The 113,298-nt window shown below is 54.1% G+C and carries 109 protein-coding genes, 8 tRNA genes and 5 pseudogenes (1 of these 122 cut by a window edge); 50 read left to right on the top strand and 72 right to left on the bottom strand.

Annotated features, from left to right (window positions below; genetic code table 11):
* Positions 1-286, top strand: the final stretch of a protein-coding gene (ushA, locus tag LC417_RS06000; RefSeq protein WP_307380726.1) for a bifunctional UDP-sugar hydrolase/5'-nucleotidase UshA. The gene continues 1,481 nt to the left of window position 1, outside the view; 286 of the gene's 1,767 nt are visible here — the last part of the coding sequence; its start codon lies off the left edge, out of view; its stop codon occupies positions 284-286.
* 34 nt (positions 287-320) lie between these two features.
* Here the strand turns inward: ushA and LC417_RS06005 are convergent, their stop codons facing one another.
* Positions 321-752, bottom strand: a complete 432-nt coding sequence (locus LC417_RS06005; protein WP_010671229.1) for a multidrug/biocide efflux PACE transporter — start codon at positions 750-752, stop codon at positions 321-323.
* 89 nt (positions 753-841) lie between these two features.
* Between LC417_RS06005 and LC417_RS06010 the strand changes: the two genes are divergently transcribed.
* Positions 842-1,711 carry a LysR family transcriptional regulator gene (locus LC417_RS06010; protein ID WP_010671230.1) on the top strand — a complete coding sequence of 290 codons (870 nt, stop codon included), beginning with the start codon at positions 842-844 and terminating at the stop codon, positions 1,709-1,711.
* On the opposite strand, the gene ybaK is transcribed toward LC417_RS06010, so the two are convergent.
* The 3 genes from ybaK to copA all read right to left on the bottom strand — a co-directional run bounded on the left by ybaK (position 1,708) and on the right by copA (position 5,750).
* Positions 1,708-2,187 carry a Cys-tRNA(Pro)/Cys-tRNA(Cys) deacylase YbaK gene (gene ybaK / locus LC417_RS06015; protein WP_022626098.1) on the bottom strand — a complete coding sequence of 160 codons (480 nt, stop codon included), beginning with the start codon at positions 2,185-2,187 and terminating at the stop codon, positions 1,708-1,710. The two genes, LC417_RS06010 and ybaK, sit on opposite strands and share 4 nt — an antisense overlap.
* A gap of 174 nt (positions 2,188-2,361) precedes the next feature.
* Entirely contained in the window at positions 2,362-3,165 is an 804-nt protein-coding gene (locus tag LC417_RS06020) for a TraB/GumN family protein (RefSeq protein ID WP_223565607.1), read from the bottom strand.
* A 71-nt stretch (positions 3,166-3,236) separates the two neighbouring features.
* Positions 3,237-5,750 (bottom strand): copper-exporting P-type ATPase CopA, encoded by a 2,514-nt coding sequence (gene copA, locus LC417_RS06025; protein ID WP_187501266.1) that lies wholly within the window; start codon positions 5,748-5,750, stop codon positions 3,237-3,239.
* A 97-nt stretch (positions 5,751-5,847) separates the two neighbouring features.
* Between copA and cueR the strand changes: the two genes are divergently transcribed.
* Positions 5,848-6,252, top strand: a complete 405-nt coding sequence (gene cueR, locus LC417_RS06030; protein WP_010259067.1) for a Cu(I)-responsive transcriptional regulator — start codon at positions 5,848-5,850, stop codon at positions 6,250-6,252.
* Here cueR and LC417_RS06035 read toward each other — a convergent pair.
* From LC417_RS06035 to tesA, 5 genes are all read right to left on the bottom strand, one after another.
* Complete coding sequence (locus LC417_RS06035) at positions 6,240-6,686, bottom strand: NfeD family protein (RefSeq protein WP_010671234.1); 447 nt, start codon at positions 6,684-6,686, stop codon at positions 6,240-6,242. The two genes, cueR and LC417_RS06035, sit on opposite strands and share 13 nt — an antisense overlap.
* Positions 6,686-7,600 carry an SPFH domain-containing protein gene (locus tag LC417_RS06040; RefSeq protein ID WP_010259065.1) on the bottom strand — a complete coding sequence of 305 codons (915 nt, stop codon included), beginning with the start codon at positions 7,598-7,600 and terminating at the stop codon, positions 6,686-6,688. The genes LC417_RS06035 and LC417_RS06040 overlap by 1 nt, the downstream gene beginning before the upstream one ends.
* Before the next feature lie 58 nt (positions 7,601-7,658).
* Positions 7,659-8,516 (bottom strand): co-chaperone YbbN, encoded by an 858-nt coding sequence (locus LC417_RS06045; RefSeq protein ID WP_022626096.1) that lies wholly within the window; start codon positions 8,514-8,516, stop codon positions 7,659-7,661.
* A 79-nt stretch (positions 8,517-8,595) separates the two neighbouring features.
* The gene (locus tag LC417_RS06050; protein ID WP_192072489.1) at positions 8,596-9,369 is read right to left on the bottom strand and encodes an SDR family oxidoreductase; all 774 of its coding nucleotides are present in this window, start codon (positions 9,367-9,369) and stop codon (positions 8,596-8,598) included.
* Between the two features lie 30 nt (positions 9,370-9,399).
* The gene (gene tesA / locus LC417_RS06055) at positions 9,400-10,026 is read right to left on the bottom strand and encodes a multifunctional acyl-CoA thioesterase I/protease I/lysophospholipase L1 (RefSeq protein ID WP_010671236.1); all 627 of its coding nucleotides are present in this window, start codon (positions 10,024-10,026) and stop codon (positions 9,400-9,402) included.
* On the opposite strand from tesA, the gene ybbA reads away from it, so the two are divergent.
* Positions 9,994-10,680 carry a putative ABC transporter ATP-binding protein YbbA gene (gene ybbA, locus LC417_RS06060; protein WP_010259059.1) on the top strand — a complete coding sequence of 229 codons (687 nt, stop codon included), beginning with the start codon at positions 9,994-9,996 and terminating at the stop codon, positions 10,678-10,680. The two genes, tesA and ybbA, sit on opposite strands and share 33 nt — an antisense overlap.
* Positions 10,677-13,094: a putative ABC transporter permease subunit YbbP gene (gene ybbP / locus LC417_RS06065; protein WP_167429853.1), complete on the top strand. Its 2,418-nt coding sequence runs from the start codon at positions 10,677-10,679 to the stop codon at positions 13,092-13,094. Before ybbA ends, ybbP begins: the two co-directional genes overlap by 4 nt.
* Positions 13,095-13,362: 268 nt before the next feature.
* Here the strand turns inward: ybbP and purK are convergent, their stop codons facing one another.
* The 4 genes from purK to ppiB all read right to left on the bottom strand — a co-directional run bounded on the left by purK (position 13,363) and on the right by ppiB (position 16,272).
* Positions 13,363-14,427, bottom strand: a complete 1,065-nt coding sequence (gene purK, locus LC417_RS06070) for a 5-(carboxyamino)imidazole ribonucleotide synthase (protein ID WP_223565608.1) — start codon at positions 14,425-14,427, stop codon at positions 13,363-13,365.
* Positions 14,424-14,930, bottom strand: a complete 507-nt coding sequence (gene purE, locus LC417_RS06075; RefSeq protein WP_010259054.1) for a 5-(carboxyamino)imidazole ribonucleotide mutase — start codon at positions 14,928-14,930, stop codon at positions 14,424-14,426. Before purE ends, purK begins: the two co-directional genes overlap by 4 nt.
* Before the next feature lie 131 nt (positions 14,931-15,061).
* Positions 15,062-15,778, bottom strand: coding sequence for a UDP-2,3-diacylglucosamine diphosphatase (gene lpxH, locus LC417_RS06080; protein WP_033766656.1), 717 nt, complete (start codon positions 15,776-15,778; stop codon positions 15,062-15,064).
* Positions 15,778-16,272 (bottom strand): peptidylprolyl isomerase B, encoded by a 495-nt coding sequence (ppiB, locus tag LC417_RS06085; protein WP_010259052.1) that lies wholly within the window; start codon positions 16,270-16,272, stop codon positions 15,778-15,780. The genes lpxH and ppiB overlap by 1 nt, the downstream gene beginning before the upstream one ends.
* A gap of 212 nt (positions 16,273-16,484) precedes the next feature.
* Here ppiB and cysS point away from each other — a divergent pair, with 212 nt between their 5' ends.
* Together cysS and LC417_RS06095 are read left to right on the top strand one after the other, a co-directional pair.
* A complete protein-coding gene (cysS, locus tag LC417_RS06090) occupies positions 16,485-17,870 on the top strand; it encodes a cysteine--tRNA ligase (RefSeq protein WP_010259051.1) in 1,386 nt (461 codons plus the stop codon).
* A 33-nt stretch (positions 17,871-17,903) separates the two neighbouring features.
* Positions 17,904-19,010, top strand: a complete 1,107-nt coding sequence (locus tag LC417_RS06095) for an AAA family ATPase (RefSeq protein ID WP_223565609.1) — start codon at positions 17,904-17,906, stop codon at positions 19,008-19,010.
* A 27-nt stretch (positions 19,011-19,037) separates the two neighbouring features.
* Here LC417_RS06095 and ybcJ read toward each other — a convergent pair whose 3' ends face one another.
* Together ybcJ and folD are read right to left on the bottom strand one after the other, a co-directional pair.
* The gene (gene ybcJ, locus LC417_RS06100) at positions 19,038-19,250 is read right to left on the bottom strand and encodes a ribosome-associated protein YbcJ (RefSeq protein WP_003849455.1); all 213 of its coding nucleotides are present in this window, start codon (positions 19,248-19,250) and stop codon (positions 19,038-19,040) included.
* Positions 19,251-20,117, bottom strand: coding sequence for a bifunctional methylenetetrahydrofolate dehydrogenase/methenyltetrahydrofolate cyclohydrolase FolD (folD, locus tag LC417_RS06105; RefSeq protein ID WP_010671240.1), 867 nt, complete (start codon positions 20,115-20,117; stop codon positions 19,251-19,253).
* 173 nt (positions 20,118-20,290) lie between these two features.
* Between folD and LC417_RS06110 the strand changes: the two genes are divergently transcribed.
* The 5 genes from LC417_RS06110 to LC417_RS06130 all read left to right on the top strand — a co-directional run bounded on the left by LC417_RS06110 (position 20,291) and on the right by LC417_RS06130 (position 27,668).
* Positions 20,291-20,794, top strand: coding sequence for a DUF1198 family protein (locus tag LC417_RS06110; protein WP_052272115.1), 504 nt, complete (start codon positions 20,291-20,293; stop codon positions 20,792-20,794).
* Positions 20,795-20,888: 94 nt separating this feature from the next.
* A tRNA-Arg gene (locus LC417_RS06115) sits at positions 20,889-20,965 on the top strand.
* Between the two features lie 165 nt (positions 20,966-21,130).
* Positions 21,131-22,312, top strand: a complete 1,182-nt coding sequence (locus tag LC417_RS06120; protein ID WP_223565610.1) for a tyrosine-type recombinase/integrase — start codon at positions 21,131-21,133, stop codon at positions 22,310-22,312.
* Between the two features lie 19 nt (positions 22,313-22,331).
* Positions 22,332-22,571, top strand: coding sequence for a DUF2442 domain-containing protein (locus tag LC417_RS06125; protein ID WP_223565611.1), 240 nt, complete (start codon positions 22,332-22,334; stop codon positions 22,569-22,571).
* A 159-nt stretch (positions 22,572-22,730) separates the two neighbouring features.
* On the top strand, positions 22,731-27,668 hold the full coding sequence (locus LC417_RS06130) for a type ISP restriction/modification enzyme (protein WP_223565612.1): 4,938 nt from the start codon (positions 22,731-22,733) through the stop codon (positions 27,666-27,668).
* A 256-nt stretch (positions 27,669-27,924) separates the two neighbouring features.
* Here LC417_RS06130 and LC417_RS06135 read toward each other — a convergent pair whose 3' ends face one another.
* Positions 27,925-29,022, bottom strand: coding sequence for a helicase RepA family protein (locus LC417_RS06135; protein WP_223565729.1), 1,098 nt, complete (start codon positions 29,020-29,022; stop codon positions 27,925-27,927).
* A 54-nt stretch (positions 29,023-29,076) separates the two neighbouring features.
* Positions 29,077-29,448, bottom strand: a pseudogene (locus LC417_RS06140) (toprim domain-containing protein); the annotation flags it as partial.
* Positions 29,449-29,532: 84 nt separating this feature from the next.
* On the opposite strand from LC417_RS06140, the gene LC417_RS06145 reads away from it, so the two are divergent.
* Positions 29,533-30,680 (top strand): IS3 family transposase gene (locus tag LC417_RS06145; protein ID WP_223565613.1). Its coding sequence is split into 2 segments (ribosomal slippage): positions 29,533-29,770 and positions 29,770-30,680, totalling 1,149 coding nucleotides; the frame shifts between segments, so codons are not numbered across the junction.
* Positions 30,681-31,287: 607 nt separating this feature from the next.
* Positions 31,288-31,440: pseudogene (locus LC417_RS06150) on the top strand (Arm DNA-binding domain-containing protein); the annotation flags it as partial.
* 11 nt (positions 31,441-31,451) lie between these two features.
* On the opposite strand, the pseudogene LC417_RS06155 reads toward LC417_RS06150, so the two are convergent.
* Positions 31,452-31,650, bottom strand: a pseudogene (locus tag LC417_RS06155) (hypothetical protein); the annotation flags it as partial.
* 110 nt (positions 31,651-31,760) lie between these two features.
* Between LC417_RS06155 and LC417_RS06160 the strand changes: the two are divergent.
* Positions 31,761-31,901 carry a hypothetical protein gene (locus LC417_RS06160; RefSeq protein ID WP_223565614.1) on the top strand — a complete coding sequence of 47 codons (141 nt, stop codon included), beginning with the start codon at positions 31,761-31,763 and terminating at the stop codon, positions 31,899-31,901.
* Between the two features lie 335 nt (positions 31,902-32,236).
* Here the strand turns inward: LC417_RS06160 and LC417_RS06165 are convergent, their stop codons facing one another.
* The 5 genes and pseudogenes from LC417_RS06165 to LC417_RS06180 all read right to left on the bottom strand — a co-directional run bounded on the left by LC417_RS06165 (position 32,237) and on the right by LC417_RS06180 (position 34,372).
* The gene (locus tag LC417_RS06165; RefSeq protein WP_045140695.1) at positions 32,237-32,683 is read right to left on the bottom strand and encodes a DUF943 family protein; all 447 of its coding nucleotides are present in this window, start codon (positions 32,681-32,683) and stop codon (positions 32,237-32,239) included.
* Positions 32,676-33,479: a DUF3289 family protein gene (locus LC417_RS06170; protein WP_223565615.1), complete on the bottom strand. Its 804-nt coding sequence runs from the start codon at positions 33,477-33,479 to the stop codon at positions 32,676-32,678. The genes LC417_RS06165 and LC417_RS06170 overlap by 8 nt, the downstream gene beginning before the upstream one ends.
* Before the next feature lie 199 nt (positions 33,480-33,678).
* Positions 33,679-33,828: pseudogene (locus LC417_RS22585) on the bottom strand (LexA family protein); the annotation flags it as partial.
* Complete coding sequence (locus LC417_RS06175) at positions 33,803-34,015, bottom strand: hypothetical protein (RefSeq protein ID WP_064689934.1); 213 nt, start codon at positions 34,013-34,015, stop codon at positions 33,803-33,805. The gene LC417_RS06175 and the pseudogene LC417_RS22585, both read right to left, overlap by 26 nt.
* 129 nt (positions 34,016-34,144) lie before the next feature.
* Positions 34,145-34,372, bottom strand: coding sequence for a DUF333 domain-containing protein (locus tag LC417_RS06180; protein WP_089414547.1), 228 nt, complete (start codon positions 34,370-34,372; stop codon positions 34,145-34,147).
* A 498-nt stretch (positions 34,373-34,870) separates the two neighbouring features.
* Between LC417_RS06180 and LC417_RS06185 the strand changes: the two genes are divergently transcribed.
* Positions 34,871-35,194, top strand: a complete 324-nt coding sequence (locus LC417_RS06185) for a hypothetical protein (RefSeq protein WP_124889764.1) — start codon at positions 34,871-34,873, stop codon at positions 35,192-35,194.
* Between the two features lie 317 nt (positions 35,195-35,511).
* On the opposite strand, the gene LC417_RS06190 is transcribed toward LC417_RS06185, so the two are convergent.
* Together LC417_RS06190 and LC417_RS06195 are read right to left on the bottom strand one after the other, a co-directional pair.
* Positions 35,512-35,838: a SymE family type I addiction module toxin gene (locus tag LC417_RS06190; protein ID WP_223565616.1), complete on the bottom strand. Its 327-nt coding sequence runs from the start codon at positions 35,836-35,838 to the stop codon at positions 35,512-35,514.
* Positions 35,839-36,140: 302 nt separating this feature from the next.
* Positions 36,141-37,040, bottom strand: a complete 900-nt coding sequence (locus LC417_RS06195) for a LysR family transcriptional regulator (protein WP_010671249.1) — start codon at positions 37,038-37,040, stop codon at positions 36,141-36,143.
* Between the two features lie 141 nt (positions 37,041-37,181).
* On the opposite strand from LC417_RS06195, the gene LC417_RS06200 reads away from it, so the two are divergent.
* The 4 genes from LC417_RS06200 (at position 37,182) to LC417_RS06215 (ending at position 39,913) form a co-directional block, all read left to right on the top strand.
* Positions 37,182-37,505, top strand: a complete 324-nt coding sequence (locus LC417_RS06200; RefSeq protein WP_179257105.1) for a superoxide dismutase — start codon at positions 37,182-37,184, stop codon at positions 37,503-37,505.
* Between the two features lie 212 nt (positions 37,506-37,717).
* A complete protein-coding gene (locus LC417_RS06205) occupies positions 37,718-38,281 on the top strand; it encodes an NAD(P)H-dependent oxidoreductase (RefSeq protein ID WP_033766663.1) in 564 nt (187 codons plus the stop codon).
* Positions 38,282-38,361: 80 nt separating this feature from the next.
* Positions 38,362-39,084: a putative quinol monooxygenase gene (locus LC417_RS06210; protein ID WP_122889116.1), complete on the top strand. Its 723-nt coding sequence runs from the start codon at positions 38,362-38,364 to the stop codon at positions 39,082-39,084.
* A 25-nt stretch (positions 39,085-39,109) separates the two neighbouring features.
* Positions 39,110-39,913 (top strand): carboxymuconolactone decarboxylase family protein, encoded by an 804-nt coding sequence (locus LC417_RS06215; protein ID WP_122889115.1) that lies wholly within the window; start codon positions 39,110-39,112, stop codon positions 39,911-39,913.
* A gap of 346 nt (positions 39,914-40,259) precedes the next feature.
* Here the strand turns inward: LC417_RS06215 and LC417_RS06220 are convergent, their stop codons facing one another.
* Entirely contained in the window at positions 40,260-40,496 is a 237-nt protein-coding gene (locus tag LC417_RS06220; protein WP_223565617.1) for a DUF2171 domain-containing protein, read from the bottom strand.
* Positions 40,497-40,851: 355 nt separating this feature from the next.
* Between LC417_RS06220 and LC417_RS06225 the strand changes: the two genes are divergently transcribed.
* From LC417_RS06225 to LC417_RS06250, 6 genes are all read left to right on the top strand, one after another.
* Entirely contained in the window at positions 40,852-41,448 is a 597-nt protein-coding gene (locus LC417_RS06225; protein WP_022626070.1) for a DUF1349 domain-containing protein, read from the top strand.
* Positions 41,449-41,552: 104 nt separating this feature from the next.
* Positions 41,553-42,572: a DUF481 domain-containing protein gene (locus LC417_RS06230; protein ID WP_163799274.1), complete on the top strand. Its 1,020-nt coding sequence runs from the start codon at positions 41,553-41,555 to the stop codon at positions 42,570-42,572.
* Positions 42,573-42,675: 103 nt separating this feature from the next.
* Positions 42,676-43,641: a magnesium and cobalt transport protein CorA gene (locus LC417_RS06235; RefSeq protein WP_010259025.1), complete on the top strand. Its 966-nt coding sequence runs from the start codon at positions 42,676-42,678 to the stop codon at positions 43,639-43,641.
* Between the two features lie 131 nt (positions 43,642-43,772).
* Entirely contained in the window at positions 43,773-44,282 is a 510-nt protein-coding gene (locus LC417_RS06240) for a hypothetical protein (RefSeq protein WP_223565618.1), read from the top strand.
* Positions 44,283-44,294: 12 nt separating this feature from the next.
* Positions 44,295-44,750 carry a DUF421 domain-containing protein gene (locus LC417_RS06245; RefSeq protein WP_010671255.1) on the top strand — a complete coding sequence of 152 codons (456 nt, stop codon included), beginning with the start codon at positions 44,295-44,297 and terminating at the stop codon, positions 44,748-44,750.
* A 255-nt stretch (positions 44,751-45,005) separates the two neighbouring features.
* On the top strand, positions 45,006-45,239 hold the full coding sequence (locus tag LC417_RS06250) for a hypothetical protein (protein WP_010259022.1): 234 nt from the start codon (positions 45,006-45,008) through the stop codon (positions 45,237-45,239).
* A 37-nt stretch (positions 45,240-45,276) separates the two neighbouring features.
* Here the strand turns inward: LC417_RS06250 and LC417_RS06255 are convergent, their stop codons facing one another.
* Positions 45,277-46,173 (bottom strand): lipid kinase, encoded by an 897-nt coding sequence (locus LC417_RS06255; protein ID WP_223565619.1) that lies wholly within the window; start codon positions 46,171-46,173, stop codon positions 45,277-45,279.
* Between the two features lie 171 nt (positions 46,174-46,344).
* Here LC417_RS06255 and LC417_RS06260 point away from each other — a divergent pair, with 171 nt between their 5' ends.
* The 3 genes from LC417_RS06260 (at position 46,345) to LC417_RS06270 (ending at position 47,511) form a co-directional block, all read left to right on the top strand.
* On the top strand, positions 46,345-46,617 hold the full coding sequence (locus LC417_RS06260; protein ID WP_010259018.1) for a cupin domain-containing protein: 273 nt from the start codon (positions 46,345-46,347) through the stop codon (positions 46,615-46,617).
* A gap of 12 nt (positions 46,618-46,629) precedes the next feature.
* The gene (locus LC417_RS06265; protein WP_060679626.1) at positions 46,630-47,055 is read left to right on the top strand and encodes a DUF4186 domain-containing protein; all 426 of its coding nucleotides are present in this window, start codon (positions 46,630-46,632) and stop codon (positions 47,053-47,055) included.
* 138 nt (positions 47,056-47,193) lie between these two features.
* Positions 47,194-47,511 (top strand): hypothetical protein, encoded by a 318-nt coding sequence (locus LC417_RS06270; protein ID WP_010259015.1) that lies wholly within the window; start codon positions 47,194-47,196, stop codon positions 47,509-47,511.
* 344 nt (positions 47,512-47,855) lie between these two features.
* On the opposite strand, the gene LC417_RS06275 is transcribed toward LC417_RS06270, so the two are convergent.
* Positions 47,856-49,079, bottom strand: coding sequence for an AI-2E family transporter (locus tag LC417_RS06275; protein WP_010671259.1), 1,224 nt, complete (start codon positions 49,077-49,079; stop codon positions 47,856-47,858).
* 351 nt (positions 49,080-49,430) lie between these two features.
* Here LC417_RS06275 and LC417_RS06280 point away from each other — a divergent pair, with 351 nt between their 5' ends.
* Positions 49,431-49,760 (top strand): hypothetical protein, encoded by a 330-nt coding sequence (locus LC417_RS06280; protein WP_045140688.1) that lies wholly within the window; start codon positions 49,431-49,433, stop codon positions 49,758-49,760.
* 13 nt (positions 49,761-49,773) lie between these two features.
* On the opposite strand, the gene LC417_RS06285 is transcribed toward LC417_RS06280, so the two are convergent.
* Positions 49,774-53,535: an NAD(P)-binding protein gene (locus LC417_RS06285; protein ID WP_223565620.1), complete on the bottom strand. Its 3,762-nt coding sequence runs from the start codon at positions 53,533-53,535 to the stop codon at positions 49,774-49,776.
* 600 nt (positions 53,536-54,135) lie between these two features.
* Here LC417_RS06285 and LC417_RS06290 point away from each other — a divergent pair.
* Entirely contained in the window at positions 54,136-54,828 is a 693-nt protein-coding gene (locus LC417_RS06290) for a DUF421 domain-containing protein (protein ID WP_010259010.1), read from the top strand.
* Here LC417_RS06290 and LC417_RS06295 read toward each other — a convergent pair.
* Positions 54,825-55,577 carry a GNAT family N-acetyltransferase gene (locus tag LC417_RS06295; RefSeq protein ID WP_033771108.1) on the bottom strand — a complete coding sequence of 251 codons (753 nt, stop codon included), beginning with the start codon at positions 55,575-55,577 and terminating at the stop codon, positions 54,825-54,827. The genes LC417_RS06290 and LC417_RS06295 overlap by 4 nt on opposite strands.
* Positions 55,578-55,765: 188 nt before the next feature.
* Between LC417_RS06295 and LC417_RS06300 the strand changes: the two genes are divergently transcribed.
* Positions 55,766-55,972 (top strand): hypothetical protein, encoded by a 207-nt coding sequence (locus LC417_RS06300; RefSeq protein ID WP_010259007.1) that lies wholly within the window; start codon positions 55,766-55,768, stop codon positions 55,970-55,972.
* Between the two features lie 65 nt (positions 55,973-56,037).
* Here LC417_RS06300 and LC417_RS06305 read toward each other — a convergent pair whose 3' ends face one another.
* Together LC417_RS06305 and LC417_RS06310 are read right to left on the bottom strand one after the other, a co-directional pair.
* Positions 56,038-57,231 carry a zinc-dependent alcohol dehydrogenase gene (locus tag LC417_RS06305; RefSeq protein ID WP_010259005.1) on the bottom strand — a complete coding sequence of 398 codons (1,194 nt, stop codon included), beginning with the start codon at positions 57,229-57,231 and terminating at the stop codon, positions 56,038-56,040.
* A 150-nt stretch (positions 57,232-57,381) separates the two neighbouring features.
* Positions 57,382-57,972, bottom strand: a complete 591-nt coding sequence (locus LC417_RS06310; protein WP_223565621.1) for a hypothetical protein — start codon at positions 57,970-57,972, stop codon at positions 57,382-57,384.
* Positions 57,973-58,336: 364 nt separating this feature from the next.
* On the opposite strand from LC417_RS06310, the gene LC417_RS06315 reads away from it, so the two are divergent.
* The 4 genes and pseudogenes from LC417_RS06315 (at position 58,337) to LC417_RS06330 (ending at position 62,643) form a co-directional block, all read left to right on the top strand.
* Positions 58,337-59,623: an HAAAP family serine/threonine permease gene (locus LC417_RS06315; RefSeq protein ID WP_010671264.1), complete on the top strand. Its 1,287-nt coding sequence runs from the start codon at positions 58,337-58,339 to the stop codon at positions 59,621-59,623.
* A gap of 240 nt (positions 59,624-59,863) precedes the next feature.
* A complete protein-coding gene (locus LC417_RS06320; RefSeq protein ID WP_223565622.1) occupies positions 59,864-60,961 on the top strand; it encodes an ABC transporter substrate-binding protein in 1,098 nt (365 codons plus the stop codon).
* A gap of 278 nt (positions 60,962-61,239) precedes the next feature.
* Positions 61,240-61,704 (top strand): RcnB family protein, encoded by a 465-nt coding sequence (locus LC417_RS06325; RefSeq protein WP_033756867.1) that lies wholly within the window; start codon positions 61,240-61,242, stop codon positions 61,702-61,704.
* Positions 61,705-61,806: 102 nt separating this feature from the next.
* A pseudogene (locus tag LC417_RS06330) lies at positions 61,807-62,643 on the top strand (Cof-type HAD-IIB family hydrolase).
* A gap of 165 nt (positions 62,644-62,808) precedes the next feature.
* On the opposite strand, the gene LC417_RS06335 reads toward LC417_RS06330, so the two are convergent.
* Entirely contained in the window at positions 62,809-63,957 is a 1,149-nt protein-coding gene (locus tag LC417_RS06335) for an iron-containing alcohol dehydrogenase (RefSeq protein ID WP_223565623.1), read from the bottom strand.
* Positions 63,958-64,248: 291 nt separating this feature from the next.
* Between LC417_RS06335 and gntT the strand changes: the two genes are divergently transcribed.
* Entirely contained in the window at positions 64,249-65,565 is a 1,317-nt protein-coding gene (gntT, locus tag LC417_RS06340) for a gluconate transporter (RefSeq protein ID WP_010258995.1), read from the top strand.
* 190 nt (positions 65,566-65,755) lie between these two features.
* Here the strand turns inward: gntT and LC417_RS06345 are convergent, their stop codons facing one another.
* Positions 65,756-66,001, bottom strand: a complete 246-nt coding sequence (locus LC417_RS06345; protein WP_010258994.1) for a hypothetical protein — start codon at positions 65,999-66,001, stop codon at positions 65,756-65,758.
* A 1,297-nt stretch (positions 66,002-67,298) separates the two neighbouring features.
* Here LC417_RS06345 and cspE point away from each other — a divergent pair.
* Together cspE and LC417_RS06355 are read left to right on the top strand one after the other, a co-directional pair.
* On the top strand, positions 67,299-67,508 hold the full coding sequence (cspE, locus tag LC417_RS06350; protein ID WP_006118399.1) for a transcription antiterminator/RNA stability regulator CspE: 210 nt from the start codon (positions 67,299-67,301) through the stop codon (positions 67,506-67,508).
* A 226-nt stretch (positions 67,509-67,734) separates the two neighbouring features.
* Complete coding sequence (locus tag LC417_RS06355) at positions 67,735-68,166, top strand: GNAT family N-acetyltransferase (RefSeq protein WP_010258992.1); 432 nt, start codon at positions 67,735-67,737, stop codon at positions 68,164-68,166.
* On the opposite strand, the gene LC417_RS06360 is transcribed toward LC417_RS06355, so the two are convergent.
* Positions 68,144-69,499, bottom strand: a complete 1,356-nt coding sequence (locus tag LC417_RS06360) for a PLP-dependent aminotransferase family protein (RefSeq protein WP_223565624.1) — start codon at positions 69,497-69,499, stop codon at positions 68,144-68,146. The two genes, LC417_RS06355 and LC417_RS06360, sit on opposite strands and share 23 nt — an antisense overlap.
* Before the next feature lie 120 nt (positions 69,500-69,619).
* Between LC417_RS06360 and LC417_RS06365 the strand changes: the two genes are divergently transcribed.
* The 6 genes from LC417_RS06365 to tatE all read left to right on the top strand — a co-directional run bounded on the left by LC417_RS06365 (position 69,620) and on the right by tatE (position 74,290).
* Positions 69,620-70,588 carry an ABC transporter substrate-binding protein gene (locus LC417_RS06365; RefSeq protein ID WP_223565625.1) on the top strand — a complete coding sequence of 323 codons (969 nt, stop codon included), beginning with the start codon at positions 69,620-69,622 and terminating at the stop codon, positions 70,586-70,588.
* Positions 70,588-71,376, top strand: coding sequence for a deaminated glutathione amidase (locus tag LC417_RS06370; protein WP_223565730.1), 789 nt, complete (start codon positions 70,588-70,590; stop codon positions 71,374-71,376). Before LC417_RS06365 ends, LC417_RS06370 begins: the two co-directional genes overlap by 1 nt.
* A gap of 22 nt (positions 71,377-71,398) precedes the next feature.
* The gene (locus tag LC417_RS06375) at positions 71,399-72,286 is read left to right on the top strand and encodes an ABC transporter substrate-binding protein (RefSeq protein ID WP_061704241.1); all 888 of its coding nucleotides are present in this window, start codon (positions 71,399-71,401) and stop codon (positions 72,284-72,286) included.
* Positions 72,283-73,227, top strand: a complete 945-nt coding sequence (locus LC417_RS06380; protein ID WP_187507852.1) for an amino acid ABC transporter permease — start codon at positions 72,283-72,285, stop codon at positions 73,225-73,227. Before LC417_RS06375 ends, LC417_RS06380 begins: the two co-directional genes overlap by 4 nt.
* On the top strand, positions 73,224-73,994 hold the full coding sequence (locus LC417_RS06385) for an amino acid ABC transporter ATP-binding protein (protein WP_010258981.1): 771 nt from the start codon (positions 73,224-73,226) through the stop codon (positions 73,992-73,994). Before LC417_RS06380 ends, LC417_RS06385 begins: the two co-directional genes overlap by 4 nt.
* Before the next feature lie 92 nt (positions 73,995-74,086).
* On the top strand, positions 74,087-74,290 hold the full coding sequence (gene tatE, locus LC417_RS06390) for a twin-arginine translocase subunit TatE (RefSeq protein ID WP_010671272.1): 204 nt from the start codon (positions 74,087-74,089) through the stop codon (positions 74,288-74,290).
* A 112-nt stretch (positions 74,291-74,402) separates the two neighbouring features.
* Here tatE and lipA read toward each other — a convergent pair whose 3' ends face one another.
* The 13 genes from lipA to leuS form a co-directional block, all read right to left on the bottom strand.
* Positions 74,403-75,368 carry a lipoyl synthase gene (lipA, locus tag LC417_RS06395; protein ID WP_010258979.1) on the bottom strand — a complete coding sequence of 322 codons (966 nt, stop codon included), beginning with the start codon at positions 75,366-75,368 and terminating at the stop codon, positions 74,403-74,405.
* A 169-nt stretch (positions 75,369-75,537) separates the two neighbouring features.
* On the bottom strand, positions 75,538-76,197 hold the full coding sequence (lipB, locus tag LC417_RS06400) for a lipoyl(octanoyl) transferase LipB (protein ID WP_223565626.1): 660 nt from the start codon (positions 76,195-76,197) through the stop codon (positions 75,538-75,540).
* Positions 76,198-76,277: 80 nt separating this feature from the next.
* A complete protein-coding gene (gene ybeD, locus LC417_RS06405; protein WP_003854030.1) occupies positions 76,278-76,541 on the bottom strand; it encodes a DUF493 family protein YbeD in 264 nt (87 codons plus the stop codon).
* A gap of 100 nt (positions 76,542-76,641) precedes the next feature.
* Positions 76,642-77,853 (bottom strand): D-alanyl-D-alanine carboxypeptidase DacA, encoded by a 1,212-nt coding sequence (gene dacA / locus LC417_RS06410; RefSeq protein WP_010258977.1) that lies wholly within the window; start codon positions 77,851-77,853, stop codon positions 76,642-76,644.
* A gap of 131 nt (positions 77,854-77,984) precedes the next feature.
* The gene (rlpA, locus tag LC417_RS06415) at positions 77,985-79,082 is read right to left on the bottom strand and encodes an endolytic peptidoglycan transglycosylase RlpA (protein ID WP_033756879.1); all 1,098 of its coding nucleotides are present in this window, start codon (positions 79,080-79,082) and stop codon (positions 77,985-77,987) included.
* A gap of 10 nt (positions 79,083-79,092) precedes the next feature.
* A complete protein-coding gene (gene mrdB, locus LC417_RS06420) occupies positions 79,093-80,205 on the bottom strand; it encodes a peptidoglycan glycosyltransferase MrdB (RefSeq protein WP_010258973.1) in 1,113 nt (370 codons plus the stop codon).
* Between the two features lie 8 nt (positions 80,206-80,213).
* Entirely contained in the window at positions 80,214-82,118 is a 1,905-nt protein-coding gene (gene mrdA, locus LC417_RS06425; RefSeq protein WP_223565627.1) for a peptidoglycan DD-transpeptidase MrdA, read from the bottom strand.
* A 34-nt stretch (positions 82,119-82,152) separates the two neighbouring features.
* Complete coding sequence (gene rlmH, locus LC417_RS06430; RefSeq protein WP_010258969.1) at positions 82,153-82,623, bottom strand: 23S rRNA (pseudouridine(1915)-N(3))-methyltransferase RlmH; 471 nt, start codon at positions 82,621-82,623, stop codon at positions 82,153-82,155.
* Positions 82,624-82,626: 3 nt separating this feature from the next.
* On the bottom strand, positions 82,627-82,944 hold the full coding sequence (rsfS, locus tag LC417_RS06435; RefSeq protein WP_010258968.1) for a ribosome silencing factor: 318 nt from the start codon (positions 82,942-82,944) through the stop codon (positions 82,627-82,629).
* Between the two features lie 92 nt (positions 82,945-83,036).
* A complete protein-coding gene (nadD, locus tag LC417_RS06440) occupies positions 83,037-83,681 on the bottom strand; it encodes a nicotinate-nucleotide adenylyltransferase (protein WP_122889105.1) in 645 nt (214 codons plus the stop codon).
* Positions 83,674-84,705, bottom strand: coding sequence for a DNA polymerase III subunit delta (gene holA / locus LC417_RS06445; RefSeq protein ID WP_033779587.1), 1,032 nt, complete (start codon positions 84,703-84,705; stop codon positions 83,674-83,676). Before holA ends, nadD begins: the two co-directional genes overlap by 8 nt.
* Positions 84,702-85,301, bottom strand: a complete 600-nt coding sequence (gene lptE / locus LC417_RS06450) for an LPS assembly lipoprotein LptE (RefSeq protein ID WP_010258965.1) — start codon at positions 85,299-85,301, stop codon at positions 84,702-84,704. Before lptE ends, holA begins: the two co-directional genes overlap by 4 nt.
* Before the next feature lie 14 nt (positions 85,302-85,315).
* The gene (leuS, locus tag LC417_RS06455; protein WP_223565628.1) at positions 85,316-87,898 is read right to left on the bottom strand and encodes a leucine--tRNA ligase; all 2,583 of its coding nucleotides are present in this window, start codon (positions 87,896-87,898) and stop codon (positions 85,316-85,318) included.
* Positions 87,899-88,120: 222 nt separating this feature from the next.
* Here leuS and LC417_RS06460 point away from each other — a divergent pair, with 222 nt between their 5' ends.
* Complete coding sequence (locus LC417_RS06460; RefSeq protein WP_010258963.1) at positions 88,121-88,603, top strand: zinc ribbon-containing protein; 483 nt, start codon at positions 88,121-88,123, stop codon at positions 88,601-88,603.
* Positions 88,604-88,661: 58 nt separating this feature from the next.
* Here LC417_RS06460 and LC417_RS06465 read toward each other — a convergent pair whose 3' ends face one another.
* The 9 genes from LC417_RS06465 to miaB all read right to left on the bottom strand — a co-directional run bounded on the left by LC417_RS06465 (position 88,662) and on the right by miaB (position 98,080).
* Complete coding sequence (locus tag LC417_RS06465; RefSeq protein ID WP_010258962.1) at positions 88,662-89,387, bottom strand: amino acid ABC transporter ATP-binding protein; 726 nt, start codon at positions 89,385-89,387, stop codon at positions 88,662-88,664.
* The gene (gene gltK / locus LC417_RS06470; protein WP_010258961.1) at positions 89,388-90,065 is read right to left on the bottom strand and encodes a glutamate/aspartate ABC transporter permease GltK; all 678 of its coding nucleotides are present in this window, start codon (positions 90,063-90,065) and stop codon (positions 89,388-89,390) included.
* Entirely contained in the window at positions 90,065-90,805 is a 741-nt protein-coding gene (locus LC417_RS06475; protein ID WP_010258960.1) for an amino acid ABC transporter permease, read from the bottom strand. The genes gltK and LC417_RS06475 overlap by 1 nt, the downstream gene beginning before the upstream one ends.
* Before the next feature lie 280 nt (positions 90,806-91,085).
* Entirely contained in the window at positions 91,086-91,982 is an 897-nt protein-coding gene (locus tag LC417_RS06480) for an amino acid ABC transporter substrate-binding protein (protein WP_010258958.1), read from the bottom strand.
* Between the two features lie 440 nt (positions 91,983-92,422).
* Positions 92,423-93,946 carry an apolipoprotein N-acyltransferase gene (gene lnt, locus LC417_RS06485; protein WP_010258955.1) on the bottom strand — a complete coding sequence of 508 codons (1,524 nt, stop codon included), beginning with the start codon at positions 93,944-93,946 and terminating at the stop codon, positions 92,423-92,425.
* Positions 93,947-93,950: 4 nt separating this feature from the next.
* Entirely contained in the window at positions 93,951-94,832 is an 882-nt protein-coding gene (gene corC, locus LC417_RS06490; RefSeq protein WP_008925004.1) for a CNNM family magnesium/cobalt transport protein CorC, read from the bottom strand.
* Between the two features lie 82 nt (positions 94,833-94,914).
* Positions 94,915-95,388 carry an rRNA maturation RNase YbeY gene (gene ybeY, locus LC417_RS06495; protein WP_022626053.1) on the bottom strand — a complete coding sequence of 158 codons (474 nt, stop codon included), beginning with the start codon at positions 95,386-95,388 and terminating at the stop codon, positions 94,915-94,917.
* Positions 95,385-96,446 (bottom strand): PhoH family protein, encoded by a 1,062-nt coding sequence (locus LC417_RS06500; protein WP_010258952.1) that lies wholly within the window; start codon positions 96,444-96,446, stop codon positions 95,385-95,387. The genes ybeY and LC417_RS06500 overlap by 4 nt, the downstream gene beginning before the upstream one ends.
* Positions 96,447-96,655: 209 nt before the next feature.
* Positions 96,656-98,080: a tRNA (N6-isopentenyl adenosine(37)-C2)-methylthiotransferase MiaB gene (gene miaB / locus LC417_RS06505; RefSeq protein ID WP_010671281.1), complete on the bottom strand. Its 1,425-nt coding sequence runs from the start codon at positions 98,078-98,080 to the stop codon at positions 96,656-96,658.
* A 172-nt stretch (positions 98,081-98,252) separates the two neighbouring features.
* Here miaB and ubiF point away from each other — a divergent pair, with 172 nt between their 5' ends.
* Complete coding sequence (gene ubiF / locus LC417_RS06510; RefSeq protein ID WP_223565629.1) at positions 98,253-99,425, top strand: 3-demethoxyubiquinol 3-hydroxylase; 1,173 nt, start codon at positions 98,253-98,255, stop codon at positions 99,423-99,425.
* A 107-nt stretch (positions 99,426-99,532) separates the two neighbouring features.
* Here ubiF and LC417_RS06515 read toward each other — a convergent pair.
* The 12 genes from LC417_RS06515 to nagB all read right to left on the bottom strand — a co-directional run bounded on the left by LC417_RS06515 (position 99,533) and on the right by nagB (position 106,566).
* Positions 99,533-99,607 (bottom strand) — tRNA-Gln (locus LC417_RS06515).
* A gap of 30 nt (positions 99,608-99,637) precedes the next feature.
* Positions 99,638-99,712: transfer RNA gene (locus tag LC417_RS06520), tRNA-Gln, on the bottom strand.
* Positions 99,713-99,718: 6 nt separating this feature from the next.
* Positions 99,719-99,795, bottom strand: a tRNA-Met gene (locus LC417_RS06525).
* A 22-nt stretch (positions 99,796-99,817) separates the two neighbouring features.
* Positions 99,818-99,892: transfer RNA gene (locus LC417_RS06530), tRNA-Gln, on the bottom strand.
* 34 nt (positions 99,893-99,926) lie between these two features.
* Positions 99,927-100,001 (bottom strand) — tRNA-Gln (locus tag LC417_RS06535).
* A 22-nt stretch (positions 100,002-100,023) separates the two neighbouring features.
* Positions 100,024-100,108: transfer RNA gene (locus LC417_RS06540), tRNA-Leu, on the bottom strand.
* A 9-nt stretch (positions 100,109-100,117) separates the two neighbouring features.
* Positions 100,118-100,194, bottom strand: a tRNA-Met gene (locus LC417_RS06545).
* A 218-nt stretch (positions 100,195-100,412) separates the two neighbouring features.
* The gene (gene asnB / locus LC417_RS06550) at positions 100,413-102,080 is read right to left on the bottom strand and encodes an asparagine synthase B (RefSeq protein ID WP_010671283.1); all 1,668 of its coding nucleotides are present in this window, start codon (positions 102,078-102,080) and stop codon (positions 100,413-100,415) included.
* A 307-nt stretch (positions 102,081-102,387) separates the two neighbouring features.
* A complete protein-coding gene (locus LC417_RS06555) occupies positions 102,388-103,140 on the bottom strand; it encodes an HAD-IIA family hydrolase (RefSeq protein ID WP_010260664.1) in 753 nt (250 codons plus the stop codon).
* 186 nt (positions 103,141-103,326) lie between these two features.
* Positions 103,327-104,547, bottom strand: a complete 1,221-nt coding sequence (locus LC417_RS06560; protein ID WP_010260667.1) for an N-acetylglucosamine repressor — start codon at positions 104,545-104,547, stop codon at positions 103,327-103,329.
* Positions 104,548-104,554: 7 nt separating this feature from the next.
* On the bottom strand, positions 104,555-105,703 hold the full coding sequence (gene nagA, locus LC417_RS06565) for an N-acetylglucosamine-6-phosphate deacetylase (RefSeq protein ID WP_010671285.1): 1,149 nt from the start codon (positions 105,701-105,703) through the stop codon (positions 104,555-104,557).
* A 62-nt stretch (positions 105,704-105,765) separates the two neighbouring features.
* Positions 105,766-106,566, bottom strand: coding sequence for a glucosamine-6-phosphate deaminase (nagB, locus tag LC417_RS06570; RefSeq protein ID WP_223565630.1), 801 nt, complete (start codon positions 106,564-106,566; stop codon positions 105,766-105,768).
* A gap of 328 nt (positions 106,567-106,894) precedes the next feature.
* Between nagB and nagE the strand changes: the two genes are divergently transcribed.
* From nagE to LC417_RS06585, 3 genes are all read left to right on the top strand, one after another.
* The gene (gene nagE / locus LC417_RS06575) at positions 106,895-108,922 is read left to right on the top strand and encodes an N-acetylglucosamine-specific PTS transporter subunit IIBC (protein ID WP_033771135.1); all 2,028 of its coding nucleotides are present in this window, start codon (positions 106,895-106,897) and stop codon (positions 108,920-108,922) included.
* 152 nt (positions 108,923-109,074) lie between these two features.
* A complete protein-coding gene (glnS, locus tag LC417_RS06580; RefSeq protein WP_010671287.1) occupies positions 109,075-110,742 on the top strand; it encodes a glutamine--tRNA ligase in 1,668 nt (555 codons plus the stop codon).
* A gap of 235 nt (positions 110,743-110,977) precedes the next feature.
* A complete protein-coding gene (locus LC417_RS06585; RefSeq protein ID WP_010260686.1) occupies positions 110,978-111,373 on the top strand; it encodes a hypothetical protein in 396 nt (131 codons plus the stop codon).
* A 71-nt stretch (positions 111,374-111,444) separates the two neighbouring features.
* On the opposite strand, the gene fur is transcribed toward LC417_RS06585, so the two are convergent.
* The 3 genes from fur to ybfE form a co-directional block, all read right to left on the bottom strand.
* Positions 111,445-111,888 (bottom strand): ferric iron uptake transcriptional regulator, encoded by a 444-nt coding sequence (fur, locus tag LC417_RS06590; RefSeq protein ID WP_009091454.1) that lies wholly within the window; start codon positions 111,886-111,888, stop codon positions 111,445-111,447.
* A 348-nt stretch (positions 111,889-112,236) separates the two neighbouring features.
* The gene (gene fldA, locus LC417_RS06595; protein ID WP_010671288.1) at positions 112,237-112,767 is read right to left on the bottom strand and encodes a flavodoxin FldA; all 531 of its coding nucleotides are present in this window, start codon (positions 112,765-112,767) and stop codon (positions 112,237-112,239) included.
* A gap of 132 nt (positions 112,768-112,899) precedes the next feature.
* The gene (ybfE, locus tag LC417_RS06600; protein WP_010260688.1) at positions 112,900-113,175 is read right to left on the bottom strand and encodes a LexA regulated protein; all 276 of its coding nucleotides are present in this window, start codon (positions 113,173-113,175) and stop codon (positions 112,900-112,902) included.
* Positions 113,176-113,298: the final 123 nt, after the last annotated feature.

Here is a 113,298-nt window from a genome sequence, read left to right on the forward strand (position 1 = left end):
CAACAGCTTCAATGCGGCTGGCGGCGACGGTTATCCGCGTCTGGATAATCATGCGGGTTATCTCAACAGCGGGGCAGTCGATGCGCAGGTGTTGCGTGACTGGATCAAGACGCACTCGCCGGTCAAAGCCAGCGACTATCAGCCGAAAGGGCAGATTGTGCATCTGACCGATGAGCAGATCCGGGCGCGGGATGAAGCTGCGGAAAAAGCGCGGAAGCGTAACTATCCAAAAATGATCCTGGCGTGGATCTGGCCGTGGGGGAACGAAACAGCCGCCACGCATTGAACTGACCGGGAGGCGCTTGCGCCTCCCGTTTTTCTTACGCCCGGCAGGCGTGACGTCTGATCCAGCGCTCGCGCAGTTTGTCCCACACCCAGTTGTAGGCCATGGTGTAGGGCAGGAAGAAGAGGAAAAAGGCCACTTCGACCAGGAAAGCCTGACCCAGAGAGATATCCAGCATCCAGGCGGCAATGGGCAGACCAATCAGGATAAATCCACCTTCAAACCCCAGCGCATGTAATACACGCACGCCCGGGCCACGTTTCTGGCCTGGCGCATAGAGGCGATCAAATCCGCTGTTGTAAATCATGTTCCATAGCATCGCGACCGTAGAGAGCATAATCGCCAGCGATCCCATCTGAAACAGCGGTTTATTCATTGCCCATGCCGCCAGCGGCGAAACGGTGAGAATCGCCAGTGTTTCAAAGCAGACAGCATGAAGAATACGTTCTTTAAGTGAGCGGGTACGCATTGTGAGTTCTCCTTCAATAATGCGGCGCATTTTCACACGTCAGAATGCTAAGATAAAATGAACACCTATCGAAAAAAGCGATGGTTCAGATGCGTTACTCCCCGGAATCCCTTGAGGCTTTTATGCAGACTGTGGCGAGCGGTTCTTTCTCTGCCGCTGCGCGCGCGCTGGGTAAAAGTCAGTCCACCATCAGCGCGGCAGTAGCCAGTCTTGAAGACGATCTCGGCTTTGCGCTGTTTGAACGGGCAGGTCGTCAGCCGGTCCTCACCGAGCAGGGACGCCGCGTTATTCCTCAGGTTCAGCAGATCCTGGCAGCCAGCGAGCGGCTGGATGCGCTGGCGATACGGCTGTCGCAGGGCGTTGAACCCCGGCTCAGTTTTGCCATGTCAGACTTCTGGCAAACCGATCATCACGAGCATCTGCTCAGGCAATTTGATGCCCGTTATCCGGAGATTGAACTGGAGGTCATGATTGCCGAGGATGGTGATGTGCTGGATCTGCTGCAGGCCGGACGGGTACATCTGGGCGTGGTGCGGGCACAGCCCAATCTGCCGGTGGATATTGCCGTGGCGCGACTGCAGGTGGAAGCGCAGATGGCGGTCTTTTTACATCGCGATCATCCGCTGGCCCAGCTTAAGACCCTGAGCGAGAGCGAGCTGGAAGGGGTTCGTCACCTGCGATTAAATACCTGGGTTGAGGCATCTGAACCCGCGCCAATGGGGCGCATCTGGTCGGCACCGACCTATCTGTTACTGCTGGAGATGGCGGAGCAGGGATTTGGCTGGACGATTCTGCCGCGCTGGCTGGTGAAACAGTTTGGTCATGGCGTTCTGAAAGAGTTGTCGATGCCGGGCTGGCCGCAGCATATTGCCATTGAGGTGGTCTGGTCACGCCGTACGCCACCCGGTCCGGCGGGTCGCTGGATGATCGATCAGCTCTGCGCCCAGCCTCGGGTTTAGTCGTGGCGGGCGATATCCGCAAACGGAGCGTCCAGCAGTCGTGAAAGATCCTGGGGAGCCAGTTCGATATCCAGCCCACGCTTGCCGCCTGAGATAAACATGGCGTCAAACGCGCTGGCAGAGTGGTCAATCACCGTAGGCAGCCGTTTTTTCTGGCCCAGCGGACTGATGCCGCCCACCAGATAGCCAGTGACCCGCTGGGCCAGCTGTGGGTCGGCCATATCCGCTTTCTTCGCGCCCAGCGCTTTTGCCACTTTCTTCAGATCCAGTTGCGTCGATACCGGCGTAATCGCCACTGCCAGCTGTTTCGCCTCGCCATTCAGCGCCACCAGCAGCGTCTTATAGACCTGGCGCGCATCCAGATTGAGTTTACGTACCGCTTCGTCACCAAAATGGGTTTCGCTGCTGTCATGCTCATAGGGATGCAGGGTGAAGCTGACTTTTTGTTTTTCCAGCAATTTTACGGCGGGCGTCATACAGGTTCCTTACTAAGAATAATCTTATTACGCAGAATCGTGGAAAAAGGTGGCGAAACTTTGTTCTTTGAGTGAAAATTAGCCGCGCGCCAGCAATCTGATTGCTGAGCGATAACCAAAATCATAAACAAATTCCTCTTTGACGGGCCGATAATATTATCGGCTCTCTTTTTTTCAGGGCTTCTTCAGCATCTCAGACAGGTTATCTTCGCCGTAGAGATGCAGAGCACCGACCGCTACCACATAGTTTCCTGCTGATAATCCCTGAAGCCGGTCACACCACTGCGCATTTCGCTGACCGATCAACGTATCATTCAGCGCCTGGCTGAAGGTGGCGGGCAGGGTGATTTCCGGCTGGCGTGGCGGCGTATCGAGCCACCAGCTCACCATCATCTGCAGCAGGCGCGCATTGGTGTGCCAGTGCAGCAGCGTATCCTGCAACAACGCCATGCCGTCATCCGGCAGCGCAGTCAGCAGGGCGATCTGCGCCTCTGCGCCTTCCAGTTCAATCACCGGTTTGTTCAGACCTTTCGCGGCCTGCAACAGCTGATAATCGATGCCGTAGTCAGGTCGCAATCCCAGCCTTTGTGCCTGCTGCGCCTGTAACATCAGCGCCACCTGCCAGGCGGGCAGATTATCAAACAGGCTCAGATTGAGGCTCATCTCCTGACAGAGTGCGGTGAGCGTTTGCATCGCGTGACTATCCAGCCGGGTGGAAAGCGCAGGACGATCGCCGTGGTGATCAAAGGGTGAACCACCCTGCGTAATATCCGCTTCCACAATCAGTGCATCCGCCTGCTGCAACTGACGCAGCAGACGGGCGGGCAACGGCTGCATGTCGCGCGTTCCCATATGGATGCTGCCGACCAGATGCAGCTGACGATCGCCAAGCCGGACATCCATCGCAGGCCAGCGGTAACTGGCGGGAAAAAGTTGGCTGATAAAGCCGCGCAGTGAGCGCCAGATGTTGCCTGTCATTCCCGGTCCTTTGCGATTCAAAACCCCATGCTAGCGACTTCAGCGCGCGAAAAACAGCGCTGAAACGGCGATTACTCGCGCGGTGGCCGGTAACGCAGCAGGCGGTTAGCATTGCTGACCACGGTAATGGAGGAGAGCGCCATCGCTGCACCCGCCACAATCGGGCTGAGCAGGGTACCGGTCAGCGGATAGAGCACACCCGCTGCCACCGGAATGCCGATGCTGTTATAGATAAATGCCCCAAACAGATTCTGCCGGATATTGCGCAGCGTCGCGGAAGAGAGCGCTAACGCGTCCGCCACGCTGTTCAGGTCGGCACGCATCAACGTGATGCCCGCGGTTTCCACCGCCACATCGCTGCCGCCACCCATGGCAATGCCCACATCGGCCTGCGCCAGTGCGGGCGCGTCATTGATGCCATCGCCTACCATCGCGACGCGACGACCCTGCTGCTGTAAGTGTTCAATTGCAGCCGCTTTGCCTTCCGGCATCACGCCCGCAATCACTTCATCAATACCGACCTCGGCAGCAATGGCGCGCGCGGTATTTTCATGATCGCCGGTCAGCATAATCAGGCGATAACCCTGCTGATGCAGTCGCTTCAGGGCTGCGCTGCTTTCTGGCCGAAGCTGATCGCGCAGCGCGATAAGCCCGGTTAGCTGGCCCTGCTCAGCCAGTAACACCGGCGTTGCACCCTGTTGCGTCAGCCGCGCAATCTCTGCTTCCGCCGCCTGGTAATCGACGCCGTTATCCTGCATTAGCGCGGCATTACCCAGCAGCAGCGTTCTGCCATCCAGACTACCGCTGACCCCTTTGCCGCGTATTGTACGAAATTGCGCTAACAGAGGCGGCTGGGTCAGTTTCGCTTCGGCGACAATCGCTTTTGCCAGCGGATGGCCCGAGGCGAACTCCAGCGCAGCCGCGGTCGCTAACACTGATTCACGGGTGGCATCCCCCCAGACCTGCACGTCACTGACCTGCGGCCTGCCGGCAGTGAGTGTGCCGGTTTTATCAAACACCAGCGTGTCGATTTGGCTGGCGCGCTGCAAGGCATCGGCGTCGCGCACCAGCACCCCCAGCTCGGCGGCGCGGCCAACACCGGCAATAATCGACATCGGCGTCGCCAGGCCCAGCGCACAAGGACAGGCGATAATCAGCACGGTTGTCGCGATCACCAGCATGTAGGCAATTTGTGGCTGCGGTCCGAACAGATACCACACTGCGCCGCTGAGCAGTGCGATCAACACCACCACCGGGACAAAAACGGCGGAGATGCGATCCGCCAGACGGCCCACATCCGGTTTACTGCTCTGCGCCTGACGCACCAGCCGGATAATGCGCGACAGGGTGGTGTGATTACCCGTCGCCCGGGCGATAAATTCTACCGAGCCATCCTGCACCAGGGTGCCGGCAAAGATGGCTGCGCCCGGGGTCTTGCTTTGCGGCACCGCCTCACCGGTCAGCATCGCTTCATCAAACCAGGCTTCACCCGTGGCGATTTCGCCATCGACCGGCACCCGATCGCCGGTGACCAGGCGCAGCGTCATGCCGGGCTGCACATCGCTGACCGGAATCAGCCTGTCGCCCTGTTGATCAACCTGCCGCGCCTGGGCTGGCGTCAGATCCAGCAATCTTTCCAGCGCTTTAGAAGATCGCTGACGCGCCCGCTGTTCCAGGGCATGCCCCAGATTGATCAGGCCCAGGATCATGACGCTGGCTTCGAAATAGAGATGGCGCGCCTGTGGCGGGAAAAAGTCGGGCCACAGCACCACGCTAAAGGAGTAAATCCAGGCGGCGCCTGTGCCGAGTGCCACCAGCGTATCCATGGTGGCGCTGCCATTGCGTAAACTGCGCCAGGCACTGCGGTAAAAATGGCTGCCGGTGACGATCATGATCAGCAGAGTCACGATGCCCAGCGTCAGCCAGACGCCGTGGTTGTGGTCGGTGAGCATCATGTTGTCGCCCACCATGCCCCAGATCATCAGCGGCAGGCCAAACGCTAAGGCGACTGCAGCCTGCCAGCTGAAACGCCGCATCGCGCTGCGGGCGCTGAGCTGCTGCTTCTCCCGTCGCTCCTGCTCGTCATCCACTACCTGCGCGCCATAACCCGCGGCATCGACGGCCGCTACCAGCTGCTGCGGATCAGCGTCGCCCAGCACCAGCGCACTGCGTTCGCCGAGATTTACGCGCGCCTGGCTGACGCCTGCGACCTGCTGCAGTGCTTTTTCCACCCGGCTCACGCAGCTGGCGCAGGTCATGCCCTCAATCAGCAGCATATGGGTGGGGAGGGTTGTTCCTGCCGGACGGGAAGCAGTCTCCGTTGTCAGCGCCTCCGGCGGCGGCTCTGATGCTGTCAACGGTTCAGACTTTGGGGAAGCGTCCGCGGTTTTCAGCGTCGCGTGATAACCCGCCTGCTCCACGGTGGCGATCAGCGCGGCCGCATCTGCGTGACCGGAAACCTGCGCTTCCTGTTGGGTCACGTCGGCCTGGTCAACATCATCGCGTTGTTCCAGTGCCTCTTTGACACGTTTGACACAGTGGCCGCAGGACAAGCCGTCCAGTGCCAGAGAAATAGTGTGTGACATAATCAACTCCTTCTGTAATCCCATTTGACCGATTGGTCATTTTCGATTCATGCTTAAGCATAAACCTTCCATCAAGGGGAAGGTCAAGGGGACGAAAATGAACATCAGCGATGTGGCAAAAAAGACCGGACTGACCAGCAAGGCGATACGTTTTTACGAAGAGAAGGGGGTGGTGACGCCGCCGTTGCGCAGTGAAAATGGCTACCGCAGCTACAACGGACACCATCTTGAGGAGCTGAACCTGTTACGTCAGGCACGACAGGTTGGCTTCACGCTGGATGAGTGTCGTGAGCTGGTGGCGCTGTTTAACAATCCGTCGCGCCACAGTGCCGATGTAAAAGCCCGTACTCTGCAGAAAGCGGATGAAATTGCGGCGCATATTGAAGAGCTGCACGTCATGCGCGCTCGCCTGCTGGCGCTGGCAGAGGCCTGTCCCGGCGATGACGGCGCCGAATGTCCGATTATCAACAATCTGGCTGGATGCTGCGGTCAGCGTGGCTGAATACGCAGCGTAATCCCCTCAATGCCGGTTACGACCACTGCTGTGCCCGCAGGCAGATCCTGCTCCGCCTCGACCCGCCAGCTGCTATCCCCGATCCGCACATGGCCGGTGCGGTTATGCAGCGCGGTATCCAGCGTCAGCTGCAACCCGATCATCTGACTGCCGCGCTGGTTCAGGGCATTGGGTTTCTGACGCGCTTCACGGTGGCGCATCCAGCGATACCATAAAAAGACGCAGATCAGCGTCAGCACGGCAAACAGAGAGCCCTGCGCCGTCCAGCTTACCGGCACAAACCACTCAATGAGGCCGACGATGACCGCCGCCAGCCCGCTCCAGAGCAGGTAACCGCTGGTGCCCAGCATCTCAGCCGCCAGCAGTAACCCACCCAGCGTCAGCCAGAACCAGTGCGGATGCGCGATAATATCGACCAGCATCAGCGTTTCGACTCAGTGCGTGATTCCTTCAGCAGTTCACCGATGCCCGCAATCGAACCCAGCAGACTGCTCGCCTCCAGCGGCATCATCACCACTTTGCTGTTATTAGCTTCACCGATTTTTTGCAGCGCATCGGTATATTTCTGTGCCACAAAGTAGTTAATGGCCTGAATATCACCTGATGCGATCGCTTCCGAGACCATCTTAGTGGCGTTAGCTTCCGCTTCCGCCTGACGTTCGCGCGCTTCTGCCTGCAGGAACGCCGAGGTCCGTTCACCTTCTGCTTTGAGGATTTGCGACTGCTTATCCCCTTCAGCGCGCAGGATCGCCGCCTGTCGCACCCCTTCGGCTGTCAGAATATCGGCGCGTTTAGTTCGCTCCGCTTTCATCTGCGCATTCATCGCGCCAATCAGCTCCTGCGGCGGACGCACATCGCGGATCTCGATGCGGGTGATCTTGACGCCCCACGGATTGGTCGCTTCATCCACGATATGCAGCAGGCGGGTGTTGATGCTGTCGCGCTGTGACAGCATTTCGTCCAGCTCCATGCTGCCAAGCACGGTACGCATATTGGTCATGGTGAGGTTAAGAATCGCCTGCTCAAGATTGCTGACTTCATACGCGGCACGCGCGGGATCAACGACCTGAATAAAGCAGACCGCATCGATGGTGACGTTGGCATTGTCTTTAGAGATGATCTCCTGCGAGGGAATATCCAGTACCTGTTCCATCATGTTGATCTTACGACCGACACGATCCATGAACGGCACCACCAGGCTTAATCCTGGCTGCAGGGTGCGGGTATAACGGCCAAAGCGCTCAACCGTCCATTGAAAACCTTGTGGCACGATCTTGACGGTGGCCCAGACCGCCACCAGCGCCAGAATAATCAGGGCAGGAATTACAGTGATCATACAACCTCCGCGTTGTCAGATTAACGGGCCGAGTCGCTTCGGCCCGGGGTGCTGCCGCTTAGTAGAGCAGGGAATAGAGCTGACGACGATAACGCGCGGCAAGTGCATCGCCGGTACCCAGCGCCGCCAGAATCTCCTGCAGCATTTTACGCGCCTGGCCATCAGCGGCATTAAGATCGGATTTCAGGAAGCTGAACAGCAGTTCCAGTGCTTCTTCATTACGGCCCACCTGATGCAGCTGTAACGAGAGTTTAGCAGCCAGCCCGGCGTTAGTCGGGTCAGCCTCCAGCTGGGATTGCAGCTGCTGAATCTCCGGCGTATCCGCTGCCTGTTTCAGCAGATCGATCTGCGCCATCAGGCTCTGATAGCGGGTATCCTGATCCTGCAATGGCACCACTTTCAGCACCGCTTCCGCTTCATCGCTGCGGTTCAGGGTAATCAGTACGTCAGCCAGCAGGAAACCGATCTCGCTGGACTGATTGCTCAGCTGCCACGCATCTTTTAACAACGGCAGCGCCTCCAGCGGTTTACCTTCCTGCATCAGCGCCATCGCCTGCTGCGCTTTCAGCTCTTCTTCGCGCGGCAGGACTTTTTCCAGCAGGGCGCGGATCGCTTCTTCCGGCTGCGGTCCCTGGAAGCCATCAACCGGCTGACCATCCTGGAACAGATAGACGGTCGGGATTGAACGCAGACCAAACTGCGACGCCACCCTTTGCTCTTTGTCGCAATCCAGTTTTGCGAGAATAAACTGACCCGCGTACTCCTGCGCCAGGCGCTCCAGCACGGGCGTCAGCTCCTGACAGTGCTGGCTGCGCTCAGACCAGAAGTAGAACAGCACCGGCAGCTGCATCGACTGCTCAAGGGTCTGCTGCAGGTTAGATTCGTTGATGTCGATGATCGAAGCTTGTGGTGACATGGATAAGTCTCTTTGCAAAAAGTGTTCTAAGAATATGGGGCCAACTGGCCCGGCTTCAAGCGCTATTGCGCATGGCTGCTTAATGGCTGCGCAAAATGCGATCCAGCATCCAGCCGGGCAGTAACCGTTTCAGCAGGCTCATTATGTGTGCGACCAGTGTCACCGGATAGCGTAAACGCGGATGTTTACTCTCGAGTGCATGACGAAGTTTAGGCAGAATGGCTTCTGGTGGCAGAGTAAAACGTGCCGCGATGCCAGGGTTGCGCACCGGGTTATGCTGTTCGCCCTGCGTCACATTGTCGGTAAAACGGGTCTGAATCGGACCCGGTTCAATCAGGCTGACCCGGATGCCGCGGCTGCGCACTTCAAGCCGCAATGCATCGCTCCAGGCTTCCAGCGCAAATTTACTGGCGGCATAGGCACCCCGGCCTGGCGTGGAGATCAGCCCCAGCACCGAGCTGGTATTAATAATGCGGCCATCGCCGCTGGCCTGCAACGCCGGTAACAGACGCAGTGTCAGCTGATGAACGCCGAAAAAATTGCTGGAAAACTGCTGTTCCAGCTGCTGGCGGGAGAGGGTGTGCAGCGGGCCATAGAGTCCAAATCCGGCGTTGTTAAACAGCGCCGTCAGACGGTTATCGCAGAGCGCGAGCACAGTATCGGCGGCCCGATCCACACTTTGCGGATCGTCGAGATCCAGTTGTAGCCCGGTAAAGCCCAGTGTTTCCATGCGGGCGACATCCTCTGCTTTACGGCAGGCGGCGATCACCCGGTAGCCCCGCGCCAGTAAATCGTGAGCGGCAACCAGGCCAATACCGCTCGAACAACCTGTAATCAGAATGGTTTTTTGCATTTCTTTACCCTTTTTGCGCATCCCTGCGCGCTACGGCTGCTTAACTAAGGGGGCCAGGTCTTTTGCCATTAACTGGGCGATAAAAGGCTGGGCATCAGGATTAGGATGAATGCCATCCTGCTGCATCCACTCGGGTTTCAGATAAACCTGCTCCATGAAAAAGGGCACCAGAGGAATGTTATGCTGCTGCGCTAATCCGGGATAGATGCCGCTGAACGCTTCGGTGTAGCGGCGGCCATAGTTGGCAGGCAGACGAATCTGCATCAGCAGCGGCTTCGCATTGGCGGCTTTAACATCGTCGATAACTTTACTCAGATTCTGCGCGATAGCGTCGGGCGGGAAACCGCGCAAACCATCGTTACCGCCCAATTCGATTAACACCCATTGCGGCTGATGCTGTTTTAATAGTGCGGGCAGGCGCGCCAGCCCCTGTGCAGCCGTATCACCGCTGATACTGGCGTTGATCACTTTAGGTTTTTGCTGCCACTGCTTATCGAGCAGGCTGGGCCATGCCGCGGTGGCAGACATGCGATAGCCCGCACTCAGGCTGTCGCCCAGTACCATCAGCGTATCTGCAGCAGCAAGACGCGACACCAGCAGAAGAATCAATAACAGGAAGGGATAATGCCAGCGGAAAACATTGTTGAAGTTCATCATCTTACTAAGTCCGTCGGTCAGGGAGAGCATCAGTTAACCATCCTTACCGGAGTTGAGTTGGTTGTCAAACCAGCTGAGACCATTGCGCTGATTGGCGAATCCGGTTCCGGCAAGTCAACCCTGCTCGGAATTCTGGCCGGGCTGGACGATGGCAGCAGCGGCGAAGTCCATCTGCTGGGGCAGCCACTGCACCAGATGAACGAAGAGCAGCGTGCGGCCCTGCGTGCCCGGCAGGTCGGCTTTGTATTCCAGTCATTTATGCTGGTGCCAACCCTGAATGCCCAGGAGAACGTGCAGCTGCCTTCGCTGCTGCGCGGCGACAGCGACCGTCAGAGCCGTGAACAGGCGAGAGAGCTTCTGACGCTGCTCGGACTGGGTGAACGTCTGCATCATCTGCCCGCCCAGCTTTCAGGCGGCGAGCAGCAGCGCGTGGCGCTGGCCCGCGCCTTCAGTGGCCGTCCTGGTCTGCTGTTTGCCGATGAACCGACCGGCAATCTCGATCGTAAAACCGGTGACCGCATTGCCGATCTGCTGTTTTCCCTTAACCGCGACTTCGCCACCACGCTGATTCTGGTGACGCATGACGAGCAACTGGCGGCGCGCTGTGATCGTCGCCTGCGGCTGCGCGACGGTAAATTGTGGGAGGAGCAATGATCTGGCGCTGGTTCTGGCGCGAGTGGCGTTCGCCCTCGCTGCTGATTGTCTGGCTTGCGCTGACGCTGGCGGTGGCCTGCGTGCTGGCGCTGGGGTCGATCAGCGATCGCATGGAAAAAGGGCTGAATCAGCAGAGCCGTGATTTTATGGCCGGCGACCGTACGCTGCGCAGCAGTGATGCAGCGCCAGAAGCCTGGCTGGCAAAAGCGGCTGAAAGCGGTCTGACGGTGAGCCGTCAGCTGACCTTTATGACCATGACATTTGCCGATCAGTCCCCGCAGCTTGCCTCAGTAAAAGCGGTGGACGATCGCTACCCGATGTTTGGCACGCTGCAGACGCAGCCGCCAGGGCTGAGGCCGCAGGCGGGTACCGCGCTGGCGGCACCGCGCCTGATGGCGCTGCTGAACCTGAAAGTGGGCGACACGCTGGAAGTGGGTGACACCCAGCTGCGCATCAGCGGGGAGGTGATCCAGGAGCCGGATGGCGGCTTTAACCCGTTTGAGATGGCGCCGCGTCTGCTGATCAATCTGGCGGATGCCGCCAAAACCGGTGCGATTCAGCCAGGCAGCCGCATCACCTGGCGCTATAAGTTCTCCGGTAATCCCGATCAGCTGGCCAGCTATGACCGCTGGATTGAACCGCAGCTGAAGGCGGACCAGCGCTGGATCAGCGTGGAGAACTCGGAAGATGCATTAGGCCGTTCGATGCAGCGCGCGCAGCAGTTCCTGCTGCTCTCGGCCTTGCTGACGCTGATGCTGGCGATTGCGGCCGTGGCGGTTGCCATGAGCCACTATTGCCGCAGCCGCTACGATCTGGTGGCGGTGCTGAAAACCCTGGGTGCGACGCACGGCGCGTTGCAGCGGCTGATCATCGGTCAGTGGCTGGCGGTGCTGCTGCTGGCGGCGATTGCCGGTGGCCTGGTGGGTCAGGGCGTGGAAGCGATCCTTATGGCGATGCTGAAACCCGTGCTGCCTGCCAGCTTACCGGCGGCGAGCGTCTGGCCGTGGATCTGGGCGGTGGGATCGTTGTTTGTGATTTCGCTGCTGGTGGGTCTGCGTCCCTATCGTCTGCTGCTGGCGACGCAGCCGCTGCGGGTGTTGCGGCGCGATGCGGTGGCGAATCTCTGGCCGCTGAAGATCTATATTCCGGTGATGATTGCTGTTGTGGTGACGCTGTTAGCGCTGCTGGTTGGCGGCAGTAAAATGCTCTGGGCGCTGCTGGCGGGTGTGGTGGTGCTGGCCGGATTGCTGGCACTACTCGGCTGGGGAACCCTGCTGCTGCTGCGTCGGCTGGTAGTGCGCAATCTGGCGTTACGACTGGCGATCAACCGGCTGCTGCGCCAGCCCGGCATGACGCTGAGCCAGCTTGCGGCCTTTTCGCTGTCGTTCATGCTGCTGGCGCTGCTGCTGGTAATGCGTGGCGATCTGCTGGATCGCTGGCAGCAGCAGTTACCGGCGGATAGCCCGAACTTCTTCCTGCTGAATATGACGGCAGATCAGGTGCCGCAGGTGCGTGATTTCCTGCAGTCGCATCAGATCACGCCCGGGACCTTTTACCCGATTGCGCGGGTGCGGCTCAGTGAACTCAACGGCAAACCGGCCGATCCGAAGCTGGATAACGCCCTGAACCGTGAGCTCAACCTGACGGAACTGGCCGATCGCCCGGATCACAATCCGCTGGTGGCAGGCAACTGGCCACCTAAAGCGGGTGAAGTGTCGATGGAAGTGGAACTGGCGGATCGGCTGGGGCTGAAGCTCGGCGATACCCTGACGTTCGACGGCGATACGCAGACCTTCAGCGCGCGCATTACCAGTTTGCGTAAAGTGGACTGGGAAAGCCTGAAGCCGAACTTTTTCTTTATCTTCCCGCCGGGCGCGCTCGACAGCCAGCCGCAGACCTGGCTCACCAGCTTCCGCATGGAGGCGAATCCTGTTCTGCTGGCGCAGCTTAACCGTGCTTTTCCGGCGCTGAGTCTGCTTGATATCGGCAGCATAATGCGGCAGATCGGTCAGGTGCTGGCGCAGGTCAGCCAGGCGCTGGAGATCATGGTGGTGCTGGTGACTGCCTGCGGCGTGTTACTGCTGCTGGCGCAGATTCAGGTCGGTATGCGCCAGCGGCGTCAGGAGCTGGTGGTCTATCGCACGCTGGGTGCCGGTAAACGCCTGCTGCGCACGACGCTGTGGTGTGAGTTTGCCCTGCTCGGCGTGGTCTCCGGCGTGGCGGCGGCGATGGGGGCAGAAGCGGCGCTGTGGGGATTACAGACCAAGATTTTCGACTTCCCGTGGCAGCCTGACTGGACCCTGTGGCTGGCGCTGCCGTTGTGTGGCGCGCTGCTGTTATCGCTGTGCGGTGGCTGGCTGGGGATCCGATTACTCAAAGGGAAAGCGTTGTTCAGGAAGTTTGATGCGGCGTGAGTTAGCACCCGTAGCGCTCGACGGTAAGGTGCTGGCTCAGGGAGCATACGCCCTCCGCAAAAACGCCATCCATGGCAGGCTCAGCGCGGGCGATTACGCTGCTCATCCCTGAGGTGCGCCCGTAGCCGGGCCAACGCTTTGCGTTGTTCAAAAACGCTCCCGGCGTTTTTAGCCGGGCGGCGCGATGCTTTGCTCCAGGCGTATGCTCCCATCGCATTAAGCTTCTGAGCTGCCTGGTAAAGCCATTTCCAGACTCAGGTGCGGAGGATTACAGTTTTTCAAACGCCCAGGCGATGCCGCTGGCGTACGCTTCCGGTAGCTGCGGCACCAGCGCATTAAGGGCAGCCCTGAGCCGCTCTGTATCGCTGTCGGTCAGATTCAGATGGCCCACTTTACGACCCGGACGCACCTCTTTGTCATACCAGTGCAGATGCACCAGCGGTTGTTGCAGCCAGCTGAGATTCACGTCAGTGCCAATCAGATTGACCATCGCCGACGGCGCAAATACCACCGGCTGCGGCAATGCCAGGCCAAGAATGGCGCGCAGATGCAGCTCAAACTGGCTGATCGACGCACCGTTCTGCGTCCAGTGCCCGCTGTTATGGACGCGCGGCGCCAGCTCATTGATCAGCAATCCCTCTGGCGTAACGAAACACTCCATCGCCATTACGCCGACGTAGTTCAGTTCCTGCATGATCGCGCTCAGCATCGCTTCAGCCTGCTGCTGCTGTGCCTGATCCGCCTGCGGCAGCGCGACGCTGGTGCGCAGAATGCCATCCTGATGCAGGTTATGCGTCAGCGGATAGAACACCACCTGGCCATCGTGACCGCGCGCCCCCACCAGTGAGACTTCACCGGAAAAGTTGATGCCCTGCTCAACGATGCATTCGCCGTAGCACGCCTCCGGCAGGGTGTGAGTCTCATCGGCACGCAGACGCCACTGACCCCGGCCGTCGTAACCGCCGGTGCGGCTTTTCACAATCGCTAATTCGCCCAGCGAGTCGAACACCGCTGGCCATTCGCTTTTATCCGCCAGCAACTGCCACGGCGCGGTGGCCAGTCCCAGCTGATCCAGCAGCTGTTTCTGCGTCAGACGATCCGCCAGACGCGGAAAGATATCGCGGTTAACAAAGGCCGGATGGCTGGCCAGCTCACGCGTCAGCGCCGTCTCCGGCCAGCGTTCGATTTCGGCGGTGATCACGCTGTCGGCGATAGGGAGCACGGCAGGATCGGCATCCAGGCCCACCGGATACACCGCGATGCCCAGGGGTTCACCCGCCTGTCGCAGCATACGACCTAACTGGCCGTTGCCCAGTACGCAAACCGGCTTCATGCATCCACCCGCGGATCGGGATGGTTCAGCACCTCATCGGTCTGGCTCTGACGCCAGGTGGTCAGGCGTAACGCCAGCGCACTGTCATGCAGCGCCAGAATCTGCGCCGCCAGCAGCGCGGCATTGGCTGCGCCCGCCTTGCCAATCGCCAGCGTACCGACCGGAATACCGCGCGGCATCTGCACAATCGAATAGAGGCTATCGACGCCGCTCAGTGCTGCGCTCTGAACCGGCACACCCAGCACCGGCACCAGCGTTTTTGCCGCCAGCATACCCGGCAGATGTGCCGCGCCACCTGCGCCAGCAATAATCACCTGAAGACCCTTGTCGGCTGCCGTTTCGGCGAAGCTGAACAGTTTATCCGGGGTGCGGTGCGCAGAGACCACTTCAACATCAAAAGGGACGTCCAGGCTGGAGAGGATTTCAGCGGCGAACTGCATGGTGGCCCAGTCACTTCTGGAACCCATAACAATGGCGATGCGGGCCGGGGCGTTGGATGACATGGGGTCAACTCCTGTGAATGAACAAACAGACCTGGCCGGGCGGACAGGTTTTGAAGGGCACCGAGAATAGCATGAGAAGCACGCAAGGAAAACGGTTGCGTCGGGCTTAAGGTCGTGGATTTAACCGCAGATTAAAAGTCGAAATGGATAAGCTGAATGCCACTGGCGTCGAGCTGGATCATGGAACCCCGGCTGTGCCAGGCACCCAGCACTGCGCGTTGCGCCGTTTCACCCTGCAGGCTCAGCGTATGAATCGCCGGGCGATGAGTGTGACCGTGGATTAACAGCGGCACCTGCTGGCGCAGCATAGTGGCGACGACCGCTTCCTGATTCACATCCATGATGGTCTGGGATTTATGCTGGTTGGCCTGTTTACTGTCGGCGCGCATCCGGGCGGCAATACGTTTACGTATCCACAACGGCAACGCGAGAAACAGCCGCTGGATCCAGGGATTATGCACTTTGGCCCGAAAACGCAGGTAACCCGCATCGTCGGTACAGAGCGTATCGCCGTGCATGATCAGCAACCGATGGCCGTAGAGCGTCAGCACCTGCTCTTCCGGCAGCAGCGTCATGCCGCAGGCCTGCGCGAAGCGTCGGCCAATCAGGAAGTCGCGATTGCCATGGATAAAGTAAACCGGAACCGGCAGGGCGCGCAGGGCGCGGGCAACCTGCTGATGCAGCGGATTGGGATCGTCGTCGCCAATCCAGGCTTCAAACAGATCGCCGAGAATATAGAGCGCGTCGCAGTGGGGCGCTTCGCGCTGTAAAAAATGCAGAAAACCGGCGGTAATCGCCGGTTCTTCCTGACACAGATGGAGATCTGCGATAAACAGCGTGCGCGACATTACTCGCTGACGGTCACTTTCTGGATAACGACGTCGTCTTTTGGCACATCCTGGTGCATGCCGCTGCGGCCGGTAGAGACCGCTTTGATCTTCTCGACCACATCCATACCTTCAACCACTTCAGCGAATACGCAGTAGCCCCAGCCCTGAACGCTTTCGTCACGGAAGTTCAGGAAGTCGTTGTCAGCTACGTTGATGAAAAACTGTGCGGTCGCAGAGTGCGGCGCAGAGGTACGTGCCATTGCCAGCGTACCTTTGGTGTTTTTCAGGCCATTGCTGGCTTCGTTCTGAATTTCGGCTTTAGTTTCTTTCTGCTTCATGCCCGGCTCGAAGCCGCCGCCCTGAATCATAAAGCCGTTGATTACGCGGTGAAAAATGGTGTTGTCGTAAAAACCTTCACGGCAGTAATCCAGGAAGTTCTGTACGGTTGCCGGCGCTTTATCATCGAAAGTTTTGATTACGATATCGCCATGGTTCGTCTGGAAAGTTACCATTTTTGTCGTCCTGTAAAGGTTGTCATCAGTTGCTGAGGTCGCTCTGTCGATGGGCGTCCCCCTTTTTGTCGACCGTTCTTATATCATAATTTCCAATGACGCGTCAGCAGCGCGGCGCAGTTGGCTTGCTTTGCGTCGCGCGAGCGATAAAAATACGGCACAATGTCTGGATACTTAAAAGTGCCAACCACACGCGAAAACGGAACCGTTCAATGCTTAAGATTTATAACACCCTGAGTCGACAGAAAGAGGAATTCAAACCCATTCATGCCGGTAAAATCGGGATGTATGTTTGCGGCATCACGGTGTATGACCTCTGTCACATTGGTCATGGGCGGACGTTCGTGGCGTTTGACGTGGTGGCGCGCTACCTGCGTTACCTCGGTTATCAGCTTAATTATGTACGTAACATCACCGACATTGATGACAAAATCATCAGGCGCGCCAACGAAAACGGCGAGAGCATCGAAACCCTGACTAACCGCATGATTGGCGAGATGCACAACGACTTCGCCGCGCTGGGGATTCTGCCGCCCGATGAGGAGCCGCGCGCTACCCGTCACATCGCTGAGATTATCGAGCTGGTGGAAACACTGATCGCTCGCGGTCACGCTTATGTGGCGGACAATGGCGATGTGATGTTTGATGTCCTCAGCGACACCGATTACGGCGCACTGTCGCGTCAGGATCTGGAGCAGTTGCAGGCGGGCGCGCGTGTTGAAGTCGCCGACGTGAAGCGCAACCCGATGGACTTCGTGCTGTGGAAAATGTCCAAAGCGGATGAGCCAGCCTGGTCATCGCCGTGGGGCAACGGTCGTCCTGGCTGGCACATCGAGTGCTCGGCAATGAACTGCAAACAGCTGGGCACCCATTTCGATATCCACGGCGGCGGCTCCGATCTGATGTTCCCGCACCATGAAAACGAAATCGCTCAGTCGAGCTGCGCCCATGACGGTCCTTACGTCAACTACTGGATGCACTCCGGCATGGTGATGGTTGATCGCGAGAAGATGTCCAAATCGCTCGGTAACTTCTTCACCGTGCGTGACGTGCTGCAACATTATGATGCGGAGACGGTGCGTTACTTCCTGATGTCCGGTCACTATCGCAGCCAGCTTAACTACGGCGAAGATAACCTGAATCAGGCGCGTGCGGCGCTGGAGCGTCTCTATACGGCACTGCGTCACACCGACAGCAGCGTGCCTGCCCACGGCGGCGAAGCGTTTGAAGCGCGGTTCCGCAGCGCGATGGATGATGATTTCAACACCCCGGAAGCCTATTCGGTGCTGTTCGACATGGCGCGTGAAGTGAACCGCCTGAAAAGTGAAGATGGCGCTTCAGCGCACGGGCTGGCGTCGAAGCTGCGCGAGATGGCCAACGTGCTGGGCATTCTGCAGCAGGACCCTGAGCTGTTCCTGCAAAGCGGCGCGCAGGTCAATGACGAAGAGGTTGCCGAGATTGAGCACTGGGTGAAAGCCCGTGCCGATGCGCGTGCCGCCAAAGCCTGGGCGGAAGCGGACATCGCGCGCGACAAGCTTAACGCGCTGGGTGTCATCGTCGAGGATGGGCCGCAGGGCTCCAGCTGGCGTCGAAAATAAACCGGAGAGGGCGAGCAATCGCCCTTTTTTATTATGGCGATTGAACAGATTCAGATCCGCGGCTTCCGCTCGATACGTAACCTGACGCTGTCGCTGCAGCAGCTGAATGTGGTGAGCGGTCCCAACGGCTGCGGTAAATCTAACCTCTACAAAGCGGTGCGGCTGCTGCATGAGGCGGCCAGCGGTCGCCTTGCACTGGCGCTGGCTGAAGAAGGCGGCATTCAGAAAGCGATGTGGGCGGGCGGCTTACGCCGGGGCAATCGCCGACACGATCCAAAGCGGCTGGAGCTGGCCGTGGTGATGGATGACATGGATTACCAGCTGGAGATTGGCTTTCCCGAGCCGCTGGTGACCAGCCTGTTCAATCTCGATCCGCTGGTGAAGCAGGAGCGACTCTGGCTAAGCGGTCAGCAGCGCCGTCCTTCCGCCTGTATTATGCAGCGCGAAAATCAGACTGCCTTTCTGCACAACGTTGAGGGCGAGCGCGTCGCCTATCCGGCGGTGCTGCATCCCGAAGAGTCGCTGTTTGGTCAGCTTGGCGAACCGCATCGCTATCCGGAGCTTTCGCAGCTGCGCGAACGTCTGCAGCAGTGGCGCTTTTACCATGAGTTTGCGGTCTGGCCTGGCTCACCGATACGGGCACCGCAGATTGGCGTGCGTGCGCCGGTGCTGAGCCATGATGGCAGCAATCTGGCGGCGGCCTGGGCGACCATTGTTGAGCGCGGTCATTCCGAACTCTTGTCTGAGGTGATGGAACAGGCGTTTCCCGACAGCCAGTTTGATGTCGATGTGCAGAATGGCCGTTTCCAGATGCTGATGTCGCGCCAGGGCATTCTGCGTCCGCTGGAGAGCGCGGAGTTTTCTGATGGGACGCTGCGGTTTCTCTGTCTGGTTGTCGCACTGCTCAGCCCGCGTCCGCCCGCCTTTATGGCACTGAATGAGCCGGAAAACAGCCTGCATGAAGATCTGTTGCCTGCGCTGGCGCGCTTAATCGCCGAAGCCAGCGAGTTCAGTCAGCTCTGGATCACCAGCCATTCACCCCGGCTCGCGACGTTGATAGCGCAGCATACGGCGGTGAATCATATTGCACTGGAACAGCGGGAAGGGGAGACGTGCGTAAAGGGGGATGAGCGGGTGTAACAGCGTCCCCGCAGGGACGCCCGGAAATTACTCGACCACAGTAATGCGGAAACCCGCGAATTCCACGGTCTGTCCGGCTACGATTTTGCAGCGCTTGCGGGTTTCTACCGCACCGTTGACCTTCACTTCACCCTCGGCAATCACGACTTTCGCCTGTGCGCCGCTCTGAACCCAGCCTTCCAGTTTCAGCAGGTCACACAGATCGACGTGCGGGAATTTACCCAGTGAAAAACTTGTCATTTAAACCACCTCTTTATCATGAAACTCTTCGCACGCCTGCAGCGTGTTTTGAATCAGTGTTGCTACTGTCATTGGGCCCACACCGCCCGGCACCGGGGTAATGTAGGAGGCGCGCTCGGATGCACTGTCAAAATCAACATCGCCCACCACTTTGCCGCTCTCCAGCCGGTTAATGCCCACGTCGATGACGATGGCGCCCGGTTTGATCCAGTCACCCGGAATAAACCCTGGCTTACCCACTGCAACGACCAGCAGATCGGCATGCTCAACGTGATGGCGCAGATCTTTGGTAAAGCGATGAGTGACGGTCGTGGTGCAGCCCGCCAGCAGCAGTTCCATACTCATCGGACGACCAACAATGTTGGATGCGCCAACCACCACGGCATTCAGGCCGTAGGTGTCAATGTTGTAGCGCTCCAGCAGCGTCACGATACCGCGTGGCGTGCAGGGACGCAGGGTTGGCGCACGCTGACAGAGGCGACCGACGTTATAAGGGTGGAATCCATCGACATCTTTATCAGGCGTGATGCGCTCCAGCACTTTGACATTATCAATGCCGGCTGGCAGTGGCAGTTGCACCAGGATGCCATCGATTTCGTCGTCCTGATTGAGCGCATCAATCAGCTCCAGCAGCTCAGCTTCGCGGGTCGTGGCAGGCAGATCGTAAGAGCGGGAGTGGAAACCGACCTCTTCACAGGCACGGCGTTTGCTGGCCACGTAGATCTGTGATGCCGGGTTTTCACCCACCAGAACCACTGCCAGACCCGGCGCGCGTTTTCCGGCGGCCAGACGCTGCTTCACTTTTTCCGCAACCTCAACGCGCACCTGCTGCGCAATCGTTTTACCGTCAATAATTTTTGCTGCCATCAGAGAGGAAATCCACTGTGTTGTGTTGAATCGGGGAAGGGGGGTATTTTGTCAGAAGCGCGGCGCGCTGTCAGTTACAGTTTCAGCCGCGTATGTGCTTTCCGGCTTTTTCGTCGCGACGAGTGCCAGCCTGCATGCGTATGATATCTGCAGGACAATCCGGGGACGATGTAATGATTTGGATAATGCTTGCTACTCTGGCGGTGGTGTTTGTCGCTGGATTTCAGCTGCTCACCGCTGGCTCACGCCATGCCGCTCAGCGGCTCAGCAAACGGCTGCAGCTGCCACCGGTACAGGTGGAATCAATGATCTCTATGATGGGGAAAGAGGCGGCGAAAGAGTTTACCGACTATCTCAGCAAGGATAATGAAACGCACCTGCATAATGGCGCAGCGGTACTGCTGATCTGGCAGGTGTTCATTGTTGACGGCAGCGAGGAGAACAGCCAGCGATGGCATGCGATTCTTAGTCGTGCCGGTTTTCCACCGCTTATTAGCCGCCAGCAGCTGCTGCTCGCGCTGGGCTTTCTGCGCCAGCTGGAACCGGACATCCAGGCGCTGCATGCACTTCGTGAGCAATTCAATGCGCGTTTCACAACACAAGGGATTGAGCTGGAAGGAGAATTTACCGACAACAGTAAACTCGTGTCGCTCAGCGAATGGCGCAGGCGTCACTGACGCCAATTGGTCATTACCGCAGCACTTCGCTGCGGAGAAACGGCAAAAACGTTGACGTGCCCGCTTCCCGACGTATAATCCGTGCCATCTCCATGCGCCCTTAGCTCAGTTGGATAGAGCACCGGCCTTCTAAGCCGTAGGTCACAGGTTCGAATCCTGTAGGGCGTACCATCCCCTCTTCTCCTGTTGTCTCTTCAAGTCTACAAAAACCTCCCAATCCCTTGCCAATACTGGCAACTTCATCCAGCGTTGTATCTGTTTGTCTATTGAAAGCTACACTCGATTGGGGGCATCATAGGGGGCATTGTCCCGTTCAATAGATCACGATGCCCCCATATGAAGCTAAATGCCCGTCAAATCGACTCTGCTAAGCCGAAAGAGAAAGCCTATAAACTGGCTGATGGAGCTGGCTTGTATCTCGAAATTTTCCCCAGCGGCAGCAAAAGCTGGCGACTAAAGTACCGCTTCGCAGGGAAAGAAAAACGTGTGGTGTTCGGGCTTTATCCCACCATATCTCTTGCCGAGGCGAGGGGTAAGCGCGAAGAGGCCAAAAAGATACTGGCAGCGGGAGGAGATCCCGGACTTGCCAAACAAGAAGCCAAGCAAGCCAAAATGCTCGCCATCAACAACAGTTTTGAATCACTGGCGCAGGAGTGGCACGAACATAAACGACCCAACTGGTCCCAAGGCTATGCTGACGACATCCTTGAATATTTACGCAAAGATGTTTTCCCCGCGCTGGGCAAACGACCTATTGCAGAGATTAAAGTGGCTGAGATGCTAGCCGTGCTGCGTAAAATGGAACAGCGTGGCGTGCTGGACAAGCTAAAGAAAACGCGGCAGGCATGTCGGCAGATATTTACCTATGCCATCATCACCGGCAGGGCAGAGCATAATCCAGTAACCGATCTCGCGGGGGCATTGAAAGCGCCAAAGCAAAAACATTTCCCACATTTGCTAAGTCATGAAATCGGCAGTTTCATACGTGCGTTAAGTGGCTACAGCGGCAGCCGCATCACACACCACGCAACACACTTGCTTATGCTAACTGGTACTCGGACCATCGAATTACGTGCCGCTGAGTGGTGTGAGTTCGATTTAAAGAAAGGAACCTGGCAGGTTCCTGCTTCGCGTATGAAGATGCGGCGTCCGCACGTTGTCCCGCTATCAAGTCAGGCACTTTTACTGCTTGAAGAAATGCACCAGCTCAGCGGTAGGGGGAAATTTGTCTTCCCTGGGCGAAATCATGCTGGCAAGCCTATGAGTGAGGCGAGCATTAATCAGGTGATAAAACGTATTGGTTTCGACGGCAAAGCAACAGGGCATGGCTTCCGACACACAATGAGCACCATATTGCATGAGCAAGGCTACAACACAGCCTGGATTGAGACTCAACTGGCGCATGCGGATAAAAACACCATTCGCGGGACTTACAACCATGCTCAGTACCTCGATGGACGGCGTGAGATGCTCCAATGGTATGCCGACTATCTCGACAAGCTGCGTGACAATGCTTGATAGCAATGAGGAATTGAAGATGGCAGCACTTAAAGTAACTATCTACTTCTCAGAAGAATTTATGCATGTGCAGCTCGAGGGGAATGAGCAATTGGACATCCCACTGCAAAATTTCCCAAGATTGCTGCGCGCTACATCTGAGCAGCGGAATCAGTGGGAGCTGTCTGGATCGGGACCGGGGATTCATTGGGATAAACTGGATGAAGATATTTATTTGCCTGCGCTATATGCAGGATTTATTAAAGGCATAACTAACTAAACATTTGATGGTGCAAGAGACGATGATCTGACGTTCTTTGGGATGAAATATTGTGTGCCGATTGCATTTCCTCAGATGAAATAGTGTATGCAGAGATGGTATATTTTAGCAACAAAATCAGATAATTAAATAAGTGAATGATTCAAAAGGACATAAGTAATGAATGCGCTTTCTCAGCTGTTAACTAAAATTGAAAATGCGTCCCCCACCCAAAGGGATAAAGGAACCACTTTTGAAAATCTTTGTGTTCAATATTTCCTTAACGAGCCCAAGTACGCCGAACTATATACTTACGTGCTGAGCTATGCTTCATGGGTCGAGCAATATGGTAATTCAGTTGGAATTACGCATAAAAAAGATGCAGGCATCGATTTAGTTGCTGTCACAAAAACCGGCGAGTTTCATGCAGTTCAGTGTAAAAACTATAATCAAACAAAAATATCTAAAAAAGACATTGATAGTTTTCTCGCGGCATCTGACAAAACATATTTTACCCTTCGCTATATTGTGGCATCCACGGATAACTGGACAGAAGAAGCGAAGGATATGCTTAAGGATAAGGCTACCCCTGTAACGGCATTAAGTTTAACTGACCTTGAACAAAGTGCTCTAGACTGGTCTCAGTTTGACTTTGACTTAGCACACCGGCCTGCAATGAAGGCTAAGAAGCAGCTCCGTCCCCATCAAATGCCGGCGCTTAATGCAGTGAAAAATGGCTTAAGTACTGCAGATCGCGGAAAGCTCATAATGGCGTGTGGAACGGGAAAAACCTTTACCTCATTGCGAATTGCTGAAGCTGTTGCAGGACGCGGTAAAACCGTACTGTTTCTTGTTCCGAGTCTGGCATTATTGAGCCAGACGCTGGATGAATGGACTCAGGAGACACTCATAGATCTTCGCTGTTTTGCGGTCTGCTCTGACAATGATGTCGGCAAGAAAAACCATGATGACAATGTCGTCGTCGGGATCAGTGATCTGAAATACCCCGCCACCACAAATGCAAAAAGTCTGGTCAACGCTTTCTATCAACCCGAAATTTTCGGAAATGATAAACCGCCTCACATGAACGTGATTTTCTCAACCTATCATTCTGTTGATGTGATCCATCAGGCACAAGTGTTGGGCTTCCCTGCGTTTGATTTCATCATTTGTGATGAAGCTCACCGCACGACCGGTGCAACATTTGAAGGGGAGGAGGAATCTGCCTTTGTTCGTATTCACGACAATGACTTTATATCCGGTAAAAAACGGCTATATATGACTGCAACACCTCGTATTTACAGTGATGAAGCTGAAAATACTGAAGGTGTTTCCAATGTATATTCGATGAATAATGAAAAACTTTATGGCGAGGATTTGTATGTTATTACTTTCTCAAAAGCTGTTCAGTTAGGGATTCTGTGCGATTACAAAGTCATTGTGCTGGCCGTTGAGGAAAGCCATATTAGCCGCCGTATCCAGTCTCTATTGAGAGATGAAAACAATCAGCTCAAAGTGGACGATGCGGCAAAAATTGTTGGTTGCTGGAAAGCACTAGCGAAACAGGGATTAGCCGCTTCTGATGGTATCCATCCTGAAGCGATGAAGCGGGCTGTTGCTTTCTGTCAAGTGATTGAAAAGGACTTTCGTGGCAAAACGCATAAGGTCAGCTCAAAACTCATCACTGAAATGTTCGGGGCAGTAGTTGAAGCCTATCAAGCATCAGAGATTGAGCATCTTAAAGAAAACGCGCCTGAACAGGAGATTGACCCATCCTTAAGACTTCAGTGTCAAGTCAAGCATGTTGACGGCAGTATGAACGCCACTGAGAAAAAATCCAAGATTGAGTGGCTGAAAGCTGAAACGGATGACAATATTTGCCGAATATTATCTAACGTCCGGTGCTTATCTGAAGGCGTTGATGTGCCTTCGCTCGATGCTGTGTTGTTTTTAACCCCGAGGAGTTCTCAGGTGGACGTAGTCCAGTCGGTCGGGCGTGTTATGCGTCGCGCTGAAGGTAAAGAGCTTGGCTACGTCATCCTTCCAGTTGTGATCCCCGCCGGAGAAGAGCCTGAAAATGCCTTAAATAATAATCAGGCATACCGTGTTGTCTGGCAGGTGCTGAATGCACTCAGGGCGCATGATGACCGCTTTGATGCCATGATTAATAAGCTGGAATTTAACGGGAAAGATACCAGCAGAATGGAAGTAATTGCTGTTGCCGATAAAGTGGTGAAGAAAACCAAACGGCAGACAAAAAAATCGGAGATTGCAGGCAAAGCGCGCAAAAGTAATGGTATCGGTTCATCTGTAACCCCAACACCTGAACAGTTTGATATTGAGTTTTCCGTCGGAGAAATTGAACGGGCACTATACGCCAAAATCGTCAAAAAATGCGGTAACCGTCATCATTGGGAGGACTGGGCTAATGATATTGCCAAAATTGCCCGAACCCATATCGACCGTATTCATGGCATTCTGGATAATCCAGTCAATACGGCTGAAATCAGCGCGTTCAGGGCATTTGCCGATGAGTTGCGTGATGACTTGAATAACAGTGTTTCAGACGATGAAATCATTGAAATGCTGGCACAGCATCTAATTACCAAGCCGGTATTTGATGCGCTATTTGCTGACTATAATTTTACCGACCACAACCCCATGAGTATGGCGATGCAGAATGTGCTGAATACTTTGCATGAGCATCATCTCGAAAAAGAAGCAAGAACACTAAACAGTTTCTATGAATCAGTGAAAATGCGGGCTGATGGCATTACAACCGCAGAAGGTAAACAACAGATTATTGTGCAGTTGTACGATAAGTTTTTCAGAAACGCATTCCCACGAATGACGGAGCGTTTAGGAATTGTGTATACACCCGTAGAGGTGGTAGATTTTATTATTCACAGTGTAAATGACGTGCTGAAACAAGAGTTCGGACAAACACTAGCGGATGAGGGTGTACATATTATCGACCCGTTCACTGGAACCGGTACGTTCATTACCCGCCTTCTGCAAAGTGGAATTATCCCCCCAGATAAACTAGCTTACAAGTTTAAAAATGAAATCCATGCAAACGAAATTGTACTATTAGCCTATTACATTGCGGCAATTAACATTGAAGCAGTGTATCACGCCATTACGGCAGAGTCGGACTACACGCCGTTTGAAGGGATTTGTCTAACTGATACCTTTGAAATGTATGAAAAAGATGATTTGGTCAGTGAGGTTCTGGCCGATAATAGTGAGCGCCGAAAGCGACAGAAGGCTCTTGATATTCGTGTGATTATCGGAAATCCACCTTACTCATCAGGGCAGGAATCAGGCAATGACAACAACGCGAATGTAAAATATCCACTCTTAGATAAACGTATCGAATCTACCTATGCTAAATTTACAACGGCAACGTTGAAAAATTCACTATATGATTCTTATATTCGAGCAATAAGATGGGCGAGTGACCGAATAGGTGAGAAAGGTGTCATCGGGTTCGTTACCAATGGCGGGTATATTGATTCGAACTCAGCTGACGGGATGAGGAAATGCTTAACTGATGAATTCAGTAGCTTGTATTTTTTTCATTTGCGAGGAAACCAAAGAAAATCTGGAGAACAATCACGACAAGAAGGTGGAAAAATATTCGGTAGTGGTAGCCGTGCCCCTATTGCGATTGCTATTTTGGTAAAAAATCCAAATGCAGCAAGTAACGGAAAAATTTACTTTCATGATATTGGCGACTACTTGAGTCGGGAAGAAAAACTAGAAAAAATTTCTGATTTTGCAAGTATTGATGGAATTTCAAAAGCTAATGCTTGGGATTTAATTAAGCCTGATAACCATAACGACTGGCTAAATCAACGTGATAATAGCTTTGAAGAATTTATTGCTATCGGGGATAAAAAAGATAAAAGTGCTAAAAGTTTGTTCGATGATTATTCTCGCGGCGTAATGACATCAAAGGATAGTTGGTTGTTTAATTTTTCTAAGGGTAAGCTTTTAAATAACGCAAAAAATATGACTGATTTTTATAATCAGCAGCGTAACGCATATCAGGAGTACTGCAAACATAACAAAAATAATGAATATCTAAGCTTCTTTAGTAATGATGCCACTAAAATTAGCTGGGATGGGGAATTGCAACTTAGGTGTGCGAAAAATAAAGAGCTTGTTTTAGGTTGCTCAGATTTTGCTCTCTCATTGTACAGGCCTTTTCAAAAGAGTTGGTATTGTAAAAATAAAGATTTGAACTTGCGCCTGTATAAAATACCACAAATTTTTCCGACCGATGATGCGGAAAATTTGATTATTTCAGTTACAGGGCGTGGCTCAACTAAAGGATTTTCAGTTTTAATCTCAGATAAAATTATGGATCTGGAATGTATTTCTAAAGGGCAATGCTTTCCACTGTATCTGTATGATGTAAGTAAAATTGCAAAAAATGATCTGTTATGTGAATCTAAGTCAGTTAAAGAAGGTGGAGATTATAGCCGTAAAAAGGCTATTAGTGATGGAGGGTTGAAATATTTTCAAGATTTTTACTCAACAGGAATTGTTACTAAAGAAGATATTTTCTATTATGTATATGGCTTGCTTCATTCTGATGATTATCGAGAACGGTATGCCGATAACCTAAGCAAAGAGTTACCACGAATTCCATGCGTGAAAAAAATAGACGATTTCTGGGCGTTCTCCCACGCTGGGCGTGATTTAGCTGAGTTACATTTAAACTATGAAACCGTAGAGCCATATAAAGCAACTCTTGATACCGGTAGCCTAAATTATTCCCAGTTAGGTAAAGAGGATTTTTATGTTGAAAAAATGAAATTCGCCAAAAAAGGTGAAAAAGATACTGTCATTTATAACAACAAAATACGCATAAAAAATATCCCGATTGAAGCCTATGACTACATTGTGAATGGTAAGTCTGCTCTTGAATGGGTGATGGAGCGGCAAAGTGTTTCAACCCATAAGGACAGCGGTATTGTGAATGATGCCAATGACTGGGCAATTGAAACAATGGGAAACGCTAAATATCCACTAGAGTTGTTTTTACGAGTTATCACAGTGAGTCTTGAGACTCAAAAGATTGTAAACAGCCTGCCAAAGCTCGATATATAACGTCGCTCATAATATAGGATGGTGCTAGCACCATCCTATATATACTTAATCACACGGGGAAAATGTTTTCCCCCACCTTTCCCCCGCCTCATCAATATAACCTAACGACCATTTTTTAACTGGCCAATTTTGCATAACTTATTGTTTAATAATGGGTGGGCTGATTTCCCCCATTTGCTGCTCATCTATAGACGGTAAGTGGGGGGAAACTGTAATTAGAGTAGCGTCTATAACAAATTCCCCCACTTCTCCCCATTTACTCCCCCGCTTTAAACTCTCGATAAACCGGCCTAATATGTTCACCTTCACAAATGACACGGCCTTCCTTTTCCAGCTTATCCAGCCAACGAGTGAATTTCTTAGAGACATCGAATCCCATCGCTCGCATATCATCTCTAACTAGCGCACGAGTACAGGCATCACCGTTGGCGGTTCGGGAGCGAATGGCTTGCCAAAGGGCGACGTGGTTGTCAGTTAGATGTGAAATGCCGGTTAGCTCGGGATCGGTGTCATCCATGACAGGTCGTCCTTCATCATTCAAAACTAAAGAGGTGATTTGATCACCATCATTATCGATATAGAGCTCTACCGGCACCAAATCGTAGGCCTGCCGTGGTGGCTCCTCGGCATCCTTCATTTTGGTACAGCTAAGGATCAGCGCTCCGCCTTCACCTTCGCGTCGGACGTTAAATTCAACATCAAGGGCTGCACGGAATGCACTCGAACCTCGCGCACCTTTGTCCTGATCTTTGCCGGAGTGATGAATGACCAAGACTGTAGCCTCAGTAGCAGCCTTTATTACGTCACAGCCCTGAATGAATGCCCCCATGTCTTTGGCGGCATTCTCATCTGAGCCACCAAAGCAGCGGGCAAGAGTATCTAAAATAATCAATCTCACAGGCATGCCTGAAGCCGCTTTGACGTCATTGGCGGCCCTGATGACTTGCTGCACGCTTTCGGAACTGGCTGGAAAAATTGGGCAGTCGATGCGGTAAAGTGTATCGATTGGCGAGCCGTTATTGAGAGTTTGTTCCCAGGCACGAATTCGGCGTGGAACCCCAATTCCGCCTTCGCCAACGACATAGATTACTGCACCTTGCGTAACTGGCCTGCCTGCCCAAGGTTTGCCAGTGGCAATGTGGCATCCCCAAGAGACCGCCAGAAAGGATTTATAAGAACCACTTGCGCCGTATGCGCTGGTTACTGACGCGCTGGGGAGATAACCTTTAATTAGGTAATCCTGTCGGGTATCAAAACCATCAGAGCCCTTGCGTAAGGGAAGGGAGGTGCTGAGGTCTGGCTTGCGTTCTTGAATGCGCGAGATTGATGAGAGCTGTGAGTCTGGCTGATACATTTGGAGATGAAATGCTTCGTTAACCGCCGCCTCGTCATGAATTTGGCGGTAATCATCCCAATCGCTAGCATTTTGATCAGGGGGTAGCGAAACCCAGCCATTCACGGCTACTGCCGCTTTTTCTGCTTGTACTAAACCAACGTTGTTAGCCTCAATTGAATCATTTTCAGCAGCCATGATGATATTGCTATTGGGATATTTATGCCTCGCAGTGACAGCGATATTCAGTAAGTTATTAGCAGGCATGGCCGCTAACGCAAAATGACCTGTTGCAAGGTTTACCGTTATTGCAGTGGCATAGCCTTCTGTGATGATGATATTTGCTGTATCACTCGAATCGCCAACCTTGATGAACCCACCATTCTGACGAGTACCTGGCAAGTATCGTTTCTCGCCGGCCGCGTTGATCAATTGTGCGCTAATCAACGTACCATCGATATCTTGAATTGAATCGCCACGGGTTTAACAGACACCTCAGAGTCATTTAAGATGGCTTAAAGAGAGGTGTCCATGAGCGGTAAGCGTTATCCCGAAGAGTTTAAAATTGAAGCAGTCAAACAGGTTGTTGATCGCGGTTATTCTGTTGCCAGCGTTGCAACACGTCTCGATATCACCACCCACAGCCTTTACGCCTGGATAAAGAAGTACGGTCCAGATTCTTCCACTAATAAAGAAGAGTCAGATGCTCAGGCCGAGATCCGCCGTCTCCAGAAAGAGCTGAAGCGGGTTACCGACGAACGGGACATATTAAAAAAAGCCGCGGCGTACTTCGCAAAGCTGTCCGACTGAGGTACGCCTTTATCCGTGACAACATCTGTTGCTGGCCTGTTCGCCTGCTCTGTCGGGTGCTGGATGTTCATCCCAGTGGTTTTTACGCCTGGCTTCAGCAGCCGCATTCACAACGCCATCAGGCAGACCTAAGACTGACAGGACAGATTAAACAGTTCTGGCTGGAATCGGGATGCGTCTATGGTTATCGCAAAATCCATTTGGATCTGCGGGACAGCGGGCAACAGCGCGGAGTGAACAGAGTCTGGCGACTGATGAAACGTGTCGGGATAAAGGCTCAGGTCGGATACCGGAGCCCGCGGGCACGTAAAGGCGAGGCCAGTATCGTGTCGCCCAACAGGCTCCAGCGACAGTTCAATCCGGATGCTCCGGATGAGCGTTGGGTAACGGACATAACCTACATCAGGACCCACGAAGGCTGGCTGTATCTTGCCGTGGTTGTTGATCTGTTTTCACGCAAAATTATCGGCTGGTCCATGCAATCCCGGATGACAAAGGACATTGTCCTGAACGCACTGCTGATGGCTGTATGGCGGCGTAATCCCCAAAAACAGGTGTTGGTTCATTCGGATCAGGGCAGTCAGTACACAAGCCATGAGTGGCAGTCGTTCCTGAAATCACACGGCCTGGAGGGCAGCATGAGCCGTCGCGGTAACTGCCATGATAATGCGGTTGCAGAAAGCTTTTTCCAGTTGTTGAAACGCAAACGGATAAAGAAAAAGATCTACGGAACGCGGGAAGAAGCCCGCAGCGATATTTTTGATTACATCGAAATGTTTTATAACAGTAAGCGTCGGCATGGTTCTAGCGATCAGATGCCACCGACAGAATATGAAAACCAGTATTATCAACGGCTCGGAAGTGTCTAGATTATCCGTGGCGATTCAAAACGCTGCATAAATCACCTGATATTGCATCTGGTATCTAGTTGGCAATATATGTTTTTTCTGAAATCTTTTTTGTAATAATGATAATTACAATGATCACGAAGTTATGGTCTGTATATCAAGCAACCGCATTTGCTAAGGAAATGAGGAGTTATAATTCCGAAGAGATTTTAAAAAAGTATAAGGCGGGTTATAAGTAGTTTTACATGTTATCTTTGAGTAGAGAGCATTTTTTTCAAATGCTCTCTATTTTTATAATTAATAGTTCTAATTTTGGTTTCACCTACCATGTTTCGTATGATCAAGCAGAAATGCATAACAAAATATCTTTGGGGGCATTATAGGGGGCACTTTCGATAATTGAACTTGATTTTAATCAGTTGTTTCAATTGGTTGTTTGTTTTTATTGAATCCTGTAAGGACCATATTTTCTTCTGTTAACATCCTTTCTGGTCTACTTTTTCCTTTAAAATCAGAATATAACAATTCTCTGTGGTCCAGTTTGGTCCAGGGTCACCTATTGCGTTCTTGTTTCGATTGAGGGCAGGATAGGGGGCATTGCCAGGTTCAATCAACTGGATGCCCCCAAATGAAGCTGACAGCCCGACAAATTGACTCTGCTAAGCCAAAAGAAAAGTCATACAAACTTGCCAATAGTGGTGGTATGTATCTTGAAATATTTCCAAACGGAGCCAAAAGCTGGAGACTCAAATACCGTATAGCTGGTAAAGAGAAGCGGGTGTAGTGGCATAGTAAGCTCCGGCTCGTTCTTAGCAGATCATGAACAGTAAAATATTCAATATCACCCATAACATTGGGCGGTTGCTTCTTCAACATTGGGCGGTTGCTTCTTCCTGCCAGGCTCAATACCGCAAAGCTTCGCTATGGCCCTGTTAAGAGTGTCTTTTCCCATGTGCTGGGACTTGCTTACACGGCGATTAGTGAAGACATAATTCACTCTGACAATTAGTTCTTCCAAAAATCTCCATTAGGTTTTATGTGAATTATATTGATAAAAATAAATCTGCGTTAAAGGAATTATAAATAAGAATGAAGGGTTTTATGAGTAAAGATAAAATGAAAGATGAACAAATATCATTTACTGAGGCAAAAGAGTTTGTTAACAAAGTGCATGATGATTTGGTAGATTTATTAGAAAAGAATAAAATTACTGAAAGCTATAGAATGTATCCTGCTGAATAGATTGTTTATATTATGTTTAGAGAGTATTACGCCTCTCAGGATTGCTTAAAAATCGTGAGCATAGTTGAATGTTTTGAATTAACCGAAATTGTTGAATGCAATAGTGTTGACTGGTGGTTTTTTCAGTCTTAGCATCTGATGTTGATACTAATAAGATTACAAGCATAATTCAAACAAAAATGGTTGAAGAAGAGAAAAGCAAAATAAATTCTGTTTTTGTTTAAGAAGATGATGTGGTTATTAAAAAAGAATTTAGTCAAAAAGATTTTGAAATAGCCTGATTTACCTGGTCAGACTATTTAAATTTTGAAGCGATTTAGTAAAAAATATCTTTTTTATTTTAATGTTACCCTACCATCAGAACTCTGTATATATGTTTTATCGCCTATATTTATAAATGCTTTTCTATCAAGGCTCCCTCTTATAACTAATGCTATGCTGTTGTATACACATTTCTTATGCCCGCCATTAGTATCATCAAAGCAGGTATAGTCATCAATTGAACCATCTCTGGTTCCTGTTGGTAACTTTTCATAACCATCGAAGTTCATGATGATAACAGTGAAGTTATCTCGGGTATTGATAATATGATATTTATTCTGAAGCGAATCTTTGTTTTCTAACCACCATTTTAGTTTTCCTTCTGTAGTCATCGGTAAATGTTCTACAAAAACTGCACCATTATCAACTCTGACTATTTTTGCTGGTCTTACAGCAATCCATATGCAATATACTGATATTAACAAAATCAGAACTGCTCCAATCCTTTTGTATTTAAACATTGGTTTCTCCTGTCAATGTTATAGTTGCTCCGAAATTTGTGAAAAATGGCTTTTGAGCTAAATGCTTAGCCCTCTGTAGAACGAACCATATTCTAAAGAAACTAATTGAGTTGAATTTAGCTTTTAAGATATCTTCTTTATCTAAGCCAAAATGGTCTTGTGCTCTGTATTTGATAGTCGCAGTATATTTATTGCCCTGGAAGGTCAGGCTTTCTATAGAAATTTCTGTGCTGTTTATGTCATGGACGGTAATGCCCATGCCATTGACAAAATCTTTCCATCTTGTGTATTTTGGTAAACGACTTTTAGATAATACATTTGAAAAATGTTCTTTCGTCAATTGTGACTTATTAAAATCAAATTGCTCGATAGTGTTTTTAATTATGGATAATGTGCTATCGCTAGAGTTGTCACTCAAAATGAGATTTCTGTAGGCATTATCCATAAACGGATGCTGAAAATCATTTCCATTACTACGTTGCATGTGATTGAAAAGATTTATGATCAAGCCCTGGTATGGTCCTCGGAAAGAAAAGGCATAGGACTGAGAGCGTAGCTCATCATATAACAACGCAATGGCTTTTTCTCTACTAACTGGCTGTATAGAATTAGTAGCAGGATGCTGATAGGAGGGACCAAAAGTAGTCCAGTCGATGAAAGTTGATACTTGCCCGAGATGATAATGCTTTTTCAGTATATCAGCATCCATGTCGCCACTTTGCATGTCATCAGCATTTCTGTCATTGAATCTTTTTTTTGTAGTGAAGATGATAAGTTTTTTGTCGATTCCTTTCATTCAAAATCAATCCCTTTCAGTCAAATGATTAAGTATTATACATTTTCTATTTGTGAGGTAAATTAAGAATTTTATTAATATTTACTATGTTCAGAGTCATTTACGCCCACATAATCATGCAGTGATGAACCTTGAATATCAAGGCGTTCAGCCAGGTTAATTTATTCGGATGTCTATTAGCATCTATTGAAAGTCACACTCATCTGGTGTGCAATCCCGTTCTGATCTGCTCCCCTCTAACCGGCACCATAGGCCACCGCGGGTTCAGCCCCTTGAGGTACTTGTGGATACCGTCGATGAACAGCTTCTTGAATGTCGCTTCGTTATCGTTGGTTAGCTTTGCGATATAGCCAGACACCGATAAAGGCCAGCAGAGCAGAAAGCACCGCCTTAAGTGCAATCACTGTGAATTCGAAACTATCCATAGCGCCTTCACCATCACCGCTAATGTGGCCTTCTACCAGGGATCTGATGATGCTTTCAGGTTTGAGAAACCAAGTTGCGGAGAAGATTATAATAAATATCAGTATTTTCATCGCACTACACACTTTGTGAAATCAGGAACATCAATGCGGCCGTATGCTGGTAATCCTCCTTTCATAAAGCCACGTCCCATTCTTACGGCTCCTTGATAGCTGCCCTGATATCCCTTCCGACCAACGAGTCTATTGGTTATCCCTTCTGTACAGCGCCCACTCCTCGATGCGCTCTCCGCCTGGCAGAGTACAGTAACCTGATTCACCATCCGCGCCCTTCACTATGTCCAGCTTGCCGCCCATCTTTTCACAATACACAGAGGCTGGGTTAGCCATGCCCACAGCGTGTTGTCTGTCATTATGGGGTACACAGGCTGTGAGTAATAAAATGGTCGCTGCGATTGTAATTGTTTTCATTTTTAACCTTATCTGAAGAGATTGATGAGGGTTAATCGTTATATCCACGCTGCTTCATCTCGCGCTGGTTTTTCTGTTTAATTAAACGGCTATTGTGACCCTGTGTAGCCATTGAAATCAGATCATAACCTGGGCTTAATCCCGCCAGTTAGTGTGGATTTATACATACATCGTGTTCATTAGGTGCATCACCTCTATCCCTTACCTTTAGGATCGCATCTCATCAGGTTACAGCCAGAGCTGCGTTGGCCCCATCAACCGGCTTTCAGCAGCTGCATTGCTGGCCGCTTATTCGTCAGCTGTAACAGGCGCATTGATAGAGCACTTAAGGAGGGGCAGCCATCGCGGGATTAACGGGTTACACCACAGCAATGACAGCACCGCAGATAATATCATCGGGCGCTACCGGTGCCGCCCATGTAAAGAGGAGGGTTAGCATGGCTCAGGTACACTGTGCTATATTTTGCTCGTATCGCAACGGCATTCAGGATGAATCAGATGAGCGAATTTGAGCAAGAACTCTATAATAACGGCTTCTCCGATAAAGAGATCGGTAAACTCAAAAGTATTATAAAAAAAGACGAGTCAAAAAAAGATACACTTCAAAGCCTCGTGATTGATCTAAGTAAACGCTTCTGGGGCGGAGTCATTGCTCTTATTATTTTGATGCTTATTGGGCTGGGTGGCATTTTCAATGCAGATGCTTCAAATGCTATTCCATATATTGTTGTTCTGACGTTTGCATTTCTTGTGATCTATTTTGTTACACCTCTCAACCTAGCATGGAAATCATATAAATTTACCAGAGAATGTAAGCGCTAATTTTTATCCAAGGTTAGTTATCTGATTCCTGTTTCTGGCACGCATTTATAGTTGTACGATCCTTACAGGAACATAGTGTGTACATCGATAATCTGTATTTTGCGATAGCAATCTGATAATAACCATTTAATAATTCTCCAGAAATCATTCCAATCTATAGATTATCTATCCTTTCATTATAAAAGGCGATTAAAACAGGGGAGTGCTACGCTGGCGTGGCAAAATTTAATTTAAATTTAAAAACGCGGATAATTATTGCCAGCAATACTGATCTGCCGCTCCCCAACCAGAAGCGGCATCCTTTTACCTCAACGCCACTACCCCGCAACCACACCCGACAAAGCCAGAACCTGCTTCTGTTTCCTGGCGGGCAGCTTATTCAGCTGCGCTAACGCGTTAACCAGCTGCTCATCGACCGGCTCTGGTGGTTTGACCGTCAGCACAATACGGCCCGCCGTGACTTTTACTTCTACTTCGGTGCCGGTGGTAAATCCGGCGGCAGCCAGCCACTGGCCTTTCATGATAATCGACGGAATACGCGCGTAACTGGGATACCGGCTGGCGTAACTCACCGTTAATTTGCGCTGGGAAACGGAAGGGGCTTCTGAATTTAAACCAACTGCATTACACTCTGAATCAGTCATGATCTCTATTCCTTTTCAATAGTGATTGTGATTAGCGATACAGGGGTGCTCCAACACCTCTGTATCGCGCTAAATACCTGTACATATAATCAACTATTGCAGGAAAAGTCCAGCTGAAAATCGATGTAAATCAGTGGCTTTAATCATCTGATAAACAGCAAATTTTAGGATAACGATCTCAAAAAAATGCAATTAACTGAAAGCATTCATTGTTCGGAATATAAGGAAAGGCACAGATGATATCTCGTCATAAATATCTGCCATTAGCCGTATTCAGTAAGCACGCTATTAGTAAGCGGTGCTTAACCCGCAGTGTGCTTAAGCAGAAAGTCGATTAACGTTTTTACTCTTTTCGTTTTACCCGCGCTTTTAGGATAATAGAGATAAACCGGCGGATAAGTTTTCCAGTAACGCTCCATCACCGGAATAAATGCCTCTTTATCCGGCTGTAAATTATGAACCGGTTCAAACAGTCGCCCGATACCCAGCCCGTTGCGAATGCCATCAGCCATCACCTCAATATCATTACTCATCAACTGACCCGGCATCTCAACGGTCAGCTGTTCGCCATGATGATCCAGAATCAGCGGCAGAATACGATTATTGGTGATAAACCGGTAACCGATAAGCCGGTGCTGATGCAGGTCAGACGGAGACGCTGGAATACCGAACGCTGCCAGATAGGCAGAAGAGGCATACAAACCTTCGCGAAACGGCTTCATCAGCGGTCGCGCCACCACGCCACCTTCCAGAATGTCGCCAAACCGGATCCCCAGATCAAAACGTTCATCAATGATGTTCACGGTGCCATCGTATACCGAAATTTCCAGCTGAATACCGGGATATTGCTGGCAGAAAGCGGCCATCGCAGGTTTCAGCACCAGCAGATAGGCAAAGCGCGAAAGGGTGATTCTGACCAGTCCCGACGGTTCCTGATTCTGGTCACGGATGCTTTCCAGCGATTTTTCCAGCGAGGCTACCGCTGCTGAAGTTTGTTCCAGCAGCTGCTGTCCGGCATCGGTCAGCTCAATCCGGCGCGTGGTTCGCACAAATAGCGGATGACCGATGTGCGCTTCAAGTAGCTTCAGCGCCTTACTGACAGAGGGGGGAGTAATCTCCAGTTTGCGCGCTGCCGATGAAATATTCCCTTCGCGGGCGATGCTCTGGAAGATGCGTATCTGGTTATAGATGGCGTTGTTCACGGGATAATCCTGACACAATCGGGCTGCTTATTATTAGCCGCAGACTAAATATCTTTGAGTCAATAGTGGCCTAATCTTCACTAAATCGCGAGCATATACTCCTTATCAGTTCCCCCTGGCCGTGAATCTCAGGAGATTGATATGCGAATTTTGTGTCTGGATAAACCCGCCCCCGATGCCACGCTGGAAAAGTATCATCCTCATATGGCTGCCGAAGCTTTCCATGCCTGGAGTCTGTTTAAATCCGGTGCGCTACGCGATATTTACTACCGACAGGATCGACCCGGTGTCGCGATCTTCCTTGAATGCGACTCGGTGGAACAGGCTCAAAGCCTGCTGGCTGACTTTCCGCTGGCAAAATCCGGTCTGCTGAGTTTTGACTGCATCCCGTTAGGTGCATTCACCAACTGGGAAAGCCTGTTCGCTGCAGAGTATAAGCCTCAGCAAGAGGGCGCGACTCAATGATCAGTCGCAAACCGCTACCGTGTGTTGTCATCCGACAGGTGTCAGGGAGGCGGCGCAGTAAAAACGCCGCGTGAAGCGCTAACGGCAGGAAAGGCGGAAGCCGTAGCGATTGGATTTGATTAAACGGTGCCGGACGGCAAAAAGTAACCAGCGCGTGATGGCATCGCCAACGCCTGGCTATCTGTTAAAAAATAGATGATTAAAAACTGAAAATGAAAAATATATTAATTATTTCCGGTCATCCTGACCTGAGCCATTCGGTCGGTAATGCTACCATTCTTAATGAAGTCGCTTCTGCGCTGCCTGATGCTGAAATCCGTCGTCTGGATGCACTTTATCCGGACAACAATATCAATGTCAGCGCCGAACAGGATGCACTGCTGAAGGCAGATATTATCGTCTGGCAATTTCCCTTCTCATGGTATTCGCTGCCAGGGCTCATGAAGTTATGGCTGGATGACGTATTTGTTCATGGGTTTGCGCACGGATCGACGGCCAGACTCGGCGGTAAAAAACTGATCCTCTCCTTCACCACTGGCGCACCGCAGGCGTTATACGCGGCAGATGGCGTCTTTGGTCATCAGCTGGAGGATTATCTGATTCAGTTTGAAACCACCGCCCGACTCTGCAATCTGGAGATGCAGAAACCGGTTTATACCTGCGGGATAAGCTATGCCAGTCGTAATGAAGCTATTATCACGCAGCAAATTGCTGCAGCAAAGCAACACGCGTCGCGATTAATTGCTCAACTTAATGCGGAACTCACGACGGCTTAATAGCCAGATGAAACAGAAATCGCGCCGGTTAATGCACCGAATGAATCGCAAATCACCTCATCCGATAATTAAGGCATACCGTGAACAATATTACCGCTCTGACTCTGACTCTGCTGATGGCCGGCCCGGCATCGGCAGCCGCTTTAACAGAACCCACAAATCGTGTCATTAATCTGCATGAAATGGAAATTAAGGCCGGAAAAAACGGACAGTACGATGAAGTTGCCAGAGATAATATTACCCGTTCGCTGGCAGAGCAACCAGGTACGCTGGCGATGTATTCACTGAAACATAAAGAAAATGCTCATCAGGCTTATATGATTGAAATTTATGCGAGTGAAGAGGCATACCAGCAACATCTCAGTTCAGAGCCGTACCGGTCTTTTATTACACGCGCACCTGATCTTATCGGCCAGAAAAAGAGCGCCGTGCTGGAGCCGCAGTTTCTGGGTGATAAACCCTTCGTACAGAATAAAGAAACCATCAATAACCTGGTGATTGTTGACGTGAAACCGGCCGATCAGCAGGCATTCCGCGATATTGTGCTGCCTGAAATGGCAGAGTCACTGAAGGTGGAACCGGGCGTACTGGCGATGTATGCCGCGACCGATGCAAAAAACAGATATCGCTGGTTCTTCTATGAAATCTACGCCAGTGACGCCGCCTATCAGCAACACCGCGAAACGCCCCATTTTCGCGACTATATCCGGCTGACAGCTGAGATGACCGACCGCAAAGAGGCGATCCCTGTGGTGCCAGCTCTGCTGAAAAACCGTGGCGCTCTTAATGCTTTTGTTAACTGACCTTTACCAGGAAGCTGATCAGAGGATGAAAAAAGTGATTGCCGCCGCCGCGATCTCCATGATGCTGGCCGACCTGGCCGCTGCTGAACCCAAAAGAGGTGAAACTATGTTGAACGTTAATCCATCCAGCCTTTCGGTTGCCGACATTGAGTCCGTCTCTCCCGCACTGGCTCGTTTCGGACGTGAAGCGATAACCGACGATCTCTGGAAACGCGATGCACTTTCGATCCGTGACCGCAGTATCGTCACGCTTGCCATTCTCATCGCCCGCAACCAGCCTGCTGAGTTACAACATTACGCCGGTGTGGCGCTCGACAGTGGCGTGACGCCTGCTGAAGTCTCCGAAATAATCACTCACCTGGCGTTCTATTCCGGCTGGCCTAATGCGATGTCCGCAATTGCGGTGACCAAAAATGTGTTTCAGGCGCGAGGTATTGGTGCCGATCAACTGGCCGAAGCCTCTCCGGCACTGCTGCCACTGAATCAGACAGCAGAACAGCAGCGTTCTGCAACGGTAGAGAAAAATGTGGGGCCGATCTCGCCCGGGCTGGTCAGATTCACCGCCGATCCGCTGTTTCTCAATCTGTGGCAGCGGCCAGCGCTACAGCCTCGTGACAGAAGTCTGGTGACGGTCAGCGCGCTGATTGCTTCGGGACAAAGTGCGCAAATTAGCTACCATCTCAACCGGGCGATGGACAACGGATTGACGGCTGAAGAAGCGGGCGAGATTATCACTCAGGCCGCGTTTTATGCTGGCTGGCCAAATGCCTTTTCAGCGGTTCCGGTGGTGGGTGAAGTGCTGCGGGATCGCGCAGCAAAACAGGAATAACCCGCAGCGGGTGAGGATCTCAGGTTTTACTTCACCCGCCGTTTCTTATGCCCGCCGGATACCGACAGAGATGCGGCAAAGTGCTGCACCATTCTGGTGGTTTTTCCCCTCCCGCCGCAATGCCATGATGACCGCTCCAAACCCTCCGCTTACGACAACCCGCCACCGGGCATAAAAACAGAGAGCACCGCGTCATGGAAAGTAAAAATCTGACAGATATTGCTGAAGACGTTTCATACGGTGTGAAATATAAAGCAGTAATAAATTAAAGATGGGCAGGGCAGGAGGCGGAGATTACATTGCGGAATAAATAAAATAAGCCGTGGCGGGCGCCACGGCTAATGTTTTATGCAGACTGCCACTCACTTTCAACATCCGCTTTGGATTTAGAAAGGATGACTTTATTATCATCAACTTCTTTCACCCAGTTGAATGGAATAATGTGGTGTTTGCCGCCCGCTTCAGGATCGCTTTTCGCCAGCTTAATTTTGTCGTCGCCTTCGAAGTGGTCAACAATCCCGACATGTTCGCCATTCACATCAACAACCTGCGCGTGATCTAAAATCTCTGATTTATCTACCATGGTGGCTTAATCCTTATATTTAATGAGTTCAGTTGCCCTCAGACAAAACAAGCCTGGTTGTTAAATGCTGTTTTCGCCAGGGGATTAACAAAATGAAATAGTTCAGTGAACTGGACCTGGTCGTTGTTATTTATTGCCGGCAGGAGAATAAAGGGCACATAAGCGAAACCGCAAACAGAGTCGGAGTATCTGCAGCCACGGGTCTGCTGACCTCACTGCCTGCCACATCGACACCATCAGATTTGCCGCAATCGTCTGCCGCCCGTTCACCAATTAACGCTATGATAATCAGGTCAATCGCCACGCCGCAGATCGGCCAGAATGCGGGCGGTTTAACTTACCCAAAGGAGTGCCTATGACAGCAGTCAGTTCAATTACCACTGAAGGTGGCGTCTGGATTAATCAGCCGCCGGTACACAGTCTGGATGGCGATACGCTGAGGTTCGAAACCGCGCTGAACAGCGATTTCTGGCAGCGTACCTGGTACGGATTCGAACGGCACAGCGGCCACGCTTTCGGCTTCTGGGTGGAACACGACTTTACCGTTCAGGTGCAGGTAAGGGCGGATTTCAGTCAGCTCTACGATCAGGCCGGGCTGTTTATTCAGGATAACGAAACGCACTGGGTTAAGGCGGGCATTGAGTTTAACGACGATCAGCCCGCCATTGGCAGCGTGGTGACGCGCGAGTTTTCCGACTGGTCTACCGGTGTGTTTCCCGGCGATGCGCGCCAGTTCTGGCTGCGCGCCACGCTGGAAAACGCGGCCTTAAGAATTCAGTACTCTACCGACGGCGTGAGCTGGCCGCTGTTACGGCTCTGCCCGTGGCCCGGTCAGGCGCGGCGGTTTGTCGGAGTGATGGGCTGCTCGCCTGAACGTGAAGGGCTGGCGATGAGTTTTACGGACTTCGCTATTACTCCACCGCTCGGCAAAGCACTGCACGATCTCTCCTGAGCCAGGCGGCGCATTGCATATCGTCGCAGAATCGGCTTAATTGTCAGGTCAGAATTTGCGGTGACGCGTCGCCCGTGCAAGACGACGCCTTAACAGGGAAAGCTATGCGTTGCGCCACCTCGTTTATCCCGCTGCTGGTCATCAGTTGCTGCGCCGGATGGGCACAGCAGGCCACTGCCGATACCGTCTGGCTGAATAATGGCGATCGGCTGACCGGCACGATTCGTTATCTCAGCGACGGCAAGCTGGGGATAGAGACACACTACGCCGGTACCGTCACGCTGGACTGGAGTGCGGTCAGTACGCTTGCCAGCGAGAATCCGGTGAATGTCGAAAACAAAAAGACCGGCGAACATTATCAGGTGCGGCTCTCCTCATCCGATCCCGGCTATGTCTGGGTGGAACGCAACGAGCAGGAGCAGCAGGTTTCGCTGCGGCGCATTGATGAGTTTATGAAAGCCAAAGTCCGCAGCGATCAGCTTGCCTGGACCGGCAACATTGATGCAGGCGTGAAGGTCAAAAAAGCCTCGACCAAAACTGACGACTACAGCTTCGCGCTCAACACGAAACTGAATCAGGGAAAATGGCGTCACGATATCGGTGCGACCTACAATCGCGAGCAGGAAAACGAGAGCGTCAATACCGATAACTACAGCCTGCGCTACGCCTTTGACTATCTGGTCAGGGAGCAGTTCTTCTGGCAGACCCGCGCCACCTACAAGCGCGACTGGGTGGAGAATCTGTCACGTCAGGCGCTAATCGGCACCGGTCCGGGTTATCAGTTGTGGGACACCGAACTCAGCGCGTTCTCACTCTCGGTGCTGGGCGGTGCCTTTGAGTATGGCTACAGCGATGACCGGGAAGAGCGGCACTTTGGCGGCTCGCTGCGCTGGAACTATCAGCGCTATCTGCTGGGCAAGTCGGTCACGCTTTACAGCAATGGCGATGTTGGCCATTCGCTGGATGATGACGGCGTATTTATGCTGGATGCCGAAGTCGGGCTGCGCTACAGCCTGACTTCGTGGTCAACGCTGCACGTTGGCTATCACCGTAATCTGGTCAGCGGCATACCCGATACCCTGAACGAAGGCATTTTCTCCACCGGATTAGGGCTGAAGTGGTAAGCCGCTGATCGAACAGCGTCGCAGCAAATCCTTACGGTTTTTATCCGGTTACAGGCGCGGGATTGGCTAAGCTGCATGTATTGTCACAACGGGAAAGCAGAAGATGATCGTAAGCAGCAGGGTGTATCGTCCGGGATGCGCGGGCGAAGAGGTCGAAGTCGATGATATCAGTGAAGTGATTAAAGAGCCGGAGGCGTTTATCTGGCTCGGGTTGTGGCAGCCAGACGCTGAGTTTATGGCGAAGATTAAAGAGGAGTTCGGCCTTCATGAACTGGCGGTTGAGGATGCACTCAATGCCCATCAGCGACCTAAAATCGAACATTATGGCGAATCGCTGTTTATCGTGGTGAAAACGGTGTGCGCTAAGGATGACAGCTGCGAACTGGGCGAAACGCATCTTTTTGTCGGAAAAAACTTCCTGATCAGCATCCGTCACGGCGCCTCTGAAAGCTACACCCCGGTGCGGCAGCGGGCGGCTGAAAACCCGGCGCTGCTGAAGTTTGGTCCCGCTTATCCGCTCTATTGCCTGCTCGATTTTATCGTTGATCGCTATGCCGAATTGTCCACTTCACTGAATGAACGGGTCGGGCAGATGGAGAACGATCTCTTCACCAGTGAATTTGATCGCAAGTCGGTGCAGTCGGTCTACACCGTGCGGCGTCATCTGTTGAAACTGCGCAATGCGGCGCTGCCCGTGGAGGAGATCTGTAATCAGCTGATCCACCTGCATGAAGATCTGATTCCGCGCCCGCTGCGCGCCTATATCCGCGACGTGCAGGATCACGCCCGCCATGTCGTCACTGACGCGGAAGATATGCGCGAAATGCTGACCAGCGCCATGCAGGTCAATCTGGCGCTGGTGACGGTGCAGCAGAATGAAGTGGTGAAAAAGCTGGCAGGCTGGGGTGCGATCCTGGTGATCCCGACCGTGGTCTTCAGTATGTATGGCATGAACTTCGAGCATATGCCGGAGCTGAAGTCGCTGTATGGCTATCCGCTGGCGGTGGGGCTGACCCTGCTGGCCTGCGGCGGGCTGTGGGCCAAACTGCGTCGCTCCGGCTGGCTGTAAACGGCAGGATGCGGTGCCAGATTGTCCCGCTGAAAAGGTCACGACCCGCCAGATAGTGAACCGATACTGTCTGGCTATGCTTAACGCAGCGTGCAGTTTTTGTTCCTGAGCCAACAGTGTGTGAGGTCACGGTGAAAAAAGAGGATAGCAGCGGTCAGGCAGTACCGATTCAGGAAAACCTCCGCTGGGTACGCCGTGAATGGCTGATTCAGCGTATCGGTGAATACGTCCTGATTGCGCTGGTGATTCTGGGTGCGTGCGGACTCTTTTCCAAAGGCGTGCTGAGTAACGGCAGCGCCCGCTCGCCGGACGGGACCATCCAGGTGGAGTATGAACGGTTTGGCCGGGTTGAGAGCAATATGGATATGCGCATTCGCTACAACGCACCGGTAACCGATCGCTTTACCGTTACGATTGGCGGTGGTGCCCTGGATAACCTGCAAATCCAGACGCTGCAGCCTCAACCGCTGGAGGCGGTGACGATTGGCAGCGATCTGCGGCTGACCTTTTCGGCCCGCAACACCGGACCGGATCACGCGATCTGGCTTGGCCTGCAGCCGCGCAATGCGGGCCGCATTCACGTCACTATTCACGGTGACGGCCATGCTCCGGCCCGTTTTACCCAATGGATTTATCCCTGACAGAGGCGCTTTATGGAAACGGTATTACGTGCCGCAGCGATCTACCTGGTGCTGATGGTCGTGTTCAAAATTGCCGGCAGACGCACTCTGTTGCAGATGACCTCTTTCGATCTGATTCTGCTATTGATCATCAGTGAAGCAACTCAGCAGGCGCTGCTGGGCGACGATTTTTCTGTTACCGGCGCGGCGCTGACTATTATCACGCTGGTAGCGATTGATATTGTGCTGGGCAAACTGAAAAGTCGCTTTCCGGTGGTGGAGCAGGTGATCGATGGTGGCCCGGTGATCCTGGTCGAGAATGGTAATCTGCTGACTGACCGCATGAAGATGACCGGCATCAGTCCTGATGATGTGCTGGAAGCGGCGCGCTCCGGGCAGGGTCTGGAGCGATTTGATCAGATTAAATATGCGGTGCTGGAGGTTAACGGGCATATCTCGATTATTCCCCGAGCCGATAAAGAGTCCTGAGGGGCGTTCGCCCTGGCCTGACAGGAGAGCGCCCGTGCCGGAGCCGCGCAGGTTACACACGCCTGAAATATCCTCATCCCCTTGCTGCAGCAGGCCCTGAATGCATTACAGATCCTCATTGCGTCACGCTGCGCTTGTTATGCCGCTTCCCTTGTAATCCTGTCGATTTCGTTCAGACTGAGTATTCCACTCATGCTTTATCATCAGAGCTGGCCTGACTATCAATCAGCGTTATGCTTTTACAGTCAGGATTAAATGAATGAATTTACGCGATTTACCTTCTACCCGGTTACCGGCTGGCATATTGGTCCCCTGAATACCCATCAGGCACTGGTAGTGAAATTCGGTTATATCGATCCCAATGCCCCGCGTGAAAAGGGCCCGCAGGAGACCCTGTTTCTGGGTCTGACCCTCGAAATGGCGAAAAAGCTGGTCGCCAATCTTTCCGAACACATCGACTACGCTGAAAAAAAGAGCACCCAGCACTAGTTTCTCACCGCGATTGGTTACCACGCCCACCGTCGGGCTATTTTGCTGCGCTGTCGCCCGGTGCATAAACCCGCAGTGCACTGGCTATCAGGCGAAAATGCGCGGGTGTCTGACCGATAATCTCACCATCTGCATTGATGTAATGGGGACGGCGCGTCTCAATCGTCAGCTCCGTGGCGCTGAATGCCCGCACGTTACGCCAGCGACCGTGAGTGCCGCGCCGCAGAAAGGGCAGCAGCGCAATGAGTTGCCAGCTATGCTGCAGCTCCAGACTGTAGACATCCAGTAACCCATCGTCCGGTGCGGCACGCTGTTCCACTGTCATGCCGCCCCCATAAAAGCGTCCATTGCCCACCGACACCTGAACCGTTTTGATCGGCGTCCGGTGGCCCTGATGCATCAGCGTGGCGCTGAAGGGACGGCTCTGCCGCAGCACCCGCAAAGCCGCCAGGGCATAACCGCCCACTCCCCAGCGTTTTTTCGATTCCGCCGTGAGGTTGCGCGCCAGTTCCACCGAAAAGCCGATGCTGGAGACGTTCAGAAACAGGTGCTGATTCACTTCACCCAGGTCCACTGCGCGCAACTGCCCGTCAGCGATAATCTTTATCGCGGACTCCAGGCTGGCAGGAATGCCCAGCGTGCGGGCAAAATCGTTGGCGGTGCCCAGCGGTAAAATGCCCAGCGGCAGGCCGGTCTGCATCAGTCCCGGCGCGGCCGCATTAAGCGTGCCGTCGCCACCGCCGACGATCACCGCATCAACGCGATGGGCATACGCCGCGATTAATTCGCTGTAGCTGCGGGTATCATCTCCGACCGGTTGCAGCAGGGTGAACCCGGCCTGAGCCAGCAGCGACTGTGCGCGGCTGGCCTCGGCGCGTCCTTTGCGCGAGCGCTGATTAATCAGCAGCAGGGCAGTTTTCTCCTGTTGAGACATACTTTTGCGTTATCCCGATGTCAAAATGGCTGTAACGAGACGGCAAGTACAGCACTGGCCTGAGCGGTGAACAACCCTGCTTGCGCTACTTTACGTAACCTGTTGAGTGCCATAAGCGGCGATAAAGATCGTCTACACTGCTAAGGGTCAGATCCACACTGAGGAGTTGCGATGACAGAACACGAATTCAGAAAATTGTTAGCCGAACAGGGTTTTGACGAGCCTCTGTTGATTGAGCGTGCAGCCGCCGCCCAGCTTGATAATCATGTACATCCCTTTGAAGCACTGGCACTGATTCTGAGTGGTGACATCACCATCAGTACCGAACAGGGCGATACCACCTATCATCCCGGTGAGACATTTCATCTGCAGCCAAATGAACTCCATCGTGAGGCGTTCGGGTCGCAGGGCGTACGCTATCTGGCGGGACGTAAATATGAGTGACTGGCAATCAGCATGAAGGTTTCTGACGACCTGTTTACCCGGCTGTCACGCTCGCCGTTCCGTCAGCGCTTTCGTCTGGGACGCGCGGAATATGATTATGCGAGCAGCAAAGGCGAGCCGGTATTGCGCCAGCACGCCGCTGAGTTTGTGGCACAGCGGCTGGCGCCTGCGCAGCCTGAAAATGATGGCAAGCAGACGCCGATGCGCGGCCACCCGGTGTTTATCGCTCAGCACGCCACCGCAACCTGCTGTCGTGGCTGTCTGAGTAAGTGGCATAACATCGGACAGCACCAGCCGCTGAGCGCGGAGCAGCAGACCTATATAGTGACGGTGTTGCTGCAGTGGATCACTCATCAGATGCAGCAGCCTGCACCGCCTGCTCGCGTCAGCCGAAGCCAGCCGAAACCGGATGAAAATCCGCAACTCGCACTTTGGTAATGGACGAAAAAGCTACAACCGGCGGCTTTTTCTGGTGAAAACTGGCCCTTTTTCATTCCTGGTTTATTCTTAAATCTTTCCTGGGAACACTATGCCAGGATTAAAACCTACACGGCAACGATTCATACAGAGGGAATTATGAAGAAATCAATTATTGCACTGTCTGCTATTTTGCTGGCCTCGCCGGTATTTGCTGCTACCACCACAGACAACACCGTTGCGGAAGCGCATAAAGGCGCCGATACCGCGAAGGAAAAACTGCATCAGACCCAGAACGAAGGCAAAGAGCTGAAGCTGAAGTCTGAGCATGCTGCTGAAGGCAAAAGCGATACCACCGGCAGTAAAATCACCGAAGGTACGCAGAAAGGCTGGCACAAAACCAAAGAAGGCACTGAGAAAGGCTGGGATAAAACCAAGCAGGGTGCTGAAGATCTGAAAAACAAAGCGACTAACTAATTCGCGGCTGTTCTCAGGTTAAAAAAAGAACCCACCGAAAGGTGGGTTTTTTTATGGGTGATAAAGCCGACGCGTAATGCCCCTGGCAGCAACGCATAAGCTCAACGCGCAGGGAACACGGTCAGAAGAGGAAAGCGTCCCGCGCCTGGGACAAAAACGCCGGGAGCGTTTTTGAACAACGCAAAGCGTTAGCCCGTTTACGGGCGCACCTCAGGGATGAGGTGTGTAATCGCGCGGGCCGAGCATGCCATGGATGGCGGGTTTTGCGCCTTTCCGATCTGACCGTGTTTCCTGAGCAGGCCTCGCTCTCACTGCGATACTAACCTGGGTTTGCCTGACGCGGATTAGGCTTTCTTTTCCGCTGTTTCTTTCTCCGAGGCGGCTAACGCCGCGACTTTCCTTTCCGTCTCTGCAGCCGCATCGGCGGAGGCCGCCGCCGCTTCAGCCGCAGCCTCTGCCGCGGTATCAGACTGTTTCTTGCCTTCTTCGATAAACTCTTCGTCGATGGCTTCGATGTTTTCGCGGTTATCGCGTCCGGAGAGCAGGTTCCAGCAGGCGATAAACAGGGCGGCAATCACCGGACCGATAACAAAACCGTTGATGCCGTAAATCTCCATGCCGCCCAGCGTGGCGATCAGAATCAGATAGTCAGGCATTTTGGTGTCTTTGCCGACCAGCAGCGGACGCAGGATGTTATCCACCAGTCCGACGATCACTACGAAGAAGCCCACCAGGAACAGCCCTTTCCACAGTGCACCGGTGGCGAAGAAGAAGATCGCCGCAGGCACCCAGATAATGGCGGAACCGACAGCCGGAATAAGAGAGAGGAAGGCCATCAGTGCGCCCCACAGCAGGCTACCGTCTATACCGGTAAACCAGAATGCCAGCCCACCGAGAATACCCTGAACAATACCGACCACCACCGTGCCTTTCACCGTCGCGCGCGCCACGGCCGCAAACTTCACCATCAGGTGATGCTTCACGTAGGTTGAGAGCGGCAGCGCTTCCAGGATCAGATGCACCAGATAGGAGCCATCTTTCAGCAGGAAGAACAGCAGATAAAGCATCACGCCAAAGCCGACGGTGAAGCTGAACGTCCCTTTACCGATGATAAAGGCGCTGCCTGCCACATACTGACCGCCCTTGAGGGCAAACGAGGAGAGCTTCTGCTGAATCTGTTCGGCGTTATCCAGGTTATTTTCAGCCAGATAATGTTTTGCCCAGCGCGGCAGATGCTGCAACAGATCGGCGAAGACCGCCGGGAACTGCGCCGAGTTGGTCTGAAGTTTGTGATAGACCGCATTGGTTTCGACCACCAGCGATGAGGCGATAATGGCCAGCGGCGTGAACACAATCAGACAGATACAGAGCAGGGTAATCAACGCGGCCAGGCCATTGCGTTCGCCCATTCGGACCCGCAGATACGTTTTCAGCGGATGGAAAATCACCGCCAGAATCGCCGCCCATAAAATCGGCGAGAAATAGGGCGAAAGCACCTCGAAAAAGCCGAGGGTGGCAATAGCCAGAATCAAAATGAAAAACCCGATGTTCAATCCTTTAAAACGCATGGAAAAACCTCATCTCGAACAACTCTGATAAACCCGACGCGCGAATTTTCTGTGTCTGGCTTTGCTTATGCGGCTGCCTCGTCACTGATTATCGGTCAGGCTTTGCTTTTTAAACGCTGCTGATGACAGCATCATGCTGGCTAACTCTTTGAAAGGTCTGGCAGAAGTGATGAACGGGCAATGTGCGTTCGCTGCGTGACTTCCTATAGGTAACACGCTGCAACTGACAGCAGCGCGCTGAATCCTACATTAGCGTAGCGGTTTCGACCATTATTGGTAGGTCAGAGACTCATGATCCCGGGGGATGCTGCCGATAACAGTATTAACTGGATAAAAAACAGGCAATGAAAAATGAGTAAACAGAGCGTCTTAATCGTGCTGCTGACGCTGGTATTAACCGGCTGCGCCACCAAGCAGTATCCGCAGGCATCCGCGGTCACCCCGGAAGAGACGGCGATGCTGAATTGCAGCGCGCTGGATCAGGAGCTGGTGAAAGCGCACAGCGTGCAGAGTGATATTGAGCAGACCGGCCAGTTCGATGCACTGACCGTGCTGGGCTTTGTCGGGGATTTCGGGCTGGGCAATGGCATTGCGAAATACAATGCCAGCCAGAAGGCGGAGCGGCGACTGACGCAGTTGCAGTCGCTGAAAGCCGCGAAGTGCAGCCAGCGGCTTTCGTAGCGACTGCGCCGGGTCAGCCGAGCGTCCGTTCGCTGACATGCTGCAGCCGGACATTTTCGGCGGCGCGTTTACCGGCAAGGAAGGCGTGATCCGAGTTGTAATATTCCCACTCGCTGTAGCGGCCTGACAGATGAATGTCCTGGGTCAGCAGCCACTGGCGGATCAGCGCCACGTTAGCGCTGCGCGCATGGTCATAGACCACGTAGGCGTAGGGCATATCGACCTCTGAGGCACAGAGCAGCGGATCGTCCGCGGTGATCATGCCAACTCTGATGCAATCCTGACGGCAGCGCTCAATCAGCGCATCCCCCGCCAGCGGCAGCGGATTGGCCGCGTTATAGGTAATTTCGCAGGTTAAGCCGAAACCGCCCGGCGGGTTGCAGTGCGGACTCGCATTGCCCTGCACAAAGATGCGGTGAAACAGCGTATCACCAGGATAGTAAATCCAGTGCTTTTCGGTCAGGTCAGCGCGGCCAATCCCCAGATTAACGCAGCGCACCGAGACAAACTGCAACTGCTGCGCCGCCCGTTGCACACTATCCGGCACTTCATCGCCCATCAGTTTAATCAGCTCCGGCAGCGGCATGGTGCTGATCAATTGTTCATAACGGTAGTGGCGGCCATCCGCCAGCAGCGCGACGTGCGCCTGCGGGTAGAGGCGGGTCAGGGTGGCGTCCGTTTCCAGCGTACATTTCAGGTGCGGCAAAAAGCCGGACATCAGCGCCTGGAAGCCACCGCGCAGCGGATAGCCGAAACGGGCGTTGGGGCCAACCGGTTTCGCCAGCGGTTGCAGCGCGCCATCAATGATCTGCGCCAGATCGGGCAGCGGTACGCGTCCGCCCAGCCATGAAGTTTCCATGTCGGTCAGCGGCACCTTCCACAGTTTCTGGTTGTAGGGCAGGGCAAAGTGACGCGCGATGCCTTTGCCCCAGGTGCGCATAATGAAGTGCTGGAAATCCTCTTCGCCTTCCACCACGCCTGTGCTGCTGCCCTCATCGGGGATCGCGCCATCTGCGCAGCAGTCCCGCCGTGCCCGCACCCGATCCAGTGGCACAGCGGCGGCTGCCGTTTCGCCATAACGCGCCTCGATAGCGCCCAGCACGCACTCTTTTACCACCTCGACCGGCAAGCCGTGCAGCGCGGACTGGAAGGGATAGCGGGTATAAACGCCGTCGCTGTAGACCCAGGCTTCACGCGCCTGCCAGTGCAGGTTGTCGCCCAGCAACATCTCATACAGCTGTAAGACGTACGGGTCCTGCGAGAACATAATGTGACCGGCATAGTCGAAGGTAAAACCCTGATCGTCAATCGAGCGGCACCAGCCGCCAGGGGTGCTATTTTTCTCCAGCAGCACCGCGCCTTCGCCGTAATGATAACCGGCGCTCAGCCCGGTTGGCCCGGCTCCGATAATCAGGCAGGGCACGGCTTCACTCTCCAGCATCAATGGGGTTAACGGCGTGATATTCGCCTGCGCGCTGCCCTGGCTGGCCGACCTTAGTGCGGGCTGACGCTGCGTCAGCGCCTGCTGGATCAGTCCATGAATCTGTTCAGCGGTGCGATCCCATGAGGTGGCATCGACCTTTGCCTGCATCCGTCCCGCCAGCGCCAGCCTTTCTGCGGCACCAATCGCCATTGCCTGTTCACAGGCGGCAATAAATTCCGCGTGGCTCTCTGCCACCGCCACTTCCTCTGCGTAATGCCGCGCTACGTCAATAATCGCGGTACTGACAATCGGCAGCTGCGCCGCCATATACTCCAGCACCTTGGTCGGTGAGATGTAGCGCGTCGAGGCATTGATGGCAAACGGCATCAGACAGACATCCCAGCCTGCCAGAAACTGCGGCAGCGCCTGATAGGGCTGCTGGCCGAGCCAGTGAATATTGTCGCGCTGCGGCAGGCTGGCGGGATCAATTTTTACCACCGGCCCGACCATAACAATCTGCCACTCGGGGTTGCTGTCCGCCAGCGCCGCAATCAGCGGCAGGTCTATGCGCTCATCCAGCACGCCGTAATAGCCAAGACGCTGTGCCGGAATCGCATCCTGCATCGGATGTCGATTGCTGCGATCGCGCGCCTGCTCAAAGTGGATAGCATCGACGCTGCTGGGAAAGCAGTAGACCTGAGGATGTTTGTCACGCTTCGCTTCATAGAGGCTGGTGCCGCCGGTAAAGACCAGATCGGCGCGGGTCATCAGCGCGGATTCGCGCTGCTGTAGCTGGCGCGGTGCATTCTGAAAAGCGGAAAGCTCATCCATGCAGTCGTAAATCACCAGTGACGGATTAAAAGGGGTCAGCAACGGCAGCGCCATCGGCGTATAGAACCAGATCAGCGGCTGTTCATCTTCCTCCAGCAGCGGCGTCAGCAGCAGCAGCAGCGAGGCGATCTGGCTGTCGTGGAAACCAGGCGCGTCGCTGTCGGTATGCGGCTGGATCACCGTGATGTTAGCGGCAGGCGAGCTCTGATGCAGGCCCTGTGGCCCCGCCTGCCAGACCGGCTCTTCGACAAACAGCACGCGATAGTGCTGTGCCAGTCTTGTCAGTAGCTGCTGCGGACGCTGAAAAACAAATCCCCAGCGTAAATGGCTGAAAACAATGAGAACAGGTGGTTTCATAGTGTGCTCCTGACAGGGGTGTTTTGAGGAGTGGATGTGCTGCAAAAAGCGCTGCGCCTGACGTAATGCGTCGGCATAAGGCTGCTGTAGCTGGCGGGCATAGGGATCGGCCCCCAGCAGATCGAGATCCCACAAACCGCTGCGGGTCCAGAAAGTCGTCTCCTCCCATAAGGGACGATCGAGGATCGGATAGAGGCAGATGCCGTGCAGCTCAACGCCTGCCAGTTGCGCCTGCGCAACCTGCGCGGCGATCTCAAGGATCCAGCTTCCGCGTCCGCTGCCGACGTGGCTGGTTTCCGCCAGCAGCAGTGGCCGCTGATAACGCTGCCAGACCTGCTGCAGCATCCGATGCAGCGGCAGGCGTCGGCTGTCGCCCAGATGCCAGTAAAGCCGCCGGTTTGATCCCTGCTCCCACTGATTGTCGTGGTAGTAATTCACGCCAATCAGATCGAGATAGCGTGGGGCGCCGCCCAGTTCCGGGTTAAGCCTGCCGCTCAGCATGTCCCACGCCTGAAACTGGGTGTCACACATCTCACGTGCCAGCACATCGCTGGCCGGATCGGCGGGATCGGGCACGATATGGATCAGTGGATCACAGTGCAGCAGACGGGCTCGCGGATCGGCCAGCCAGATGGCATCACAGGCTGCCAGCGTAGCGCGCACCAGCTGCTGCTTGGCGGCATCCGCCCGATCCGCTTCAGGGATCGCCTCACAGGTGAACAGCCCTACCGAGATACCCCAGCTGACAAAGGAGATCTCATTCATCGGAGAGTAGACCGGCGCCTGCTGATACCAGGGGGCCAGGAAGCGGGCCAGTGCGCCACAGAAGGCGGCGAAACGGCTGACAAAGTCGTGGTCAAACAGGCTGACGCCAGCGGGCCAGCCGTAGTGGCAGATTGTCCAGCTCAGCTGAATGCCCTGCTGCTCTGCGGCCTGCATCCGGGCCGCGACCGTCGAGAAGTCATAGCGGCCATTGCGCTCACATAACCGCCAGCCGACGCTTTCGCGCACTGTGCGAATGGAAAAGGGGGCCAGCGCGGCATAATCTTCTGCTGCACGCGCCTGATGCTGGTTAAGATCGTTCATCGACAGCGCAAGGCCGGCAGGATTGATATGATCGGCACCTTCGTAGCCGGCCTGCCAGAAACTGGAAAAGGGCGTCATGGCATCTCCCGAAAAAAAGCAACACGCTTCCCGCTGACGAGCCGTCGTGAAACGGGTCAGGGCGTCAGGGTATGCATTGCAGACTGATCGATCTGACCACTCTGAACGGACGGGCGATCCATGCCATAAGCCACAGACACTGAGTTGCAGGCATCAGGGCCTGTCGCGGTGTGGACGAGTGAGATAGCAGGTATAGGCCAGTGACGCTATCGGCAGAAAAAGGCTGGCTTCTCTGGATGTTGAAAGGATTTGCGGAAGCCTTACTGGAAAGTATAGGCAGTAAGGTTTGGTTCGCAATTTATTGAAGTAAAAGAAAAAAGCGCAGCGGTAAAAATTATCCAGCCAGAAACAGGAAGTTTTAGCATGCGGTTTTGCGAACGGCCCGATAAGCGCAGCGTGAATAGTGTCAGCGCCATTTTCAGCTTTGTTAACCTTTTCCTCAACATGCAGAGAGGTCAGACTCGCCCACTTTCGCGTTACAGCTTCGCTTGCCTTTTGGCGGGCTGGCGACAAGATTTACTTATCACTGACCTGAATCTGCGGGTCATCAACGGGTGATGCGACGATGCGCGCCCCCTAAAACAGGATGTTTTACAGACTATGTTCTCATTCGACTGGCACCGTTTCTTACTTAACGATCAACCGGCCACCTTTTTGTTTGAGGTGGTGGTACGGGTCATGATCGCTTATCTGGTGGTGTTCACCTTTCTGAAAGTCTCAGGACGACGCGGCGTGCGCCAGCTGTCGTTGTTCGAGTTGGTGGTGATCCTGACGCTGGGTTCCGCGTCCGGTGATGTGACATTTTACGATGATGTGCCGGTGCTGCCGGTCATTATGGTGTTTGTAGTCCTGCTGGCGCTCTACCGCTTCACGACCTGGCTGACGGCGCACAGCCCGCGCTTTTCACGGCTTATTCAGGGCGACGTGATTACCCTGATTAAAGAGGGATTGTATGTGCTGGAGAGTCTGGATCGTCTGAATATTTCCGAAGATGAGTTTTATATGGAGTTACGGCAGAGTGGTGTGGAGCATCTGGGGCAGATCCGGCTGGCGCTGGTGGAGGTCGATGGTCAGCTCAGCCTCTATTTCTACGATGACGATGAGATGCGCGCCGGGTTAAGCGTACTGCCCCCTGAGCACCGGCAGGATTACAGCACTGTACCGGTCAGCGCGCTCTATGCCTGCACCCATTGCGGCCAGACGCAGATCATTGAGGCTGAGCAGCAGGCTGTCTGCCCGCGCTGTCAGCGACAGCGCTGGTCCGCGGCACTGACCGTGCGTCGGCTGCATTAATCGCCAGCATCCGCTCCGCGTTCAGGACTTGTCGCGTTTGCATCAGCCGGGTTAACGTCGGCGAAGCAGGCGCTGAGCGGGCGCTTTTGCTGTCCCCCGGCAGCGAAATTATCCGCACTTAGCCAGGCACTCAGGGCGCGCTGAACATCCGGCCATTCACGGTCAATAATTGATAGCCAGTCGGTATCGCGATTACGCTGTTTACGCGTCATCACCTGACGAAAACGGCCCTCAAAGCGGAACCCCAGCCGTTCTGCTGCGCGTCGTGATGCGATATTGGTTGAATCACAGCGCCACGCCACTCGCCGATAGCCGAGCGAGAAAGCCTGTTGCAGCAGCAGATAAATCGCCTCGCTGCCAATGACACTGCGCTGCATCAGCGGCGACCAGGTGACGTGACCGATTTCAACAGTGCCGTGTCCCGGCTCAATGCTGGCGAAGCAGACCACGCCGCAGGGCTGCTGATTTGGCGAGCAGACCGTGAAGGACACCAGGGCTGCATCTGCCACTTTATCCGCAATCCAGCGCTGCATCTGCGGCAGAGAGGCGGGCCGCTCTGCGCTCAGCCAGGTCCAGTCGCGATCATCCGGTGCCAGCATAAATGCCTGCAATAGCGGTTCTGCATGATCGATGCTCAGCGGCAGGAGAAGGCAGTGCTGACCCGTGAGTGGCATACAGGGTGGCCTGGTAACCGGTTGCCAGTCGGGCAGAGCCTCACCGACCGGCTGATCAAACTGATTGAGGTTCAATAGCATTCTCCTGAAAGAAAACGGACGGTATTCCGGGAAACTTATGATGCCGGGCTGACGGACTATCCTGAACCGCGGTTAAACCCGTCGCAGCTTGTTCCCGCTCACCACATAACTTTGCCTGTTACTGACAGAAAATGAAAACCCTTCGGGCAGCATAGCGGCACCGTTACCAAAGAGGTGTGCGTATGAAAGTGAGGCTAGCCAGTGCATTACTGTTTTTGCTGTTATCGTTTGGCGCGTTTTCACAACAGGTGATTAGCGAAAGTCATCCCCATTCACGCAGTGCGCGATGGCTGGAGCAGGGCAGTCAGGTTGATACGGCGGATTCGCCGGATGAACATCTGCTGGAGAGGCGGGAGTGGCGAAGCAGCCTGCAACGCAAGCCGTTCTGAGATGAGATCCCCGGCGAAGAACGGCCGGGGAGCCAGGGGGTAAGCGTTTCAGACCCGTTGTGAAATTATATTGTGGCCTGTGTCGCTGCCATGCCAGGCACCAGAATCACTTTGCGGCACTCCTCTTCGCGTTTGGCGAAAATATCGTAGCCACGCGCAGCATCTTCCAGCGGCAGATGGTGGGTCACAATCTCTTCCGGCGTCAGATGACCCTGTTCGATCAGCTTCAGCAGGTCGGGCAGATAAGCGTGTACGTGGGTCTGTCCCATCTTAAAGGTCAGCCCTTTGTCAAAGGCGTCACCAAACAGGAAGCCGTGAATGAATCCGGCGTAGACGCCCGGCACGCTGACGATACCGCCACGCCGCACTGCGGCAATACACTGACGCAACGCTTTACCGCTGCTGCCTTCCAGTTTGAGATTGGTGAGCACGGTTTCGGTCATGCTGCCTTTTGCCTCGAATCCTACTGCATCAATCACTGCATCCACACCGCGATTGCCGGTGCTGTGTTCGATAATCCAGCCGGCCGGGTCATCGATCTCATCAAAGTTAATCGGGATAACACCGTAGCGCTCGCGGGCAAAGTTTAAGCGGTAGTTGTTGTGGTCGATCATGTAGATCTGTTCGGCACCCTGCTGTCGGGCGCAGGCGGCACTGAGCAGGCCAACCGGTCCGGCACCGAAAATCGCCAGGCTGGAGCCGGGTTTCACCTCGGCGTTTTTCACCGCCTGCCACGCGGTGGGCAGAATGTCTGACAGGAACAGCACTTTCTCATCCGACAGTACCGACGGCACTTTAAACGGGCCGGTATTGGCTTTCGGCACCCGGACATATTCCGCCTGTCCTCCGGGCACACCGCCATAGAGTTTGCTGAAACCAAACAGTGCCGCGGGCGGCGTGATGTTTTTCCGGTTCAGGATGGCACCCCGTCCGCTGTTGGTATTTTCACAGGCAGCATACTGGCTCATCAGGCAGAAAAAACAGTCGCCACAGGCGATAACAAACGGGATCACCACCCGATCGCCTTTGGCCACGGCGGTCACTGCGCTGCCTGCCTCAACCACTTCGCCCATAAACTCATGACCAAAGATATCTCCGTGCCCGGTACCGGGGATCTTGCCGCGGTAAAGGTGCAGGTCTGAACCGCAAATGGCCGTGGCGGTCACACGCAGAATAATGTCATCTGCGGCTTCCAGACCGGGATCGGGAACGTTATCGACGCTGACTTTATGAGGGCCGTGATAAGTTAATGCTTTCATCTGTTCATCTCCTGATGATTAGGGGACGGCGGCCAGACCAGAAGGCGTGGCCACGCACGGGAAAGACTCAGGAAACCTGAAATCGAAACCTGCCTGAAGTGTAGTAATCCTTTAAGGAGTAAGCAGAGCGGTGCAGCAGGCTGGCCAGTTTCAGCCGGGCTGACAGGGCGGCTGCACCTGCGTTGTGGCGACCGTCACGGCTCGGATGTCGGGTTGCCAGAGAGCGAGGTCGGCAAACGCACGACGATAAACCGTGTCGATTTGTGCCGGAACCTGTTCGATGTAGTGCCAGGCATGCTCACGCGTTTCACCGGTAAGTTGCTGCAGATAGTGCCGCGCGTCGTCCAGCGTTGGGATCTGGCCTTCGACACCCGCCATGCGGGCAGGCAGACCGGTCCAGATCAGACCTTCTATGCCTTTGGTCTTAGCCCACTCTGCCAGTGGCCCTGCGGAGGTCGCTGTCACCGTCATCATCCCGATGCCGTCGATGCGGCTGTCGGGAATGGCTTCACGGAGGCGCAATGCGCGGCAGGCGCTCTCAAGTGAGGCGGTATTCAGCCAGGCCCAGTACACCGGCACCGGGCTGGCGTTAAGGCAGATCGCGGTCGACAGCTCGCCGCCGTCAGCGATGCGCACAAACTCAATCGGTAGCTCAGGACCATCATGATGCCACTGACTGGCCACCGGCAGTGCGCCAGCTTTCCAGATTAACGATCCCCATCCGAGGCAGGCAATTTTCATTCTCTTCTCCTGTGCACCTGTCGGCGTGATCGCGACAGAATCTGTTTAAGCGTAGTCCGTTGCGCTGAACCGTTACAGGGATCACCTTTTTAGGGGCGGTAAAACCGCCACAAAGATGGCATGATCGCCGCGCAGTCACTTTGCACAACCTGACGGTTTTTTCAGCAATCCATGCGTGTTTATCTGCACGGCTTGAACTTTTATCGTCAGGTAGTGTAAAAAGTGGCGCACGCAATCGATTACCTATGCACGGGCGGGTCAGCATCACGTTGACTGATCCGGTTGCAGCTGAGGCGCAGAGTGGGGCGGACATTTGCCTGCCTGACGGCTCAGGTTACTGGCGGCTTTTAAAACGGAAGATCTGATGAAAACCACGCAAACTGGCACGCTGGGCGCGCTTGAGAGTGACGTCGATACGGGATGGCGTAAAACCGACACCATGTGGATGCTGGGTTTATACGGCACGGCGATTGGGGCGGGTGTGCTGTTCCTGCCTATCAATGCTGGCGTCGGCGGGCTGATCCCGCTGATCATCATGGCGATACTGGCGTTTCCGCTGACCTTTTTTGCGCACCGCGCCCTGACCCGATTCGTTCTCTCCGGTAAAAATCCGGCCGGGGATATCACCGAGGTGGTCGAGGAGCATTTTGGCGTTGGTGCGGGCAAGCTGATTACGCTGCTCTATTTCTTCGCTATCTACCCGATTCTGCTGATGTACAGCGTAGCGATCACCAACACGGTTGAGAGCCTGATGGTGAATCAGCTCGGCCTGGTGCCGCCACCGCGTGTGCTGCTGTCGCTGCTGCTGATTGTCGGACTGATGACCATTGTGCGTTTCGGCGAGAAGATGATTGTCAAAGCGATGAGCGTGCTGGTTTATCCCTTTGTGGCGGTGCTGATGCTGATGGCCTGCTATCTGATCCCGCACTGGCACGGCGCTGTGCTTTCGACCCTGAACGTTCAGCCCGCGGGCAGCAGCCTGTGGATGACGCTGTGGCTGGCGATTCCGGTGATGGTCTTCTCTTTTAATCACTCGCCGATCATCTCCTCATTTGCGCTGGCAAAGCGGGAAGAGTATGGCGATGCCGCAGAGAAAAAGTGTTCGCGCATTCTGGCCTGCTCGCACCTGATGATGGTGGTGACGGTGATGTTCTTTGTCTTCAGCTGCGTGCTGAGCCTGTCACCTGAAGATTTACACGCCGCCAAGGCGCAGAACATCACCATTCTTTCCTATCTGGCGAACCATTTTAAGGTGCCGATGATCGCCTGGCTGGGACCGCTGATTGCCATTGTGGCGATCACGAAATCGTTTCTCGGTCACTATCTTGGTGCGCGCGAAGGATTTAACGGCATGGTTAATAAGGCGCTGCGCAGTCGCGGCAAAACCATCGCGCCCGCCAGACTGAATCGCCTGACCGGACTCTTTATGCTGCTGACGACCTGGCTAGTGGCAACGCTGGACCCCAATATTCTCGGCATGATTGAGACGCTTGGCGGGCCGGTCATTGCGATGATTCTGTTCCTGATGCCGATGTACGCTATCCAGAAGGTCCCCGCGATGCGCAAGTACAGCGGTCACATCAGCAACCTGTTTGTCGTGCTGATCGGACTGATTGCCATCTCTGCAATCTTCTATTCGCTGGTGAAGTAACACTTAGCGCAACAGGCGCATCTCAATCCCCCTGGGATGCGCCTGCCATCTGCCCGCCATTCGCCATTCTCTCTATGCACCTCCACGTATTCAGCGATATCGCTCCCTGATTTAAGCCCGCTGCCGCGTTGTTAATGCCGCCTCTCAGACGCATCTGGTTAGCAATAGTTACATTTGGTACTTATCAGCATGGTAGAGTTAACGCGAATAATTATTATTCCCTAAAAGGACAGGAGAAAAATGAAAATCGGGATAGTTGCTGCCACCACACTTTTACTGTCAACCGCCTGTGCGGCTACCACCTATCCGGTCACGGTGACCGATATGGATGGTCAGAAAATTACGCTGCAAAAAGAGCCGCAGCATGTGATTTTACAGGATGGGCGTGACGTGATGGCGCTGGCATTACTGGATCGCCAGAACCCGTTTCAGCGTGTCGTTGCCTGGAACAACCTGCCGAAAAAGCAGGATACCCAGACCTGGGACCTGCTGAAGCAGCGCTGGCCGCAGGCGGCATCGATTGTTGATATGGGCTTTAACGATCAGGGGCAGGTCAATCTGGAGAGCGTGCTGGCGAAGCAGCCCGATCTGATGATTGCGCAGCTGCGCGCCAAACCGGCCCTGACGCAGTCAGGCGTGCTTGCTACCCTGAAAAATCTCCATATCCCGGTGCTGTTCCTTGATGTTGAACTTCATCCGAAAGAGAACACCCTGAAGAGCGTGAAAGTGCTGGGCACCGTTCTGAATCGCGAAGCCGAGGCGAAAGCCTACGCCGATTTTTACCAGCAGCACTGGCAGATGCTTCAGCAGAAGATTGCGCAGGTGTCCCACAAGCCAACCGTGTTTATTGAACCGATTGCCGGTAACAGCGACAACTGCTGCTTTACCCACGGTCATAACGGCTGGGGCGCGCTGGTGGAAGCGGTCGGTGGCAAGAATATCGGTTCTGCACTGCTGCCCGGCAGCTCAGGATTTGTGTCACTGGAGAAGATTATCGCCATGAAGCCGGACGTCTATATCATGACCGGCTCCAAACGCCCGAACAGTAACGTGCTGCCGTTTGGTTACGGTGCCAGTCAGACCGACGTGACCGCCACCTTTAACCGCCTGCAGAGCCGCACCGGTCTGGAGCAGATCGAACCGGTGAAACAGAAACGGGTGTATGGCGTTTATCACCATTTCTATAATCACCCTTACAACATTATCGGCATGGAAATTCTGGCAAAAGATCTCTATCCGGAAGTGTTCCGCGATCTGGACCCGACGGCTGATTACCACCACATCGTGACGCACTTTACCGGGTTACCGGATGCGCCAGTGATCCTCAGCACGCCATAACCGCAAAAATGTCAGGGTGCGTTTCAGCATCCTGACTTTTCATCGGCCATCATCCGTCAACCAGAGCGTGATTTTCAGACAGCGCAGGTTGCCCGGTTAACCTCTGGATTGCGTCAGCAACGTTGTCATCGCATGTCCTGTGTTAAGAAAGCGCTAAGCAAGCGTAATAGTGTGTAAGTTACCGGATTTTAAGACTTTTACAGATGTCTCCCGCCACAATTATTGCCATGATGCCGATCAACGGTGCCTGAACAGCCGTTATTTTCGGAGGCAGTATCATGAAAAAAACAACATTAACGCTTATCGCTTCACTTTTGACATGCAGCACACTCTTTTCTCAGGCCTCACGGGCAGACGATCGTGATGACGCGCACCGCAAGCCTGTGCCGCATCAGAACGGTGACCATCGTGCTGACAATCGCGGTTCTGACCAGAATCAGGAGCGTGGCAACAACCGTCATGACAGCGTCAATCATCGCCCGGATCAGGACAACAACGGTCGGGGCAGAGAGGCACGTAATGACCGCGACCATTTCGCCTGGCAGGGACACGACTTCCGTCGCGGGCATCCTGTCCCGCAAGAGTACCGCGGCGACCATTACCGCGTAGCCGACTGGCATGAACGCGGTCTGCGTGAACCGCCGCGCGGTTATCACTGGGCAAACATCGACGGCAACTATGTGCTGATTGCTGCTGCAACCGGGGTAATTACCGCGCTGGTGCTGAACAGCGCCCTGAACTGATCCCCAGGGGATGGCTGCGGCCATCCCTCTTTCTTTCCGTTTTGCTGCGCCAGCGGCTATCCTGACACTCCACGCTGAAAATTCCCTGTGTAAGGAGTCATGATGACGACGGTTAAGATGGTTGCGGTAGATATGGATGGCACCTTTCTGGACGATAACAAGCAGTACAATCGATCCCGCTTTCTCGACTGCTATCAGCAACTCACCGCCCGTGACATCAAATTTGTGGTGGCCAGCGGCAATCAGTATTACCAGCTCAAATCCTTCTTCCCGGAGATCGCCAGCGATATCGCCTTTGTAGCCGAAAACGGCGCATGGATTATCGATCGTGATGAGGAACTGTTTTGCGGTGCCTTTGAACGCCGCGATGTTGACGCGGTGATCGATACCCTGCAAAACGGCGACTATCCGGGTCTGCGTTACCTGCTGTGTGGCCGGGAGAGCGCCTGGTACTTCGACGGCATGGAAGAAAACTGGCTGAAGAAGATGCGCCATTACTGTCACCGGCTGAAGCCGATTCATCATCTGGATGAGGTGCAGCATGACCGGCTGTTTAAGTTCGCGCTGAATCTCTCTGATGACTATATCGAGCCACTGATGGCGGATATTGAACGTCTGCATCAGGGGCGTGTGGCAGCGACCTCAAGCGGTCACGGCTCGGTGGATTTGATCGTGCCGGGGAATCATAAAGCGCACGGTCTGGATCTGCTGGCACAACGCTGGGGGATCGCGCATGACTAGGTGCTGGCCTTTGGTGATGGCGGTAACGATCTGGAGATGCTCAGACAGTCTGGCTTCAGTTTTGCCATGGACAACGCGCCACAGCGGGTGAAACAGGCGGCACGCTATGCCGCGCCTTCTAACAACGAGCAGGGCGTGCTGCAGGTGATTGAGCAGATGCTGGCAGGTGAGGGGCCTTTTAGCGCCATGCAGGCTTAGCCGTCTGGCGCTGCGATTAAGCCAGGGCGGTTAGCGCCGTGATTCAGCCAGCCGCCTGGCTCAGAGAGCGGGTGCAAGAGGATAGCGCTGAGGAGCAGCAAAGCCGGGCGAGGCTGGCAGGCCCGGTTGTGCCTGGTCAGCGAATGCGGGCAACGCGGCTCCTGATCACGCCGTGATTTCCCAGGCCTGCGCGATCATCATCTGCATCTGTTCGCGGCTGTAATTCACCAGCGAATTTTTGCTGTTGGCTCGAGCCAGAATCCACTCCACCTCGGCGCGGCTCAGTGAAGGGCCATCCTGCCAGAATGGAGTGATCGCCTGCTGCTGCAGCCACTGTTTCAGAAACTGCGCCGGTGAGTCCGTAGTTTCGCTGAAGAGCTGCGGGTGCAGTTCCGCCATCAGCTTACGCTGCAGTGGCTGTTCGCTGTCGGACAACAGATCCAGGAACGGAAACAGCAGACGTCCGCACACTTCACCATGATGGAACGGCTTAATTGCGCCCAGTTCCCCTGCAATACCGTGGATCACCCCCAGACCCGCACTGCTGAGACTGACACCGCCCAGCCACGACGCCATCATCATCGCTTCCCGTGCCTCGTCGCCAGCAGCATCCTCACGATTAAGTGCAGGCCAGGCATGAACAAACTGACGCAGGCCGGTCAGCGCCAGCTGTCGGGTAAAGAGGTTGCCTTTGCCGGAGAGATACGCTTCGAACAGGTGGGTAAACGCATCAATACCGCAGGTTGCCAGCACCCGGTCAGGCGCACCTTTCAGCAGATCGGCATCGAGAATTGCCACCTCCGGCACAAAGACCGGGTGGCGCAGTGACGCTTTTATCTGAATGTCACGCTGGTCAGTCACTACCGCATTTTGCGTCACTTCACTGCCGGTACCGGCGGTAGTCGGGATAGCAATCAGCGGCAACGTGATGGGCTGAACCGCGGTGTCACCCACTTTTTCCAGATAGCGGGCGGTTGGCAACGGGTGTTGTACCATCGCGCTAAATGCTTTCGCCGCATCCAGTACGCTCCCGCCGCCAATCGCGACGACCCGATCGACATGACCGCGCCAGCGCGCAACCCAGCCATCAATCTCGGCGGGTGAGGCTTCATGACTGACAATTTCATAGCCAATAATATGATCGTTGAGTCCGGCTTTTAGCCGGGCATATGCGGGGCCTTGCAGAAAAGATTGTCCACAAAACAGCAGAGTAGGCTGTGACCGGGCGGCCAGCAGCGGCACCAGTTTATCCAGGCTGCCCCGGCCAAAGAGGGTTCGTTGATTACTGTACAGCTCACTCAGGTTCTCACTCACCAGCGCATCCTTTTTACATTTCGCTAAAATCTGAGTGTAACGAAAAGCAAGGCGCCGGGACTGGCAAACTTTCTGATAACGCATTGGCAAAAAGTTGATCACCTTCGCAAAACAGAAATTCACCCCCGGCGGGGTGGTGCTTTCCTGCTGATGTTACCCTTAACATGTTATCGGTAACAGCGTTTGTCGGGATGTGTAAACATCTTACAGCGCACTGTTTTGTAGCCCTCAGGGGATCATGATAATAAACCGACACTGAATGATGTTCAGTGCACAAGGTGGAGAAAAGCTATGCCATTACTCTATGTGGCGATTGGCGTCGCGTTACTGCTGCTGCTGATGATTCGCTTTAAGCTTAATGGATTTATCGCGCTGATCCTGGTGGCGCTGGCGGTCGGTGTGATGCAGGGCATGCCGGTTAATAAAGTGATTACCTCAATCAAAGCGGGCGTGGGTGGCACGCTGGGCAGCCTGGCGCTGATCATGGGCTTTGGTGCCATGCTCGGTAAATTGCTGGCCGACTGCGGCGGTGCGCAGCGTATTGCCACCACCCTGATTGAAAAATTCGGCACTAAGCATATTCAGTGGGCGCTGGTGCTGACCGGTTTTATCGTCGGATTTGCGCTGTTCTATGAAGTCGGCTTTGTACTGATGCTGCCGCTGGTGTTCAGCGTGGCGGCGTCGGCACGTGTGCCGCTGCTCTATGTCGGGGTGCCGATGGCGGCTGCCCTGTCAGTGACGCACGGCTTTCTTCCGCCGCATCCTGGCCCGACCGCAATCGCGACGCTGTTTAACGCTGACATGGGTAAAACGCTGCTATTTGGTACGCTGCTTGGTATTCCTACGGTGATTCTGGCGGGGCCGGTCTATGCCCGCTTCCTGAAAGGCATCGACAAACCGATTCCTGAGGGACTCTATAACCCGAAAACCTTTACCGAGGCGGAAATGCCGGGGTTTGGCGTCAGCGTCTGGACGGCACTGGTACCTGTGGTGCTGATGGCGCTGCGTGCGGTGGCAGAGATGCTGCTGCCTAAAGGCCATGTGCTGCTGCCCTATGCGGAGTTCTTTGGCGACCCGGTGATGGCGACACTGATTGCGGTGCTGATTGCAATCTTCACCTTTGGACTGAATCGCGGCCGCACGATGGAACAGGTCATGGATACCCTGACCGACTCGATCAAAATCATCGCCATGATGTTGTTGATCATCGGCGGCGGTGGTGCCTTCAAACAGGTGCTGGTGGACAGCGGCGTGGATAAATATATTGCCAGCATGATGCATTCTACTCAGCTGTCGCCAATCTTTATGGCCTGGTCGATTGCCGCGGTGCTGCGTATTGCTCTGGGGTCTGCCACGGTAGCGGCCATTACCGCCGGGGGAATTGTGGCACCGCTGATTGTCACCAGCGGCGCCAGCCCGGAACTGATGGTCATCGCCGTAGGGTCCGGCAGCGTGATCTTCTCGCACGTTAATGACCCGGGCTTCTGGCTGTTCAAAGAGTATTTCAACCTGACGATTGGCGAAACCATCCGCTCCTGGTCGGCGCTGGAAACCATTATTTCGGTCTGTGGTCTGGTGGGTTGCCTGCTGCTCTCCTGGGCGATTTAACCTCTTGCCGCTGGCAAGCCTGCCAGCGGCTCTCTGCTTTCGCGTCTCTCCCGCTGCCTCTTTGGGCTTTGAACATCCCGTCGCGCTTGCTGCGCCTGTTGCCGGTTAAACCGGGATGTGCGGGACAGACAGCATAAAAAAGGCCGCAAGGTGCGGCCTGACAGAGAAGATTCAGTCTGAATCTGCCACGTTAATGAGGCGGTTCAAAACCGGCTTTCACCATCTGTTCCCGCAGCGCGTGTGCAATGTCACGGTTGCCACCGGTAACGGGGTAGATAACGTTATTCACCACATCATCAAGGTAGTGCTCGTCAAACTCCTGCAGAGAGAGCTGCGTGCCGCCTTCATCGTTGATGGCGAAAGTCCCTTTGATGTGGTTACCGCTGTTTTTTGCCTTGAGGCTGTAGCGGCCCATGCTGGTATTAATCGTGCTCATAAGATCTCCTCGCGACTCATTTTCAATCTCATCACTCTTGAGGCCTGCCTTGCCGCCTAAATTTTAGCCAGGAGTGTTCTGTAAAACGAAGAAAGAGAGCCGTTAAAAAGTGGTGTTGCGATCGTTATCTCAGAATTTAAATAAAGCTCAGGGTTGATGAACTTATGACCAGTTGAGCCGTAAGTGAAGCGGCAGGGCGCACTTTCCTGTCTATAATGCTTACAGGAAAAGTGTTTAATTGGTGAGGGGAAAGGAAATGAAAATTATTCTGTGGATTATCGCGATCATTTTTATCGTGGGCTTACTGACCCTGACAGGGGTGTTCAAACTGATTTTCTGATATCTGTTAACGCTTCAGCAACAGCGGGCACCTAATCAGGTGCCCGCAATGTTTTCTGGCTGGCCAACAGAGCGTCTGTAATGGGATCCATCGGCGTATTGGGCAGCAGATCCTGTGAGCCCAGAGGTTTCTTACAGTATGCGCAGCAGGCACCATGAAAGTTTCGCTGGCCCTCGCGGTAATCAGTAAAAACGAATCGGGCGCTTCCACATTGACCGCAACGTATCTTCATCACCATCCTGTGTCTCACCCTCCTTTTGCTCAGCATTAACGGATGCCTGTGCCTGACCGGTTAAGCGGACTTTATCTATTGCGCGGCAATATTATTTCGCACTGCGATAAGAAAAGTAGTTTCTTATGCTTTTGATTGTTTGTTGCCAAATGCGCATCCGGCCACTAAAAAGCATTTCATTGATCCAGATCAGTGTTTATTAGTTGTTGGCTAAAATATCCGCGAATAGCCTGCCATGACTGATGATAATGGCACAGCCGACTCATTTTTTTTGGCGAGGGAGTGGGATTTGCGCCAGCGAATTTAAGATTTATCGTACAATAAATAGCCACTGGCAGGACGGTGGCCTGAAAAAGCAGAAAAACGGGTTTAAGGTCATGGGAATTAACGTCCGGATGATAGAAAAAAATTGACCTTTTACCGGCGTAAACGTCATTAAGAACAGGAATATATCTTAATCAGATTTTTCTTTTTAACGTCAGTAACGTAACCGCTTAAAATTAAAAAGGGTTTCGTTTCCAGCAGGTTAGCGACCGATACCCGCTCTGCGCCTGATACGCGTTGAGCGATGTTTCGCAAGTCGAAAAGCAGGAAAGTGTGATGGATGTACAGAATGTCGATATTTATCACTTTTTCATCAAATCATGCTGGACAAATCCCTCAGCAATTGCTGTACTAGACCCCGACACAGTTTAGTGTCCATTTTTCATGTAAAGGTAATATAGATGTCTAAGATCAAAGGTAACGTTAAGTGGTTTAATGAATCTAAAGGATTCGGTTTCATTACTCCTGAAGATGGCAGCAAAGATGTATTCGTACATTTCTCTGCAATCCAGAGCAACGGCTTCAAAACTCTGGCTGAAGGTCAGCGCGTAGAGTTTGAAATCACCGACGGCGCTAAAGGCCCATCTGCTGCTAACGTTATCAGTCTGTAAGTTAACAGTCAGAATTCTAAAAACCCGCCTTATGGCGGGTTTTTTTATGGCTGTAATCTGCGCTTCATCCCCCCTGTCGTACTCTCACTCTCGGCGTGTTGCCGCACAAACTGCGCGGCGGTTCACACTAAATAACCGTAACATATTTATAACAACCCGATATGCAGCTTTTTGGCTTGCGACGCTATATAACTGTGCGACAGAACCCGGTGAGTGAGGAGGCAGGATGAACATACGTCAGGCAGAGTTGAAAGACAGTTTTGCGTTGAGTGCATTACTGAGCGAGTTAGGCTACGGCGGCACTGAAAGCTTTATTGAACAGCGCCTGGCGCAGTTATGCAGCGATCCCAGTGAAGCGCTGTTGGTGGCTGAACATGGCAGTCAGGTGCTGGGGTTTCTCTCCTTACATTTTATTCCTCAGCTGGCGCTGGCCGGTGATTTCGCCCGCATCAGCTATTTCTGCATTGCAGAAGGTGAGCGCAGTAAAGGCGTCGGCCAGCAGCTGATTCAGCATGCCGAAATGCTGGCGGCTCGTCGTGGCTGCGATCGCATGGAAGTCCATTGCCATCAGTCACGTCTCAAGGCGAACCAGTTCTACGCCCGTGAAGGCTATGTTGAATCCCCCTGTTATCTCATCAAAGATCTGCAAGCGAGTTAAATTCCCGTCCGCTGGCGATGACCAGCGCCCCGGCAATCATCTCCCGCTGTTCATCCCTGAGGCTGGCGATACTGACGCGAATAAATTGGGTTGGGCCGAGCCGACAGCGCTCGCCTGGCACGACCGCAATACCGCGGGCAGCCAGCGTGATCATGGCAAACTGCTCTGAAATCACCGGAATATAGAGGCTTAATCCGTCGCGAAGCGGCAGATCAAGCCCACGCTGTGCCAGCGCCGCGAGCAACGCTTCACGCCGTTGCCGGTAGGTCGCGCGTGCGGTGGCGATCTGCCGTTGCGTTTCCTCATCCTCCAGCAGCCACGCCACCGCATCCTGCAGAATGCGGCTGGTCCAGCTGACGCCAAAATTTCGCCATGACTGAATGCGCCTGACCATCTCCGAGGTGGCAGAGAGCACTGCCAGCCGCAGGTCCGGTCCATAGGCTTTGGAAAACGAACGGACGTGCAGCGTGCGTTCAGGAAAGATTGAACCCAGGCTCCAGCTCGCCTCCGCGGAGAGATCGCCAATACCATCATCCTCAACGATCAGTGTGTTGCTTTGTTGCAGAACCTGCGCCATTGCCTGACGTCGCGCCGGGCTGATACTGTTCCCGGTGGCCGAGTGGGTGCGGGGCTGATAGATCAACATTACCGGTGCCTGCTCCAGCAGAAGAGAAAGAACCTCTGGCAGCGGGCCTTGATCATCACACGCCAGCGGCAGAATCTCTGCGCCGACGTTATCCAGTATATCGAGCAGCCGGGTCGCGGTCGGATCTTCAATAATCACGCGGTCTCCCGGCGAGACCAGGGTTTGCACCAGCAGATTCATCGCGTCAAAACCGCCATCTGTCGCCAGAAACGCCTCTGCAGCATAGGGCCAGCGCGGCGCGATCGCCTGAAGCAGCGGCGCGGAAATCGCCTCACGGGTGTAGCTGTTGAGCTGCGGTGAGTGCAGGGCCGCCTGCAGCGCACGCTGCAGGTCAGGCAGCAGGGCGGGGTCAGGCGCGGCGAGGGTCAGATCGGCGCGGATGTTATCACCGTAGTTGCCGATCTTCTCAAAGCGAATCGGACGCGGCATCACCGTATTACTACTGACCCAGACACCACTGCGCCCCTTGCCCGCCAGCACTTTCTGCTTTCTGAGTTGCGCCCAGGCAGCAGAAACGGTTGCCGGGCTGACACCCAGCTGCTCCGCTATCTCCCGCACCGCAGGCATCTGCATACCTGTCGCGATCTGTCCGTCACGAATCAGCGCGGAGGCTGCCTGGGCAATGCCTTTCACCGAAGGCGATTTTATCTGGCTGCAAAACCAGTTGAGGTCGACGCTCTCTGTCATAAGAAAATACTTTGTTCAGTAACAAATTAATGATTGTTCAGGTAAGTATTCCGGATCTAGTATCAAATTCAAGCACTATTTTATGCCCCGTCCCGACGGTGCAGCGTAAACGGAGAGATCATGGCAAGGCTACTCATCAGACTGGCGGTACGCGACTGGGACTACTTCACCCCGCTGGCGCTGGGCGATATCAGACCAGAAGGTTTTGAACTGCAGATCGACCGCGTCGGCACGCTGGTGAATGATCTGGCGACCAGCCCCGACTATGACGCGGGCGAAGTCTCCTTCAGCCGCTATGCTCAGGGCCGGGCCAGAGGAGACGAAACACTGCTTGGCCTGCCGCACTTCCTGATGCGCGGCTTCCGCCAGCGCTGCATTATCACCACCAGCAGCAGCCCCATCACCACGCCTGCGCAGCTGAAAGGTAAGAGAATCGGCGTCACCGGCTGGCAGGATTCGGGCAATACCTGGACACGCACGGTGCTGCGTGAAGCAGGCGTCGAAATCGATGATGTGTTCTGGTATGCCGGTCGTCTTACTGCCGATCATCCGATTGTCGATCGGCTGGCGGGATTTGGCCGCCCGGGCCGCATTGAACCCGCGCCTGACGAACGACCGCTGATAGAGATGCTGCAGGCGGGTGAGCTGGATGCCATCTTCACGCCATTTATGCCGGAGGGCTTTTTCCTGCCGGGTTCGGGATTACGTCAGCTGCAGACCGATTTTTATCAGGCGGAGCGGGACTACTTTAATCGTGTCGGCTATGTGCCGGGCATCCATATTCTGGCGCTGAAACCGGCACTGGCGGCGGCGCATCCGTGGCTGCCTGCGGCGTTAAGTGAGGTCATCGATCGCTCTTACCGGCTGTGGATGCAGAAAAGAGAGAAATATGCCGACACCACGCCGTGGCTGCTGGACGATTTGCGACGCACTGCGCAGGAATTGTCCGCTGACTGGAATCAGAATGGTTTTAGCGTTAACAGAAAGATGATTGCGGACTTTGGTCGCGAGCTCTATGAGCAAGGGCTGACTCACCAGGTACTGACGCCGGAAGCAATGTTTCCGGCCGCTGCGGGAGAAGAGAAATGATGAAAGTAGCACTGGGACAATTTGCGGTGAGCCGCGAATGGCAGGAGAACGCCCGTATCTGTCTGGACTTAATGCAGCGGGCGACAGAAGGTGGCGCCGATCTGCTGGTACTGCCGGAAGGGGTGCTGGCACGTGATATAGCCGACCCCGATTTAGTGCTGAAGGCGGCGCAGCCGCTGGATGGTCCTTTTCTGAGCCAGCTGCTGGCCGCCAGCAAGCATACTGCGCTGACCACCATGATGAGCATTCACGTTCCCACCGGCGAGCAAAAAGCGCTCAACGTGCTGGTAGCGATCCGCAACGGTGAGATCATCGCCGCCTATGAAAAGCTGCATCTGTACGATGCCTTTGCGATGCAGGAGTCGCAGCGGGTCAATCCCGGCCACGTCATTCCACCGCTGATTGAGGTCACGGGTATGAAAGTCGGATTAATGACCTGCTATGACGTGCGCTTCCCGGAGCTGGCGCGTCGGCTGGTGCTGGATGGTGCAGAGGTGCTGGTGCTGCCTGCCGCCTGGGTTAAAGGTCCGCTGAAAGAGATGCACTGGGAACTGCTTACCCGCGCCCGCGCGCTGGAAAACACCTGCTATATGGTGGCGGTGGGGGAGTGCGGCCCGCGCAATATCGGCAACAGTCTGGTGGTCGATCCGCTGGGCGTGGCGGTGGCAAATGCGGCTGAATCGCCGGCGCTGCTGTTTGCCGATCTCGATCCTGAGCGCGTCGCCTATGCCCGCCGGGTGCTACCGGTACTGGAAAACCGGCGCTTTGCCCGTCCCGAACTCAACTGATCCGCTGAACCAGGAATCCATTATGACGAAGAGAGCAACCGCCTTAATCGTGGCGCTGGGGCTGACTGCATCCCTGGCGCAGGCTGCCGACGCTATTCCGGTGCAAAAAGTTGACCAGGCCCTGCATGACAGGCTGCCGGATGAGATCAAAAAATCGGGCAAAATGATTTCAGTGAATAACGGTTCATTTCCGCCCTATGAAATTGTGAATGGCCCGCACTCAATGGAGGGCGCGTCGGCCGAATTAACGACTGCACTGGCACAACTGCTGGGTGTGAAGATCGAGCATGCGACGGTGAGTGGTTTATCAGGCGTACTCACCGGCATCAATGCGGGTCGTTATCAGCTGGCGATTGGGCCGATTGGTGATTATCCGGACCGTCAGCAGAAAGTGGATTTCATCGATTTTGTGCAGGAGTTTGTGGTGTTTGGCGTGCAGAAGGGCAATCCGGCCAGAATCAATCAGCTGGACGACACCTGCGGCAAGCGCATTGCCGTTATGGCCGCTGGCTCTGCGGAACAGGTTATCCGTAAGCAGTCAGACCGGTGTGTGGCCGACGGGAAACCGGCCGTGACGGTGCAGGCCTTTACCGATCAGCCTTCATCAATTCTGGCGGTACGCTCTAAACGCTCCGATGCGTTCTTCTCATCACAGGCGCCGCTGACTTACTTTGTTAATCAGGCGAAAGGGCAACTTGAGCTGGCGGGCAAAGGGCAGAAAAACGGCTTTGGCGATATTTTCCAGGGCACGGTGGTGCCGAAAGGCTCGCCGCTGGGTCAGGTGGTGCTGGATGCCTACAAGGAGTTGTATCAGAACGGGACATATGCGGCCATCATGAAAAAGTGGCAGCTTGAGGGCAACATGACCACCGCACCCGGACTGAATCTGGCGAAAGAGGCCAGCAAATGAGCCCGCCGCGCCATCTGCACAGCGGTGACAGAGGCGAGGCACAGCTGCGCGACGTGGCGTTCGCTCGCAACGCCCCCACTTACGGACGCTGGATCAGCTGGATTTTAGTGCTGGTGATCGGCACCAATCTATTGTGGCTGGTGGCGACCAACCCTAATTTTGAATGGCAGGTGGTACTCAAGTGGTTTACCGAAGGATCCGTGCTCAAAGGGTTGCAAGTCACTCTGGGGCTGACAGTGGTGTCGATGGTGCTCGGCACGCTGCTCGGTCTGCTGCTGGGTGTCTGGCGGCTCTCTGAGAACCGGTTGCTGCGCGGCGTTGCCGGACTCTATATCTGGTTCTTTCGTGGCACGCCGCTACTGGTACAGCTGATCTTCTGGTACAACCTTTCTACGCTGTTTCCGGCGCTGTCGCTGACGCTGCCGTGGACCGATATCACGCTGGCCAGCTGGAACACCAACGATCTGATCACCCCACTGACAGCCGCTATTGCCGGGCTGGCGCTGAATGAAGCGGCCTATATGGCGGAAATTATTCGCGCCGGTCTGCTGTCGGTGGATAACGGTCAGGTAGAGACTACCCAGGCCTTTGGCATGAGTCGTTCACGGGCGCTGCGGCGCATCATCATTCCTCAGGCGATGCGATCGATTATTCCACCCACCGGCAACCAGCTGATCAGCATGATCAAGGCGACGTCGCTGGTCAGCGTGATCGCAATGGGCGATCTGCTCTACTCGGTGCAGGCGATCTACAACCGTACCTTCGAGATCATCCCGATGCTGATGGTGGCGGTGATCTGGTATCTGCTGATCACCTCGATCCTCAATCTGGGCCAGTCCGCCATCGAGCGTTACTACGCGCGTGGCACTCGTCGGGTGGCCAGCGCCCCCAGACGCGCCACCATCGCGGCTAACGTGCAACCCCAGCAGGAGGAGCAATGAGTCAGCGTGAACCCCTGGTCTGCGCCCGCAACGTGCAGAAGAATTACGGCGACAATCAGGTTCTGAAAGGGATCGATCTGGATGTCTGGCCCGGTGAGGTAGTAGTGATCCTCGGGCCATCCGGTTCCGGTAAATCCACGTTTTTGCGCTGCATCAATCATCTTGAAGAGATGAACGCCGGATCGATTCGGGTCGGTGATGAGCAGATCGGTTATGTACTTAAAGGGCATGTGCTGCACCGGTTGTCGCCACGCCAGATCGCCCGTCAGCGCCAGAAAATTGGCATGGTGTTTCAGCAGTTCAATCTCTACCCCCATATGACCGTGCTGCAGAACATCACTGAAGCGCCCATCGGCGTGCATAAATTCCCGCGTCAGGAGGCGATGGCCCATGCCCGATCGCTGCTGGCGACGGTGGGGTTAAGCGATAAAGCGGACGCCTGGCCACGTCACCTCTCTGGCGGACAGCAACAGCGTGTGGCGATTGCGCGGGCGCTGGCGATTAAGCCGCAGCTGATGCTGTTTGATGAGCCGACCTCCGCGCTCGATCCGGAACTGGTGGGCGAAGTGCTGGCGACCATGCGTACCCTGGCCGACCAGGGATTAACGATGATCGTGGTGACTCATGAGATTAGCTTTGCGCGGGAAGCCGCCGATCGCGTGGTTTTTATGGATGGGGGGGTGGTGGTGGAGCAGGGCACGCCTGAAGAGGTGATCGCGAATCCACAGCATCCGCGCACCCAGGCGTTCCTGAGTCGTTTCATCTGAGATCTTACTCTGTTACAGATTCCAGTTGTCGCCGCAGGCAAACTGCGCGTAAATATCAGTCACCGTGATTCGATAAAGTTGAAAGGTTAAATATGGAAGGTATCAGTATTGCCAAGCTGCTGATTATCGGTGCGCTTATCGTACTGCTTTTTGGTACCAACAAGTTGCGCTCACTGGGTGGCGATCTGGGCTCCGCAATCAAGGGCTTTAAAAAAGCCATGAAAGATGAAGATACCAGCGCAACCCGAACTGCGGCTGAAGACGTGCCGGCAGAACGCGTCGTTCATAAAGATTAATCGGTTATTTGCTGCAAATAACTGTTACTTTTTATTTCAGGCACAGATAAAAAAACCAGACTGTTTCCAGTCTGGTTTTTTGTTTTTCGGGCTTCCTGAAGCAAAAGCGTGCTTATTTCACTTCTTCGCCTTTGGCCTGCATATCCGCATGATAGGAAGAACGGACAAACGGACCGCACGCGGCATGGGTAAAGCCCATCGCCATCGCTTCTTCTTTCATTTCATCGAACTCAGCCGGGCTGACGTAACGCTGAACCGGCAGGTGGTGGCGGCTCGGCTGCAGATACTGGCCCAGCGTCAGCATGGTGACACCATGGCGACGCAGATCGCGCATCACTTCAACGATTTCGGCATTGGTTTCGCCCAGGCCCACCATCAGACCCGATTTTGTCGGGATGTGAGGATGCGCCTCTTTGAAACGTTCAAGCAGCTTCAGTGACCACTCGTAGTTCGCGCCCGGACGCACCTGGCGGTAGACGCGCGGTACGTTTTCCAGATTGTGGTTAAACACATCCGGTGGCGTCGCGGTGAGAATCTCCAGCGCGCGATCCATACGGCCACGGAAGTCTGGCACCAGCGTTTCAATTTTGATCGTCGGATTTTTTTCGCGAATCGCGCTGATGCAGTCGGCAAAGTGCTGTGCGCCACCATCACGCAAATCATCGCGGTCAACCGAGGTGATCACCACGTAGCGCAGGCCCATATCGGCAATCGTCTGCGCCAGTTTAGCGGGTTCGTTAGCGTCAGGGGCATTGGGGCGGCCATGTGCCACATCGCAGAACGGACAACGACGGGTACAGATTGCGCCAAGGATCATAAAGGTGGCGGTGCCGTGGTTGAAGCATTCGGCGAGGTTAGGACAGGATGCCTCTTCACAGACTGAGTGCAGCCCGTTTTTACGCATCGCGGCCTTAATGCCCTGAATACGACTGGAGTCAGCTGGCAGCTTGATTTTCATCCATTCCGGCTTACGCAACATCTCCTGCCGTTCAACAGCCACGGTTTTCACCGGGATCAGCGCCATTTTGTCTGCGTCACGATATTTGACGCCGCGTTCCATCTGAATTGGTTTACTCATAAATCAGCAGGTTCCGGTCGGATTGCGATTTGAAAGCGTTCCCACTCAAACCGGGAAGGCTGCTTTCAACTTTATTTGAAAAAAGTGCAAAAATTATATCATCACATCGCCTGCGAAGCAGCCACAGTCAGCGCGGATAAGTTACATATTTGTAAATTCGCATTCTGCGTTAAGGTTTAACCGGGAGATCCCCTGAAATCCATTCAATATTTTCATAACCTGACAGCCGCGCAAACGCGCTGACCAGCGGAGAGTGTACCTGCTCCGTCGTCACCTCTGGCTGGAAATTTTTCAACTGGGTCATGCTCATGCCGGCGTAACCACAGGGATTGATGCGCAGGAAGGGCGACAAGTCCATAGCAACATTCAGCGCCAGACCGTGAAACGAGCAGCCTTTACGGATGCGTAATCCCAGTGAACAGATCTTCTCTTCCCCGACGTAGACGCCAGGTGCATCAGCACGGGCGCGGGCGCTGACGCCAAACTCTGCCAGGGTGGCGATAACCGTCTCTTCCAGAATGGTCACCAGCTGGCGTACGCCGAGCTTACGGCGTTTTACATCGATCAGGACGTACATCACCTGCTGTCCTGGCCCGTGATAGGTGACCTGACCCCCACGGTCACTCTGCACCACCGGGATCTCGCCTGGCATCAGCAGATGCTCTGCTTTGCCCGCCTGACCCTGAGTAAAGACCGGAGGATGTTCAACCAGCCAGATTTCATCACGACTCTGGTCGTTGCGCTGGTCGGTATAGTGATGCATGGCGTCGGAGACAGATTGCCAGTCGCGCAGACCTGACTGGCGGACAAGAAGAGTTTCAACTGACAAAACGATAGCCCGCTAAAGGAAATAACGCTGAGGATAACGTCGGCAAACCGTCAGGCAGAGGCGCCTTGCCGACCCGTAAATTACAGTACCATCCGCACAATTTCGATGTTGCCCAGCTCTTCGTACAGGCGTTCTACCTGCTCGATGTGGGTGGCGGTGATAGTGATGTTGACGGAGTGATAGTTGCCTTTGCTGCTCGGCTTAACTTCAGGGCTGTAGTCGCCTGGCGCATGGCGTTGCACCACTTCAACCACTTGATCAACCAGCTCCGGTTGTGCCAGACCCATTACTTTGTAGGTAAACGGGGTAGGAAATTCGAGCAGCTCATTCAGTTTGGTTTTCATATTAACTCCGGTGCATAAAAAACAGGCTCCCGCCTGAGCGGGAGCAACATAATATCGTGTAATGGGGGCGAAGGGGTGATTTTTCAATCACCCGCCACGCTTAACCGAACCAGTGATGGAACATCAGCTTGATGTAATCAACGATACGGCCAAAGAAACCCCCTTCAGAGATCTCGTTCAGTACCACCAGCGGACGCTGTTCGATAGTCTTGCCATCCAGCTGGAAGTTGATGCTGCCGACCACCTGATTTTTCTTCAGTGGTGCATGCAGTTCCGTGTTGGTCAGCACATAGCTGGCTTTCAGATCTTTCATGCGGCCACGTGGGATGGTCAGGTAAGCATCTTTTTCCACGCCCAGCTGCACACGGTCGTTATCGCCGAACCAGACTGGCTCAGAGGCGAACTCTTTGCCCGCTTTCAGTGGCGCCACGGTTTCAAAGAAACGGAAGCCCCAGGTCAGCAGTTTCTTACTCTCGGTCTCACGGCCTTTGTAGGTATGACCGCCCATCACAGCAGAAATCAGGCGCATCTGGCCTTCAGTCGCAGACGCCACCAGGTTGTAACCGGCTGAGTTGGTATGACCGGTTTTGATGCCGTCCACATTCAGGTTGGTATCCCACAGCAGACCGTTACGGTTCATCTGACGGATATTATTGAAGGTGAACTCTTTCTCTTTATAGACAGCATACTCTTCCGGCACGTCACGGATCAGCGCCTGACCGATCAACGCCATATCGCGCGCGGAGCTGTACTGACCTTCCGCGTCCAGACCATGAACGGTCTGGAAGTGGGTATTCTGCAGGCCAATCGCTTTGACGTAATTGTTCATCAGGTTAACGAACGCATCCTGGCTGCCAGCGACATAGTCAGCCATCGCAACACAGGCATCGTTACCGGACTGCAGCACAATCCCACGGGTCAGCTGAGAGACCGGCACGCGGTCGCCTGGCTTCAGGAACATCAGCGAGGAGCCTTTGAACACCGGGTTGCCGGTCGCCCAGGCATCCGGGCCGACGGTGACCATATCGTCCTGATGAATTTTACCCGCTTTAACGGCCTGACCAATGACATAGCTGGTCATCATCTTGGTCAGACTGGCAGGATCGCGGCGTGCATCGGCATTTTTCTCTGCCAGCACTTTGCCTGAGTTGTAGTCGATAAGGACGTACGCTTCGGCATCAATGTCCGGCACGCCCGGAATCATGGTCTTGAGATTGACGTCATCAGCAATAGCAGCATGGCTGAGAGAGAAAGCGATCAGTGATCCCACTGTCAGGCGTTTCAGCAAACGAGATGATTTCAGCGTGTTCATGTGTAGGACTACAACATCCGTGAGTTTGAGGTTGAAAATGTCACTCATCATACCCAATGCCAGATTAACTGGCACCGGGCGTGATGATTGGGTTGTTAGCAGACGTAACGTGCAGCTGTCTGATAAACGGTTCAGCGACGCGTGTTAGTAATAAATGAGGCGGCCTGGCCTTCACTGCTCAGACGCTGTTGCAGCGCAGCCGCTTCGGCGCGGGAGGCGTAACCGCCGAGCTGAACGCGATACACATTGTTGCCCGCGTCTTCTACCTTACCGGGCACACCATAACGCTGGCTCAGGCTTTTCATCATCTGCTGGGCACGCGCCGGGTCATTCAGCGCACCGACCTGCACTACATATCCGTCGGCACCACCACTGCTGGCTGCAGGCGCGGCGCTGGCTGCTGCGGGAGCAGCATTGCTGACTGCCGGTGCGGAACTGGCGGGTGCGGCGGCTGGCGGTTCATTACCTTCCAGTACGCCGGTCGCTAATGGCTGGGGTGCACCAAGAAAGCCGCTGCTCTGCACCGGCGCGCCCATATTGTCACCGCTTTGCAGCGTGCTGTTGCTGATGGCCTCAACATTTTGCGCAGGCGGCTCTGAGGGTGCTGAGCTGCCGCCGTTCATCACCGCGCCACCACTCAGGTCTGGACGGGCAGGCAGAGAGTAGCTCTGTTTTGCCACGACGGTCCCGATGGTGCCGGGGCCAGAGAGCGAACCGTCTGGGGCGACCTTGATGTAATCAACCCGCACGCGCGAATTGTTGGAGATATTCAGGCGGTCACCGGCAGCCCGCGACAGGTCGATAATGCGTCCTGGCGTGTAAGGGCCGCGATCGTTAACGCGCACCACAATCTGTCGGCCATTCGCGATATTGGTCACGCGCACATAGCTCGGCAGCGGCAGAGTAGGGTGGGCCGCGGTCAGCGCATCAGGATCGTAGGCTTCGCCGGTAGCGGTGCGGTTGCCCTGCGCCTCTTCGCCGTACCAGGTGGCCAGGCCGACTTCACTGTAGTTCGACGGATCTTTAATGACGCGATAATTTTTGCCGTTCACGCTGTAATCCTGGCTGGTGCCTGGATTGATCGGCTCATAACGTGGCTCAACGCCTGGAATCTCAACAACCGGTCCATTGTAAGCCGGTTGCGGCGGCGCCGTATTTTGGGGTTCCGGCGTGGTACAGGCCGCCAGAACCAGTGATGCCAGTGCAACGCCAAGCCATTCCTTACGCATCTGCAGCCTCTTAGACACTTTTAGATAACATTTTTCGGTGAGTGTGGATCGACATCACAATGCCAAATCCCGCCATAAGCACGATAAGCGCGGAGCCGCCATAACTGACCAGCGGCAGCGGCACGCCAACTACCGGTAAGATACCACTAACCATGCCAATGTTAACGAAAACATAAACGAATAAAATCAGCATTAAACCGCCCGCCATTACCCGGCCAAAGGTGGTCTGCGCCCGGGCTGCCACAACCAATCCCCGCATGATCAGCAGCAGATAAAGGGCCAGCAGCAGCAGCACGCCAACCAGGCCTAACTCTTCAGCCAGAACCGCAAAGATAAAGTCGGTATGACGTTCCGGCAAAAACTCCAGCTGAGACTGGGTGCCCTGCAGCCAGCCTTTACCGCGCAGGCCTCCTGAGCCAATAGCAATTTTCGACTGGATAATGTGATAACCGGCACCCAGCGGGTCCGTTTCCGGGTCGAGCAGCATCATCACGCGGTCACGCTGATAATCGTGCATCAGGAAAAACCACAAAATCGGGATAAAGGCGGCGACCAGCAACACGGCTACGCCAATCAGTTTCCAGCTCATACCCGAGAGGAACAGCACAAACAAGCCGGAGGCGGCAATCAGAATTGAGGTGCCGAGATCGGGCTGTGCCGCCACCAGCAGGGTGGGCAGGAAGATCAGAATCAGCGCAATGCCGGTATTTTTCAGCGTCGGCGGACAGACATCGCGGTTGATAAAGCGCGCCACCATTAAAGGCACCGCTATCTTGGCAATCTCAGAGGGCTGAAAACGCACAAAGCCGAGGTCAAGCCAGCGTTGAGCGCCTTTACTGATCTGCCCAAAGGCATCCACCGCCACCAGCAGAATGACGCAGACAATATAGAGATAGGGCGCCCAGCCTTCATAGACGCGCGGCGGTACCTGCGCCAGCACAATCATGATGACCAGCCCCATCGCGATCTGACCGAGTTTACGCTCCATCATGCCGGGGTCCTGACCACTGGCGCTCCAGATCACCACAGCGCTGTAGGTCAGCAGGCCGAGAATGATCAGCATAAACAGCGGATCGATGTGGATGCGCATCCAGATCGAACGTTTCTGCGGACTATCTTGCATCGACATGTTTATTCACCTTCATAACCGGGCGGCACAGGAGCGGCGTCCGGCAGGACTGTATTGTTATCACCCAACATAATGTGATCCAGAATCTGGCGCATGACGGTGCCGACAGCCGGACCGGCGCCACCGTTTTCCAGGATAATGGTCACGGCGACCCGAGGTTTGTCATAAGGGGCAAACGCGGTCATTAATTTATGGTCGCGTAATCGTTCAGCAATTTTATGGGCGTTATAGGTTTCGTTCTCTTTCAGGCCAAAGACCTGCGCCGTACCGGACTTGGCGGCGATTTTATAGGGCGCATCGGCGAAGCTCTTGTGCGCGGTGCCGTTGGGCCGGTTCGCCACGCCATACATGCCATCTTTGGCAATTTCCCAGTAGCCGGAATGGATATCACCAATCGGGGCTTCAGGCGGCTGGCGATAGGGCACCAGGGTGCGGCCTTCGCGGGTGGCGCGCAGCATATGCGGCACCTTGACGACGCCGTCGTTGATCAGAATCATCATCGCTTTGTTCATCTGCAACGGCGTAGCGGTCCAGTAACCCTGTCCGATCCCCACCGGAATAGTATCGCCCTGATACCACGGCTTTTTAAAGCGTCTCTGTTTCCAGTCGCGGGTCGGCATGTTACCGGCGCTCTCCTGCGGTAAATCGATGCCGGTACGGCTGCCGTAACCAAATTTATTCATCCACTCCGACAGACGGTCGATGCCCATGTCATAGGCAACCTGATAGAAGAAGGTATCGGCAGACTCTTCCAGCGCTTTGGTGACGTTCAGACGTCCGTGGCCCCATTTTTTCCAGTCGCGGAAGCGTTTTTCTGAACCGGGAAGCTGCCACCAGCCGGGATCAAACAGGCTGGTATTACGGTTAATCACGCCAGCACTCAGGGCAGAGACCGACACATAAGGTTTAACCGTCGAAGCCGGTGGATAGGCAGCCTGAATCGCACGGTTATAGAGCGGGCGGTTTTCATCTTCCAGCAGGCCGCGGTAATCCTTACTGGAAATACCGTCGACAAACATGTTGGCGTCATAGCTGGGCGTTGAGACCATGGCGAGAATTTCGCCGGTGCGCGGGTCGCTGACCACGACGGCCGCGCGACTGCCCGCCAGCAGGGTCTCGACATATTGCTGCAGTTTGAGATCGATAGTCAGATAGATATCACGGCCTGCCTGAGGGGACTCCTCATGCAGCTGGCGAATGACCCGGCCACGGTTGTTGACCTCAACCTCTTCAAAGCCGGTTTTGCCGTGCAGCAAATTTTCGTAATAGGCTTCAATGCCCAGCTTACCGATGTCGTGCGTCGCGGCGTAGTTAGGCCATATGCCCTCTTTGTCGAGGCGTGCAACGTCACGATCGTTGATTTTTGAGACGTAGCCGACCACATGCGTCAGTGTGGCACCGTAAGGGTAGTAGCGGCGCTGGTAACCTTTAACTTCCACGCCGGGGAAGCGGTACTGATTGACCGCAAAGCGCGCGACCTGCACGTCATTCAGACCGGTTTTAACCGGGATAGAGGTGAACCGACGCGAGCGTTTACGCTCTTTCTGGAAGTTTTCGAGGTCGTCGTCAGTCAGCTCAAGAATCGGGCGTAAGTTTTCCAGGGTCTGTTGCAGATTATCAACTTTTTCCGGAACCAGTTCTGCCTGATAAATAGTGCGGTTCAGCGCCAGCGGCGTGCCGGTACGATCGTAAATTATGCCGCGGCTGGGGGCCACAGGCACCAGTTTGATACGGTTCTGGTTGGAGCGGGTGCTGTAATCATCAAAGCGAAGGATCTGCAGGTGGTAAAGGTTAACCACCAGTACTGAAGAGAGCAGTAAGATACCGACGAAGGCGATAAAGGCCCGACGGACAAAGAGTTTCTGTTCGGCGCTGTAATCGCGAAAGGCGTTGCTTTGTAATTTCATCCGCTACTTGTCATGTCTGATGTGGGCTGATCGGTCATTCACGATGATAAGGATGATTTGTCGTTATGCTCCAGGCCCGATACAGACTTTCGGCTACCAGCACGCGCACCAGCGGATGGGGCAACGTCAATGCTGACAGTGACCAGCTCTGCTCTGCCGCCGCTTTACAGGCGGGGGCCAGGCCTTCAGGCCCGCCAATCAGCAGGCTGACATCGCGACCATCCAGCTTCCAGCGTTCAATCTGCTGTGCCAGCTGCGGGGTTTCCCACGGATGACCAGGAATATCCAGCGTGACGATGCGATTGCCTTTGCCGACCGCCGCTAACATCGCTTCACCCTCTTTTTCAAGAATGCGTTTGATATCAGCATTTTTACCGCGTTTACCTGCGGTCACTTCGGTCAGCTCAAGCGGCATATCTTTCGGGAAGCGGCGCAGATATTCCATAAAACCGGTCTGCACCCAGTCAGGCATTTTCGTGCCGACGGCAACAAGTTGCAGTTTCACCGATTAGCCCCAGAGTTTTTCCAGCTCATACAGCTGGCGACTCTCTTCCTGCATCACATGCACGATGACATCACCCAGATCGACCACGACCCAGTCTGCCGCGCTTTTACCTTCAATGCCTAATGGCATCAGGCCTGCTAAACGCGACTCCTGCTCTACGTGTTCTGCGATCGAAGTCACATGACGCGTGGAGGTGCCGGTGCAGATGATCATGAAATCGGTGATGCTGGATTTGCCCTGAACGTCGATGGTAACAATGTCCTGGCCTTTGAGATCATCAATCTTATCAATAACGAACTCTTGGAGTGCTTTACCTTGCAAAAGGTTCCCCTTGGAATCTGGTGGTAACGAGCCGGCTGTAAGCCCGGAGAGTGCAGCCAAAAAATTAAGCGGCGTAGTATAGCATGCCCGGATCAGTCGCGATATAAGCCTTCGCGGTCGATATAATCGATAACCGCAGCGGGCAACAGATCGTCGCAGGACTGATTCTGGTGGCGACGGCGGCGAATTTCAGTGGCCGAAATGTCATAGAGAGGGGTGTCCGCCAGCCAGATATGGCCTGCGGGCTGCTGATGCAGCTGCCGGATATCCTGAGCGAGGTGTTGCTCAAGCCAGCGCTGCATGTCAGGCGAGTCGAACCGGGTCGGATAGCCGGGGCGCTGGCACACCAGCAGATGGCAGAGTGACAGCAGATCCTGCCAGCGATGCCATTTTGATAAGCTCAGCAATGAATCCTGACCAATAATAAACCCCAGCGGCTGTTCTGCACCGCGTTCGGTGCGCCAGGCTTCCAGGGTGGTCACGGTCCAGGACGGCGTGTCGCGTTCCAGCTCGCGGGTATCGATCTCAAACAGCGGCAGGTCGCGGATAGCGCAGCGCAGCATAGCAACCCGCTGGGCAGCGCTGGCTTCCGGTTGCGGACGATGCGGCGGCACATTGTTGGGCAGCAGCGTCACACGCTGCAGGCCGGTCTGTTGCGCCAGCACTTCGACCGGGCGCAGATGGCCAAAATGAATCGGATCAAAGGTGCCGCCAAACAGTGCGTGTAACTCAGACATGGGCAAAGCTCGTCGGAAAAGCACGACTGCTGAGCAGCAGCGTCAGGGTCTGTAACTGCGGCCACACCGGCTGTCCATAATCCTGCTTCAGGGTGATCTCAATCTGACTCAGCAGATGAATGGCGCGTTGCAGACGCGTGGCATCCAGTCGTTGCAGCGCGTCGGTAAACAGCGCACGGCGGTTCTGCCAGATGCGCTGCTGATCCATCAGCGTACGCAGCGGCTGCGCTGTCTGCTGGCGTTGCAGATGCAGCAGCGTCAGCAGATCACGCTGCAGCGTACGCAGCAGTATCACCACTTCGCTCTCTTCTTTCTCCAGCTGATGCAGAATATGCAGGGCGCGGCGGCTTTTTCCCGCCAGCAGGGCATCCACCCAGTGGAAAGGAGTAAAATGCGCGGCATCACTGACCGCCTCTTCAACCCGGGGCAGTGTCAGCTTGCCGTCGGGCCACTGCAGCGAAAGCCGCTCCAGCGCCTGCGCCAGCGCCAGCAGATTGCCTTCATAGCAGTAACACAACAGCTGCACGGCCGCGTCATCCACCGATAATTTCAGCGCCTTAGCGCGATTAACGACCCAGCGTGGCAGTTGCGCCTGTTCAGGCGTCTGACAGGGCACCAGTACCGCAGAGGCGGACAACGCTTTAAACCAGGCGCTGTTTTCCTGCGCTTTGGTCAGCTTCGCCATCCGGCAGATCAGCAGAATATCGGCGTGCAGCAACTGCGACAGCTTAACCAGCTGTTCTGCCATCGCGGCGTTGGGGCCATTATCGGGGAATTGCAGCGTCATGGTCTGACGCTGAGCAAACAGACTCAGTGACTGGCAACTGACGAACAGGCTCTCCCAGTCAGTCTGTGCATCCAGCGTAAAACTAAAATGTTCTTCGAATCCCTGCGCGGTTGCGGCGACGCGAATCGCATCTGAACTTTCCTGCAACAGCAGCGGTTCGTTACCGGCTAACAAATAACAGGCGCGCAGCCCCTCACGGAGCTGCGCGCTGAGTTGCTCAGGATAAATCCTGATCATTGCAGGCTGGTAGCAGAGGAAGTGGGCGCTTCCTGTGAACCCTGACCCGGCACCGGAATCACTGACGCCGGTAAGGTCTCTTTGCTGTTGATCTGCGCGGCGTGTACCGTCAGCAGTTTACGTACCAGCTGTTCAGCAGCACGCTGACGCATCTCCTGCGTAATCAGATCCTGCTCGGCATCTTTTGCCAGCGCAGCGTTCGGGTTATCGAAGAATGACCGATAAACCGTGGTGCTGATAGGATAGATACCTTTGCCCGGCAGCAGCACCTGCGCCGTGAGGGTCATCACCAGCTGATACTCGGCAGTGGTGCCGCTGATAAAGACCGAAGCCGTGTTACGGCCCGAGGATTCAGGCCCCAGGCGCAGCGTTGGAATATCGGTGCGATTCTGTTTGCTGTCTTCAACAATTTTGACATCGTTGATACGCAGCTGCTGACGCACAGTACGCGCCAGCGGCCCATAAGGATCGCCGGTTGAAACAATCAGGGTTTTCAGTTCGCTGGGCACCTGAGTGGTGCCGCGCGGATGAAAACCACAGCCAGCGGTGATCACCACCGCCAGCATGACAAACAGCCTGATAATCGGATGTCGCACAGTTCCTCCTGAACTTAACCTACGACCAGGTTAAGCAGTTTGCCCGGTACATAAATGACTTTACGGATAGTCACGCCGTCCAGATACTTCGCTACCAGATGCTCCTGCGCAGCGCGTGCCTGAACCTGTTCCTGTGTTGCATCGGCTGGCACGGTGATTTTACCGCGCACTTTACCGTTAACCTGAACCACTACCAGCAGCGAATCTTCAACCATAGCGGCTTCATCCGCAACCGGCCAGCTCGCTTCATCGATAGTGCCTTCGCCACCCAGCGTCTGCCACAGAACATAGCAGGCGTGCGGGGTAAACGGATAGAGCAGACGGACGATGGCCAGCAGCGCTTCCTGCATCAGGGCGCGATCCTGCTCGCTTTCCTGCGGGGCGCGTGCCAGTTTGTTCATCAGCTCCATGATCGCCGCAATGGCGGTGTTGAAAGTCTGACGACGGCCAATATCATCCGCCACTTTGGCGATGGTTTTGTGCAGATCGCGACGCAGCGATTTCTGCTCGTCATTCAGGCTCTCCACATCCAGTGCCACGGTCGCACCTTTCTGTGTATGCTCGAAGACCAGCTTCCAGACACGTTTCAGGAAGCGGTTCGCCCCTTCAACGCCCGACTCCTGCCACTCCAGCGTCATATCCGCCGGTGAAGCAAACATCATAAACAGACGCACGGTATCCGCGCCGTAACGCTCAACCATCAGCTGTGGGTCGATGCCGTTGTTTTTCGACTTCGACATTTTGCTCATGCCCGCGTAGATCACTTCGCGGCCCTGCGTGTCTGTGGCTTTAACAATGCGGCCTTTCTCATCCCGCTCAACCTCAACGTCAACCGGTGAAACCCAGTTACGCTCGCCGTTGGCACCAAGGTAGTAGAAGGCGTCAGCCAGCACCATGCCCTGGCACAGCAGACGTTTGGCTGGCTCATTGGAGTTCACCAGGCCCGCGTCACGCAGCAGCTTGTGGAAGAAGCGGAAATACATCAGGTGCATGATGGCGTGTTCAATACCGCCCACATACTGATCGACCGGCAGCCAGTAGTTTGCCGCTGCCGGATCCAGCATGCCTTCCTTGTAGCTGGCGCAGGTATAACGCGCGTAGTACCAGGAAGACTCCATAAAGGTGTCAAAGGTGTCGGTTTCACGCAGGGCAGGCTGGCCGTTTACCGTGGTTTTAGCCCACTCCGGATCCGCTTTGATTGGGCTGGTAATGCCATCCATCACCACATCTTCCGGCAGGATCACCGGCAGCTGGTCTTCTGGTGCAGGCATAACGGTGCCATCTTCCAGCGTCACCATCGGGATAGGGGCACCCCAGTAGCGCTGACGGGAGACACCCCAGTCGCGCAGGCGGTAGTTCACTTTACGCACGCCCACGCCTTTTGCCGCCAGCGAATCCGCGATGGCGTTAAAACCGGTGGCGTGATCCATGCCGTTAAACTCACCTGAGTTGAACAGCGCACCTTTGTCAGTCATCGCCGCAATGCTGACATCAGGAATGGAACCATCCGGATTCAGGATGACCGGCTTAATCGGCAGATCATATTTAGTGGCAAACTCCCAGTCGCGCTGATCGTGCGCCGGAACCGCCATCACAGCGCCGGTGCCATATTCCATCAGTACGAAGTTGGCAACCCAGACCGGGATAAGCTCGCCGGTCAGCGGATGAACAACAGACAGGCCGGTCGCCATGCCTTTCTTCTCCATGGTCGCCATATCGGCTTCAGCCACTTTGGTATTGCGACATTCAGCGATAAAGTCAGCCAGCGCCGGATTATTGACCGACGCCTGGGTCGCCAGCGGATGGCCTGCGGCAACGGCAACATAGGTTGCGCCGATAAAGGTATCCGGGCGGGTGGTGTAGACAGTGACCTTCTCTTCGCTGTCAGCCACATCGAAGGTGATTTCGACACCTTCAGAGCGGCCAATCCAGTTACGCTGCATGGTTTTGACCTGCTCAGGCCACTCTTCCAGCGTATCCAGATCGTTCAGCAGCTCCTCCGCATAATCGGTGATTTTGATAAACCACTGCGGGATCTCTTTACGCTCAACTTTGGTGTCGCAGCGCCAGCAGCAGCCGTCGATCACCTGCTCGTTCGCCAGCACCGTCTGATCGTTCGGGCACCAGTTCACGGCAGAGGTCTTTTTATAGACTAGGCCTTTTTCATACAGTTTGGTAAAGAACCACTGTTCCCAGCGATAGTACTCTGGCTGGCAGGTTGCCAGTTCACGACTCCAGTCATAGCCAAAGCCCAGCAGTTTGAGCTGGTTTTTCATGTAGGCGATATTGTCGTAAGTCCACGGGGCCGGAGCGGTGTTGTTTTTCACCGCAGCGCCTTCCGCAGGCAGGCCGAAAGCATCCCAGCCAATCGGCTGTAGTACGTTTTTGCCGAGCATACGCTGATAACGCGCGATTACGTCGCCGATGGTGTAGTTACGAACGTGGCCCATGTGCAGGCGGCCAGAAGGATAGGGCAACATGGAGAGGCAATAGTATTTCTCTTTACCTTCCTGCTCAGTCACTTTAAACGTTTCGTTTTCATCCCAGTGCTGCTGCACACGGGATTCAATTTCTTCCGGGCGGTATTGCTCTTGCATGGCTGCCTGTGGTCCTTTATGAAAAACATTTTTCTGGCTCTAAGATCCGCATAGCATACCCATAAGGCCGCGTATCAACAACACTTCCCACTTTTGCCGGCACGATTTCTGCCGAAAGCGTCAGAGCCTTCACCCTTTTGTAATTCACTGTACAGACGACACGGCAAAAGCAACATTACGACTAAACTTAGTTCAGCGAGGGTCTGCATAAAGGAGAACAAAATGAATAAAGTGGCTCAGGAATATCGCGAGTCGTTAGCCGTATTGACCGAACGTCTTCGTCAGGGCGATCGTAACCTTGATGAGCTGATTGCCGGGCGACGAAGCCAGTTGCTGGTGCGCGATGATATGACGGAACAGGAGATTGACCAGGCGCTCAGCTCAGTGCGCCGTGATCTGGGCGAGTTTGCACGCAGCTACACCGATGTGGAAGAACCGCTGGCGGACTCACTGTTTATGCGCATCATCCGCGAGAGCGTCTGGAAAGAGCTGGCGGATATCACCGATAAAAGTCAGCTGGAGTGGCGAGAGGTCTTCCAGGATCTGCATCATCACGGGGTTTATCAGAGCGGGGAAGTGGTGGGGCTGGGCAATCTGGTCTGTGAGAAATGCCAGTTCACCCGGGCAATCTACACGCCCGAAACGCTGTCACGTTGTCCGGAATGCGGCAATGACCAGTTCCAGCGTCAGCCTTTTGAACCCTGATAGTGCGGCGTAGCTAAATGAAGCGGGCCACCCTAAGTGACCCGCCTGTTCGTCAGGTTTAGTGCAGAATTTTTGCGAGGAAATCTTTAGCGCGCTCAGACTGTGGATTATTAAAGAAGTCATCTTTGTTGGTGTCTTCGATAATTTTCCCTTCATCCATAAAGATCACGCGATTGGCGACTTTACGGGCGAAGCCCATCTCATGGGTCACCACCATCATCGTCATCCCTTCCTGTGCCAGTTCAACCATCACATCCAGCACTTCGTTGATCATTTCCGGATCCAGCGCGGAAGTGGGTTCATCAAACAGCATCGCGATGGGGTCCATACAGAGCGCTCGCGCAATCGCCACACGCTGCTGCTGGCCACCCGAGAGCTGGCCGGGAAACTTCTCCGCATGGGCGGAGAGACCCACACGCTTCAGCAGCTTCAGCCCTTTATCGCGGGCTGCCGCTTTGTCGCGTTTCAGCACTTTCACCTGCGCCAGAACCAGGTTGTTGATAATGCTCAGATGCGGAAACAGCTCGAAGTGCTGGAACACCATCCCGACCTGGCTGCGAAGCTGCGCAAGATTAGTCTTTTTGTTATTCACCTCGGTGCCGTTCACCGCAATCACGCCCTGCTGAATCGGCTCAAGGCCGTTCACCGTTTTGATCAGCGTTGATTTACCGGAGCCGGACGGGCCGCACACCACCACCACTTCACCGGTTTTGACGTCGGTTGAGCAGTCGGTCAGCACCTGAAAGTGACCATACCACTTAGAAACATTTTTCAGGCTAATCATTTAAACCGTCCTTTTTCTTTTTAGATAGCTGACCAACAGCGATGCGCTCAGGCTGATAACGAAGTAGACCAGACCTGCAAACAGAACCATTTCAACCTGGGTGCCATCACGCTCACCAATGGTGGACGCGGTACGGAAGAAGTCCGCCAGGCTTAAGACATAAACCAGCGAGGTATCCTGGAACAGCACGATACCCTGCGTCAGTAACAGCGGAACCATGGCGCGAAACGCCTGTGGCAGGATGATCAGTCGCATTGCCTGCCACTGCGTCATGCCCAGCGCCAGAGCCGCACTGCCCTGTCCACGCGAGATACTGATGATGCCGGCGCGAATAATTTCAGAGTAGTACGCCGCTTCGAACAGCGAAAAGGCGACCATGGCTGAAATCAGTCGGATATCCGTTTTGGGCGACAGCCCCAGCACCTGCTGCAGAAAACTCGGCACGACCAGATAGAACCACAGCAGCACCATGACCAGCGGCACCGAGCGGAACAGGTTGACGTAAATTTTAGCGAACCAGCTGATGGGCTTAAACGTCGACAGACGCATCACCGCCAGCAGAGTGCCCCACAGGATGCCGAAGACCACGGCGGTAATCGTGATCTTAAAGGTGATCACTAAGCCATTAAGCAGATAGGGCAGGCTGGGTGTAATCGAACTCCAGTCAAACTCGTACATTACTTGCCTCCCGCATTGCCTGGCAGCCGGACTTTGCGCTCGACCAGACTCATCAACAACATAATCACCAGGTTAATCGCAACGTAGGCCAGCGTAATGGCGGTAAAGGATTCATAGGCGTGGGCAGAATAGTCGAGCAGTTTGCCCGCCTGCGCCGCCATATCGACCAGACCAATGGTGGAGGCGATAGCGGAGTTCTTCACCAGGTTCAGCATTTCCGAGGTCATCGGCGGCACAATCACGCGATACGCATTCGGCAGCAGCACATAGCGATAGGTCTGCGGCAGGGTTAAGCCCATCGCCAGACCGGCATTCTTCTGTCCACTCGGCAGTGACTGAATCGCTGCGCGCACCTGCTCGCAGACGCGGGCGGCGGTAAACAGGCCAAGACAGATCATCGAGGAGAGGAAGAACTGAATGTTGGGATCCAGCTCAGACTTAAACCACATGCCAAGCTTTTCGCCCACCAGCTCGGGCGCTACCAGATACCAGAAGAAGAACTGGACGATCAGTGGGATGTTACGAAACAGTTCGACATAGCAGGTGCCAATGGTCGACAGCAGGCGATTAGGCACGGTGCGCAGAATGCCGAAAAATGAACCCACGCAGAAGGCGATAATCCAGGCGCAGCAGGAGACGGCAATTGTCACCTGAAAACCGGACCACAGCCAGCCGAGGTAGGTCGTGTTACCGAACGGGGCCTGTTCGAGGAATATGCCCCAGTTCCAATCGATACCCATAACGAGCTCCGGAAAAAAAGGGTAGCTAAGCTACCCTGAAGATTGATGAACGGCGTTTTATTTCCTGACTCAGGGGAACGACCCGTGTCAGTCTGTCTGTCCATGCCGCGGTTTCAGCAATCGAGAGGGCAGCCAGGCCGCCCTTGTTATACCCGTCGTCTTTCAGGCTGCATTTTTGTTGGCTACATTCACTCACCCGAATCACTTACCGGAGCAGGCTCATCGGGAGTCATTTTTCTGCTGCCTCAATGCAATCTGAAATCCATTGGGTATTTTGTTGTTAATTCAGTGCTTTATCATTTGGTGTTTTGAACAGCGCTTTCATGTCATCAGAGAGCTCAAAGTTCATGTTCAGGTTCTTTGGTGGAATCGGCTGTTTGAACCAGGTGTCGAACCATTTTTCTGCCTGGCCAGAGGTCTGGGCTTTAGCAATGGTTTCATCCACCAGGGCTTTGAACTGCGGATCATCTTTACGCAGCATGCAGCCATAGGCTTCTTTTGACTGTGGCGTGCCCAGAATTTCCCAGTTGTCCGGCTTTTTGGCTTTGGCGCGTTCGCCTGCCAGCAGGGCATCATCCATCATAAAGGCCACGGCACGACCGGTTTCCAGCGTACGGAAGGAGTCACCGTGATCTTTTGCGCTAATGATGCGCAGATCCAGTTTCTGTTCGTCGTTGAGTTTGTGCAGCAGCACTTCAGAGGTGGTACCTGAGGTCACCACTACGGTTTTGCCTTTCAGGTCAGCGAAATCTTTGATCGGGCCATCTTTCTTAACCAGCAGACGGGTGCCGATAACAAAAATAGTGTCTGAGAAGGCGGCCTGTTTCTGGCGCTCAAGGTTATTGGTGGTCGAGCCACACTCATAATCGTAGGTGCCGTTTTGCAGCAGCGGAATACGGTTTTGTGAGGTGATCGGGATCATTTTGACCTGCAGATCAGGCTTGTTCAGCTTTGCTTTAATCGCTTCAACGATGGCGTTTGAGTAAGCCTGTGAGTAGCCGACGACTTTTTGCTGGTTGTCATAATAAGAAAAGGGAACTGATGATTCGCGATGCCCGACCACAATGACGCCATTGTCATTGATCTTCTTCAGGGTGCCGCTGAGATCTTCCGCCTGGGCCGCTCCCGCCGCTGCGCTGATCAGCAGAAGAGATAATGCCACTTTGCGTAGTTGCATGTTCCAACTCCTTCGTATGAAAAAGGCACAGGATATAACCTGCGCTGATTATGATGTTGTGTCTGTTTTCTGCTGCGTTTCTGCTCATTCTGCGGTTTAAACGGGCGCAGAAGAGTCATTAACATAGCGGATTGTTAACGCAATGAAACAAAAAAGTTTCTTTTTTGCGAGGTGATACGCACCAAAAAAAGGCAATTTTTTCACCCTGCGCGTTAATGGTGCAGCAGCGTCAATTGTTTTGGTGCAACCCGCCCGGCATCAGCGCCTGCAATCAGCCTGTTTGCGAAAAGCAGTGAAACATTTTGCAATCATCGTGCCAGAAAGAGGTTATGGGTTAGAAAGACAGCAGAGTGTGCGGCGTGGGGAGTGAAAAAAACCGGAGAGTCACCATGAAAAAGGCGAAGCACGTGCTTCGCCTTCAGTGAGCACAGGAGGGGAGGTTATCGACGACGGCGCAGGAGTGCTATCACCGCCGCCAGCAGCGTCAGTGACCACACTGGCCAGATGCCAGCCCGCGCATACGGGGTTTCTCCCTGCGTTGGCGTAACCTTGCTGGTCAGCACATCGCGGGTAAACTGCGGCAGCATGGCTTCCACATCACCACTGGCATTGACCACCGCCGTCACACCATTATTGGTGCTGCGCAACAGCGGACGTCCCAGTTCCAGCGCACGCATCCTCGCCATCTGGAAGTGCTGCCATGGGCCGATAGAGTGACCAAACCAGGCATCGTTCGAAACGGTCAACAGGAAGTTGGTGTCGGGATGGAAGTTGGCCCGCACCTGTTCACCCAACACGATCTCATAACAGATGGCGCTGGTCAGGTTATAGCCCGCCACGCTGAGTTGCGGCTGGAGGTAGTTGCCACGACTGAATGCCGACATCGGCAGATCGAAGAACGGGGCCAGCGGACGCAGCAGATCGGCCAGCGGCACAAATTCGCCAAACGGCACCAGGTGATTCTTCTGGTAACGATTGCCGCTGAAGTAGTTGTACGGCGCTTTACCGCCCAGCACGATTACGGTGTTGTAATCGTGATATCGGTTCTGCTCCAGCCGGGAGTCCACAATGCCGGTGATCAGCGAACTGCCGCGCTCACGCAGTTCGTCATCCAGCGAACGCAGGAACGGCTGCTGATTACTCTCCAGATCGGTAATTGCCGATTCAGGCCAGATAATAATCGGCGCTTTGCCCATCAGCGGCTGACTCAGACCGTTGTAAATGCGCAGGGTAGTGAGCAGCTGCTGCGGATCCCACTTCATCGATTGCGGGATGTTTCCCTGCACCAGCGCCACCTCGACGGCCCGCTCGGGCATCGGCTGAACCCACTGGATGTAGCGCAACGGCCATGGCAATGCCAGCAGCAGCAGCGCTGCTACCAGACTTCTGACGTTGCGCTGTTGCAGGGCATAAGCCAGCAGGCCAGCCACCACCATCAGCAGGAAGGTCAGCGTCTCTACGCCCGCCAGTGGGGCCAGGCCTTTTAACGGGCCATCGATCTGGCTGTAACCAAACTGCAGCCACGGAAAGCCGGTCAGCACCCAGCCGCGCAGGAACTCGGTGATCTGCCACAATGCCGGTGCCGCCAGCGCCAGGCGCCACAGCGTCGTTCGCGGCCAGATGCGATTCAGTACGCCGGCAAACAGCGCCGGGTAGATCGCCAGATAAGCCGCCAGCAGCGCTACGATAAAGACATTGACCGGGCCAGGCATGCCGCCAAAGGTGGCGACACTGACATAAACCCAGTTGATGCCACTGCCGAACAGACCTAAACCCCACACAAACCCAATGGCGCTGGCCTGCGGGCTGGAGCGGTTAAGAGTCAGCAGCTGTAAGCCGCACAGCGAGAGCAGTGCGGCGGGCCAGAAATCGTAGGGAGAAAAGGCGAGGGTGCCAAGTGCACCCGTTATTAAAGCCAGCAGCAGGCGAACCCGCTGACGCGGGTAGAGTGAGGCTAAAGCCATAGACTTATTCGTCTTCCAGTTGAGGTTGTGGCGAATTTTCCGGAATAGTCACGTGAACCTGGATGATGCGGCGGCTGTCAGCCATCGCCACCTTGAACTGGTAACCCTCAATCTCGATGCTTTCACCGCGAGCGGGCAGATGACCGAAGCCCTGCATTACCAGACCACCGATGGTGTCGACTTCATCGTCACTGAACTGGGTGCCAAACACCTCGTTGAAATCTTCAATGGCGGTCAGTGCACGCACGGTAAAGGTGTGACGGTTGAGCTGACGGATATCACGATCTTCTTCGTCGTCATACTCATCTTCAATTTCACCGACGATCAGCTCCAGGATGTCTTCAATGGTCACCAGACCGGAGACACCGCCAAACTCATCAATGACGATCGCCATATGGTAACGCTGGGAGCGGAACTCTTTCAGCATCCGGTCGACACGCTTACTTTCAGGCACAACCACCGCAGGACGCAGCACTTTCTCAATGCTGAAAGGCTCAGATTCGCTGCTCATAAACGGCAGCAGATCTTTCGCCATCAGAATCCCTTCCACATGATCTTTATCTTCGCTGATCACCGGGAAACGAGAATGGGCGGATTCGATGATGACATCCAGACACTCTTCGAGGCTCTGATTACGTTTCAGGGTGATCATTTGCGAGCGCGGGATCATGATGTCACGCACGCGCTGCTCCGCAATATCCAGTACCCCTTCGAGCATGTCGCGGGTGTCCTGGTCAATCAGCTCTTTGTTATTCGAGTCGCGGATCAGCTCCAGTAGCTCATCACGGCTTTTTGGTTCACCGTGAAAGAGTTGGTTGATCAACAGGGAGAAAAATCCCTTTTTACTACTGGGTGCATCGCTGTTTTGAGAATGGTCGTCGCTCATGGCGGTTTTTATAGATCTCTCTGGTGAGGAATAGGTGCTGTCAGTAGCCTGTACTGACAGCAGGATTGACTGAATTCAGGATTCAGGCGTCTTCTTTCTCCGAAATGTACGGATCAGGATACCCAAGAGCAAGCATTATCTCGGTCTCCAGCCCTTCCATCTCGTCCGCTTCGTCGTCTTCAATATGGTCGTAACCCAGCAGATGCAGCGTGCCGTGTACCACCATATGTGCCCAGTGGGCTTCAGCGCTTTTACCCTGTTCAGCGGCTTCCTGCTCAACGACCTGGCGGCAGATGATCAGATCGCCCAGCAGCGGCAGCTCAATGCCCGGCGGTGCTTCAAACGGGAAAGAGAGGACGTTGGTCGGCTTGTCTTTGCCGCGATAAGTCAGATTAAGCTCATGACTCTCCGCTTCATCAACCAGACGCACCGTAACTTCGCTTTCCGGCTGAAAAGGGGTGACAGCCGCTGACAGCCAGCGATGAAACTGGCTTTCATCAGGCAGGTCAGCGGTGTTGTCACAGGCGACCTGCAGGTCGAGAATCACCTCGCTCATTTGCTCTCCTGCGTGGCGCTCTGTGCAGCCAGTGCTTCACGTTTACGCTCTTCGGCCTGCTGGTCACGACGGGTCTGATCGGCCGCTTCCCAGGCTTCATAGGCGGTGACAATGCGGGCAACTACCGGATGGCGCACCACATCTTCGCTGTGGAAGAAGTTGAAGCTGATCTCTTCAACGTCCGCCAGCACCTCAATGGCATGACGCAGGCCTGACTTGACGTGACGCGGCAGGTCAATCTGGGTAACGTCGCCGGTAATCACCGCTTTAGAGTTAAAGCCGATACGCGTCAGGAACATTTTCATCTGCTCGATGGTGGTATTCTGGCTCTCATCAAGAATGATAAACGCATCGTTCAGGGTACGACCACGCATGTAGGCCAGCGGGGCGACTTCAATGACGTTGCGCTCCATCAGCTTTTCCACCCGCTCGAAGCCGAGCATTTCGAACAGCGCATCGTAGAGCGGACGCAGATAAGGGTCGACTTTCTGACTCAGATCGCCTGGCAGAAAGCCGAGCTTTTCACCCGCTTCGACGGCAGGGCGGGTCAGCATGATGCGGCGAATCTCCTGACGCTCCAGCGCATCCACTGCCGCGGCTACCGCCAGATAGGTTTTACCGGTACCAGCCGGGCCGACACCAAAGGTGATATCGTGGTCGAGCACATTAGCGATGTACTGGGCCTGGTTTGGAGTGCGCGGCTTGATCACACCGCGTTTGGTCTTGATATTGACCGCTTTACCATACTCCGGCACGCTCTCAGCGGTTTGCTCCAGTACCCGGCTCTCTTTGATTGCCAGGTGAATCTGATCGGGCTCGATATCCGGGATGTCGCCACGCACAGGCGCGGTATCGACATAGAGGGTTTTCAGAATATCTGCTGCCGCATTGACGCAAAGTGGACGTCCTGACAGCTTAAAAACGTTGTCGCGACGATTGATCTCAATGCCCAGACGACGCTCAAGCTGTTTTACATTATCGTCGAAAGGCCCACACAGGCTCATCAGACGACGGTTATCAGCCGGTTCAAGGGCGATTTCACGAGTTTCGATATTCAAACGAATCCTTTGGGTCACTCAGGGCCAGTTATGGGATGTGTCTGACGCACCGTTAAGCTTAACCGGATGCACCATAACGAAATTATTTATGCCGTAACGCCTGGGCGCAAGCTTATGGAGAGATATTTGGGCGACACTTTCAGAAAGCAAGTGGTGCAAAGTGAAATTGGCGGCAACGCGATGCGCGCTGCCGCACAGTAAAGCAGGTATCACGGCTGGAACAGACTCACGCCGATTTCATTTTCTTTACGGGTACGGGCGATCACGGACGCCGGGCTTTCCGCCATGCGCAGCCCCATCTCTTCTTCAGTACGCACCAGTTTGCCGCGCAGCGAGTTGGTATAGACATCAACAATCTCAACATCCACAAAGCGGCCGATCATTTCAGGCGAGCCTTCGAAATTCACCACGCGGTTATTTTCGGTGCGGCCAGAGACTTCCATCACGTTCTTGCGGGAGATGCCTTCCACCAGAATACGCTGCACTGTGCCTACCATGCGGCGACTGATCGCCTGCGCCTGCTGGTTAATGCGGTCCTGCAGGATCCACAGACGCTGCTTTTTCTCCTCTTCGCTGACATCATCCGGCAGGTCAGCGGCAGGCGTGCCGGGACGGGCAGAGTAGATAAAGCTGAAGCTGACGTCGAAATTGATCTCGGCGATAAGCTTCATGGTCTGCTCGAAATCCTGCTGAGTTTCACCGGGGAAACCAATGATGAAGTCAGAGCTGATTTCAATATCCGGGCGCGCCGCGCGCAGCTTGCGGATAATCGCCTTATACTCCAGCGCGGTATGAGCACGCTTCATCAGCGTCAGAATACGGTCTGATCCACTCTGAACCGGCAGGTGCAGGAAGCTCACCAGTTCCGGCGTATCGCGGTAGACCTCGATGATGTCATCGGTGAACTCAATCGGGTGGCTGGTGGTGAAGCGAATGCGGTCGATACCGTCGATGGCGGCGACCAGGCGCAGCAGCTCAGCGAAGGTACAGATTTCACCATCAAAGGTGGCACCACGATAGGCGTTAACGTTCTGGCCAAGCAGGTTAACTTCACGCACGCCCTGCGCCGCCAGCTGAGCGATCTCCAGCAGAATGTCATCGCTGGGACGGCTCACTTCCTCGCCACGGGTGTAAGGCACCACGCAGAAAGTACAATATTTGTTGCAGCCTTCCATGATGGAGACAAAGGCAGTCGGGCCGTCTGCGCGCGGTTCCGGCAGGCGATCAAATTTCTCGATTTCCGGGAAGCTGATGTCGACCACCGGGCTTTTGGTGCCGCGCACGGTGTTGATCATCTCCGGCAGGCGGTGCAGTGTCTGCGGACCAAAAACGATATCCACGCAGGGCGCACGCTGGCGGATATGATCCCCTTCCTGCGACGCCACGCAGCCGCCCACGCCGATAATCACATCCGGGTTGCGCTCTTTGAGTTTTCTCCAGCGTCCCAGCAGGTGGAATACTTTCTCCTGCGCTTTCTCACGAATAGAACAGGTGTTAAGCAGCAGAATATCCGCCTCTTCAGGAACCTCGGTCAGCGTATAGCCGTGCGTACTGTTCAGCAGATCAGACATCTTGGATGAATCATACTCATTCATCTGACATCCCCAGGTTTTGATATGCAGTTTTTTTGTCATCGCGCTAACCATTGATTCAGTGCAGTGAAGTGCGGGGCGCGTATTGTAATGCTTTGATGCTGTTGTGACCAGCCTCAGGGCTTTTCTGCCAGCAATCCGGTTTTCCGGTACACTTTGCTTTATTCAGACCCGTGTTGCGCAGGCTGGCGGGAATAAGAGAGGGACATAAGCAATGCAGGATAATCAGTTTGATGTAGTGATTGTTGGCGGTGGCATGGTCGGTGCGGCGCTGGCCTGTGGACTGACGCAGCAACATTTTCGCGTTGCGGTAATTGAGCGTGCCGAACCCGCTCCTTTTGATGCCGACAGCGATCCCGATCTGCGAATTTCGGCGATTGGCTCATCCTCGGTGGGGTTGCTGAAGCAGCTCAACGTCTGGCCACGGGTAGAGGCGATGCGCAGCGCGCCCTATCGCAGGCTGGAAACCTGGGAGTGGCAGACGGCGCAGGTGAGTTTTGATGCGGCCTCGCTGGGGCTGCCCGAGCTGGGCTTTATGGTCGAGAACAGCGTGCTTCAGCGGGCGCTATGGGAGGAGATGCAGTCGCTGGGCGTGACCTGCTATTGCCCGGCCACACTGGAGAACCTGCAGCCAGAAAATGGCGGCTGGCGCATCGACCTCAACGACGACGTTGCCTTACACACCCGCCTGGTGGTTGGGGCTGATGGCGCGAACTCTCAGGTGCGACAGATGGCCGGGATCGGTATTCATGGCTGGAGCTATGCGCAATCCTGTTTACTGATCAGCGTGACCTGCGAACATCCGGCAGGCGATGCGACCTGGCAGCACTTTACGCCTCAGGGACCGCGCGCCTTTTTACCGCTGTATGGCAACCGGGCCTCGCTGGTCTGGTATGACGCGCCTGCAAGAGTCCGCCAGCTACAGGCGATGCCGATGGCCCAGCTGGAAAAAGAGATAGCCAGCCACTTCCCGGCGCGGCTGGGACGTTTTAAAGCCCACGTGGCGGGCGGCTTCCCGCTGGTACGGCGTCACGCTTCACGGTATGTCCTGCCAGGACTGGCGCTGGTCGGTGATGCCGCGCATACCATTAATCCGCTGGCCGGGCAGGGCGTGAATCTGGGCTATCGCGATATTGATGCGTTGATTAATGTGCTGGTCAGCGCACGCGGTGCGGCGGAGGATTGGGCATCCGAGCGCGTATTGCAGCGCTATCACCGGCAACGTCGTAAAGACAATATGCTGATGCAGGGCGGTATGGATCTGTTCTATTTTGCCTTCAGCAATCAGCTGGCACCGCTGCGGTTTGCACGTAATCTCGGATTGATTGCCGCCGAACATTCCGGGGTACTGAAGCGGCAGGTATTGCGCTACGCGCTGGGGTTATAGCAGATTGCGCATGTCGGCTCGCCATACGGCGGGCCTGCAATCAGGAAATCAGGAAGGGGAACGACAAAAACAACAAAGCCCGCAAAAGCGGGCCAGGTTGTGCAATTTGGCTGGGGTGCAGGGATTCGAACCCCGGAATGCTGGTATCAGAAACCAGTGCCTTACCGCTTGGCGACACCCCAATAATGGTGTTTTTCAAATTGTCTTTTGTATGGCTGGGGTGCAGGGATTCGAACCCCGGAATGCTGGTATCAGAAACCAGTGCCTTACCGCTTGGCGACACCCCAATTATATGGTGGCTACGACGGGAATCGAACCTGTGACCCCAGCATTATGAGTGCTGTGCTCTAACCAGCTGAGCTACGTAGCCAAATTGTACTGCATTTCAATGATGGCTGGGATACCTGGATTCGAACCAGGGAATGCCGGTATCAAAAACCGGTGCCTTACCGCTTGGCGATATCCCATTCGTCCGTTCTCAGCCTCGAGAATCATCGAAATTGGCTGGGATACCTGGATTCGAACCAGGGAATGCCGGTATCAAAAACCGGTGCCTTACCGCTTGGCGATATCCCATCCACGCTGCCGAATAATGAAATGGTGCGGGAGGCGAGACTTGAACTCGCACACCTTGCGGCGCCAGAACCTAAATCTGGTGCGTCTACCAATTTCGCCACTCCCGCAAAAAAAGATGGTGGCTACGACGGGAATCGAACCTGTGACCCCAGCATTATGAGTGCTGTGCTCTAACCAGCTGAGCTACGTAGCCATCTTTTTTTCGCGTTACCTTCATCGGCGTTGCGGGGCGCATTATGCGGAGTTGACCAGACAGCGTCAACAATTTTTTTACCGTTTTTTGCCAGATAATCGCTGTTTGACTGGCTTATAACCAGCCTGGATGTTTATTCGGCAATTTTTCAGTGAATACAACGCTAATCGTAAAAAAAATGGGCCACAACGGGCCCATTCTGGTTGCTTTCTGCCGGCTTATTTATAGGCTGACTGATGCACACCCACGGCACGACCAGAGGGATCGTCCATGTTTTTAAACGCTTCATCCCATTCAATCGCTTTGGCAGAAGAACAGGCGACCGATGGACCGCCAGGCACACACTCTGCCGCGCTCGCCAACGGGAACAGCTCTTCAAAGATCTCACGATAGAGATAGGCTTCTTTCGAACCCGGCGTGTTGAACGGGAAGCGGAAGTGAGCGGTAGCCAGCTGCTGATCGCTGATTTGCTTCGCAGCCACTTCTTTCAGTGAGTCGATCCAGCTGTAACCTACGCCATCCGAGAACTGCTCTTTCTGACGCCACGCCACGCTCTCCGGCAGGTAAGAGGAGAAACATTCACGCAGAATGTGCTTCTCCATTTTACCGTTGCTGCCACACATTTTATCGGCCGGGTTGATTCGCATCGCCACATCCAGGAATTTTTTATCCAGGAACGGTACGCGGGCTTCAACGCCCCAGGCGGACATCGCTTTGTTGGCACGGGCGCAGTCGAACATATGCAGCGCCTGCAGTTTACGAACGTTTTCTTCGTGGAACTCTTTGGCGTTTGGCGCCTTGTGGAAATAGAGATAGCCGCCGAAGACTTCATCTGCGCCTTCGCCCGACAGCACCATCTTAATGCCCATCGCTTTAATTTTACGCGACATTAAGTACATTGGCGTAGAGGCACGAATGGTGGTGACGTCATAGGTTTCAATGTGATAAATCACATCGCGAATGGCATCCAGACCTTCCTGCACGGTGAAATGAATTTCATGGTGTACGGTGCCCAGATGCTCCGCCACCGATTTCGCCGCTTTTAAGTCGGGTGAACCTTCCAGTCCTACCGCGAAGGAGTGCAGCTGTGGCCACCACGCATCACTTTTATCCTGATCTTCAACCCGCTTCGCCGCGTAACGCTTGGTCACGGCTGAAATGATGGAAGAGTCCAGACCGCCTGACAGCAGCACGCCATAAGGCACATCTGACATCAGGTGGCTTTTCACGGACTCTTCCAGCGCATGTTTCAGGCCAGCGGCGTCGGTGGTGTTGTGCTCAACGTTTTTATATTCCATCCAGTCGCGCTGCCAGTAACGGCGGATCTCGCCATCGGTGCTGGAGAGGTAGCTTCCCGGCGGGAACTCTTTGATTGAACGGCAGGCAGGCACCAGCGCTTTCATTTCTGAAGCAACAAACAGGTTGCCATGCTCATCGTTACCCATATAGAGCGGGATGATGCCGATGTGGTCGCGACCAATCAGGTACGTTTTTTTAACGGTGTCATAGAGGATAAAGGCGAACATGCCTTCCAGCTCATCAAGGAAATCGACACCTTTCTCCTGATAGAGCGCCAGAATCACTTCACAGTCAGAACCGGTCTGAAACGCGTAACGATCGCTGAGTTCAGCGCGCAGTGCCTGATGGTTATAAATTTCGCCGTTAACTGCCAGTACGTGGGTGTGATCGGCGTTGTACAGCGGCTGTGCGCCATTGTTAACGTCAACAATTGAGAGACGTTCATGCGCCAGAATAGCATGGTCATCGGCGTAGACGCCTGACCAGTCCGGGCCGCGATGACGCATTAAGCGTGAACATTCCAGCGCTTTTTTGCGCAGCTCAACAGGATCGGTTTTCAGATCCAGCACACCAAAAATTGAACACATAACTGACTCCTGAGCTCACCTTACGGCGATGTTATCTTTTGCGTTTGTCCGGCAGCCTGATGCTGCGTGATACATAAGAAAATGCGCTATTTGGTGCATTCAATGCAAGAGGAATCGTGATTTACTGATAAAAAGATTGCTTGCATGGCAATAAAATTGAATAAACGATAATTTTAAAGCTGTTTCGTTAATGGATCAGCAATAAAATAGCTTTTTCGAGCAAAAAACAGACAGTAAAAGTGGGAGATATAGCGCAAAAAGGGGGGACGCATCACAGATTAGCCGGATGCGTCATAAGAGAAATGAATCAGAACAGGTCGATATCGGCCACAGAAGGGTAGATCCAATCCGGACGGAACGGCATGGCATCGATATCACTCAGCGTCGAGACGCCGGAGAGCACCAGCACCGTCTCCAGACCCGCCTGAAAACCGGCCAGAATATCGGTTCGCAGATTGTCACCGACAATCACGGTCTCTTCCGAGTGGGCCTGCATTTTGTTCAGCGCGGCGCGCATAATGTAGGGGCTGGGCTTGCCGACAACAAACGGGCGACGGCCTGATATCTTCTCAATACCCGCACAGAGTGCGCCACAGGCAGGAATAAAACCGCGCGCATGAGTATCCGGGTTGGTGGCAATAAAGCGGGCGCCATTAGCCACGAAGAAAGCCGCTTTATGCATCATGTCCCAGTTAAACGAGCGCGTCTCTCCGACAATGACAAAATCGGGATTCACATCGGTAATGGTAAAGCCCGCTTTGTAGAGTTCATGAATCAGTGCGCCCTCACCAATCACATACGCCTTTTTGCCCTCCTGACGGCGCAGGAAGTCGGCGGTTGCCATTGCGGAGGTATAGAAAACGGAGTCGGGCACCTCGACACCGGCCGAGGCAAAGCGGTTTGCCAGATCCTGCTCGGTTTGCGAGGGATAGTTCGTCAGCACCACCAGCGGCATCTCTTTGGCCAGAATGCGCTGTAAAAACTCCTGTGCGCCGGGAACGGCCGTGTTGTCGTGCATCAGCACGCCATCGATATCACAAATTACGCTTTTAATGGTCATAGTCAGATCCGATATGGCCCGCCACAGCAGCGGGTTAGCTTAGAGCCTATCCCATTAGGCTATTTTATTTGTCATTCTGAACCTGGGCAGTGCTCACAATCCTCACGTACTACGTGTACGCTCCGGTTGTTCCGCGCTGTCCGTGTCCAGACTGCCTGCACCAATTACGCCTACTGGGATAGGCTCTTAGTCTTCCAGAAGATGTTGCAGCAGAATGCCGTTAAGCATGGCACGTTTAGCGAGCGCAAAGGCGCCAATAGCGGAACGATGATCCAGGGTGGAACGCACGACCGGCAGATTTTTACGGAAGGCCTCTAATGCCTGAGTATTAATGCAGCCCTCAATCGCGGGCAGCAGCACTTTTTCTGCTTCAGTGATCTCACCCGCCAGCACCACTTTTTGCGGATTAAACAGGTTGATCGCAATCGCAATAGCTTTGCCAAGATAACGGCCAACGTGCTCAACCACTTCGCAGGCCAGTGCATCACCCTGATTGGCCGCTTTGCAGATGTGGGATATCTGGCACGCCTCCAGCGTCAGTACGCTGGGATAGCCCTGATTCAGCAGATGGCGTACCCGATTTTCAATGGCGCCGTTGGCGGCAATGGTTTCAAGGCAGCCAAAGTTGCCGCAGTGACAGCGCTCGCCAAGCGGATCGACCTGAATATGGCCGATCTCGCCAACGTTGCCGTTGCTGCCGAGAAAAATATGGCCGTTGGCAATAATGCCGGCGCCCGTGCCACGGTGTAAACGCACCAGAATCGAGTCAGCACAGTCGCGGCTTGCACCGAAATAGTGCTCGGCCAGCGCCAGGCTGCGAATATCATGACCCACAAAACTGGTAACGTTAAAACGTTTTTTCAGGCTGGCGACCAGCGGCCAGCGGCTGACAGAGATGTGTGGCATATAGCGGATCACGCCGTTAATCGGATCGACCAGCCCAGGCAGGATCACTGAAATCGCGATCAGCTCGCGAATTTTACGCTGGTGCTGCTCAATGAAGCTGCTGATGGCGTTAAACAGCGCATGTTCCAGCGTCTCCTGAGTGCGTTCCGGCAGCGCATAATCTTCCTGCGCCAGCGATTTACCGCTGAGGTCAAACAGAGTCAGGGTGGCGTCGTTGCGTCCGAGGCGGACGCCGATGGTATGGAAATGGCGGGTTTCAGTGATAATGGAGATGGCGCGGCGACCACCGGTAGACGCCTGCTGGTCTACCTCTTTGATCAGGCCGCGCTCAATCAACTGACGGGTAATTTTGGTGACGCTGGCGGGCGCGAGCTGGCTAAGTTCGGCAATCTGAATGCGCGATATCGGCCCCTGTTGATCAATCAGCCGGTAAACCGCTGCGCTATTGAGTTGCTTAACAAGATCGACATTTCCTATTTGTGACTGGCCGCCAGTGGTCATTCAGTGCTTACTCGCTCAGGACGTCGTCTCCGTTGACAAACGTCTTTATGATTTTAAAGTCGCGCGTAAACACAGTCAGGTTCGCGATTTTTCCTGCTTCGATCGAGCCTGACTGCCTTTCCACGCCCATCGCCCGTGCCGGGTAGAGTGTTGCCATGCGCAACGCTTCGTCCAGTGCGATCCCTGCATGCTCAACGCTGTTTTGTACCGCTTCAATCATCGTCAGGGCAGAACCACTTAATGTGCCGTTTTCGTCGACACAGAGCCCATCGCGATAATAGATTGTTTTGCCTGCAAAAATAAACTCGCTTATGTCCGCGCCAGCCGGTGCAGTGGCATCCGTGACCAGCACCAGTTTGTCGCCTTTGATGCGTTTTGCATTGCGCACGTTAGCGTAATGTACATGTAAACCGTCCGCAATAATGCCGCAGTATACATCAGGCGAATCAAACAGCGCACCGATAAGCCCGGGTTCACGTCCGGCAAAGGTGGGCATGGCGTTGTAGAGGTGCGTCGCGAAACTCACACCAGCAGAAAAGCCCGCTTTAGCCTCTTCATAGGTCGCATTCGAGTGACCGGCTGAGACAATAATCCCGGCATCAGTCAATTGACGAATCACATCGCTACCCGCATTTTCAGGGGCAAGCGTGACTTTGGTGATGACGTCCGCGTTGTCACACAGGTACTGCACCATCGCCGCATCCGGCAGGCGAATCAGCGCCGGATCGTGGGTGCCTTTTTTCGCTTTGCTCAGCCAGGGCCCTTCCAGATGCAGACCCAGCGCCTGATTCTGATGTTTCTGCAGGTAGGCGCGCATGGTTTCAATCGCCCGCTTCATCAGGGCGTCGCTGCTGGTTATCAGCGTCGGTAAAAAGCTGGTGCAGCCAGACTTTTCATTGGCGCGCTGCATCGTTTCCAGCGTTTCAATGCTGAGCGCCTCAAGGCTGTCATTGAACTGCACGCCACCGCAGCCATTGAGCTGGAGATCGATAAAGCCTGGCGCAATATTTGCCCCTGCCATATCCCGCTGCTCAATATCCGCCGGGAGCGCTTCACGCGGACAGACGCGCGCAATACGCCCATCGGCAACCACCACCGCGTGATTATCCAGAACCTCATGGCCACTGTAGATTCGACCGTTAACTAATGCGTACATCTTTCTTCTCCCGTCCTGGCCTGCTGTCACTCAGCGTAACAGCAGGGCATGACAATGTTCTGTTACACGCCTTTCATATTTTCCGCTTCCATTTCGCGGAAATATTTCACGGTTTTCACTTTCAGTTCCATGGTGGCCGGCTCATCGCACACTACCACCGATTTCGCGTGCAGCTGCAGGCAGCTGATAGTCCACATATGATTAACGTTGCCTTCAACCGCCGCCTGTAATGCCTGCGCTTTAACATGGCCGGTAACCAGAATCATCACTTCCTCTGCATCCAGCAGCGTACCGACGCCGACCGTCAGCGCATATTTAGGCACCTGATCAACGTCACCGTTAAAGAAGCGGGAGTTCGCCACGCGGGTGTCATGGGTCAGGGTTTTAATGCGGGTACGGGAAGCGAGAGAGGAAGCCGGTTCGTTAAAGGCGATATGACCGTCGTTGCCGACGCCGCCCATGAACAGGTGAATTTTACCCAGCGCGCGAATTTTCTCTTCGTACTGACGACATTCTGCGTCAATATCGGGGGCATTACCATTCAGCAGGTTGATATTTTCCGGTTGAATATCAACGTGATCGAAGAAATTTCGATACATGAAGCTGTGATAGCTCTCAGGATGCTCCTTTGGCAGGCCAACATATTCATCCATATTGAACGTCACGACGTTTTTAAAACTGACCTGGCCCGCTTTGTGCACATCAATCAGGTGTTTGTACGCTTCCAGTGGCGTACCGCCGGTTGGCAGACCCAGGACAAAAGGTTTATCTGCCGTCGGGTTAAACGCATTGATACGATTAACAATATGTCGGGCGGCCCATTTTCCCACCTGGGTTGGTGTCGCTAAAGGAATCAGTCTCATGTTTCACCTCAATTGAAAATAGAAAGGGGATGGCTAAGCCGTTGCGTGAGTCACCAATCTGAACAGATGATTCATTGTCGCCATGGCCAGCGCATAATTCAATATTTCGGATCATAAAATAAGTTTACGGTCATAGCCAGATGTTGCCGTATGAAACGATGTTTTTTAGTGATAAAAATCACATTTACCAGGCTTTTAATTTGCGAGGCGAATTAATTTATCATTACACTTCTCTGCGTGATATGAAGTGTATTAACGATCTTTGCAGCTGACATAACAACATTAAGCAGCGCAAAGCGACAAGTCAGGCTCATAGGGGGAAGGGGATATGTTAGGTTACTTACAAAAGGTGGGGCGCGCACTGATGGTGCCGGTAGCAACCCTGCCAGCAGCAGCGATATTAATGGGCGTGGGCTACTGGATCGATCCAGACAGCTGGGGCGCAGGTAATGCGCTGGCGGCATTGCTGATCAAGTCGGGTGCGGCAATCATTGAGCACATGTCGGTGCTGTTTGCGATCGGTATAGCCTACGGCATGTCAAAAGATAAAGATGGTGCCGCTGCCCTGACTGGCTATGTCGGCTTTCTGGTGGTCACCACGCTCTGCTCACCAGCTGCAGTGTCGATGATTCAGAAAATTCCTTTGGATCAGGTGCCAGCAGCCTTTGGCAAAATTGAAAACCAGTTTGTCGGCATCCTTGTCGGTATTCTGTCGGCAGAGGTCTATAACCGCTTCAGCCACGTTGAACTGCCTAAGGCACTCTCTTTCTTCAGCGGACGCCGGCTGGTGCCGATTCTCGTTTCGTTCCTGATGATCTTTGTCGCTTTTATCCTGATGTATATCTGGCCCGTGGTGTTTAATGGTCTGGTTAACTTTGGTGAACATATCCAGAAGCTCGGCTCTGCCGGTGCCGGTATCTACGCCTTCTTTAACCGCCTGCTGATTCCGGTCGGTCTGCATCACGCCCTGAACTCGGTGTTCTGGTTCGATGTTGCGGGCATTAATGACATTCCTAAATTCCTTGGCGGTGCACAGTCACTGGCTGACGGATCGGCAACTGTCGGCATCACCGGTCGTTATCAGGCGGGCTTCTTCCCGATCATGATGTTTGGTCTGCCGGGTGCTGCGCTGGCTATCTACCACTGTGCGCGTCCTGAGAACCGCGTCAAAGTGGGTAGTATCATGCTGGCCGCGGCGTTTGCTGCCTTCTTTACGGGTATTACCGAACCGCTGGAGTTCTCCTTCATGTTCGTAGCACCCGTGCTTTATCTGATCCACGCCGTCCTGACCGGTATTTCTGTCTTCATCGCTGCCAGCATGCACTGGATTGCCGGATTTGGTTTCAGCGCCGGGCTGGTGGATATGGTGCTGTCGACCCGTAATCCGCTGGCGACACACTGGTACATGCTGATCCCGCAGGGTCTGGTCTTCTTCGTTATCTATTATGTGGTGTTCCGCTTTACCATCAAAAAATTCAACCTGATGACGCCGGGCCGCGAGCTGGCGGTTGATGGTGATGAAACTGATGGTTATGACGTTAACGTTGATAAAACGGATAGCGGTGAAAGTGCCACAGAGTCACTGGCGCGCCGCTACATTGGGGCGATTGGTGGTTCAGCTAACTTAACCAGCATCGATGCCTGTATCACCCGTCTGCGTCTTAACGTGAATGACTCGGCGCAGGTGAATGAGGCGGTTGCTAAGCGCCTTGGCGCGTCCGGCGTGATCCGTCTTAACAAACAGAGCGTGCAGATCATCGTAGGTACCCAGGCAGAAAGCATCGCCTCGGCCATGAAAAAAGTGCTGACCAAAGGTCCGGTCGCTGCAGCGGCTACCAGCAGTGCGCCGGCCGAGCCGGACGTTAAACCGCAGGCGGTGCTGAACAGTGAGAAGCAGGTCATCGCCACGCTGCTGGCGCCGGTCAGCGGTGAAGTCGTGGCGCTGGATGATGTGCCGGATGAAGCCTTTGCCAGCAAAGCGGTGGGTGACGGTCTGGCGATCAAGCCCAGCGACAAATGGGTAGTGGCACCGATTGCCGGTACGCTGGTGAAAATCTTTAACACCAATCATGCCTTCTGTCTGGAAACCGACAATGGCGTGGAGATTGTGGTGCACATGGGGCTGGATACCGTGGCGCTGGAAGGTAAAGGCTTCACCCGTCTGGTTGAAGAGGGGGCCAGCGTGGTCGCCGGTCAGCGAGTACTGGAGATGGACCTTGAATTCCTTAACGCCAATGCCCGCTCAATGGTGAGTCCGGTCGTGGTCAGCAACAGCGACGATTTCGCCGGTCTGACTTTACTGGCACAGGGTCAGGTAATAGCAGGGGAAACCCCGCTGTATGAAGTGAAAGGCTAATCCCCGCAACAGAACCCCACAGGCAGGAAGCGATTCCTGCCTTTTTTGTTTTAAAGGCTTAACAAACGGTTGTTTCCCTCAGACGCTTTGTGGATCATACTCCGTTACTTCGTGGTACAAATCACCCGTTATTCGTATTGAGGATTTTTGAGATGAGTGAGGCTGAAGCCCGCCCAACTAACTTTATTCGTCAGATCATTGACGAAGATTTGGCGAGCGGTAAGCACAGCAGCGTGCATACCCGTTTTCCGCCGGAGCCCAATGGCTATCTGCATATTGGTCATGCGAAATCGATCTGTCTGAATTTTGGCATCGCCCAGGACTATCAGGGGCAATGCAACCTGCGTTTCGACGATACCAATCCGGTTAAAGAGGATATGGAATTCGTTGAATCCATCAAGCGTGACGTTCAGTGGCTGGGTTTTGAGTGGAGCGGTGAGGTCTGTTACTCATCAAACTATTTCGATCAGCTCTACAACTATGCCATCGAGCTGATTTCCAAAGGACTGGCCTATGTTGATGAACTGAGTCCGGATGAGATTCGTGAATATCGCGGCACCCTGAAAGAGCCGGGTAAAAACAGCCCTTATCGCGATCGCAGCGTGGAAGAGAATCTGGCGCTGTTTGAGAAGATGCGAAACGGTGAGTTTGCCGAAGGCACCGCCTGTCTGCGCGCCAAAATCGACATGGCCTCTAATTTCATCGTGATGCGCGATCCGGTGCTTTACCGCATCAAGTTCGCGGAACACCACCAGACCGGCAATAAGTGGTGCATCTACCCGATGTATGACTTTACCCACTGCATCTCCGATGCGCTGGAAGGCATTACGCACTCGCTCTGTACGCTGGAGTTTCAGGACAACCGCCGTCTCTATGACTGGGTGCTGGACAACATCACAATTCCGGTTCATCCGCGTCAGTATGAATTCTCGCGCCTGAATCTGGAGTATGCGGTGATGTCGAAACGTAAACTCACTCAGCTGGTGACCGAGAAGCACGTAGAAGGGTGGGACGATCCGCGCATGCTGACCGTTTCAGGTCTGCGTCGTCGTGGTTACACCGCCGCTTCTATCCGTGAGTTCTGCCGTCGTATTGGCGTGACTAAGCAAGATAACATCGTGGAGATGGCTTCGCTGGAGTCCTGTATCCGTGATGATCTTAACGAGAATGCGCCCCGCGCCATGGCGGTTTTAGATCCGCTTAAAGTGGTGATCGAAAACCTGCCAGCAGGCCATAGCGAAATCGTCACCATGCCAAATCATCCGGGTAAACCGGAGATGGGCACGCGTGAAGTGCCGTTCAGCCGCGAGATCTGGATCGATCGCGCGGATTTCCGTGAAGAGGCGAACAAACAATATAAGCGTCTGGTGCTGGGCAAAGAAGTCCGCCTGCGTAACGCCTATGTGATTCGTGCTGAGCGGGTCGCCAAAGATGAAGCGGGCAACATTACCTGCATCTACTGCACCAGCGATGTTGATACGCTGAGCAAAGATCCAGCCGATGGCCGCAAAGTCAAAGGCGTGATTCACTGGGTTTCTGCGGATCACGCGCAGCCAGCTGAGTTCCGTCTGTATGATCGTCTGTTCAGTGTGCCAAACCCGGCTGCTGCAGAGGATTTCCTGGCGGTCATTAATCCTGAATCACTGACCATCAAAAACGGCTTTGTTGAACCCAGCCTGCGCGATGTGGAACCGACAACACCGTTTCAGTTTGAACGTGAAGGTTATTTCTGCGCCGACAGCGTTTACTCGAAACCGACGCAACTGGTGTTTAACCGCACCGTCGGTCTTCGTGATACCTGGACCAAAACGGGCGAATAAATTTTTTGGGGCTGACCTCATAAAATGACAAAAGGGCGATTTATCGCCCTTTTTTATTGCCCCGATTTTTACCATCGCCGACGTTTATTCTGCACTAACCACAACCGGTTCAATACCGACTTGTGGGAGTAATCTGAGTTTAAAAAAATTAATCAATTTCAGGATGTGAATTGTCAGCTTTCAGGTAGGCTATCCGCTCTCAGAGGTTGCAAAGCGGGTTACAGAAGGAAAAAAAATGACAGTTCTCGCCCAGGAAGCCAAACACAGTGTCGTCGTTTTACATCAGCTCATTGAACGTATTTTTAATCAGCCAGCCGGATCTGATGACAGTTTCCAGCTGCTGATGTCCTATTTTCATCCTGAATTTCGCATGGTGACCCCAAAGGGCAAAGAGTACAATCTGAACGAGGTTGAGGATCTTTTTCAGCAGTTACAAGGGCAGCGGGAAGGGATGCGCATTGCCACCTGTGAACATGTCATTCTCTCTCATCATGAAAAAGAGATCGTCGTACAGTATCGCGAAATGCAGATGATGAACGGCAATAACCAGAGCCGCATTTCGCTGGCCATTCTGGATTGCAGCAGCTCCATTCCACGCTGGCGCTATCTGCAGGAGACGCTGGTCGCGTGAGGTGAGGGCCGAAAACAGACGAAAAAAAACCGGTGAATTCACCGGTTTTTTTATTTCAGGCCGCGCCAGCGTTACTGGTCGTGCAGCGTTTCGTCTTCACGGCAATCGCCCAGCGTACAGTGTCCATAGAGATAGAGGCTGTGGTTGGTCAGCTTGATGCCATGGCGGGTCGCGATTTCACGCTGACGCGTTTCAATCGATTCGTCGCTGAACTCGATAACCTTGCCGCAATCCAGGCAGATCAGGTGATCGTGGTGATGCTGCTGCGTCAGTTCGAAGACAGACTTGCCGCCTTCAAAGTTGTGACGAGTCACAATACCGGCATCATCAAACTGGTTCAGAACACGGTAAACGGTCGCCAAGCCAATCTCTTCGCCAATGTCGATCAGGCGTTTATACAAATCTTCCGCACTGACGTGATGGCACTCAGGTTCCTGAAGCACTTCCAGAATTTTCAGTCTGGGCAGCGTTACTTTCAGGCCAGCCTTCTTTAATGCGGTGTTGTTGTCAGTCATGCGGATTTTGTCCTGTTACTAATATTCACTTTTGTGGCTTATCGCCTTGAATGTCGATCTGTGCTCATTCTCATTTGCGTCTCATTATAGAACTGAAGCGATGAAATGAAAACCAGAGGGCGTGTCAGAATCATCATGGGCTATTGGGGGTTCGTCACCGGGCCGGGGAAGATTCTGACAGAGGTCTGTTAGCACATCACTTAGTCTTGCCGCCTGAGAAAATAAGCGGAAGATCGATGCGGGTATTCTACAGATTAAACGGAGAAAGTTAAAAAAATGTGGCTATTATTTCTATAGGCATTTTCATTGCCTCAATGTGAGCTGGCGCTCACATTGAGTCGGGCAGGATCAGGCTTCGATGATCTCTTTCAGCTGCAGTTCATCAAAAATCTGCTTAACCCACTGCTCCACACGCTGGCTGGTCAGCTCAGGCTGGCGATCTTCGTCAATGGCCAGGCCCAGGAAGTGGGTGTCATCGGCCAGGCCTTTCGAGGCTTCGAAGTGGTAGCCTTCAGTTGGCCAGTGTCCGACAATGACGGCACCGTGCGGTTCGATAATGTCGCGAATCGTGCCCATGGCATCACAGAAATACTCTGCGTAATCTTCCTGGTCGCCACAGCCAAACAGCGCAACCAGCTTGCCGTTAAAATCGATCTCTTCCAGCGTCGGGAAAAAGTCATCCCAGTCGCACTGCGCTTCGCCGTAGTACCAGGTCGGAATACCCAGCAGCAGGATATCAAACGCTTCCAGATCTTCTTTTGTGCTTTTTGCGATGTCATGGACTTCTGCAACATCTGTACCCAGCTGTTTCTGGATCATTTTTGCAATGTTTTCGGTATTGCCGGTATCGCTGCCGAAGAAGATGCCTACGAGTGCCATGAGTAAAATAACCTCTTAAATCCTGATGATGAGATGTGTGCCGCAGCACATTTCAGCGAATAATAGCAGACGAGAGAAAACCGGTGAACGGTTAAAGCCCCGACATTTGCCTCTGCGTGCGATTTGCCCGCATTAATCCAGTTTGAGCTGTGCCAGTAGCATCTGTTCTATCAGTTCGCTACGGCTGAGATTGCGCTGTTCTGCCAGCGTATTGAGTGCATCGACGGCGTCACTGTTCATTTTCAGTTCGACACGACGAAGCCCGCGTCCTTTGTCACGTTTCAGTTGATTGCGCTTGTTAATGCGCAGCTGTTCATCACGCGAAAGCGGACTGGTTTTGGGTCGACCAGGGCGGCGCTCATCAGCAAAGAGATCGAGCGTCGTGCGGTCAGTCTGTTCTTTTGCCATGGCTTAGTAAAACTGAATGGGGGCGGGCGCCAGACACTCACCGCGCAGATTATAAATTATTGGCCATTGCCGCAGCAAAACTGACCCGCGGCAAAATTTTAGCGCGCCATCATACTTCACGCT

The sequence above is a fragment of the Pantoea sp. OVA07A genome, assembly GCF_019969975.1.
In the GTDB taxonomy this organism is placed as follows: Bacteria; Pseudomonadota; Gammaproteobacteria; order Enterobacterales; family Enterobacteriaceae; genus Pantoea; species Pantoea agglomerans.

Bases quoted from the DNA above. Each gene is read 5' to 3' on its own strand.
- LC417_RS06005 (WP_010671229.1), bottom strand. From the start codon at position 752: ATGCGTACCCGCTCACTTAAAGAACGTATTCTTCATGCTGTCTGCTTT.
- LC417_RS06010 (WP_010671230.1), top strand. From the start codon at position 842: ATGCGTTACTCCCCGGAATCCCTTGAGGCTTTTATGCAGACTGTGGCG.
- ybaK (WP_022626098.1), bottom strand. From the start codon at position 2,187: ATGACGCCCGCCGTAAAATTGCTGGAAAAACAAAAAGTCAGCTTCACC.
- LC417_RS06020 (WP_223565607.1), bottom strand. From the start codon at position 3,165: ATGACAGGCAACATCTGGCGCTCACTGCGCGGCTTTATCAGCCAACTT.
- copA (WP_187501266.1), bottom strand. From the start codon at position 5,750: ATGTCACACACTATTTCTCTGGCACTGGACGGCTTGTCCTGCGGCCAC.
- cueR (WP_010259067.1), top strand. From the start codon at position 5,848: ATGAACATCAGCGATGTGGCAAAAAAGACCGGACTGACCAGCAAGGCG.
- LC417_RS06035 (WP_010671234.1), bottom strand. From the start codon at position 6,686: ATGCTGGTCGATATTATCGCGCATCCGCACTGGTTCTGGCTGACGCTG.
- LC417_RS06040 (WP_010259065.1), bottom strand. From the start codon at position 7,600: ATGATCACTGTAATTCCTGCCCTGATTATTCTGGCGCTGGTGGCGGTC.
- LC417_RS06045 (WP_022626096.1), bottom strand. From the start codon at position 8,516: ATGTCACCACAAGCTTCGATCATCGACATCAACGAATCTAACCTGCAG.
- LC417_RS06050 (WP_192072489.1), bottom strand. From the start codon at position 9,369: ATGCAAAAAACCATTCTGATTACAGGTTGTTCGAGCGGTATTGGCCTG.
- ybbA (WP_010259059.1), top strand. From the start codon at position 9,994: ATGCCAGCGGAAAACATTGTTGAAGTTCATCATCTTACTAAGTCCGTC.
- tesA (WP_010671236.1), bottom strand. From the start codon at position 10,026: ATGATGAACTTCAACAATGTTTTCCGCTGGCATTATCCCTTCCTGTTA.
- ybbP (WP_167429853.1), top strand. From the start codon at position 10,677: ATGATCTGGCGCTGGTTCTGGCGCGAGTGGCGTTCGCCCTCGCTGCTG.
- purK (WP_223565608.1), bottom strand. From the start codon at position 14,427: ATGAAGCCGGTTTGCGTACTGGGCAACGGCCAGTTAGGTCGTATGCTG.
- purE (WP_010259054.1), bottom strand. From the start codon at position 14,930: ATGTCATCCAACGCCCCGGCCCGCATCGCCATTGTTATGGGTTCCAGA.
- lpxH (WP_033766656.1), bottom strand. From the start codon at position 15,778: ATGTCGCGCACGCTGTTTATCGCAGATCTCCATCTGTGTCAGGAAGAA.
- ppiB (WP_010259052.1), bottom strand. From the start codon at position 16,272: ATGGTAACTTTCCAGACGAACCATGGCGATATCGTAATCAAAACTTTC.
- cysS (WP_010259051.1), top strand. From the start codon at position 16,485: ATGCTTAAGATTTATAACACCCTGAGTCGACAGAAAGAGGAATTCAAA.
- LC417_RS06095 (WP_223565609.1), top strand. From the start codon at position 17,904: ATGGCGATTGAACAGATTCAGATCCGCGGCTTCCGCTCGATACGTAAC.
- ybcJ (WP_003849455.1), bottom strand. From the start codon at position 19,250: ATGACAAGTTTTTCACTGGGTAAATTCCCGCACGTCGATCTGTGTGAC.
- folD (WP_010671240.1), bottom strand. From the start codon at position 20,117: ATGGCAGCAAAAATTATTGACGGTAAAACGATTGCGCAGCAGGTGCGC.
- LC417_RS06110 (WP_052272115.1), top strand. From the start codon at position 20,291: ATGATTTGGATAATGCTTGCTACTCTGGCGGTGGTGTTTGTCGCTGGA.
- LC417_RS06120 (WP_223565610.1), top strand. From the start codon at position 21,131: ATGAAGCTAAATGCCCGTCAAATCGACTCTGCTAAGCCGAAAGAGAAA.
- LC417_RS06125 (WP_223565611.1), top strand. From the start codon at position 22,332: ATGGCAGCACTTAAAGTAACTATCTACTTCTCAGAAGAATTTATGCAT.
- LC417_RS06130 (WP_223565612.1), top strand. From the start codon at position 22,731: ATGAATGCGCTTTCTCAGCTGTTAACTAAAATTGAAAATGCGTCCCCC.
- LC417_RS06135 (WP_223565729.1), bottom strand. From the start codon at position 29,022: ATGTATCAGCCAGACTCACAGCTCTCATCAATCTCGCGCATTCAAGAA.
- LC417_RS06160 (WP_223565614.1), top strand. From the start codon at position 31,761: ATGAGTAAAGATAAAATGAAAGATGAACAAATATCATTTACTGAGGCA.
- LC417_RS06165 (WP_045140695.1), bottom strand. From the start codon at position 32,683: ATGTTTAAATACAAAAGGATTGGAGCAGTTCTGATTTTGTTAATATCA.
- LC417_RS06170 (WP_223565615.1), bottom strand. From the start codon at position 33,479: ATGAAAGGAATCGACAAAAAACTTATCATCTTCACTACAAAAAAAAGA.
- LC417_RS06175 (WP_064689934.1), bottom strand. From the start codon at position 34,015: ATGAAAATACTGATATTTATTATAATCTTCTCCGCAACTTGGTTTCTC.
- LC417_RS06180 (WP_089414547.1), bottom strand. From the start codon at position 34,372: ATGAAAACAATTACAATCGCAGCGACCATTTTATTACTCACAGCCTGT.
- LC417_RS06185 (WP_124889764.1), top strand. From the start codon at position 34,871: ATGAGCGAATTTGAGCAAGAACTCTATAATAACGGCTTCTCCGATAAA.
- LC417_RS06190 (WP_223565616.1), bottom strand. From the start codon at position 35,838: ATGACTGATTCAGAGTGTAATGCAGTTGGTTTAAATTCAGAAGCCCCT.
- LC417_RS06200 (WP_179257105.1), top strand. From the start codon at position 37,182: ATGCGAATTTTGTGTCTGGATAAACCCGCCCCCGATGCCACGCTGGAA.
- LC417_RS06205 (WP_033766663.1), top strand. From the start codon at position 37,718: ATGAAAAATATATTAATTATTTCCGGTCATCCTGACCTGAGCCATTCG.
- LC417_RS06215 (WP_122889115.1), top strand. From the start codon at position 39,110: ATGAAAAAAGTGATTGCCGCCGCCGCGATCTCCATGATGCTGGCCGAC.
- LC417_RS06220 (WP_223565617.1), bottom strand. From the start codon at position 40,496: ATGGTAGATAAATCAGAGATTTTAGATCACGCGCAGGTTGTTGATGTG.
- LC417_RS06225 (WP_022626070.1), top strand. From the start codon at position 40,852: ATGACAGCAGTCAGTTCAATTACCACTGAAGGTGGCGTCTGGATTAAT.
- LC417_RS06230 (WP_163799274.1), top strand. From the start codon at position 41,553: ATGCGTTGCGCCACCTCGTTTATCCCGCTGCTGGTCATCAGTTGCTGC.
- LC417_RS06235 (WP_010259025.1), top strand. From the start codon at position 42,676: ATGATCGTAAGCAGCAGGGTGTATCGTCCGGGATGCGCGGGCGAAGAG.
- LC417_RS06245 (WP_010671255.1), top strand. From the start codon at position 44,295: ATGGAAACGGTATTACGTGCCGCAGCGATCTACCTGGTGCTGATGGTC.
- LC417_RS06250 (WP_010259022.1), top strand. From the start codon at position 45,006: ATGAATGAATTTACGCGATTTACCTTCTACCCGGTTACCGGCTGGCAT.
- LC417_RS06255 (WP_223565619.1), bottom strand. From the start codon at position 46,173: ATGTCTCAACAGGAGAAAACTGCCCTGCTGCTGATTAATCAGCGCTCG.
- LC417_RS06260 (WP_010259018.1), top strand. From the start codon at position 46,345: ATGACAGAACACGAATTCAGAAAATTGTTAGCCGAACAGGGTTTTGAC.
- LC417_RS06265 (WP_060679626.1), top strand. From the start codon at position 46,630: ATGAAGGTTTCTGACGACCTGTTTACCCGGCTGTCACGCTCGCCGTTC.
- LC417_RS06270 (WP_010259015.1), top strand. From the start codon at position 47,194: ATGAAGAAATCAATTATTGCACTGTCTGCTATTTTGCTGGCCTCGCCG.
- LC417_RS06275 (WP_010671259.1), bottom strand. From the start codon at position 49,079: ATGCGTTTTAAAGGATTGAACATCGGGTTTTTCATTTTGATTCTGGCT.
- LC417_RS06280 (WP_045140688.1), top strand. From the start codon at position 49,431: ATGAGTAAACAGAGCGTCTTAATCGTGCTGCTGACGCTGGTATTAACC.
- LC417_RS06285 (WP_223565620.1), bottom strand. From the start codon at position 53,535: ATGACGCCCTTTTCCAGTTTCTGGCAGGCCGGCTACGAAGGTGCCGAT.
- LC417_RS06290 (WP_010259010.1), top strand. From the start codon at position 54,136: ATGTTCTCATTCGACTGGCACCGTTTCTTACTTAACGATCAACCGGCC.
- LC417_RS06300 (WP_010259007.1), top strand. From the start codon at position 55,766: ATGAAAGTGAGGCTAGCCAGTGCATTACTGTTTTTGCTGTTATCGTTT.
- LC417_RS06305 (WP_010259005.1), bottom strand. From the start codon at position 57,231: ATGAAAGCATTAACTTATCACGGCCCTCATAAAGTCAGCGTCGATAAC.
- LC417_RS06310 (WP_223565621.1), bottom strand. From the start codon at position 57,972: ATGAAAATTGCCTGCCTCGGATGGGGATCGTTAATCTGGAAAGCTGGC.
- LC417_RS06315 (WP_010671264.1), top strand. From the start codon at position 58,337: ATGAAAACCACGCAAACTGGCACGCTGGGCGCGCTTGAGAGTGACGTC.
- LC417_RS06320 (WP_223565622.1), top strand. From the start codon at position 59,864: ATGAAAATCGGGATAGTTGCTGCCACCACACTTTTACTGTCAACCGCC.
- LC417_RS06325 (WP_033756867.1), top strand. From the start codon at position 61,240: ATGAAAAAAACAACATTAACGCTTATCGCTTCACTTTTGACATGCAGC.
- gntT (WP_010258995.1), top strand. From the start codon at position 64,249: ATGCCATTACTCTATGTGGCGATTGGCGTCGCGTTACTGCTGCTGCTG.
- LC417_RS06345 (WP_010258994.1), bottom strand. From the start codon at position 66,001: ATGAGCACGATTAATACCAGCATGGGCCGCTACAGCCTCAAGGCAAAA.
- cspE (WP_006118399.1), top strand. From the start codon at position 67,299: ATGTCTAAGATCAAAGGTAACGTTAAGTGGTTTAATGAATCTAAAGGA.
- LC417_RS06355 (WP_010258992.1), top strand. From the start codon at position 67,735: ATGAACATACGTCAGGCAGAGTTGAAAGACAGTTTTGCGTTGAGTGCA.
- LC417_RS06360 (WP_223565624.1), bottom strand. From the start codon at position 69,499: ATGACAGAGAGCGTCGACCTCAACTGGTTTTGCAGCCAGATAAAATCG.
- LC417_RS06365 (WP_223565625.1), top strand. From the start codon at position 69,620: ATGGCAAGGCTACTCATCAGACTGGCGGTACGCGACTGGGACTACTTC.
- LC417_RS06370 (WP_223565730.1), top strand. From the start codon at position 70,588: ATGAAAGTAGCACTGGGACAATTTGCGGTGAGCCGCGAATGGCAGGAG.
- LC417_RS06375 (WP_061704241.1), top strand. From the start codon at position 71,399: ATGACGAAGAGAGCAACCGCCTTAATCGTGGCGCTGGGGCTGACTGCA.
- LC417_RS06380 (WP_187507852.1), top strand. From the start codon at position 72,283: ATGAGCCCGCCGCGCCATCTGCACAGCGGTGACAGAGGCGAGGCACAG.
- LC417_RS06385 (WP_010258981.1), top strand. From the start codon at position 73,224: ATGAGTCAGCGTGAACCCCTGGTCTGCGCCCGCAACGTGCAGAAGAAT.
- tatE (WP_010671272.1), top strand. From the start codon at position 74,087: ATGGAAGGTATCAGTATTGCCAAGCTGCTGATTATCGGTGCGCTTATC.
- lipA (WP_010258979.1), bottom strand. From the start codon at position 75,368: ATGAGTAAACCAATTCAGATGGAACGCGGCGTCAAATATCGTGACGCA.
- ybeD (WP_003854030.1), bottom strand. From the start codon at position 76,541: ATGAAAACCAAACTGAATGAGCTGCTCGAATTTCCTACCCCGTTTACC.
- dacA (WP_010258977.1), bottom strand. From the start codon at position 77,853: ATGAACACGCTGAAATCATCTCGTTTGCTGAAACGCCTGACAGTGGGA.
- rlpA (WP_033756879.1), bottom strand. From the start codon at position 79,082: ATGCGTAAGGAATGGCTTGGCGTTGCACTGGCATCACTGGTTCTGGCG.
- mrdB (WP_010258973.1), bottom strand. From the start codon at position 80,205: ATGCAAGATAGTCCGCAGAAACGTTCGATCTGGATGCGCATCCACATC.
- mrdA (WP_223565627.1), bottom strand. From the start codon at position 82,118: ATGAAATTACAAAGCAACGCCTTTCGCGATTACAGCGCCGAACAGAAA.
- nadD (WP_122889105.1), bottom strand. From the start codon at position 83,681: ATGTCTGAGTTACACGCACTGTTTGGCGGCACCTTTGATCCGATTCAT.
- holA (WP_033779587.1), bottom strand. From the start codon at position 84,705: ATGATCAGGATTTATCCTGAGCAACTCAGCGCGCAGCTCCGTGAGGGG.
- leuS (WP_223565628.1), bottom strand. From the start codon at position 87,898: ATGCAAGAGCAATACCGCCCGGAAGAAATTGAATCCCGTGTGCAGCAG.
- LC417_RS06460 (WP_010258963.1), top strand. From the start codon at position 88,121: ATGAATAAAGTGGCTCAGGAATATCGCGAGTCGTTAGCCGTATTGACC.
- LC417_RS06465 (WP_010258962.1), bottom strand. From the start codon at position 89,387: ATGATTAGCCTGAAAAATGTTTCTAAGTGGTATGGTCACTTTCAGGTG.
- gltK (WP_010258961.1), bottom strand. From the start codon at position 90,065: ATGTACGAGTTTGACTGGAGTTCGATTACACCCAGCCTGCCCTATCTG.
- LC417_RS06475 (WP_010258960.1), bottom strand. From the start codon at position 90,805: ATGGGTATCGATTGGAACTGGGGCATATTCCTCGAACAGGCCCCGTTC.
- LC417_RS06480 (WP_010258958.1), bottom strand. From the start codon at position 91,982: ATGCAACTACGCAAAGTGGCATTATCTCTTCTGCTGATCAGCGCAGCG.
- lnt (WP_010258955.1), bottom strand. From the start codon at position 93,946: ATGGCTTTAGCCTCACTCTACCCGCGTCAGCGGGTTCGCCTGCTGCTG.
- corC (WP_008925004.1), bottom strand. From the start codon at position 94,832: ATGAGCGACGACCATTCTCAAAACAGCGATGCACCCAGTAGTAAAAAG.
- ybeY (WP_022626053.1), bottom strand. From the start codon at position 95,388: ATGAGCGAGGTGATTCTCGACCTGCAGGTCGCCTGTGACAACACCGCT.
- miaB (WP_010671281.1), bottom strand. From the start codon at position 98,080: ATGACAAAAAAACTGCATATCAAAACCTGGGGATGTCAGATGAATGAG.
- ubiF (WP_223565629.1), top strand. From the start codon at position 98,253: ATGCAGGATAATCAGTTTGATGTAGTGATTGTTGGCGGTGGCATGGTC.
- asnB (WP_010671283.1), bottom strand. From the start codon at position 102,080: ATGTGTTCAATTTTTGGTGTGCTGGATCTGAAAACCGATCCTGTTGAG.
- LC417_RS06555 (WP_010260664.1), bottom strand. From the start codon at position 103,140: ATGACCATTAAAAGCGTAATTTGTGATATCGATGGCGTGCTGATGCAC.
- LC417_RS06560 (WP_010260667.1), bottom strand. From the start codon at position 104,547: ATGACCACTGGCGGCCAGTCACAAATAGGAAATGTCGATCTTGTTAAG.
- nagA (WP_010671285.1), bottom strand. From the start codon at position 105,703: ATGTACGCATTAGTTAACGGTCGAATCTACAGTGGCCATGAGGTTCTG.
- nagB (WP_223565630.1), bottom strand. From the start codon at position 106,566: ATGAGACTGATTCCTTTAGCGACACCAACCCAGGTGGGAAAATGGGCC.
- nagE (WP_033771135.1), top strand. From the start codon at position 106,895: ATGTTAGGTTACTTACAAAAGGTGGGGCGCGCACTGATGGTGCCGGTA.
- glnS (WP_010671287.1), top strand. From the start codon at position 109,075: ATGAGTGAGGCTGAAGCCCGCCCAACTAACTTTATTCGTCAGATCATT.
- LC417_RS06585 (WP_010260686.1), top strand. From the start codon at position 110,978: ATGACAGTTCTCGCCCAGGAAGCCAAACACAGTGTCGTCGTTTTACAT.
- fur (WP_009091454.1), bottom strand. From the start codon at position 111,888: ATGACTGACAACAACACCGCATTAAAGAAGGCTGGCCTGAAAGTAACG.
- fldA (WP_010671288.1), bottom strand. From the start codon at position 112,767: ATGGCACTCGTAGGCATCTTCTTCGGCAGCGATACCGGCAATACCGAA.
- ybfE (WP_010260688.1), bottom strand. From the start codon at position 113,175: ATGGCAAAAGAACAGACTGACCGCACGACGCTCGATCTCTTTGCTGAT.